Origin of the sequence: Buttiauxella izardii (assembly GCF_003601925.1) — a bacterium.
In the GTDB taxonomy this organism is placed as follows: Bacteria; Pseudomonadota; Gammaproteobacteria; order Enterobacterales; family Enterobacteriaceae; genus Buttiauxella; species Buttiauxella izardii.
On the sequence record NZ_QZWH01000001.1, the window covers coordinates 1 to 115,343 of the forward strand.

Below are 115,343 nucleotides of genomic sequence, written 5' to 3' on the forward strand. Positions count from 1 at the left end.
TTTTGCCATCGGCATCGAAGGCGTGAGCTGTTCTGATGCGCGAACCTGTGCGCTGCCGGGAATGGACGCCATGGAACTGGAGCCGCTGGATGAAGAAGCGCTTGCCGATCTCGAAGAACCCTACGTTTACCATCTGCCGGATGGCAATGCGGGGCTGGCGCGCCTGATTGTGCGTCATCTGGTGCCGGAAGCGTTACCGGGAAACACTATGGAGGATTCTGTCACCTCCAGGTTGGATTACTCAAAGCTCGACCAGCCGGAAAACACCACCCGCATTCGCCTCAACAGCATTGTGATTAATGCCAAAAACACCGACGACGGCGTGATTGTGACCTACGTTAACGATGGCAAAGCGCATCGTGTGAAAGCGCGCAATGCGATCATGGCGGGTTACAACATGATGATCCCGTATCTGGTGCCGGAAACGCCGGAACAACAAAAAACTGACCTGCGTTTGAACGTCAAAGCGCCGCTGGTTTACACCAACGTGGTGGTCAAAAACTGGCAGTCATTTACCAAACTGGGCATCCACGAATTTTACTCCCCGGCGGCACCGTACAGCCGTGTGAAGCTCGATTACCCGGTGAGTCTGGGCGATTATCACCATCCACAAAACCCGGATCAACCAATGTGCCTGCATATGGTTTACGTGCCGACCTATCCGGGCAGTAAACTCAGCGCGCGCGAGCAATTCCGCCAGGGACGCGCTTATTTGCTCGGCACGCCGTTTGAGACGCACGAACAGATGATTCGCTCCCAGCTTCAGGAAATGCTCGGCTCAACCGGCTTTGACCACGAGCGCGATATCACCGCCATCACCGTCAACCGCTGGGCGCATGGCTATGCCTATTACGCCAGTGCACTGTTCGACGAAATGGACAAAATGGAGGCAATTAAAGATAACGCGCGCAAACCGATTGGCCGCATCGCTATTGCTAACTCTGACTCAGATTGGGACGCCTATGCGCACACGGCGATTGACCAGGCCTGGCGAGCGGTCAACGAACTTAAGGCGATGGGGTGATCTGATATGAAACAGACTCTATTGGCTCTTGGATGTTTGATGATTGCTGGAAATGCGGCTGCGATGTCGCCCGGTGGACTTTCTGCCGGTGAGTATATGGCGCGAGCCTCGGATTGCGTGGCCTGCCATACCGCCGAAGGCGGGCAACCGATGGCGGGCGGCAAGAAATTCTCCACGCCGGTTGGGGATATTTACGCCACCAATATCACGCCGGATAAAACCGCCGGAATCGGTAATTACTCTTATGAAGATTTCGAAAAAGCGGTCAGGCAGGGGATTGCCAAAGACGGCCACGCGTTATATCCGGCGATGCCATATCCTTCCTACGCCAGAATGACGGATAAAGACATTCATGATTTGTACGATTACTTTATGAATGAAGTCCCGCCGTCGGCTGAGAAAAATAAAGACAACGATATTCCGTGGCTATTATCCGCCCGTTGGCCGCTGCATATCTGGAACTGGTTATATGTCGATGAGGTTCAGCCGGCGAATAAGGCGACGGTGAACAATGCATTATTAAGCCGGGGTGCCTATTTAGTGGAAGGGCCGGGGCATTGCGGTGCCTGCCATACTCCGCGCGGCGTGACGATGCAGGAAAAAGGGTATGACGCTTCCAGTGATGTCTATTTAAGCGGGGCAATGATTGACGGTTGGTATGCGCCATCGTTAAGAAACATCTCGAAGTCGCCGGAAGAATTAAAAGATCTGCTGCGTAAAGGCCAAAGCCAGCACGATGCGTTATCAGGGCCAATGAGCGAAGTGGTAACGCAAAGCACGCAATATATGACCGACGGCGATCTGGACGCTATTTCATATTATCTGCTGAACTTTAGCCATGCCCCAGCGGGCGCAGTCTCAGCGAACGGGGCAATAAGTTATTCGCCCAAAGACGGCAAAACGCTTTATTCCATGTATTGCTCGACTTGCCACGGCGATGACGGCAAAGGCAAAGATTTTACCGTGCCGTCGCTGGTGAATAATTCTATCGTCACCGCCAAAGACCCGGCGTCTTTGCTTTCAGTCATAAATGATGGCGCGCAAACCCCACAGACGCAGGGCAATATTTCTTTCAAAATGCCTGCTTATAAACAGGTGATGACCGAGGAAGAAAAAAATAACGTGGTGAATTATGTGCGCGGAGCCTGGGGAGAGCGTGCGGGAGAATAGCATCCAGGGTTGAAGGGGGGCTACAGGCGCGTTAAATTAGCCCACCCCCCGCTAAAAAATGGAAATCAAATGGCTGAAATCAAACTGAATCTGCACGAAAAGGAAGACATTCGCAGCAAGCTGGTGGATTACTGCGAAGAAAACTTCAATCTGACGTTAGAACAATTCGACGCGGACTTTTTCGTTGATTTCGTGATTAAGGAATTAGGCCCGGTTTTATATAACGCCGGGATTGAAGAGGCCATCAAAACGCACCTTGCTTACAACGAGCGGGTTCAGGAAGAGATGGATTTGAAGAAGATACTCTGAGATCCCCTCACGGCAGGGAACCGTTAACGGACTAATCATCTGTGTTGATATGATTTCCGCTTGATAACGAAATGACAATGCGTATAGTTCTCATTCTCTTTTTTGTTATTGGCGGTTCAGCCAGGGATTATCCTGATGAAAATGAAATTCTCCGCGCTTGCGCTGTTTTTGACAGTGGCATTGAGCGGTTGTGCAACGCAACAAACCTCGCAAACTCCACCTCCTCCTGTGACACAAACGACGGCTGCCACGGATATCACTCAGCGTGACTTAGCCGCCGGGCTTTATGAAATGGCACTCAGCCCGAAAGGGGACATGCTGTATGTTGCCAGCGCGGAAGGCTTTAAAGATGTGCAGGGCGGGGTCATCTACAAGCTCGATTCCACCACGCTGAAAACCGTCGGCTCAAGCCACACTGACCTGAAAAACTTCGGCATGGCGATATCGCCAGACGGGCAGATTGTGTATGTCACCAACTCCCTGGATGGCGGGCTGAGCGCGGTGAATACCGCGGATGGCAAAGTAAAATCGCGCATTTTATTCCCCGAGCGCAACAAAGAAGGCTTCCCGTTTGGCGCTCGCGAAGTGCTACTGCATAACGGCCTGCTTTATATCGGCGCGGTGGCTGACCCGGCACAAATCTGGGTGGTGGACGCTGAAACTCTGAAGCTGAAAACCCGCATCAAAAATACCGGCAAATGGATGACCGGCCTGCATTATTCCGAAGCGACTGACCGCATTTACGCAGCAAACGGCGGCGGTGAGATTCTGGTGGTTAACCCGCAAACTAACCGCGTCGAAAAGCGCTGGAAACCGCTTGGTGAAAAGCCCGCGTTGTTGCTGAACATGGCGGAAGACCGCGCGACGGGCCGACTGTTTGTGACGGATAACTCGAAAGCGAAAACCACGCTGGTGCTGAATATCCAAACCGGCGAAGTGATTAAACAGCTGCCGGTGGGGGATTCACTTGCGGTGAAATTTAACGCCAAACGCAATGAGATTTACATCACTCAGCGCGAGTCCGGCAAATTGCTGAGCCTCGATGGCACCACTTATGCGGTGAAGAAATCCTGGGATTTGAAACCGAATCCTAATAGCTTGCTGCTTTCTGCGGACGGGCAAGTGCTGTATGTCACGGTCAAACAAGCGTTTAACAAAGATCATTCCACCAATGGCCCAGACCAGATCGTGAGAATTGACCTCCAAAAATAATAATTCGGCCCGTTAACGAACGGCTGACAAAGCTCTTTTGTTTGGTGGATGACGCTGTCGCTTATCCACCCTACAAAACCCATATATTTCTTTGTCATCAATCGGTTGTCCGTTAACGGGCCTTTTGCTTTATTTGGCATATTTTCGAGAAAACTATGGAAAACAATACTCTGGGGAAATCTTCCCCGTTACGCAAAACACTGCTTGCGGTGGCAATTGGCTTGATCACCACCGCCGCTGACGCCGCCGAGAAAAATCAGGAAGAAACCATTGTCGTGCAAGACAACGCCGACAGCACGTTTAAACCCGGCGGCGATCAACTGGTTCCGGCTTATATGGACGGGCAAATCGCTCACGGCGGGCGACTGGGTATGTTAGGCGAGCAAAAAGCGATGGACGTTCCGTTCAACGTAATCGGCTACACCTCAAAACTGGTTCAGGACCAGCAGGCCAAAACTATTGGCGATGTGGTCAGCAATGATGCGGGTGTGCAGGCGGTGCAGGGTTACGGCAACTTCTCTGAAACTTATCGCATTCGCGGCTTTAAGCTCGATGGCGATGACATGACGATGGGTGGCCTGTCGGGCGTGGTGCCACGCCAGGTGATGGACACGCAAATGCTTGAACGGGTTGAAGTATTCAAAGGCGCAAATGCTCTGCTAAACGGTGCGGCGGGCAGCGGCGTGGGCGGCATGATTAACCTTGAGCCGAAACGAGCGGAAGCCTTGCCGACCACTCAAGTTGGCGTCGATTACACCTCGGATTCGCAAGTTGGCGGTTCGCTAGATTTGGGACGCCGTTTTGGTGATAACGACCAGTTCGGCGCGCGCGTTAACCTGGTGCATCGCGAAGGAGAAGCGGCGGTCGATGACGACAAACGCCGTACTACGCTGGCTTCCATCGGCCTGGATTATAAAACCGACCGCTTCCGCTCCTCGCTCGATTTCGGCTATCAGAAGAAAACGTTCCATGGCGGCACCATGGGCCTCAACATCAGCGGCGTGGATGTTATTCCTGATGTGCCGAGCACCACCAAAAACTACAGTCAGAAGTGGGGCTACAGCGATATTGAAAACGAATTTGGCATGGCAAAAGCCGAGTTTGATGTCACTGAAAACTGGACGACCTACGCCGCACTTGGCGCGCAACACGCCCACGAAACGGGAACCTACAGCGCACCTAAATTATTGAATGAAAATGGCGATGCGACGGTTGGGCGTCTGGATACCAATCGCATTATTGATGCATTCAGCGGGATGGGCGGGGTGCGCGGTGATTTCGATACAGGCGCAATTTCCCACAAAGTGAACGTCGGCTATTCCGCGCAAATCAAACGCGACGCCACGGCCTGGCGCATGTCGGCCAAAAATCCGACCACCAATATTTACGATAATCATGCGGTGCCAGAACCCGATAATGCCTATTTTGGCGGCGACTATTTTGACCCGCTGACTACGGCGCGCAACCGCACTCAGGGTTGGCTGCTCAGTGACACCTTGGGCTTCCTCGACGACAGCGTTCTGTTTACCGCTGCGGCACGTCATCAAAAAGTGGTGGTACGCAACTACAGCAACAAAACCGGTCTGGAAGACACATCATCGCGTTATACGCAAAGCCGTTGGATGCCAACGTTTGGCCTGGTGTACAAACCGTGGAATGAAATTTCCCTGTATGCGAACCATACCGAAGCGTTGCAGCCGGGAAGCAATGCGCCGAAAGGGGCGGTGAACTACGGGCAAAGCACCGGTATCGCTCATTCGAAGCAAAATGAAGCTGGGATGAAAATTGATTACCAGCGTGTCGGCGGTTCACTGGCGCTGTTTGAAATCAAAAAGCCGTCGGCCATTCTGAATGCCAATAATTATTACGCGCTGGATGGCGAGCAGCGTAACCGGGGAATCGAGCTGAATGTCTTTGGAGAGCCAATGCTCGGGCTGCGTTTGAATGGCAGCACGATGTGGCTGGACCCGGAGCAGACCAATACGGCGGGTGGCAAAACTGACGGCAAAGATGCCATCGGCGTTGCTCGTTTCTATATGGTGGTGGGCGCGGAATACGACATCAAACCGGTGGACGGGCTGACGGCGACGGCGAAAGTGAACCATACCGGTTCGCAATATGCCGATGCGGCGAACACCAAAAAACTCGACAGTTACACCACGCTGGATCTCGGTGTTCGTTATCGCATGAATCTGAATGCTGACCAGAATGAAATGGTGTTGCGCGCAGGGGTCGATAACGTCACTAACGAGAAATACTGGTCGGGGATTGAAGACTACGGCACTTATTTATTCCAGGGCGAGCCACGCACGCTGAAAGTGTCAATGACCTATGATTTTTGAGTAAGCCAGCGGAAATAGCTTCGTTGTCATTTATTCTTTAGATACAAAAATGCCTGATGATTCAGGCATTTTTAATCAATATGGCGATGGATATTCCCGATCAATATTTTTCCGGTAGTTTTTTCACTTCTTTCAAAACCCCTTTATCCAGCACGATATAGCCACCGGCTTTAAGCCCCGCAAGAATGTTTAAAACCCCACTGCGCGAAAGGCGAGTTTTGTCGCGAATATAGCGTTCCGCCGTCGTCGATTCCCTGATGACTTCCGGTTCGCTAATCAGCTCATAAAGTTGGCTTCTTAATATCGAATAAGAAGAAGGTTCGGAAAGACGCTGTGCGTATTGATAAAGAATGTTCATGATGACCTGCAAATGCCTGGCATAAAGTTCCCACAGCCCTTTTTTTGACACAAGTTCCATGAAACGATCGTAGGGAAGTACGGCAATTTCGCACTCCACCGTGGTACGAATTAGCACGTTGTAATTTTTGTAAGCCAGATAGATACCGTAAATGTTGGGCGCTTCGCTTATCGTCAGCAAATGGTCCTCAGGAAACCGGACAAGGTATTCCACGATACCTGAGCGCAAAAAGTAGCAATGCGACTGACCATTGATATCAATAAAGAGATTTTTTTTAGCTGGGTATTTTTTATACTCCAGCTCATCCGAAAACTGTTCCAGAAGTTGCCCGACAAAAGGAGATGGCCCCCTGATAAATGATTGATAGAACTCAGTTTTATTAACCATTTTAACTCCATTCCTCTTTTTCATCATAGAAGGAATATAGCAGATCCTTGATGTTATTTTTGCCGAAGTAGGGGGGCCATTTTTAATATTTTAGCGGTAAATGATGGATATCGACCAACATGCCACGCTTGATGTCTATAAAACCGCCACTCTTGAGTTCCGAAAGGATTTTCATCGTCCCGCTGCGCGATAAAAACGTTCTGTCCTGAATGTAGTTGGCCGCCGTCACCGAGGTTCTGATTTTGGTTGTCTCATTCATCAGCTCCAATAATTGCTGGCGAATAATGTCATATGAAGAAAGCTGAGACAGTTGTGTGAAATGGTCATAAATACGGCTCGCCGTATAAATGAGGACTTTCACCATGCTTTCCCATAGCTCATGTTCTGCCAGAATGGCATTGGCAGCCGATAAAGTCAGGCAGCTAATCTTGCTGGGTTCCTGGCTGCGCATAAAAAGGTAGTCCGGATTAGTCTGCTGATTACTGATGCCAAAAATAAAAGGCGCGGACTCAGAATTAAGAATCATCCCGTCATTCCTGCGATATAACGCAACACTACCCTCATGCAGTAAGAAGATATTTCTTTCTCCATTCAGCATGTAATTTATTTTTTGCCTTCCATTTGTTTCAAATTTGTTAGAATTAGTTTGCAGGTGTGTGATTAACAGATCAATTTCAATTAATGGTTTAATTAAACTTGCACCTTGGCCATTTGGGTTAATTGCATTGATTTTATTGTTCATTTTTCCTGTTTTGCTCCGGGATAGTTTGAACGGTTTAAGAGTTTTCGGGGGCATTATGGCAAGTAAGAAATAATCCATAAAAAGGTTATGAGTCCAAAAGTAGACTCACAATTTATTGCTGCGGAAGATGCGAGTGTTACAAAATATTTGCCGCAAAGATGAATGTGCAGCGGGTTAATCAATACCAGTAACTGAATATCTTTCAATCATCCCTCTTATTTAAACGACTCTACCTTTTGGTGCCCTATGTTAATTATCGCTTTTGATGACGCTAACCGTATGTATCGTCAAGGGATGGAACATTTGCTTCAACAACTCCCTTTAGAAGGAGCGGATGGACAAATTGAATATCAACCGCTGACAAAAAATAATGCGAAGGATGCAGATGTCGTGGTGAAAAGCTTCGTGCAGGGAGAAGAGTTTCTCTGCTTACCCATTTTTAAGTTCCGTAATAAAACGGGGATGATCATTGGTTTGTATGAAGGTGATAAAACGCCATATCATTCAGACCTGCCGTTGTGTATTTCTAATGTGGTTTTTGTTAGCCGTAAAGAACCATTAAGTAAAACGAGAGAACGGGTTATTCAGACCTGGAAAGAACGTAACGAAGTGGAAAGCAATCAGTCATATATGAAATGCCTGAAATGCAAATGCCGTAAACTCACCTCACAGCAATATGCCATCATTAAATATATGCTTGATGGAAAAGACATTCAGGATATTGCAGATTTATTAGACATCAGTGCTAAAACGGTCAGTGCGCATAAGCGGATGATTATGGCGAAGTTTAACTTAAATTCTGATTATGAATTGCTGCAGTTATTCAACAAGTACAAAGTGCAACTCTCATTAGCTTCTCATTTATAAGATAATGTTAAAAACAAGTGATAACTGTGCGTTATTTTTTTGAGGGCGTGCTACGATGAAACTCACTCATTGAAAGGCTACTCACCATGTCCCTCTTAGGTTCCGCAATGAAGCGATTTGGCAATGCAGGAAGTAGCAACGCAACGTGTCCAGTCTGCGGCAGTAAATCTGCTCATCCAGCCAGTAAAATTCGCCAGGGTCAAACGTTGCTTTGCCCAAAATGTAAGTCACTGTTTGTCGTAACACGTTAAAAGTTATGAGGCTCAACATAAGATAAAATGTGTTGAGTCTGACTTATTGTTTTAAACATTTAATTAACAAATCTCCTATTACATTATCAGTCCAACTTTGGACTCGTGATTAATGTACCAGGCTATTCGTGCTCATTATAATCCGCTTCGAAACTTAATTAGAACGAAGGAACGTAAACGTCCGATTGTTTAATTGAGCCCCCCAGGTAATGAACACCTGTATTTTAAGTTGCTAATGATTAGGTAGTTAAATGAAAAAGAATCTTATTTGTGTATTACTCGGCCTGGCTTGTTTTTCCGCTGTTGCCGCAGATAGTGTTGAATTAAAAGTTACCGGTACTTTAGTTAACGGTGCATGTACTCCAACATTAGATAATAACGGTGCGGTAAACTTCGGTAATATCCCAGTGGGTAACCTGAGCAAAACTGCAACTAACCAGTTGGGTAGCAAGAATATCAACCTGACTATTACTTGCGAACAACCAATGCCAATTGGTTTCACTACCCTGGATAACCGTAACGCGACGACGTTTGTACAGACTATTGCTAATGCAAACGCAGACAACAGTGCGGTTTCTGCGGCGGCTAACCAATATGGTCTGGGTAAAACTGCGGGTGGCATTAACCTGGGTTCTTATTCAATCGCCACACTGGTTAACAGCGCGACGGTTGATGGTGTCGCGGTTGACGTGCTGAGCAACGGCCTGAACGCCGACACTAATCCACGTAGCTGGAGCAAAAGTGTAAACGGTTCTACTGGCGTGGGTACTGCTGGCGCGGTGGGCGTAATGACTGCTGCAACACAGGGAACTCTGGTTCCAATGGCAGGTAAAGTCTTTGTTTACCCACTGAAAGTTTCTGCTGCTGTTCAGGGTACAGACGTACTGGCAATTACTGATAATACCGATTTTGATGGTTCTACTACTATCTCCCTGGTTTATCTGTAATAGAAAAAGCGTTAATTCTAAATTTAGACTTGCTGATTTAGATAATTCATAGACTCCTGTGAATCTATAAGACATGCCTGCAGTATTGTAGGATATTGCAGGCATTTAATGTCTGACATTTAAAAATAAGACCATTAATAAAACCGCTACTCAGGGCGCAACAAAGTTTTGCTGGCAAAAAGTCATTGTCTATTCCATTCGGTGAGTGAATTTCGCCACTGATAGTTAATAGCAATGCAAATATTTATATCACCTGTTATCTCATATATAGGCACGTTAATTATGTTTATTAATCGCAAAATCAGTTGCTCACTGATGGTTTTATTATCTGCACAATTTTTAGCATCCCACAGTTTTGCTGCAGGCATGGTGCCAGACACCTCCATGCTCTACATTAATGAAGCAAAACAAGGGGGTAGTATTAATATTAAAAATACGGATGCTAATCCGGGTTTACTTTATACCAGCATTAATGACTTGCCTGACGATCAAGGGACTCACCTTGTGGTGACTCAACCTGTTGTCCGCGTGGAAGGTGGCAAGACTCAACAATTACGCTTCGTGTTGCAAACGGATAAACCCTTAACGGTTGAACATCTTAAACGCGTGGTTTTCGAAGGTATTCCGCAAAAGACGCCTGGCAAAAATAAAATCTCTTTTAATATCCGCCAGGATCTTCCGGTGCTTATTCACCCGGCGAGTTTACCTGAAGTAAAAGATGCGTGGACATTACTCACCTGGAGCCAGAGCGGTAATAGCATCACGGTTAAAAACAGCAGCGCTTACGTGGTGCGTATGGTTGCGCAATTTGAATTATTACCCTCACACGCCGCAGGCGCTCTGAATAAAACCTATTTGCTGCCGGGGCAAAGCATGACCGTGAAAGCAGATAAAGCGACGGGCAATGATAAACAGGTGAAATTCACCCCTGTCAGCCGGTATGGCATTCCTGTACCTGCCTATACCGCTGACTTTAAATAAATTTTGCATTTGTTTGTGTTTTTCAAGGGCGCAGTAATGTTGACCAAAAAGGACAAGGTAATGATGCCTGGCCATCTTTGCCTTTTGATCGCGGCCATTCTCTTCCCGTCAGCTTCCTGGGCTGACGAAAAGGTAGAGTTCAGCACCGATATTCTCAAGGATCGTGGCCTGGATGCCTCGCTGGGTGATTATTTTGCCGATGCGGCGAAATTCACGCCGGGACGGAAGCGTGTTTCATTAAAAGTGAACGGTAAAGAGAAAGGCACCGTCACAGCTCGCTTTGGTAAGACAGGTGAATTGTGTGTCGACCGTGACTTTTTGCAAAGCGCCGGGCTGCGTGTGCCCGCTAGCCTGAAAAACCAGTCTAACGAAGACGAAGATGAGGCAAAAACGCAAGCCGCTGCTTGTGTTGAATATACCAAAGATTACCCATCGGCAGTGGTCACCGCGCTGCCGGGCGAGGAAGCTCTGGAAATCGTTGTGCCTCAAGAAGCGCTGGCAACGGACGATGAAGACTTCACTTCCTACGCTCGCGGCGGCAATGCCGGGATGATGAACTATTCAATCTTTACGTCACAAAATACCTTCGGCGGTGACAATAGCCTGTATTCCCAGGCATCGCTGGAAGAAGGTTTGAACGTGGGCGACTGGTTGCTGCGTAGCCGCCAGATAGCGAGCAAGAGTGACGGACAAACATCGACGAGCTACCTGTATACCTATGTGCAGCATACGTTTGTCGACAGTAAAAAGATGATGCAGGCCGGGCAGATTAACATCGGTAACACGTTGTTTGCAGGCTCCGCGATTAATGGTGTGCAGTTAGTCCCGGAAAGCGGATTAACGGGCAACGAAGGCTCGGGTGTTTCGGTCAGCGGGATTGCGCAGTCCCCGCAGGCGAGGGTGGAAGTGCGTCAGTCGGGAATGCTGGTTTACAGCACCCTGGTGCCTGCCGGCCCGTTTACTTTGACCAATGTGCCCGTCACCCAGGTCAATACTGCGCTGGATATTACCGTAACGGAAACCAGCGGCAGCGTTAATCATTATGTGATCCCAGCCGAAGCGGTGCGCGGCAACCAGGTCAGCGGGCCTTTGGGGCTTTCACTGGCGGCGGGGCAGGTGCGTGATTCATCTGGCCCTTACGCGGAACCGATGTTGTTTACGGCGACAGATGGCTGGCGTTTAACACCGTGGCTTAACGCCAGCGCGGGTGTGATGACCGCGCAAAAATACAATGCGATTGCTGCCAGCAGCGATGTGATGCCGATCAATAACCTGATGGTGTCAGGCGTGGCGAAGGCTTCTACGGACAGTTATGGCAATAATCGCGGGCAGAGCAGCACGCTGAGCGCGAACTATGGACTGAGTCGCAACATAAACCTTTCGGCATCAGCAACGCGCTATACCCAGGGTTATCGCGAGTTGCAGGATGCGTTGCAGCCGGATTTTGTCCAGAACTCTGGGCAGTACACCACCGGCATTGGCTGGTCGACGCCGCTGCTGGGCTCATTCTCGCTGGGTTATTCCCTCAGTAAGGGGAGTGAGGGGTATTCAGACAGCCGCTATGTTAACGCCTCCTGGGGGCAAACCTTCAAGTGGGCGAGTGTGACCGTGAACTGGCAAAGCCAGTTAAACCAGTCACAAAGCACCAATAAAAGCAGTTCGAACGGAGATATGCTGTACGTGAATGTCACCATTCCGTTGGGCCATCAACGTGTTAACACCTATATGCATAAGCAGGGTGACTCGACCAAAACCGGGATTCAGACCGGCGGCTACCTCACCGATGACACCAGTTACACGGTGGCGGCGGAGCGCGATATGCAAGAAGGTGATAACGGCTTTAACGGCAGTATTAACAGCAACTTGCACTACACGCAGTTGAGTGCAGCGGTGGGAACGTACAGTTCCGGCAACCGAAACTATAACGCCACGCTGAGCGGCGGTATTGCGGCGACGGATGGCGCGGTGGTGTTTTCGCCATACACCGTTAGCGATACGTTTGCCGTGGCAAAAATTGATGCCAACGTCAGTGGCATTCAGCTTTCAACGCCAGCGGGTACTGTCTGGACGGATCGTTGGGGCCGGGCGCTCATTCCTACACTGCCTGCATACCAAAATGCGCGTGTGGAAATTGATTCAGAAACACTGCCAAAAAATATCGATGTTAATAACGGCTTGAATATGGTCAAAGCCGGGCATGGCTCAGTCAGTAAGTTGAATTTTGGCGTGATGAAAGTCAGAAGAGCGATGCTGAAAGTCACCATGAAAGATGGCAAGCGACTGAGCAAAGGGGCAACGATTGTTGATCAGGACGGTAATTATACCGCGACGGTCGTTGACGAAGGCCTGGTGTTTATTAATGACGCCGACCAGCAGCCAAAGCTTTATGTTCTGAACGAGAACGATCAGAAGCAGTGTGAAATTATTTACCATCTTAAAGAACAGCGTGATGAGAATGCGCTCTTTGAGAATACGGCGGGAGTCTGCCAGTAATGAAATTTAAGTTAATCGCAGCGTGCTGCTTAATGGCAACCGGTGCTGCATTTGCAGATTGCCAGGTTTCCCTGTCCAGCCCCAATGTGGATTACGGTAGCCTGCGTTCTGATGTCGTGGCTAACCAGAAACAGCAATGGAACGACTTAAACGAGCGCACCATCCAGTTGAATGCGGTTTGCGACAGCACGCAGAAAATGGCGGTATTTGTCAGCGGTACATCGATTGATAAAGACTTTAAGTTTTCAGGCAACAGCTTGATCTCCATTGAAGCCTCTGCGGCAAGTGTTGACGGCAAACCTGTACGCCTGGCACTCACGGATACTCATGCGCCATTTTCCTGGTCTGAAGGGCAGAGCGACAACATCGTGCTGGTGAATAACCGGGGTTTAGTGCCGATGGATGGCGCAATGGTCGCAACCGGCCAGCAGTTTTCTGTGACATTAACGCTGCGGCCACGGGTCAATATAAAAGATACCTGGGTGCGCGATAAAACAATTTTAGAGTCGAACATGACCTTTAAGGTTGAGACTGAATAAATATTCGTGTGATGTGTTTATAGGGATTGAGTCGCTGGAAACACATTTACGAATCAAGGCTGGTGGATAATTTCTGCCAGTGGAACTCAGTATTATTACTGTGAAAAGTAATATGCTGTCGGGAATATAGGGATATAAAACCCAATATAGACCCTTGTTAACAACAAAGTTTACTGATGTGTGTATCAGCGATTAATAAAAAACTTCGCGGCATGACACTTCGTAACTATTTTATTAAATATGGTTAATATGAAAAAGAATCTTATTGCAGTTTGCCTGGGCCTGGCCTGTTTCTCTGCTGTCGCTAAAGATAATGTTGAATTGAGAGTGGACGGCACGCTGGTGACCGCTGCCTGCACACCGACACTGAATAACGGTGGTGTGGTTAACTTTGGTCATATCCCATTGGGGAACCTGAGCAAAACGGCAGTCAACCGCCTGGGCCGTAAACCTATCACGCTGACGATTACCTGTGAGCAGCCGACATCGATTGGTTTTACAACGATGGATAACCGTCAAGATAGTCTGCAGAACATGACTATTTCTGATGCCTGGCCTGACGGAAGCGTTTCTTCGGCTACGGGTAATCAGTACGGCCTGGGCTTCACGGCGGGCAATGTGCGAATTGGTGCCTACACTGTTGCTGTTCAGCCATCTAACATCACCGTTGATGGTGCTAAGGCTGATGGTTTGAGAAACATGCCAAGTAATGACATCTACAATACTGACTGGAGTAAAATGACTCCAGCAGGTGCGACCGCTTCAGGCCATCCGGGCTATCTGCGCACTATCACTGCTGCGACAACGGGTACTCTGATTCCAGTGGCTGGTAAAGTCTTCGTTTATCCGCTGGACGTAGTGGCTGGTATTCAGGCTACTGATACTCTGGCGATTACTGACGATACCGAAATGGACGGTTCTGCAACTTTCTCTCTGGTTTATCTGTAAGTTATTTTATTTTTTTATCTTGTTTCACTCTTCGGCAGTTCAAAGAGGAATTAGCTTAAATTAATTTTTTTCGGCAAGGATGATCTCCATCCTTGCCATTTTTTTATTTCAGAGGCTAAGAATTTATGCCTGATTTGTTATTACCCGCCGACGCGAATCCAGCGAAATCAGAATCACCGAAGACAAAATCATCAATGTCCCCAGCCAGTCTGAAACCGTAAACGTAATTCCCAGCAATAATAGCGAAAGAAACGTGCTGCTTAACGGCTCAGTACAACTCAAAATACTCGCCTTCGGCCCACCAATAAGTTGCGCACCTTTTAAATAAAGACTGAAGGTGAGGGAAGTTCCGATAATCACCAGATATAAAAACGCCAGCAGCACATTCCCCGTGATAACGAAATCTCCACCCTGACGCGCATAAAAAGGCAGTAACATCGCGCCGCCCAATAACATACTCCAGCCGACAATCGGCAGCGTGCCGTAGCGGGCAATCAAGCGAGAAGGGTAAGTGGTATAAAATGCGGCGGCGAAAGCCGAGGCAATTCCCCAGAACAACGCGGCAGCGGAAATCGTCAGCGAAGTGGGATCGCCGTGAGTGACCAATAAAAACGTGCCTAGCAATGAGGTGCCAATCGCGGCCAAAACCAACACGCCGGGGCGCGATTTACGCACCAGTGCAAACCACGCCACGATAATGGTTGGCGATAAAAACTGCAGCACCGTCGCCGTGGCGGCATTGGATTTTTCAATCGTCATCAGGAACGTAAGTTGCACCGCCAGCGCGCCGACTAATGAGAAGATCAGCAGGCTGATGGCATCCTGGCGGTTTTTGAAAATGCGGAAAATGGCCTCGCCATGGATAAATGACAGCGTCAGCAAAATTAACCCGGCAAACAGCAGGCGTGTCATGGTCAAAAACTGAGACGAAACCTGGCTCTGCTCCATAATGTACTGCGCGCAAACCCCTGAACTTCCCCACAAAATTGCTGCCGTTAATACGTTTAGCGCACCTTTCTTACTCGAACCCACTGTATCCATCCCATGCTATTTTTTGCCGAAATCATAGCATGCTAACCAAACGTATTTCAGTGAATGTGGTTGCCACCCGGAAAGGGTGGCAACTTGCCGCGCAGCAAGATCAGATAAGTTCCGGTAATCCTTTCAACAGCTTATCCAGCGTGACCGGGTAATCGCGCACCCGCACGCCAGTGGCGTTATAAACCGCATTGGCAATTGCCGCGCTGACGCCGCACAACCCTAATTCACCCACGCCTTTGGCTTTCATCGGCGAGGAAACCGGGTCGGTGTCATCAAGGAAAATCACCTCCTGGGCGGGAATATCCGCATGAACCGGCACTTCATAGGCGGCAAGGTCGTGATTCACGAAATACCCCAGGCGCGTATCCACGGCTAACTCTTCCATTAATGCGGCACCGACGCCCATCGTCATCGCGCCGATCACCTGGCTGCGCGCCGTTTTAGGGTTAAGGATCCGCCCGGCGGCACACACCGCCAGCATACGGCGAACGCGAGTTTCCCCCGTGGCGGCATCGACGCCCACTTCCACAAAATGCGCCGCAAAGGTGGATTGCTGGAATTTCTTCTCCAGGTCGCCAAATTCGATACTGTCTTCCGCGCTGAGTTTGCCGTCTGCGGCCGCGTCTTTCAGATTGGCTGATTTGCCATCCATTTTGACTTGCCCGTCGGCAAACACCGCGGTATTGGCATCGAACCCGAGTTTACTGGCGATGGCTTCGCGCAGTTTCACGCAGGCGGCATACACCCCGGCGGTTGAGCTGTTGGCTCCCCATTGCCCGCCCGAACCCGCAGACACCGGGAAATCAGAATCGCCGAGGCGCACCACCACATTTTCCAGCGGCACACCGAGCATTTCCGCCGCCGTCTGGGCAATAATCGTGTAGCTCCCGGTGCCGATATCCGTCATATCCGTTTCGACGGTCACGATGCCCTGCGCATCGAGATGCACGCGCGCGCCAGATTTCATCACCAGGTTATTACGGAAACCCGCCGCCACGCCGATGCCCACCAGCCAACGCCCGTCCCGCACTTGCGCCGGTTTCGGGTTGCGACTCCCCCAGCCAAATTTTTCAGCGCCTGTGCGCAAGCATTGTACTAACTGGCGACGCGAGAAGAAGCGCTCCAGGTTTGCGGGGTCAACCTGCGTGTCGTTTAGCACGCGAAATTCAATCGGATCGACACCGGCTTTTTCGGCCATTTCGTCGATGGCGATTTCCAGCGCCATCAACCCCGGCGCTTCGCCAGGCGCGCGCATGGCGTTGCCTTCGGGTAAATCCAGTGTTGCCAGCCGCAATCCGGTGTGGCGATTGGCTCCGGCATACAGCAACTCGCTTTGCTGAACGGCGGTTTCAGGCGGGCCGCCGGAGACATTTCCCGACCAGCTTTCGTGAGAGATAGCACTGATACGCCCGGTTTTGTCGGTGCCGATTTGAATATGCTGGATGGTCGCCGGGCGATGCGTGGTGTTATTGGGGATCAGCGGTCTTTGCAGGGCGATTTTCACCGGGCGTTTTGCCGCACGTGCGCCGAGCGCCGCCAGCACCGAGTCGCTGCGGACAAATAACTTGCCGCCAAAACCGCCGCCGATATACGGCGAGACAACTCGCACATTTTCCTTCGGCAGTTTTAGCGTCAGGCACAAATCGCTACGGCACCAGTCCACCATCTGATTCGACGTCCAGATCGTGAGTTTTTCGCCTTCCCACACCGACATCGACGCATGCGGTTCCATCGCCATATGGCTTTGGTCCGGCGTGGTGTAGACGGCATCATGTTTCACGGCGCTAGCGGCAAACGCACTGGCAAAATCACCGACGGATTTATCCGGCTCCTCTTTCGGTGGCGTAGTAACAGACGGTTTTTCCGCAGCCAAATCATACGCGCCAGTGGCACGGTGATAATCCACCGCAATCAGTTCCGCCGCCGCTCGCGCCTGCTCAAAACTTTCGGCCACCACCACGGCAATCGCCTGGTGGTAATGGTCTATTTCCGGGCCACCGAGCAGCTTCGCCGGGTTTTTCTCGCCTTTACCGAGCGGGCCTGCGTTTTCAGCGGTAACAATCGTAATCACGCCGGGCGCTTTTTGGGCAGCAGAAAGGTCAATGGACTGGATGCGACCTTTAGCAATCCCCGCGCCAACGATGTAGCCGTATGCGGCGTTGGGCTGCTCGTCGTGCCACTCGTAGGCATAGTGCGCGGTGCCGGTGGTTTTCAGCGGGCCGTCGATGCGGTCGTGGGGTTTGCCGACCACCTTCATCTGGTCGATAGGGTTTTCTGTGGCTGGATTTTCAAATTTCATCGGCTTATCCCCTCGCTTCCGTTAAAACCGAAGCGAGCGTGCGCTTCGCCAGTATCAACTTAAATTCGTTTTCGGGCGTCGGTTGCGCGCTGGCGAACAGCTTCTGGTAAACGTTTTGGCTGCCGTTGATCAGTTGCGCGTCGGCTTCCGCTAAACGCCAGGGTTGGTGCGCCACACCGCCCAGCGCCACGCGCCCGGAACCATCTTTCTGGACAATAGCCGCCACGGAAACCAGGGCAAAAGCATAGGAAGCGCGGTCACGAACTTTGCGATAAACATGCGTGCCGTCCAGTGGCGCGGGGAGGGTGACGGCGGTGATCAACTCACCGGCGGTTAACACCGTTTCCAGATGTGGCGTGTTGCCCGGCGCGCGCCAGAAATCCGCAATGGGGATTTTGCGCTCGCGGCCATCAGGGTTCACGGTTTCAATGGTGGCATCGAGCAGGCGCATCGCCACCGCCATATCGCTCGGATGCGTGGCGATACAGGCTTTGCTTGCACCGACAACCGCATGCTGGCGGCTAAAACCTTCCAGCGCCGCGCACCCGCTACCGGGAAGCCGCTTATTGCAGGGTTGATTGGTATCGTAAAAATACGGGCAACGCGTGCGCTGGAGCAAGTTTCCGGCGGTGGTTGCCTGGTTGCGTAACTGGCCGGATGCGCCCGCCAGCAATGCTCTGGACAGCACCGCGTAATCCTTTCGCACTCGCGAATCGGCGGCTAAATCGGTGTTGCGTACCAGTGCGCCTATGCGCAGCCCGCCGTCCGGCGTTGGCTCAATTTTGTCCAGTGTGAGGCTGTTGACGTCAATCAGATGCGGCGGGGTTTCTATCTCAAGCTTCATTAAATCCAGCAGATTGGTGCCGCCCGCAATAAATTTAGCACCGGGTTTGCTCTGCGCGCTGGCAGCCGCTTCGGCAGGGGTTTTCACTCGCTCATACGTAAATGCCTTCATGATTTTTGCCCCCCGGACACGTCTTCAATCGCCGCAAGGATGTTGGAATACGCGCCGCAACGGCAGATATTGCCGCTCATGCGCTCGCGTATTTCCTCGCTGGTGGCTTGTGGTGCAGAGACTAAATCGAGCGTCACATGGCTGGGAATGCCCATCTCGATTTCTTTGAGAACCGCCACCGAGGAACAAATTTGCCCTGGCGTGCAGTAACCGCACTGGTAGCCGTCGTGTTTGATGAAGGCGGCCTGCATTGGGTGCAGATTTTCCGGCGTGCCCAAACCTTCGATGGTGGTGACTTCGGCACCGTCTTGCATGACGGCGAGTGTCAGACAGGAGTTTATCCGACGGCCATCAACGATAACGGTGCAAGCCCCGCACTGGCCGTGGTCACAGCCTTTTTTGGTGCCGGTGAGATGAAGGTTTTCGCGCAGCGCATCTAAAAGTGTGGTGCGGGTATCGACTTCCAGGTGCCGGGATTGGCCGTTTACTTTTAAAGTCACCTGCGCCATTGCTGGCGCTGGCGTGGCGGCTGCTCCAGTTTCGCCAAAAGCATGCCGGGGCGCGATGGCTACTGCTGCCGAAGCTGCACCCGCTTTAAGCAGGCTGCGGCGGGTAAGACGAAAGCTGTAATACTCGATTGGGTTAGCGTCCTGCCGCCCGGCGTTATTATTATGTGCTCCAGTATTCGGGTTGCTCATACCGCCTCCAGTGTTTTCTAACTCAACTGTTAAGCATAGACGGCATGAGCGATGGGATTATTCTTGAATATGTATCAGGCTAATGAACGCGGCTCATCATTTGCCCGAACGTGTGGTTAAACGAATCACCAGCCCGCCCAGCGCCGCAACCGTAGCCAGCACTACCATTCCCGTCCAACCGAAGGTTTCCAGTGCTTTGCTGCCCAAGGATGCACCGAGCGCCATGCCGATAAACACCACGGTAAACATGATGGCGTTCAGGCGGCTACGAGCGGCGGGGTTAAGCGCATAAATGATGGTCTGATGCGCCACCAGTGAAGCCTGAATCCCCAGGTCAAAACCTATCGCGCTGATGACGATCACTACCAGTTGTGCCGGAACGGGCAACAGCGGCAGCACAAACATTAACGCAAACGAGATGACCACTAACGCTGAGGCAATTTTGGTGACGAAGTTCGGACCACGGCGGTCAGCGATGGAACCTGCCAGCGGGGCGGCGAGCGCACCAGCAGCGCCCGCCAGGCCAAAAGCACCGGCAACCGCACTACCAAGATGGAAGCGCTCGGCGAGCATAATTGCCAGCGTTGACCAGAATGCGCTAAACGCAATCGACAACAACCCTTGCGCCAGTGCGGCACGGCGCAGAGCGGAGTATTCCATCCACAATTTACCCAGTGAACGTAACAGTGCCGGGTAGCGTAACGTCGTTTCCGGCTTGAAAGTGGGCAGCACGTACCAGAGTGTCAGCGTGACGAGCCACACACCCGCTGAGGCAATGGCGTAAACGCTGCGCCAGCCGAATAATTCCGCCACGATGCCGCTAAAAACGCGTGAAAGGAGAATGCCCGCCAGCAGCCCGGTCATTACCATACCGACGGTTTTCCCCCGGCGGCTTTCGTGGGCCAGCGTTGCGGCGGCGGGAATAATGTCTTGCGCGACCGTCGCCACCAGCCCAATCGCCAGGCTGCTGAGTAACAACACGTGCCAGGAGGACGCAAACCCGCAGAGCAGCAAAGTGAGCGCGAGTAGGGTGCCTTTCACCAGAATGATGCGGCGGCGGTCAAAACGGTCGCCCAGTGGCGCAAGCAACAGGATCCCCAGCGCATAACCGATTTGCGTCAGCGTCGGCACAAGGCCAACGTCACCGACACGAGCGTGGAACGTGCTAGCGATAATCCCGAGCATCGGCTGGCTGTAATAAATTGAGGCCACGCTCAGGCCCGCGCCGAGTGCCAGAAGAAATACCATTTTGCCCGACAGCGTGTTGTCGGTTGTTGAAGAAGTGATGGTGGAAAGCTGGCTCATGGCGCGCTCCTTTAAGTGCTCATGAAGTGAATGTGCCGCCATTTTTATCGTTATTCGCTGCTGGTTGTAGCCTGCGCCGGGGTAAAACTGTTATACACTTTACGTATGAATAAAAACTTTAATCCCTCTGGCGATCGTATAGCCATACTGCAAACCTTCGTGCGTATCGTTGAGAGCGGCAGCCTTTCAGCGGCGGCGCTACAGATGGAAACCACCCAGCCGACCATTAGCCGACGACTGCAAAGCCTCGAGCAACTGCTTGGCGTGAAGCTCATCCAGCGCACCACGCACTCCATGAAACTCACCGACGACGGCGAGCGTTGTTATCAACATGCGCGCAGATTGATAGAAAACTGGCAGTTGCTGGAGGATGAAGTCAGCGGCGTGCGCGACGATCCGGTTGGCGTGCTGCGTGTCCGTGCGCCTCACGCGTTCGGCCAGGATCAGCTTATCAAGCCGCTGGGCGACTATTTGCAGCGGTATCCGCACATTAATATCGAGTGGGTGCTTAACGATCGTTCCCCGGACTTTATCCCCGAAGGCATTGATTGCGCGATTCATGTCGGCGCGATTACCGATCCCTCGGTGGTGGCGATTCTGCTGGCGGAAGTGCCGCGTATTGTGGTCGCCGCGCCGTCATTGCTGGCGCGTTATGAAGCGGTGAAAGAGGCCGCGGATTTGGCAACATTGCCCTGGGTCGCGTTGAGCAGTTTTTATCGGAATGAAGTGACGTTAAATCATGTGGCCCACGGCGAGCCATGCCGCTTCGATATTACGCCAAGACTGAGCACCGACAGCCTGTACGCGGTGCGCAACGCAGCCATCAGCGGGGTGGGCGTGGGGATGGTTTCTTCCTGGGTGGTGAAAGAGGATTTAGCACAAGGAACATTGCAGCAGGTATTGCCCGACTGGCAGGCCGCGCCACTGCCCGTATATTTGCTTTACCCTTACGCGAGTTATTACCCGGCGCGACTGCGCAAGTTTATTGAGCTAATGAAGGAAGTCATGCCCAGCGTGAGTGGGGCGCGGTCGGCGAAAGGAAAATAATAAAGAAGCCGTCACAATGACGGCTTTAGTTAATAAATATTAACTTATACCCTCGGGTCAATTACCTCTGGGTCTTCTGGATCACCTGGTTCGATAATATCAGGTGTCTCAGGAAGGGTATCACCAGGAAGTGGTTCATCAACCGGGGTTGGATCCACTAAATCAGGACGTTCAGACATATAGCCTCCAACGACTGAATAAAGACTGACAAAGCAAAATAATATTATTTCTGGTTTTGCTTAGGCTTTTTCTCGTCATCTTTAGGTGTTTTGTTCGGATTTTTAGGTTGTTCTTTTGATACGCTTAATGGAATAAATTTCATCATTAACTCCGATCAGGTGAACAGCATTTTTGCTGTCTATTAAGTATAGTGGTATTTAAGGGTTAAGCGAGCGGAGCGGTATTGCTATTGGACGTTATTTACTTAAATATACGTAGAATTAAAATGCTCGCGGGAAATATTATTTATTTCTCCGCGAGTCTGGCTGGAGTAATAATTTACTAATTTTTGGCATATTAAATAATAAAAATCACAGCAGCTTTTTTAGCTTTTCTCAGCATTGGGATTCACTGTCGATTCCGCGATAGTGCTGAGTTTACTGTCTGCGGATTTCTCTTCTTCCAGTGTTTCACCCAGCAACTTTTTGGCTTCGGCATAACCTAATTGATGAGCCAGGGTGCATAGCGTGCCGTAAGCTGCGATTTCATAGTGTTCAACTTTTTGAGCAGCCGCGATTAATCCCGCATCACGGACAGCCCCTTCATCAATACTTTCAATGACTTCTGCACCTTCTTCAATCAGGCCTTCCATCGCCACACATTTAATCCTCTGCAGTTTAAGACCTTCAATGCTGTCCACGACCTGGTCAATACGTTCTATCTGGCCGCGTGTTTCCTCCAGATGGCTGCGGAAGTCTTCCTCGAGTGAGGGATCGTGCGCCGCCCTGGCGAGTTTGGGTAAAGCGCGGGTCAGTTGTTTTTCGGCGCTATAAGTATCCGACAGCAAATGTTTGAATAATTCTTCAAGGGTTTTGATTTGCATAGATTATTTTCCACAGTTAGGTTGCATCAGGCTTTACGCCGCTCATTATTTTCACTACGGGTTTTCACACAGAACGTGGGTCTACGACAACGGTACGCGGTTGGTGCCGATAGCCCAGCATGCCCATTGCACCAGCAAGTACAGCTTCGACAATCAACATAAAGAAGCTAAACCAGCTGGCTTTTGCCGTAGCGGCAGCCGCTTTTTCGCCAGCCTCACGGGCTTTTTGCTCGGCCTGCTTTTTCAACTCTTCATATTTTGCCCGTGCCGCCTGGTAGTTTTTCTCTGCCTGAGCAACGATTTGCTCGGCTTCGGCATCACTTTTACCGGTTCGCGCGACAATAATATTTTTCAGCGCATCACGATCAGCGGCTTCAAAGGTTGCGCTGTTTCTGTCGGCAAGGCCTTTAATGAACTGCGTGATATCACCGCCCTGTGCCATTTGATTCTGGGCGTTATTACCTTCATTCACCGCCTGTTGTTGTAGCGCTTCCGGCTGTAATTCAGGTTTACCGCTCTGTTGCAGAGTGGTTTCCAGTTGATTCTTAAAATCGTCGAGATTGATACCGCTGTCGTTAAGCTTTTCTTTCGCCGCCTGGGTGACAGAAGGCGCAACCGCAGCAACGCCATTACCCAGCGTTTGCAGCCCTGTGCCGACGGCATTCATGGCTCCCGTCACAGCACTGTTTGCGACAATCATCAATAAACCGGTGCAAATTAAAGTGTTAACGCCAAACATCAGCACGCCATGCATGGCTCCCTCGCGAAAAGCGAGTCGACCACTGGTGTAACCCCCCGCGGCAATAGCAATCAGCATATTCAAACCGGTCCAGATTGCGGCCCCGGTAGCAATACCTTCGAGTGGATTTTGTTCTTTAAGCGGATCGATAGTGCTGGCACCAATGGCGGTTCCAAGAATGGCCAATAATAAATAAACCACCATAGAAACAACCACCCCGGCGAAAATAGCACTCCAGGAAATACGTTTTAAAGGCACCTCATTAATTGCTCTGTAAGCAGGGTCGTAATGTCTTTCTTCGGGAGCGTGATAGTTTGTCATTTTAACTTACCAACGTTTTCAAGGTAATAAAGAAAAAGCAATGTTAAAAAATGATTTGCAAAAATAAATCATGAGTATTGATAATAGTCGGCTGTGGGGATAAGTGTTTAGATATTTCCAGTTCAATTTTTAAAGTGTTTAAAAACGAATGGTTTTTTTTGTGAGTTGAAATTAGCGCTTCGTTTATCAACGGAGCGCTATTTCATTATTTGAGCTAATAAACTGTGTGATGCCAAATTAGCACCCAATACCACGCTTAAATATCGTCCGTTGTATGGTCAACAACAATTTCGAGGGTCTTGCGCACGATATCAATGGTGACAACATCATCCGTGGATTCAATGGCTTCAATTAACCGTTGAATAATGGCTTTATTAGTAAGATGTCCATCAGTAGCAAGAATGCTGCGTATCACCGCGCCGAGTAATACGGCCTCATCAGCCAGCATGTCGCCGGCGTTACGAAAATATGCAGTCAGTGCAGTGTTTGGCAGAGTGGCATAAATTTCTGATTTATGAAGCGTGATTTGGGTCATTTACTTCACCATTATTGGGTTATGTATGAATAAAAGCAGTCAGTGTTTTTTACTGCTGCCGGGCATAGGGCTATCGTCAAATAACGGATACACATTTTTATCTTGCTGAATCTGGCTCTCCTTTCCCCACGGCTTTTGCGCAGGTGCTAAAGTACGGCGCGAAATGCCTAAGCGATGGTTGCGAATATCGGCAATCACATCCGCTATAACATTTCGCCGCTGTTCCTCTGGTTCAGCCGCTTCCATGGTTTGCAGTCTTTCAATCAGGGTTCGGGTGCTAATCGCCCCGTTATCGTAAAGGATTGATAAAACTGCCTCGCCAATCAGTTTATCGATTAATTGCTCTCTTTTACTTCTATTCATAACTGCGTCTCTGCTTGCCATTATGTTTCGTTACCGAAACGTGGCATGAAATCAGCTTCGCGATCAAGAGGTCAGCTGAAGGTTGCCAGGCTTTTCTATATCGCCTGAAATATTGCTCCCGAAAAAAATTGCTAATAAGCCAATAACTTGCGCCGCTAACCGTTGAATTTTAACGGTCGAAAAGCAGGCCAATCAAAGTGTGGTAATGGCTCTCTTCTTCCGGGCCTGAGGCTTTTTCAACCCGGTGTAACAGTTTTGTACAGATTGCTTTGCGATTCAGGCTCCGACCATCACTAAGGATTTCAACCACGATTTGCCCCAGCGTCTCTTGCTGTGAAGGCAACGCTGCCTTGGAAAAATAACGTGTGATGGCGTTAGCGGCATTGGGAACATAGTTGTTTTGTTGCATGACTCACTCCTGTAAATATGCAGTCTCAGTAAATGTACAAATAAAGTTATACAAACATTAAATATCTGTACATAGAAAAGTGTATAGAATTGTCTTAAAATCCTAAGCATTAAATGCTATCCATTTAATATCATGTAGTTAGTGTGGTAATTTTTTGAAATTTCAAAATTTGGTGTACATATTTAGCATTATTTTTAAATAGTCACGCCTTGGAATCTGTTTTTACAGGTGTACATATGTTCATTTATTGTTAATAAGTTATTAATTTTAATGTATTTTTAGCATGGGATTTGGCAGTTCATCTGCTACTGTAAAGACTCAATAGCCTCCAACTGGACACAGAATGCTCACAACCATCATTTATCGCAGCCATATCATTAAGAACGCACCATTCGAGTCGTTCACAGAGATGGTGGAAGCCGCCAAAGTGAAAAACGAACAGGCCGATGTGACTGGCATATTGTTGTTCAACGGCACACATTTTTTTCAGATGATTGAAGGCCCCGAAAAGAGCGTTCTGGAGATTTATCAGCGTATTTGCCAGGACAAGCGCCACTACAACATTGTTGAGTTGCTTTGTGATTACGCGCCCGCGCGGCGGTTTGGCAAGACAGGTATGGAACTCTTTGATTTAAGAGAGTATGCCCCGGAAGAAGTGCTGCAAGCGGTGCTGGATAAAGGGACGACAAAGTACCAGCTATTTTACAATGACAGAGCGCTAAAGTTCTTACGCACTTTTGTTGAAGCCACTGAAAAAGAAAACTATTTTGAAATTCCGCCAGCGGATTCCTGGGTCTTTATTGCCGACAATAAAGGCGCACATACGCAGGCTGAGGTTCCTGATAACGCAGTAGATTGTAGCTTTGCATTCCAGCCTATGGTTGACCCGTTTGCGCAGAAGATTTTGTCCACGGAAGCGTTGCTTCGCTCGCCTGGTGGTGATTCACCCGAGAGTTATTTTGCCGGGCTAAGCGGGAACGCGCTTTATGAAGCCGACCTGAAGAGCAAAAAAGTGGCGTTCGCGATGGCGAGTGCGCTCAAGCTAGGCGACCAGTCTGTATCGGTTAACTTGTTCCCCATGACGCTGGTGATGGTTCCCGATGCCGTTAATTTTTTGTTAAGGGAAATTCAGATAAATGGACTTGTACCTGAACAAGTAACAATAGAATTTACTGAAAGCGAGGTTATCTCGCGTATTGATGAGTTCACCGGGGCCGTCAGGCAACTGAAGTCTGCCGGGATCAGCGTGGCAATCGACCACTTTGGCGCGGGTTTTGGCGGCCTTTTGTTACTGGCGCAGTTTCAGCCAGACAGAATCAAAATTAACCGCGAACTCATCAAGGACGTCCACAAAAGTGGCCCACGGCAGGCGATCATTCAAGCCATTATCAAATGCTGTGCCTCGCTTGAAATCGCTATTTCAGCGGTGGGAGTGGAAAAGGCCGAAGAGTGGATGTGGCTGGAAGCTGCCGGGATTACGCAGTTTCAGGGCAACTTATTTGCCAGCGCCTGCTTAAGTGGTATCGCGCCAGTGGCCTGGCCAGAAAGGAAAGCCGATCTCTGATTCAGGTTGTACAATGCAGAAATAAGTTGTACAACCTGTACGAAATCGTTAGTTTCGACATGGACGCTTTAAATTTACCCCGAGGGAATGAATGACCTTATACAGTATCGGCGAAGTTGCCGAACGATGCGCAATCAACCCCGTCACGCTGCGTGCGTGGCAGCGCCGCTACGGATTACTCAAACCCCAGCGTAGCGAGGGCGGCCATCGGCAGTTTGATGACGAAGATATTCAGCGTATCGAAGAAATTAAGCGGCTGATAAAAAGTGGTGTGTCTGTCGGAAAGGTTAAAGCGCTGCTCGAAGAAAAGCCGAGTCTTGCGACTCAAAGCCATAATGACTGGCAGTCACAGCAAGAAGAGGTGATGGGCGTTCTGCGTTTTGTACAACCTGCCAAACTGCGCGCAAAAATTGCTTCTTTAGGGCGTGAAATCCCGGTTGATACCTTGATCGATCATGTCTTTCTCCCGGTGCGTCAATGTCTTAGCCTCGATAGATATACCTCTCGCGCAATGATAAGCCTGCTTGATGGATTGCTGATTGACTATGTTGTCCAGCGCCTCGCAGATGCCCGGAACAACGAAGGTAAAGACACGTTAATGATTGGCTGGGAAACTGATGACCGAACTCGCCTGTGGCTTGAAGCATGGCGTCTTTCGCAACACGGTTGGCGTCCTGATGTTCTGGCAGACCCGCTGGACTCACCGCGCCCGGAGTTATTCCCCGGCCAGCATGTTTTCGTCTGGACAGGAAAGGCGTTAACCCTTCGCCAGCAGGAGCAATTAGAACACTGGCAAAAACAAGGCTTTGCTATCAAATTTCATGCGGGTTAAGGACGACCTGGCTGATTCCCTTCTTATTCATACTGCCGTTTTGATTTTGAGCCACTCGATCAAAGCGAGCAGATGCATTCCGTACTAAAATTACACAACCTATATAAAAAACATATACCAAAGCTCTGTTTCATATAATTGCTCGTCCATTTCAGGGGATATATATTCACGTTACAGTTTGGCGATGTAATAAAATTACGAGTTGTGTTTTATTGCCCAAATGTTACGAGGTTAATTTTTATGATTAAAAATGCATTTGTGGAGAAAACGGACGAAGGGAAGATCGTCGTACGTGTCGAAGAGAAAGAGGTTTCATCCTTCGACGACTATGATGCCGCACTCGAATGGGCATTTTCGATTGGTTATCGTGTCTACAAAAAAGAGCTCACAAGCAGCGATCATAAAGAGTGCTGGGTAAAATACCTCCCGAAAAGTCATTTATGAATTGAGTCATCAATCCTCTCTCTATCAGGTTGCGGAGCAATTTCCCGGCAACCTGATACGCTTTAATCAATATCTATCAGACAGGCACGCAAATGGAGTTAAGACACATCCGTTATTTTCTGGCCGTTGCCGACGCCAAAAGTTTCACTTATGCCGCTGAAAAATTGGGCATTGGCCAACCTCCACTGAGCATCCAGATACGTGATCTGGAAAATGAAATAGGCACAAAACTTTTCCACCGAATTGCACGAGGTATCGAATTAACTGCGGCGGGAATGGCTTTTTATAACGCGGTTAAAGTTCTACCGGGTTTGGTTGAAGAGGCTAAATCCTCGGCGCTTCTTGCCTCGCGCGGCGAGTTAGGAGTCCTTAAAGTCGGTTTCACCTCATCTTCAGCATTTAATTCACTGGTGACCCGAAGCATCAAAAAATTCAATAGCGATTATAAAAACGTCTGCCTGCAACTTGATGAAGCTCATACCGACAATCTGATTAAAGCCGTAGAAAGTGGCACCATTGATGTTGCCTTTGTGCGCACCGATCATCTTTTTAGCGACTCGCTGGAGCTGCATATATTATTGCAGGAATCTTTGACCATCGTGCTGCCGGAACAACATGCATATATGGCGCAAAACCATATCACTTTGAATCAATTAGCCAATGAAGAGATGATTCTGTGTCCGCGCAATTACAGCGTCCATTTGCATGACACGATTTTTTCTCTGTTTGAACGAGCCGGTTGTACGCCAACAGTGAAACAAACCGCGCCGCAATTATCCTCGATTATTAATTTGGTTTCCGCAGGCGTTGGAGTTTCGATTGTTCCTTCTTCGATGAAGGCGATGAGTCATTCCTCATCAGGTGTGGCTTTCTATGACATTAATGAAGAGGGCGCTTATATTCCGTTATCCATCGTGAGTCGTGTTCACGATCAATCACCGATTGTGAAGAAATTTATTAATAACGTGCTTGCTACGCACGCAGAAATATCTCCAGCTCAATAATTATTCACTCGGCACTTTGATTTATTGTGAAAAGTAAATGAAAAAATCTATTTTTGCGGTTCGTCGTGACAGGCCTTTAACACCACTCGAGTTATATGTTTATCAACACTATCGTAATATTCACGGTATTCGCATCGCCGTGGCATTTGTACTGACATTTCTGATTATTAGAATGGCAAATTTACCCGACCATTCCTGGCCGCTGATTACTTTAGTTGTCGTGATGGGGCCTATCAGCTTTTGGGGGAATGTGATTCCCCGCGCCTTTGAGCGCATGGCGGGCACGGTCACTGGCGCTGTTTTAGGCATTATTGCTCTACATATCGAAATGTACTCTTTGCCATTAATGCTGGCCTGGTGCGGGTGTGCGGCATTTCTTTGTGGTTATTTAACAATGAGTAAGCGGCCCTATGCCGCACTGCTGATTGGTATCACCCTGGCGGTGGTGAGTAGCGCACCTGCCGGAGATATTCAGACGGCATTGTGGCGCAGCACCAATATTATATTGGGCTGTCTACTGGCAATAGTGTTCACCAGTATTTATCCGCAACGGGCATTTATTCACTGGCGCATTCAACTGGCATCATTCCTGAGAGATTATTCAAAAATGAGCGCCAGCGGATTTTCATGGAATGTTCTGAGTCGCCCAAATTTGACAAAACTGAACTCACAAGTATTGGCAAATGTAGAGAAAATGCGCACCTTAATTATACCGGTCAGCAAAGAAACCGGTATTTCAACAAAACAGCTTGCTGAAATTCAGTCTATTGCCCGGGATATGATTGCCACCCAGGAATTACAAATTGAAGCTCATTGGGCATCCCGCAGCAGTCGTTTTATTATTCTGAATTCTCACACGCTGGCTGAAGTGCAACAAATGACCCAAAGAACGTTACAAGCGTTAGCTCAGGCATTACATGAAGGTAATCCCTCTCCTGCAGCGGCGAATAGCGAACGTTTAAATGACATCACTACAGAATTACATGAACTGTTATTGACTCATGCAGGGGATGACGTAGTGGAAAGTGCCGTCCATGGCTATGTCTGGTTAAGCATTCAATTAGCGATAAAACTGGAAAGGTTATCAACCGTGATTACCGAGGCTTTGACAGAACAACGTTTCCATCATCAGCCTCGGGATCTGGCTCAGACCTCTGTCGCGAGGAACGGATAATCGGTGTAACCCACTTCAGTACCGCCAAAAAGCGTTGCCGGATTGCTGATCCCCGCCATTGGCAGATTTTCTTTCAGACGGCGTGGGAAGTCCGGGTTTGCAACAAACGGGCGACCGAAAGCCACCAGATCCACAACACCCGCGGCCAGCAGTTTTTCGGCTTTCTCACGGGTGTAATTCCCCGCCACAATAATCGTGCCGCTGAATGTCGCTCGCAGAGTTTCACGGAACTCATACGGCACCTGCGGCGCATCGTCCCAGTCCGCTTCGGCGAGGTGAATAAAAGCAATACCTTTGGTTTCACACCACGCCGCCAGCGCGAGAATGGCTTCACAGGCCTGCGGGTCGTCCATTCCACGCTGGGTAATAAACGGCGCGAGGCGAATGCCAGTGCGCTCTGCACCGATGGCGTCGCTGATGGCTTCCAACACTTCCTGCGCAAAACGCACGCGGTTTGCCAGGCTGCCGCCGTATTCGTCCTGACGTTTATTTGAGGTGCGGCGCAGGAACTGGTCAATCAGATAACCGTTGCCGCCATGCACTTCCACACCGTCAAAACCGGCTGCCATCGCGTTGATTGCCGCCTGGCGGTAATCCGCAATAACCTGTTGAATATCGCTATGCGTCAATTCCCGTGGCACCGGGCAGGCGACCATTTCACCGACACCGTGGCTGTTCACTACCCACACTTGCGCATCCGGCGATAACGCTGAAGGCGCAACCGGTTTGCCATCCGGGTGAAAACTTTCATGAGACATGCGGCCCACATGCCACAACTGAGAAAGAATTTTGCCATTCGCCTGGTGAACGGCATCCGTTACCTGACGCCACCCGGCGATTTGCTCAGCGGAATGAATCCCCGGCGTCCATGAATATCCCTGACCCTGCGGTGAAATCTGCGTGGCTTCGGTGATGATAAGCCCGGCGCTGGCACGCTGTTGGTAATACTCAGCCATTAATGCCGTAGGAGTATTCCCCGGTTGTGCGCTGCGAGAGCGGGTCATGGGTGCCATCACGATGCGGTTTTTTAACTCGATAGCGCCAACGTGCGTCGTCTCAAAAAGGGATTGCTGTTGCATGTTTTCTTCTCCAGGGAATTCAGTGATGGCTTGACTTTACGTCCCGAAAGCCGTTTTGATAATGGCTGAAAAATAAGATTCTCTATTCAGGAAAACGGAATAATGGGCAAGCTCGAAGACATTACCTTGCTGGTGGAAGTGGTTGAAGCGGGTGGCCTGGCAGCGGCGGGGCGGCGAATGGGCCTTTCTCCTGCCACCATGACGGCCAGGCTGAAAGCGCTCGAGGAGCGTTATCAGACGCGGTTCTTCAACCGTTCCACCCGCGCAATCGCCCTGACGCGCGCCGGAGAAGAGTTTTATCATGCGGCACTGCGGGTGCTGGAGGAACTGGCGCAGGCCGAAGCGAAACTGGCGCAAAAAGAGGGCGTGCTGAGCGGCAGTTTGCGGATTTCTGCTCCGTCAGATTTTGGCCGTCAGTATTTATCGCCTGCACTGTTGGATTTTTCCCGCCTGCATCCGGAGGTCAAAAGCTCGGTTTATCTCAGCGAGAACGTGGTGGATTTGATTGCTAACCGTCTGGACATGAGCGTGCGTTTCGGCAATCTCCCGGACAGCAATCTGGTGACGAAGTTTATCCGCCCCAATCACCGGGTGCTGGTGGCTTCGCGAAATTATCTGGAAATACATGGTGCGCCTCAGCACCCGAATGATTTACACGAACATCGCTGCCTGGTGATGGAACAGCGCGGCACGCTAATGAACGAATGGCGTTTTGAAGAGCAGGGCGAACCGGCGGTAGTGCGCGTGACGCCTGCGATGGTGTGTGATGACGGGGCTTTATTGCGCCAGTGGGTGTTGGCTGGGGCGGGCATCGCCAGCAAATCCTGGTGGGATGTGAAGCGCGATGTGGAGCAGGGGCGGCTGGTGGTGTTGTTTGCCGAGAGTTTTATCGGTTTCAGCCGCCATGACAAAAAACAGGTTGGCCTCCAGTTTGTTTATCCGCAGCGGCGTTTCCAGCCTTTGCAGGTCACGGCGTTCAGCGAGTTTTTCATCAACTGGCTGGATAACGAATAACATCGCGCCGTGTTATAAATCTGTAACAAATCCTTCTTACACTGCTCACTTCTGATAACAATACCGAAAGGAAGCCAGCATGAGCAGACCTCTTAAGCCGCTGTTTAAACAAGAACATAACGACGAAATCAGCAATGGCAGCGCCAACCCCGTGTTCTCTGAAGTTGCCAGGGCTTTTGTTAGCCGCCGTCGATTTCTGCAACTCGGCATGATCGCAGGCACCGCCGTCACTTTCCCCGCCTTGCTCAAATCACAGGCGGCCTGGGCGGTGGAATCAGCTATGGTGCGGCCTTCTTCCCTCGGATTTACCAGCATTGCCGTCTCAACGGACGACACCGTTCGCGTACCGGAAGGTTACGTTGCAAGGCCGTTTTACCGCTGGGGTGACGCCGTGGGCCTGAAAGGCAATCTGCCAGAGTTTAAAACTGACGGCAGCAACACCACCGACGAGCAGGCGGCTCAGGCGGGAATGCACCATGACGGCATGGCGTGGTTTAGCTTGCCGCAGGGCAGTGATGACCCACATCACGGATTGCTGGCGATGAACCATGAATACATCGACAACGGTTTGTTGTTCAAAGACGGCGTGGCGAACTGGAATCTCGACAAAGTCCGCAAAGGGCAAAATGCGATGGGGATTTCGGTTATCGAGGTGAAAAAAGAGGGTGAAGGCTGGACGGTGGTTCGCCCTTCTGAATTTGCGCGGCGTATCACGGTGAATACGCCAATGACGCTGACCGGCCCGGCAAAACATCACGAGCTGATGAAAACCGCAGCCGACCCGCAGGGTGAAACGGTGCTTGGGACTATGCAAAACTGCGCCAACGGGCATACGCCGTGGGGCACTTATCTAACCTGCGAAGAAAACTGGTCGGATATTTTCGTCAAGAAAGCCGCGCCGAACGCGCTCGAAAAACGCTATGGCATCAGCGACAGCGACGACTCCTACCGCTGGAACGAAGTTGACCCGCGCTTTAGTGTTGATGCGACGCCCAATGAACCCAACCGATTCGGCTGGGTGGTGGAAATCGACCCGTATAACCCGCAATCAACACCGCGTAAACACACGGCGTTAGGGCGCTTTAAGCATGAAGGCGCGGCGGTGACGCTGGCGGCTGATAACCGTGTTGTCGCTTATATGGGCGATGACCAGAAATTCGAGTACATCTATAAGTTTGTTTCAGCAGGTATTTACGACGCCAGCAACCGCGAATCGGCCATGGACTTGCTTTCGGAAGGCACGCTGTACGTAGCGAAATTTAATGAAGATGGCAGCGGTAACTGGTTGCCGCTGGTTTACGGGCAATCGGGGCTGGATCAAAGCAACGGTTTTGCTAGCCAGGGCGAGCTACTGATAAAAACGCGCCTCGCCGCGGACGTGGTGGGTGCAACAAAAATGGACCGCCCGGAGTGGATTGCGGTGGACACCCATACGGCGGGCAGCGTCTATTGCACGCTCACCAACAACAGCGATCGCGGCAAAGAGGGCAAAGCCCCGATCGATGCCGCCAACCCGCGCGCCAATAATGTGTATGGCCACATCATGCACTGGAGCGAAGAGAACAGTGACCCGGCATCCACCACCTTTAAGTGGGACATTCTGGTGTTAGGCGGCAAGCCAGATGCGGCAGATGAAAAAGTCAAAGGCTCGATGAATGGCGCGGAATTTGGCAGCGCGGATGGATTGTCGTTCGACCATCGTGGCGTGTTGTGGCTCCAGACGGATGTTTCATCCAGCACCATCAACAAAAAAGCCTACGAAGGAATGGGAAATAACCAGATGCTCGCCACCGTGCCGGGCAGCAACGAATATCGACGTTTCCTCACCGGCCCGCGTGGCTGTGAGATAACCGGCATTGCGTTCACGCCAGACAACCGCACGCTGTTTATTAATATTCAGCACCCCGGCGAACCTGGTGATGACATCAGCGACCCGGCCAATCCAACGGCGGTTTCCACCTGGCCCGACGGCGACAAAAACGGTCGCCCACGTTCTTCTACGGTGGTGATAGTGAAAGCCGATGGCGGGGTGATTGGGAGTTAAATAAAAAATGGCCTCTGCAAAAGAGGCCTCATAAATAATGTGGGTTTCCCTCTGGTAATCAATTAATCAAGTTTATGAAATAGATTGAATATATCGATCAGCAGAATAAGATAAATCGTAGTATGCTTCGCGCAACTCGATAACTGTAATCTGGTAGCTAACCGTGATTAACTTTTCCAGTCCTGGGACTCTAACCCCTAAAGCATTCCGCCATGATATAAATGGACTACGAGCGTGGTCTGTATTGGCAGTTATCTTTTATCACTTCGGTGTGCCAGGGTTTGGCGGCGGCTTTGTCGGGGTTGATATATTTTTTGTCATCTCCGGATTCTTGATGACAGCCATTATCGTAAACGGGCTGGAACACGGTAATTTCTCGCTTTGGTCTTTTTATCTGGCGCGAGCCCGGCGCATTATTCCGGCTTTAATTACGTTATGTGCCGTATTGCTCATTATGGGTTGGTTATGGTTACCGACGGCAGATTATCGCGTACTGGCGACTAATACGGCAACGGCGTTAACTTTTGTCTCCAATCTGAAGTTCTGGCGTGAAGCAGGTTATTTCGATGTCGCCTCCAGGGATAATTGGTTATTGCATACCTGGTCACTTTCACTGGAATGGCAATTTTATATTTTGTTGCCGCTGGGCTGCATATTAATTTGGCACTGGTTTGGTCGACGCGGAGTGAAGTTCGCACTGATTGCAGCAGGTGTGTTGTCGTTAGCTCTCTCGTTTTACGCCAGCCCGCGGTTACCGGGGAGCGCTTTTTATTTATTACCTACCCGCGCCTGGGAAATGTTAGCGGGTAGTTGGGTTTGGTGGCTAACTCGCCAGCACTCTATGCCAAAATTACCTGCACGCGTGCTTGAGTTTACAGGCTTTATATTAATTATATTGTCGATTACTTTATTGGACGCCGCCAGACCATGGCCTGGTGTGTATGCACTGATACCGGTGATGGGCGCGATGTTTGTTTTAATGGCTAATCGCCAACAGTCCATATTTACAGCCAATATTATTGCCCGCCAAATCGGTGCCAGTTCTTACTCAATTTATCTTTGGCATTGGCCACTTGTGGTCGCGTTGACTTATGGCAGTAAACAACACAATCCTGAGTGGATTGTGGCTGGACTATTATTGAGTGTGTTGTTAGGTAAGGCATCGTTAATACTGATAGAAAATCCGGCACGTAAAAGACTCGCTTCAGAATCTATAGGTAAGCAAAACTGCGTGATAGCAGTGGCGGTAATAAGTACTGTCTTATTGGCGGTGGGGGCACGTTATCAACAGTTCGATAACCGAATTAATCCACAAATTGAACTGGCTATGACACCGAAGCTTCATGATTCTTCCCTAAAACAAACTTGTCTTCTGACGCCCGGAGAAGGGAGTGAGTCTCCGAAATGCAGTTATGGGAAAGGCGAGCTGGCTGCAGTGGTATTAGGTGATAGCCATGCGGGGATGATTGTTTCAACCGTTGCTGAAGTTGCACCCGGTTCTGTTATTGAAATGGCTTATGCGAGTTGTCCGACGGTATTGGGACTCCAGCGACGGGAGGACGTTGATAATGATTGTAAGGTTTTTAATGATAAAGCTATTCAGTTACTGAACAACGAATACAAAAACAAAGTGGTTATTATTGCAAACAGAAGTGCTCTTGCTCTGCTGGGGCAAAACGAAAAGGATATCTATTTTAATATTCCAATGGGGTTCTTTGATATCCCAAATGAACAACCTAATGACCATTTAAATAAACAGTTTACCGCGCAACTAATAAAAACCATGTGTGCGATAGAAAATAGTCAGAGGGTCTTTTTAGTCCGTCCGATCCCTGAGATGGCAATGGATGTTCCTAATACAATGGCCAGAGCACTTATGTTTGGCGAGCCCGCTCGCGAAATTTTTATTTCTATGCAGGAATATAAACAGCGTCAAAAAGTGATTTGGGCGGCGCAAGATGAGGCAGTATTGCAATGCGGGGTCAAAATTCTCGATCCACTGCCTTATCTATGCCATGGTGATCGATGCCAGGGTAATCACAGTGGCCGTCCGCTTTACTCAGATAATAATCATTTGAGTGAGTTTGGTAGCAAGCTATTGATACCGATGTTCCGACAAGCATTTGAAAAACGCGAAACAACTAAGCTGGCTGAATCACCTGAGATTTGAATTCGGAAATCGCCAGCTTAGCCACGTTTACTGTGACGGATATCGTCGTGTTTCTTCTTCTATGCACCGGGAAGAATAGTCAGAACGGTTTCTGACGGGCGGCACAATTTGGTTCCAAGCGGTGTTACCACCACCGGGCGATTCATCAGAATCGGATGGGCTAATATGGCATCGATAAGTTCGTTGTCGGTGAACGCCGCGTTATCCAGCCCTAATTGCTCGTATGGCTCGACATTTTTACGCAGCAATTCACGCACGGTGATGCCCATATCGGCAATCAATTTCACCAGCTCCTCGCGGGAGGGCGGTGTTTCGAGATACAGAATCACGTTGGGTTCGCTGCCGCTGTTGCGAATGAGCTCCAGCGCGTTGCGCGATGTCCCACATTCCGGGTTGTGATAGATAGTGATATTGCTCATTTCAGTGTCTCATTACAGTGTGAAAGTCAGACGCAGCGCAAGGGCGGCCAGCGTCACGAAAAGTACCGGGAGGGTCATAACGATGCCAACCCGGAAGTAATATCCCCAGGTAATGGTCATATTTTTTTGCGACAAAACATGCAGCCATAACAGTGTTGCCAGGCTGCCGATTGGAGTGATTTTCGGCCCCAGATCGCTGCCTATCACGTTGGCATAAATCATCGCTTCTTTAATGACGCCCGTTGCGGTGCTGCCATCAATCGACAGCGCTCCTACCAGAACGGTCGGCATGTTGTTCATCACAGACGAGAGGAAGGCGGTCAGGAAGCCGGTCCCCAGTGTTGCCGCCCATAATCCTTGTTCTGCCAGACGGTTTAGCAGGGACGAAAGAGAGTCGGTCAGCCCTGCGTTGCGCAGCCCGTAAACCACCAGATACATGCCGAGCGAGAAAATAACGATTTGCCATGGCGCACCGCGCAGCACTTTTCCGGTATTAATGGCATGGCCTTTCTTCGCTACGGCGAGCAGAATCAGTGCGCCAACCGCTGCGACCAGGCTGACTGGCACACCGAGCGATTCCAGAGCGAAGAACCCGATCAGCAGCAATATTAGTACCAGCCAGCCGGTTTTAAAGGTGTTCACATCGCGGATAGCGGCTTTCGGCGCTTTCAACAGAGAGATGTCATAAGCCGCGGGAATGTCTTTGCGGAAAAACAAATGCAGCATCACCAGCGTTGTCGCAATGGCGGCGAGGTTCACTGGCACCATCACGGCGGCATATTCAGAAAAGCCGAGCTTGAAGAAATCAGCCGAGACGATATTCACCAGGTTTGAGACGATCAGCGGCAGACTAGCCGTATCGGCGATAAATCCGGCGGCCATAACAAAAGCTAACGTCGCCCCCTGGCTGAAGCCCAGGGCGAGCAGCATCGCAATGACGATAGGCGTGAGGATCAGTGCGGCACCATCATTGGCGAATAATGCGGCCACCATCGCGCCCAGCAGAATAATCCAGGTAAACAGCAATCGGCCATGGCCTTTGCCCCAGCGGGCGACGTGAAGCGCGGCCCATTCAAAAAAACCGGACTCATCGAGCAGCAGGCTGATAATAATCACGGCGATAAAAGTCGCCGTCGCATTCCAGACTATCTGCCAGACCACGGGAATATCACCGGGGTGAACCACGCCCGTCAGTAAGGCCAGAGTCGCGCCTAGCGCGGCACTCCAGCCAATGCCTAAGCCTCGTGGCTGCCAGATAACCAGAACGAGGGTGAATAAGAAAATAGCGCCAGCCAGAAACATCAGAAACTCCAGTTATATCTGTTTTTGTGTATGTTTTAACATGATGAAGCCGACGCGCGGCTGAGCTTACTGCGGATGGTTTCTCGCTCGCAATTCCAGGCTGCATCAATAACCGCCGAGGCCCAGGCGGGCATATTTGGCGACAGGCGATAGTGCACCCATTTCCCTGCGCGCCGGTCAATGACAAGACCAGATTCGCGCAACAGCGCCATGTGTCGGGAGATTTTGGGTTGTGATTCGTCCGTGGCGGCGCAAATGTCACAGACGCAAAGTTCACCGGACTCCCTGAGCAACAACACAATGGAGGAACGTGTTTCATCGGCAAGCAGTTTAAAAAGCTGAACGGGCTGGAGCATTTTCAACCTTGATATGAAGTGATGATACATATGCTAATTCATATATGAACGATTTTAAAGTGCAGGATGCCTGCTGCCAACTCATAAAAAATATTCTCAGATTGCGATCGGCGTCGCTATCGCGTGGACTCTGGGTCGATCAACTGGGGTGGTGAAACAGTAGGTTTTGTGAATCAAACTGAAAATGAGGAATAGACTGAGTCAGATAATACTTTGAGGAGTTTTGATAATGAAAGAGATGAAACGCGAAGGAACTTCTTAAGAAATGGTGCGTCCGAGTGGACTCGAACCACCGACCCCTACCATGTCAAGGTAGTGCTCTAACCAACTGAGCTACGGACGCACTGTTTGTTACGGTACTGCGAACTGCGGCAAAACGATAAATGGTGCGTCCGAGTGGACTCGAACCACCGACCCCCACCATGTCAAGGTGGTGCTCTAACCAACTGAGCTACGGACGCATCAAGTTGTCTGTGACAACGGGGACGAATATTAGCGGCAGCCCCCGAGCCTTGCAAGCTAAAAACAGCAAATTTCTTCCAGATTTCACTCGTTTGCTGCGCATCTGCGCAACTCGGCTTAAAAATAGCCGCCGAAATGGCGGCTATCCGATTTTAACGTGCTGCGCGCTGCAAAATCGTGATGGAAGGTTGGCGCTGTAACCAACGCATCCGCAGCATCATCATGATGGCCGCAGAGGTCAGGCCGATGATAAATCCGGTCCAGAAACCGGCCGGGCCCATCGGTTCAACCACCCAATCCGTCAGCGCCAGGATATAACCGCTTGGCAAGCCGAGCACCCAGTAGGCGATAAACGTGATAAAGAAAATCGAGCGCGTATCTTTATAACCACGCAACACGCCGCTGCCGATAACCTGCACGGAATCGGAAAGCTGATAAACCGCCGCCAGCAGCATCAGGTGCGCCGCCAGCGCGACCACTTCCGGGTTGCTGTTATAAAGTAGTGCGATGTGCTCGCGCATCACGACCGTGAAAATCGCGGTGAGTGTCGCCATACACATGCCCACTGCAATACCCGTCCACGCTGCCGTTTGCGCATCAAGCGTTGAACCCTGGCCGAGGCGGAAGCCGACACGAATGGTCACTGCCGCAGAAAGAGACATCGGCAGAACAAACATCAGCGAGCTGAAGTTCAGCGCAATCTGGTGGCCTGCAACGTCAACGATCCCCAGCGGAGCGACCAGCAGGGCGACCACCGCGAACAGGGTGACTTCAAAGAACAGCGCCAGTGCAATCGGCAAACCGAGTTGGGTTAAGCGATACATCACTTTCCAGTCGGGTTTGATAAAGCCTTTTTCCAGCTTCAGGTCGCGCATTGAGCGGGCTTTCTTCACATAAGAAATCATGAAGATGAACATCACCCAATACACGGCAGCGGTTGCGACACCACAGCCCACGCCGCCCAATTCAGGCATCCCGAAGTGGCCGTAAATAAAGATGTAGTTCACCGGAATATTGACCAGTAAACCGATAAAACCCATCACCATACCGGGTTTGGTTTTTGCTAAACCCTCGCACTGGTTACGCGCCACCTGGAAGAATAGATAACCGGGGACGCCCCACAGCAGCGCGCGCAAATAGCCCACGGCTTTATCGGCAAGTTGTGGGTCGATATCTTTCATCGCGTGAATGATATAGCCCGCGTTCCACAGCACGATCATGATGAGCGCGGAGACAATGCCCGCCAGCCAAAAGCCCTGGCGAATCTGGTGAGCGATACGCTCACGACGGCCAGAGCCGTTGAGCTGCGCGACGGTTGGCGTCAGCGCCATTAACAAACCGTGGCCGAAGAGAATGGCGGGCAGCCAGATGGAGGTTCCGATTGCCACAGCGGCCATATCGGTTGCGCTGTAGCCGCCGGCCATCACGGTATCGACAAAGCCCATCGAGGTTTGTGCGACTTGTGCGAGGATCACGGGTATCGCCAACGAGAGCAGTTGGCGGGCTTCAACTATGTACTTCTGCATTTTTACACCTGATTATTATTAGTTTTTAGAAAGACAACAAGACCGCCAGAAATGGCAGAAAAATAGGAATCGCAGGGGAATTAGCCTGACTATTGTAGCGGCACAAATCGAATACGCCAGCCAAATAATGGTGGGGTAGTGCGGATGACTGGCAAGCATTTTTTCCAACTGTTAAAGTGCAGCATTACGAATTATCAGCAGTCGAATAATTACCAGGAGCTTTACGATGTTTACAGGTATTGTGCAGGGCACTGCGTCCCTGGTCTCCATTGACGAGAAACCAAACTTCCGTACCCACGTGATTGAAATGCCGGATGCCATGCTGCCTGGCCTTGAAACGGGGGCGTCGGTGGCGCACAACGGCTGTTGCCTGACGGTCACTGAAATCAATGGCAACCACGTCAGCTTTGACTTAATGAAAGAGACGCTGCGCATTACCAATCTCGGTGAGCTGGTGGTGGGCGATAAAGTTAACGTTGAACGTGCAGCCAAATTTAATGATGAAATCGGCGGCCATTTAATGTCCGGCCATATTATGACGACTGCCGAAGTGTCTAAAATTTTGACCTCGGAAAACAACCGTCAAATTTGGTTTAAGATCCAGGATAAATCGCTAATGAAATATATCCTGCATAAAGGATATATCGGCATTGACGGTATTAGCCTGACGGTCGGCGAAGTGACCGCGACTCGTTTCTGTGTGCATTTAATTCCGGAAACGCTGGAGCGCACTACGCTTGGCAGCAAGAAGTTAGGGCATAAAATTAATATTGAAATCGACCCGCAAACCCAGGCGATTGTCGATACCGTTGAGCGCGTGCTGGCACAACGTGAAGCTGCTCTGGAAGCGTTGCTGCCGAAAGAGTGAGTTTTAAAGGGTGGATAACGCCACGGGCTTATCCACCGTACCACATCAAGCTGTAGGTCGGATAAGCGCCAGCGTCATCCGACTTTATTAAGCAATCAACAAACTGCCGCGTACCAAATCCGCAGTGTGCCGTTCCCCAAGCAATAACTCTACCGCCCGCCGCGCAATGCTTTCTAGCGGATACTTAATCGCTGGAATGGCGTTAGAACCCGGCATTCTTGTCGAACCGTCCAGGCTAAACACCATCACCTGTTCCGGTACTTTGAGCTGGTACTGATTGAGCATCATCACCGCTTCTTGTGCCTGGGTGTCGTCCGTCACCAGCAGGGCTGAAAACTTCACACCGCGATTAATCAGGCGCTGCAAAGCAATCCGCACCGACGACTCATCGTCAATGACTAACTGGCGGTTAAAAGGCACCACATGGTTGTGCAGCGCCTGGTGATAACCTTCGAGCGTTTGTGCTGCCGCGTCACCGCTGGCGAAGTTAATCAGGGCGATTTGCCGCCGCTGCTGGTTACACAAATAGTGCACGGCGGTTTCAGCGGCGAAAACGTGGTCACACTGAATGCTTAACGCGTGTGAACCGTCCAGGCAATCAATCAACATAATGTCGTCGTCGAGTTCAGGCAGCGGGAAACGCGCACCGACCACAACCAGCGCGTCACATAAGCCGTTTGATAACTCTTGAGCCGCCTGCGCGACGCTATCCGGGTCATTAGCGAAGCGCAGTAACAAGTGTTTATGATGCTGATTAAGTTGTTTTTCAAGTGCCTGCAGGTAACCCGTAGACTGCTGAATATGCTCAGTTGCGCAGATAACCCCAATGCAGTTTGTCGACTGGCTACTCAGTGATTGAGCAATGGCATTGGGTTTGTAATTGAGAATTTCAGCCGCGCGTAATACTGCCTGGCGACTCTCTTCTTTAACGCCACGACTGCCGCTTAAAACACGCGAAACGGTGGCTTTGGAAACCTGCGCCAGGCGTGCAACATCATTAATATTCGACATAGTGTGTTGTCTTATCAGGGTGGACGCGCAAAGCGCCATCCACCGGTTTTACATGTTGTGGCGGGGGCGCTGCGCTTGCCCGCCGTACGGCTCAGTATTGTTAATTAAAACCGTTTTCTGCGGCGGTCGCTTTGTACCACTCACCGCTTTTCTTGATGGTGCGTTGCTGCGTTTCAAGGTTTAGCGAGACAAAACCGTAGCGGTTTTTGTAGGCATTACACCAGGACCAGTTATCAATAAACGTCCACATATGATAACCGAGGCAGTTGCTGCCTTCGCTAATCCCTTTATGCAGCCATTTCAGGTGATCGCGCACGAAATCAATGCGGTAATCATCCTGAATCTGGCCGTTTTCATCGAAACGTTGTTCGTTTTCAACGCCCATTCCGTTCTCAGAAATATAGCAATTTGGGTTGCCGTAGTTCTCACGCAGGTTGGTCAGAATGTCGTAGATGCCTTGCTCGTAAATTTCCCAGCCGCGATACGGGTTCATTTTGCGGCCCGGCATTTCGTAGGATTCAAAGAACCACTCCGGCATGAACGGGCTGTCTGGGTTAACCTGCGAATCGCGGCATTTAATGCGGCGCGGCTGGTAATAGTTGATGCCCAGTAAATCGACGACACCCGCTGCCAGCAATTCTTTGTCACCGTCCTGACACGCAGGCAGTTGGCCGTGTTCTTTCAGCAGGGCGACCAGTTCTTGCGGATATTCACCACGCAGAGCCGGGTCAAGGAAACTGCGGTTGAACATCAGGTCAGCGATGTTTGCCGCTTTCACATCCGCCGGGTTTTGCGAGCGTGGGTAAGAAGGGGTGAGGTTGAGAATAATGCCGATTTCGCCGCCGTCGTTACGCTCGTGGTAAGCCTTCACCGCCAGCGAGTGGGCAATCATGGTGTGGTAGGCAACGGTAGCCGCACGTTTGAAATCCACCACGTTCGGGTAATGGAAATCATATAAATAGCCGCCTTCGACCGGCACAACCGGTTCGTTGAAGGTGAACCAATGTTTCACGCGGTCGCCAAACAGCTCGAAGCACACGTTGGCAAATTCAGCATAAGCCGTGACAACGTCACGATTTTCCCAGCCGCCTTGCTGCTGCATAACCATCGGCATATCAAAGTGGAACAGGTTGATAAACGGCTTAATGCCTTGCGCCACCAGTTCATCAATCACCTGATTGTAGAAAGTGACCGCTTCCTGATTCACTGCCCCACGGCCTTCAGGAATTAAGCGCGCCCAGGAAATCGAGGTGCGGAAAGTATTGTGATTCAGCTCTTTAAGCAGGGCGATATCTTGCTTCCAGTTTTTATAGAACGTGGAGGTATCCGCCGGGCCTACGCCGTTGTGGAAGCGAGTCGGTTGTTCCTTAAACCATTGGTCCCAAATGGTGGCAGATTTGCCAAAAGAGAGAGTTTCGCCTTCGGTTTGTGGTGCTGAACTGGCGCTGCCCCACCAAAAATTATCAGGAAATTGGTATTTCATTACAGTTCCTCTTGTGACGGACGAGCCTGCCAGACCGGCAGGCCTCTAAAAATTAATTTGCGGTAACAGGGTTTTCACCTTCCTGGGCGCTACGCTCTTCATCCTGCTTTTGTAACAGGGTGCGCTCGTAAGCCTTCAGGAATGGGTAATACATCACAGCCGACATGACCATACAAATCAGGCACATGATTACGGGACTTACCGCCCAATTTGCGGCCCATGAAGCCCCAATCGGCGCTGGCGTTGTCCACGGAGTGAGCGACACCACTTGTGCAACCCAGCCGAGTTTAGTGGCAACATACGCCAGCGTGGCGTTGATCATCGGCACCAGCGTGAACGGCAGGAAGAACAGCGGGTTCATGATGATTGGCGTACCGAAGAGAATCGGTTCGTTGATGTTAAAGAAGCTCGGCACCACGCCCATTTTGCCGATGGTGCGCAGGTGAATCGCACGGCTACGCAGTAATAAGAAGGCCAGCGGCAACGTCGATCCCACGCCACCAATCAGCAGATAGTGATCCCAGAAACCTTGCAGATAGATATGCGGCAGAACATTGCCTGCGGCGAGTGCGGTCTGGTTAGCGGAAAGGTTCGCCATCCAGAACGGGTTCATAATCCCGGTCACGATTAACGCGCCGTGGATCCCGGCAAACCACAGAATCTGGCAGATAAACACTGAGATCAAAATCGCAGGCAGCGAGTCTGAAGCTGAAACCAGCGGGGCCAGCAGATGCATGATGGCTTCAGGAATAATCATGCCGGTGGTGGACTCGATAAACAGGTTCAGCGGGTGCAGCGTGGCAACAATCACCACCACCGGAATCAGGATTTCAAAGGAACGCGCCACGCCGGTCGGCACTTCTTTTGGCAGGCGAATGGTGATGTTGTGACGCTTCAGCAGAGCGTAAATTTCGCTGGCGTAAATCGCCGTGATTAACGCGGTAAAGATGCCCTGGCCTGAGAAATACTGTGTGGAAATTTGCCCGTCTTTATAGGGTGCGGCGACCAGTAAAAAGGCCATAAACGCCAGCAGGCCTGTCATGATCGGGTCGAGTTTGTAGTGCTTACCCAAACTTGCGCCAATACCGACGGAGATAAAGAACGTCATCACGCCCATGCTGAGGTTAAACGGCAGCATTAATTGTTCGCGGTAAGTCTGGGAGAAATTCAGCCACGAGCGGGCAAAACCCCAGCTGCTGTCCGGCGAGAAGGGCGGGAAAATAAACACTAACAAGAACGAACCGATAATCATAAACGGCAGTGCAGCAATAAAACCATCACGAATAGCGATGACATGGCGCTGAGAGCCCATCGCTCCGGCCATAGGGGTGACTTTTTGCTCAATCACATTGACCATTTTTTGGTAGATGCTCATGGCGGTATCCTTGTTATTGTTTCGGGAAGTGCCGTTATTGTGAAACAAAATGGAAACCGGTTTCCAATTGAGAAAAGGATAAGTGTTAACGAGATCAAACTCGTGGAAAAAGGAGCGATGGAAACGTGAAGAATGTCACGCTTTGTTAAGAAAATGCTACGAAGTTGCAGAGGGGAACAACCCCGGACAAACCGGGGCCTTTATTCATCAATGTGGAACGCGCAAGCCGTCTTCAATGCCGCGGCTAAAGACAATTTGCCATAGCTGAATATCACGAGCGCGGAAGGCTCCGGCGCAGGCATTCAGGTAATAGCTAAACATGCGTTTAAAGCGGTCGGAATAGTTATCGGCAATTTCTGGCCAGTGGTTCAGGAAACGCTCATTCCAGGCCATTAACGTTTTATCGTAATCGGCACCAAAATTATGCCAGTCTTCCATCACGAAATGGCTTTCGCTGGCTTGTGCAATCTGGCGAACCGACGGCAGGCAACCATTCGGGAAGATATATTTATCGATCCACGGATCAACGCAGTTATCGGTTTTATTGGAACCAATGGTGTGTAGCAGGAAAATACCTTCCGGTTTCAGGTTGCGGTCGGCAACATTAAAATAGGTGGCGTAGTTTTTCGGCCCGACATGTTCAAACATGCCGACGGAAACAATGCGGTCAAACTGCATATCCAGCTCGCGATAGTCTTGCAGCAAAATGGTGACATCCAGCCCCGCACAACGCTCTTGCGCCATTTTTTGTTGTTCAGCAGAGATAGTTACGCCATGCACCGCGACGCCGTAGTGTTTCGCGGCATAGTACGCAAGGCCGCCCCAGCCGCAGCCGATATCGAGCAGCGTCATGCCAGGCTCAAGCTGCAATTTATCGCAGATCATTTTGAGTTTGGCGTTCTGCGCATCGCTCAGCGTGGTGGCTTCTTTCCAGTAGCCACAGGAATATTGCATGTGTTCATCAAGCATGCGGCTAAATAAATCGTTGCCGAGATCGTAATGTTCTTTACCGACAATCCAGGCGCGTTTTTTAGATTGCAGGTTCATTATTCGGGCGGCGGCAATGCGCAGTGTGTCTTTTAAATGGCGGGGAAGTTGATTCTCAAGTCCGGCGCGAATGGCGTTATTAAAAAAGATATCCAGCCGTTCGCAATCCCACCAACCGTCCATATAGCTTTCACCCAGCCCGAGTGAACCCTCTTGCAGGACGCGTTTAAAAAAATCGGGATGTTTAACCTGGATATCGAAAGGGCGCGGGCCGTTGATTTCCACTCCGGCCTTAGCGAGCATTTCGTTCACAATTCGATACCACGGGTTATTTCTTATGCTGACTTCTTCTATACACGATGAACTCATAGCTTCTCCATCACCTTTGTGTGAGGAACCTTAAAACAGCGTAGACGCTATTTTGGGCATGTGAGAAATGTCACGGAAAATTCCGCGAGCCTGATATCCGACGTAGAACAGAGAAAGGGGCGATAGCCCATAAAATAAGCTTCAAAAACAACAAACGGGAGCACGAAGGCTCCCGTCGAAACATCTTTATAATAGTGCTGACAAACGAGCCGCTAATCAGTATAGGCTCGCCTGGTGAGTGATTCAATAAAATATTGTTAGCACGCTAATCTATTCGGCGTGGTTATTATTAAGCATCGGATTCAGCAGGTTGCCAGACTTCAACATTGCTACGACGCTGCATCAGATAACCCAACATCGCCAGAGCAATGGTCACCAACATCACGCTGGTGGTGGTCAGCAGTGGCGTAATGACCAGCCACGACACCATCAAACTTGCCAGGAAGCACAGGCCCAGTTGCAGCGTGTTTTGCAGCGCGGCGGCTTTACCGGTGGCCTGCGGGAACGGCAGCAGGGCAGACGCCACGACAATCGGGTAAATTGCGCCGTTCGCCACCGCCATCAGACAGAATGGAATGAGCAGCAACGTGAGTGTGGCGTGGCCGCTTACCGCAACCGCCCAGGTGCCGAAAATGCTCAGCGTATAGAGCGCCAGCAGCCATGGCAGCATTTGTTTGCCGCTCCATTTTTGCAGTGCGCTACGGCAGCCGTAACCGCCAATCAGGAAGGCGATAGTTTGTGGCACGTAGCTCAAACCAATTGCCGCCGGGCTGTAGCCCATATCGTTCAGAATGAACGGGGAACCGGTCAGCCAGGCAAAGAAGCTTGCGGAGCAGGCCGCGTAAATCAACACGTTGCCGCTATACACGCGATTACGCAGCAACGACATAAAGCTGACTTTGTTGTCTTCAGTTTGCGGATGATGCTGAGTACGCGGCTTCAGGCGCAGCGTTGGGATCATCAGCAGCAGCGTGATGGCAAACAGCGTGGCGAAAATCGCCTGCCAGTCAAAGTGCGTCAAAATCCAGCTACCGAGCAGCGGTGCCAGTGCTGGAGACAAACCTACCAGCGGCATAATGGTGGCAAAAATACGATTCGCACGGCTCGCCGGGTAGTAATCGGTCACCAGTGCCTGCCAGCTTACCGCCGCAGAACACACACCCACCGCCTGGACAAAACGCAGCACCAGCAATGCGGTGGCGCTTTCGACCCACAACATGCCGATACAACCAATGGCGAACAGACTCAGACCCGCCAGCAAAACAGGTTTGCGGCCAAAATGGTCAGACAGCGGCCCCCACATTAACTGGGCGAAGGCAAATCCCGCGAGGAACAAACTCAGGCTTGCGCTCACAGCGGAAGCATCGGTCTGTAAATCTTGCTGAATGGCAGCGAAAGCAGGCAGATACATGTCTGTGGCGAGGAAGCCCAGCACACTTAATCCGGCCAGCCAGATAAGAAATCCTTTTGATGGTTGCATGTTTTTCTCTTGATTTATCTTGCAGGTTAATTGCTGCGAGAGTGTACGGAGTGCAATTAGGCTTGTGAAACGCTAATATTTGTCTGTTGCGTTCAAAAATTTTGTGAGCAGAAAAATGTGGTCTGAATATTCGCTGGAAGTGATCGATGCGGTGGCGCGCAATGGCAGCTTCAGTGGTGCTGCGCAAGAGTTGCACCGCGTTCCGTCTGCCATTAGCTATACGGTACGGCAACTCGAGGATTGGTTAGCGGTTCCGCTGTTTGAGCGCCGCCATCGGGACGTTGAATTAACCCCCGCAGGCGTCTTCTTTTTGAAAGAAGGCCGTTCTGTTATCAAAAAAATGATGACGACACGGCAACAGTGCCAACAGATCGCTAATGGATGGCGTGGACACTTAGCGATTGCCGTCGACAACATTGTAAAACCGGAACGCACACGCCAGCTGGTGGTGGATTTTTATCGCCATTTCCCGGATATCGAGCTGCGCATTTTCCAGGAAGTTTTCAACGGCGTGTGGGATGCGCTGGCGGATGGGCGAGTTGAAGTGGCGATTGGTGCGACGCAGGCGATTCCGGTCGGGGGGCGTTATGCGTTCCGCGATATGGGCACGCTAAGCTGGCGTTGTGTGGTGGCTGCGAATCATCCATTGGCCCTCCAGGGCGGCACTTTGAGCGATGATGACTTGCGCGCCTGGCCGTCGTTAGTTCTGGAAGATACCTCGCGTTCTCTACCAAAACGAATTACCTGGCTGCTGGATAACCAGCGGCGCGTGGTGGTGCCGGATTGGGAGTCGGGTTCCGATTGCCTGAATGCGGGTTTGTGCATCGGCATGGTGCCGTTGCATATCGCGAAACCGTGGCTGGAATCGGGGCAGTGGAGTGAGTTAACGCTGGATAATCCTTTCCCGGATGCAGCGTGCTGCCTGACGTGGAAGCAAAACGATGCGTCACCCGCACTGGGCTGGTTACTGGATTATCTGGGAGATAGCGAGACGATGAATCAGGAGTGGTTGCAGGAGCCTGACAGCGCTGATTCACTGGGTTCGTAGGGTGGATAAGCCGTAGGCATCATCCACCATTTACGCGAGATCTGTCGGATGACGCTGCGCTTATCCGACCTACAATATTTTAACGGCGATAATCCCGGAACGGGCCATCGGCCACCGAGCGGCGTTCAATCAGGCGCGGATGCACTTCAATGGATTGCGACTCTTCGCGTTTGTTGACGATACGGTCCAGCAGCATGTTGAACGCCGTTTCACCCAGCGAATCTTTCGGCTGGTGAATGGTGGTCAGGGCAGGCGAGAAGAAACGCGCATTGCGTACATTGTCGTAACCGATAACGGAAACATCCTGCGGCACGCGCAGCCCCATTTCATCAGCGGCACAAATCGCGCCCATCGCCATAATATCGCCGCCACAGAATACTGCGGTTGGGCGATGAGGCTGGCTGAGGATTTGCTGCATCGAGCGGTAGCCTGATTCCGGCTCAAAGTCGCCCTGAACAATCCAGTTTTCTGGGATAGCGATACCGGCTTCTTCCAGCGCTTTCATAAAGCCTGCGTGGCGACCGCCGCCGGTGTTACGTTCCATCTGGCCTGGGATTGCACCAATTTCACGATGACCACGTTCAATCAAATAACGCCCGGCCAGATAACCGCCGTGGAACGCGTTATCGACTACCGAGTCGGTAAAGTCGGCACGTGATTCGCCCCAGTCCATCACCACCATTGGAATATGGCGATATTCTTCGAGCATGGTCAGCAGCGATTCCGGATATTCAGAACACATTACCAGCAGGCCATCGACGCGTTTTTGCGCCATCATCGACAAATAGGCGCGCTGTTTTTCAAAGTTGTTGTGCGCATTACCCAGAATCAGGGTGTAGCCTTTTTCAAAGCAGCTGTTTTCTACTGCTTCGATGATCTCGGCGAAATAGGGCGCTTCGCTGGAAGTGGCAAGCAGGCCAATCGTTTTGGTGTGATTCACTTTCAGGCTGCGCGCGACGGCGCTTGGCGAATAATGTAATTCTTTGATTGCCGCCCAGACCGCATTGCGAGTTTCTTCCGCCACAAAACGGGTTTTGTTAATCACATGTGATACGGTTGTAGTGGAAACGTTTGCGCGCTTCGCCACGTCCTTGATTGTCGCCATTAAATTTCACTCCAGGCCATATCGTAAACTCCTGATAACTAATATGTTAAACGTTTGCGTACACTGACTCCTGAGGCAACATTTGGGTTGCGGGTATGCCGGGATTGCGACATAAAACGGAAGGAGGCGTTGAATTGGTGGTACGCAATAAATTAGCGAGGGATTTTGGCCTATCCAGAAGAAAAGTGGAAGAGGGAAAAGTGATATCAGGTTAAAACCAGGAGGATTTTTCTCTCTGGTTGTGGGAAAATCACCCTGACACACCGATTGTAAGGTAATTAAAAGGAGTTTATTGATGAGCACAGATTTGAAATTTTCAATCACCACAACGGTTATTGTTCTGGCACTGATCGTCTTTGGCGCATTAACCGCCGTTCTGCATTGATCATTTGCACTGCATTAAAATGGGCCGCGATTGCGGCCCATTTCATTTATGCTGCCAGATTCTTCGCAACAAATTCCCAGTTCACCAGCGCCCAGAAATGCTCGAGGTAATTAGGACGAGCATTACGGTAGTCGATGTAATAAGCATGTTCCCAAACGTCTACCGTCAGCAGTGGTTTTGCCGCAGTGGTCAGCGGTGTGCCCGCGTTAGAGGTAGAAACGATCGCTAACTTGCCATCTTCTTGCTTAACCAGCCAGGTCCAACCCGCGCCAAAGTTTTTGACAGCCGCATCGGTAAACTGCTGTTTGAACTCAGCAAAGCTACCAAAAGATTTATTGATAGCTTCCAGCACTTCGCCCGTTGGCTCGCCGCCTGCGTTTGGCGCAAGGCAGTTCCAGTAGAAGGTGTGGTTCCATACCTGGGCTGCGTTGTTAAACACGCCGCCTTCTGAAGTACGCACGATCTCTTCCAGAGTTTTGCCTTCAAACGCGGTGCCCTTAACCAGATTGTTCAGGTTAGTGACGTAAGTTTGATGGTGTTTACCGTAATGGTATTCCAGTGTTTCGGCAGAGATGTGCGGTGCTAAAGCATCTTTAGCATAAGGTAATGCAGGTAATTCGAACGACATTGCAAACTCCTTCTTTTTATTTTTGGGGTATCTATTGTTAAATAACCACTTTTAGTACGGGTTTAGGGTAACAAATTGAAAGGATAAGCAAAAGAGAAACGCACCTGCCCATTGAAGGCAGGTGCGAGTTTTTTAAGAAGAGAGGTTAGCGAATAGTTTTTGGCGTCATGACGCGTTTGGCTCCGACATAATGGCGCTGCCAATAGTCTTCGCTCAATGAAGTGATTTGAATATCCTGACCGGTTCGCGGTGACTGAATGAATTTACCGTTACCGACATAAACACCAACGTGATCGGCGGTTCCGCGCCCTTGCGTGCGGAAGAACACCAGGTCGCCGCTTTCCAGTTCGCCGCGATCGACCGAAGAAGCATCACGCAGGTGATACATTTCGTTTGCGGTACGTGGAATGCGGAATTTAACCAAATCTTTATATGCGTAATAAACCAGACCACTGCAATCGAAACCGGTGCTTGGGGAAGTGCCACCCCAACGGTACGGTTTGCCAATCTGGCCCATCAATTTGTTCATCGCCGTTTTTTGTGCTTTCTGCACCCGGACTTTATGCGCCTGCGCAATGGTCGTCGGCTTCTCGCCTTTAACTTTCACACAACGCGTTTTGTAGCCTTTGCGAGGCTTACTGCATTTTTCGGTGTAAGTAACTGGCTGGATTTTTGCGAGCTGTGAGGATTTTTTGCGGTCGTTTTTGGCAAGACTCTTTGTTTTGGTACTGCTGGCGTTTTTAGCGGTTTTACTCTTCGCGGCAGTGACTTCTTTTTTCTTGCTTGCGGTTTTTGCGGTGGTGTTACTTTTCTTGCTGGCGGTAATGGTTTTGTTTTTACTCTTGCTGCTTTTTTCTGTGCTCTTCGTTGTGGTTTTCACAACGTGCGCTTTTTGCGCAGCAACAGAACGTGCGTGCTCAGACGCCTGCGTCAATGGTGTAAACGGCAAGGTAAATAGCAGAGCACATAGCGTGATAGATGTTTTTGTTATCCGCACCACTCGACATTCCCCTGGTTAAAATAAATGCATGATGAATACCATCATGCCCGTGTATGATTTTGCGAAACCCGCCGATTCTAATCTATAAAACCCAATAAAGTTAATAACCTTTTACTATTCATCTTGCGGTTTCGTTACCGGACGCAAAAAAAATGACCAAACTAATGGTTGTAAGGCTATTTATTGATCGTGCTTATAGTTATTTCCTGATTTGCAGGCGCGGGAAAAGTGTTATTCTTGATGCATGTTGTCCCTCCATCGCGCAGTACGGAAAAACCCTGTAAAAAATGGTGTTTTCTGGAGAGGGCGTCAATCGCTACAATGGCAGGCTAATGCCAGTACTTGGTTTGAGGAAGCAAGCAATGAGCACTATTGAAAAAATCCAACAACAGATCACTGAGAACCCAATCCTTCTGTATATGAAAGGTTCTCCGAAACTGCCTAGCTGTGGTTTCTCTGCCCAGGCCGTGCAGGCGCTGTCTGCTTGTGGCGAGCGTTTCGCCTACGTTGATATTTTACAGAATCCAGACATTCGCGCTGAGCTGCCAAAATATGCTAACTGGCCGACTTTCCCGCAGCTGTGGGTTGATGGCGAGCTGGTTGGCGGCTGCGATATCATCATTGAGATGTATCAGCGTGGTGAATTGCAATCTCTGATTAAAGAGACGGCAGAGAAGCACAAATCTGAAGAGCCTGACGCTGAGTAATTTTCAATTCAGTAGTTTGAGCTAATAAAAAAGCGACTCGTTTGAGTCGCTTTTTTTATGCTTACGCTTCGGGTTCTGCCGGGAGTGGAAGAGGCCAGCCGCCTAAACGTTTCCAGCGGTTGACGATTTCACAAAACAGGTGCGCGGTTTGCTCGGTGTCATACAAAGCAGAGTGCGCCTGACTGCTGTCAAACGGCATACCCGCCGCGATACAGGCTTTCGCCAGTACGGTTTGGCCTAACGCCAGCCCGCTCAACGCAGCGGTATCAAAAGTCACAAACGGATGGAACGGGTTGCGCTTGAGCGAGGCACGTTCTGCAGCCGCCATCATAAAACTGTGATCGAAGGTGGCGTTATGGGCGACCATAATTGCGCGGTTGCATCCGCTGTCTTTGATGCCTTTACGCACCATTTTAAAAATCGCATGCAGCGCATCGTATTCGCTGACGGCACCACGCAAAGGGTTGTGCGGGTCGATACCATTAAAGGCCAGCGCTTCAGGCTGAAGGATTGCGCCCTCAAACGGTTCGACGTGGAAGTGCAGTGTTTCATCCGGCGATAACCAGCCGTCTTGATCCATCTTTAAAGTGATGGCTGCGACTTCCAGTAAAGCATCGGTTTTCGCGTTAAAGCCGGCGGTTTCAACGTCAATCACTACCGGATAAAAACCACGAAAACGGTCGCACAGGCTATGCAGTTGCGTGTTGTCAGACATCAGGATCTCTTAATACGGGGAAAAAGCAGCGCGCATTATGGCAAATTTTATGGAGGGTTGCAGTAGCGGGCGTGAATTACACCCGCTAACCGGGTATTAGTTACCCAGGCCTTGGCCTGCATCTTTGCTTTCGATCAGCTCAATTTTGTAGCCGTCTGGGTCTTCAACGAAAGCGATAACAGTGGAACCGCCTTTTACCGGGCCAGCTTCACGCGTGACGTTTCCGCCGTTATTGCGTATACGCTCGCAAGCTTCAGCGGCGTTATCCACGCTCAGGGCAATGTGGCCATAAGCATTGCCTAAATCGTAGCTTTCGGTGCCCCAGTTGTAGGTCAGCTCGATAACCGCTTCTTCGCTTTCCGGGCCGTAGCCCACGAACGCCAGAGAGTATTTGTATTCAGGGTTTTCGCTGGTACGCAGCAGGGTCATGCCCAATACTTTGGTGTAAAACTCGATTGAACGTTGCAGGTCGCCGACGCGAAGCATGGTGTGAAGTAAACGCATGTCTATAAATTCCTCTTAGAATTAAAGGGTTAATTTCTAAATGTGAGGTAAGTATAGCGGCGAATTAACGCCGCTATCAACGGAAGAGTCTTATAAGGTTGGGTAATCGGTGTAGCCTTCAGCGCCGCCGCCATAGAAGGTTTCCGGGCGCTGGGCGTTGAGTTCTGCATTATGATGCAGGCGCTCAACCAAATCCGGGTTTGCGATGTAGTCACGGCCAAAGGCCACGGCATCAATCAAACCTTTCTCAATTAAAGCTTCGGCTTTCTCTGGGGTATAAGCGCCCGCGCCGATGATCACGCCGTTGAAACGCTCACGCACTTTCTGACGGAATTCTTCTGAGTACGGCTTGCCGCCCGCCCAGTCTGGCTCAGACATATGCAGGTAAGCGATACCGCGTTTGTTCAGTTCATCAATCAGATACAGCGCGTCATCTTCTTCATTCGGGCCGTTATCCACATTCTGGAATGAACCGACTGGGGAAACACGGATACCAATACGGTCTGCGCTCCACTCTTTGCTGACGGCATCAACCACTTCCAGCACCAGACGGGCGCGGTTTTCACGGCTGCCGCCATATTCATCGGTACGATGGTTAGAGGAAGGAGAGAGGAACTGGTGCAACAAATAACCGTGTGCGGAATGCAGTTCAACCATATCAAAACCGGCATCACGGGCGTTGCCTACCGCCTGGCGGAAGTCATTGACGATGCCAGGGATTTCATTCAGTTCAAGTGCACGCGGCATGGAAGTATCGACGCGAATCGCATGACCGTTTTCATCACGCAGCGATGTACGAGTTCCCGCAGAGAGTGCAGACGGTGCAACCGGAGCCTGTTGGCCTGGCTGAATGCTGTTGTGCGAAATACGACCGGTATGCCACAGCTGCACAGCAATGCGGCCATCGGCGGCGTGAACGCCTGCGGTGATTTTCTTCCACGCGGCAATTTGCTCATCGCTATGCAGACCTGGTGCGCCTTCATAACCTTTTGCTTGTGCAGAAATCTGCGTGGCTTCGCTGATGATAAGCCCGGAACTGGCGCGCTGACGGTAGTATTCGCCCATCAAAGGCGTTGGGATATCACCCGGCACAATGCTGCGCAGGCGCGTTAACGGCGCCATAAAAATGCGGTTTGGCGTGGTGATGGCACCGACTTTCAGTGGGGTAAATAATTTATCTGCTGACATGTTTGATCCTTAAAATAGACCGGTCGTCTAGTATTCTGGTAAATAAAAAAGCCTGTCAGGAGACAGGCTCCGCTAATAATTGGGTGACGTGGGCGAGGGCGCATTCCAGCGGCATCGCACTCCGTGAAATCTTCGCCTGCAGGCTCGCGCCGAGCCACAGCGCATAAATCACCTGAGCCTGGCTTACTGCCGAATCACTTAATTTCAGGCTTTTCTCGGCATGACCTTTTTCCAGCGCATCGGCAAGCTGGGAAACAATTTGCGCCGAGCCTTTGTTCAACGCCGAACGCATGTCTTCCGAAAGGTCACAAACCTCAGCCGACAGCTTGACGGTTAAGCAACTGATCAGGCTACCGTGCTGGGAAAACCAGTTAACGGTTTCCTGATACCAGGCCAATAACTTTTCACGATAATTCCCGCTGCCATGCGAAAAATGTTGCTCTAATCGCAGGTTGTAAGCGGTGTAATAGCGTTCAAGCATCGCCACGCCAAACGCTTCTTTAGAGCGAAAGTAGTGATAAAAAGAGCCTTTCGGCACTTCGGCGGTGGTTAACAGTTCGCTTAATCCCATGCCAGTAAAACCGCGTTGCAGGCAAAGCTGCTCGCCGGTCGCAAGGAGATGTTCACGTGTGTCATGGTCAGGATGTCTGTTCATGGGAAAGAATGTAATAGACCAGTCGGTCTAATGCAAGTCTCAGGCGGTAGATTTTTTCTACCGCCTGACAGTCAGGCTTTACGACAGGTGGCGAGAATATCCATATCTTTTTGATATTCTGAGGTTTGAATATCCATCATCCCAAGCAAGGTTGAGAAAATATTATCCTGCGATACGTTCTCTGTAGCCGCCTTTTTGCTCAGGCAATCGGCGTTGACCGCAAAGTTTTGTTGGTAATCTTTCGACAACCAGAACAGGAACGGAATGTGCGTTTGCTGGGAAGGAGCCAGCATGTAAGGCGTGCCGTGCAGATAAATCCCGTTTTCGCCTAACGATTCGCCATGGTCAGATAGATACACCAGCGCGGTGTTGAACTTGTCGCTACGGGTTTTGAGTTCATCAATGGTGCGGCTCACCACATCATCGGTATACAAAATGGTGTTGTCGTAAGTGTTGATCAGTGATTGATGGTCACAGTCCTGAATCTGGTTACTGTCACAGGTTGGCGTGAAGCGGCGGAATTTGTCCGGGTAACGGCGATAATAAGCCGGGCCGTGGCTGCCCATCAGGTGCAATACGATAACGGAATCCTGCTGCACGCCGTCGAGAATATTGCCAAAGCGGTTCAGTAACGTTTCATCAATACAGGATTGATCTTTACACAATGAATCCAGTTTCCACTGGGTCATATCCGTATGAGGGATACGGTTGCAGGCACCTTTGCACCCGCCGTCGTTTTCGCGCCACAGCAGGTTAACACCTGCATGGGCCATCACATCCAGCAGGCCTTCCTGATGCTGTGCCAGTGAGGCATCGTAATTTTTACGTGGCATGTTGGAGAACATGCAGGGCACCGATACCGCGGTTTCCGTTCCACACGATGAAGCATTCGGGAAGTAAATGATGTCCTGTTTTTTCAGTTCCGGGTTAGTTTCACGAGCGTAGCCATTTAACGAATAGTTTTCCGCGCGGGAAGCTTCGCCGACGATAAACACAACAACGGTTTTCTTTTTCTGCTGATTAATCACCGGCCCTTTATGAGCATCTTCACCAATTTTGATTAGCGTCTGATCGCCCGCAAACCAGCGCGCCTGGCTATAACGGCTGATGGCGCTGATATAGTTGGCCGGAGTTACCATCTTCACCATGTTTTTGTTGTTGCGCAACAGCGAGGCATAGTCTTTATAAAATACCGAAGCCACCAGAATAATGACCAACAGACCTGCCAGCACGCCGACCAGACGCGTCAACAGTGTGTACCACCAGCGCGACGGCTTGATTTTAATCGCTGAGAGAATAAGAGCGGGAACAATGCCAGCCAGACCCAACCACAGGAACAATTGCGGAGTGATTAGCGCGAGTGCTTCCTGGGAGTCGGTTTCAAAAACGTTGGTCATCATATTTTTGTCGATGACCGCGCCATAGGTAAACATAAAGTAATTACTGGCCGCGCAACCAATCACTAATATCACCAGCAGCGGTTTACGCAGCCATGGAATATTAATCAGGCTGAAAATTGACACCCACGCGCTGAACAATACAACAGGCACCGAAATGGCGAAAACCCAGCTATGGAAGGAGTGTGGGGCGATGATTTCCCAAGCGCGTTTAATAAACAGTGAATTGATTAAAGTGAAGAAAAAAGCACAACAAAGGTTAAATCTGGAGTCGTTACATTGTAACTTCTTAATGATTTCCATAACGTCCATAACTGATCGTATATAATGGACGTAGGTTAATTAAATAAGATTAGGTGAACCTTAATTTCACCGCATCGCTTGCAACAATCTGCATGTCAGGCTTCAATTGAAGCAGCGTGGTTAAAGAGGTTTGCGAGTGTCAGAACAGTTAGAGTTTTTCCCTATACAAAGCCCGTGTCGTGGCATCTGCCAGTCAGATGAGCGCGGCTTTTGTCGTGGCTGTATGCGTAGCCGTGATGAACGTTTTCAGTGGCAGCAACTGAGCGATGGGCAAAAACAGGAAGTACTGCGCTTATGCCGCCAGCGATTAATGCGTAAATTACGCGCAAACAAGTCCACATCCCCTGAAGAACCGCAACAACCCTCACTTTTTTAATTCTCCGATCCCTTTATACTCAGTCGTAGAATTCTTTTAAAAACTGAGGACAGGCTTTATGGTACAGCGCATTACGATTTCCCCGCAGGGACCAGAATTTTCACGTCTGGTGATGGGATATTGGCGTTTGATGGAGTGGAATATGTCCGCGCCTCAACTGGCCAGCTTTATTGAAGAGCATGTCGACCTGGGGATTACTACGGCTGACCACGCTGATATTTACGGCGGTTATCAATGCGAGGCCGCATTTGGCGAGGCCATGCGTCTGGCGCCACATTTGCGTCAGAAGATGGAAATCGTCACCAAGTGCGGGATTGCCACCACGGCAAAACCTGACCACGCGCTGGGGCATTACATCACCGACAAATCTCACATCATCAGCAGCGCGGAAACCTCGCTTCAGAACCTGGCAACTGACTATCTTGACCTGCTGTTAATTCACCGTCCTGATCCTTTAATGGATGCGGACGAAGTGGCCGAAGCGTTCACCTCGCTGCATCAGAGCGGCAAAGTGCGTCATTTTGGCGTTTCAAACTTTACCCCGGCTCAGTTTGCGTTATTGCAATCGCGCCTGCCGTTCACGCTGGCGACCAACCAGGTAGAAATTTCCCCGGTTCACCAGCCGACCATTCTTGATGGCACACTGGATCAATGTCAGCAACTGCGCGTGCATCCGATGGCATGGTCTTGTCTGGGCGGCGGTAGCCTGTTTAATGACGAAGCTTTCCAGCCGCTGCGCGATGAGCTGCAAGCTGTTGCAACGGAGATCGGTGCTGAGACAATCGAGCAGGTGGTTTATGCGTGGGTGATGCGTTTGCCATCGAAGCCACTGCCAATTATTGGCTCCGGTAAAATCGAACGTGTGCGCTCAGCGATTCATTCTCTGAGCCTTGATATGAGCCGCCAGCAGTGGTTCCGCATTCGTAAAGCCGCGCTGGGTTACGACGTGCCATAAATCCCAAAAACCGTTATCTCCCGGAGGAATCGACTTCTCTGGCCTATGCTTAACAGGGCAAACATGAATCCGGGAGATAAATATGAAGCGAATAAGTCTGGCTTTTCTTGCGCTTTTTAGCTGTGCGGCGGCTCAGGCTGCAAGCACCGAAGTGGAAATGAATCTCGTCACGGCGAAGGGAATTGACCATTCTCTTGGCACCGTGAAAATCACCGAAACCGATAAAGGCCTGGTTTTTGCGCCAGACCTGCGAACACTTCCCCCTGGCGAACATGGCTTCCATGTCCACGCCAAAGGCAGCTGTGATGCTGCAATGAAAGATGGCAAACCTTCAGCGGCTGAAGCGGCGGGTGGGCATCTTGATCCTGATAATACCGGCAAACATATGGGCCCGATGGGTGTTGGGCATCTGGGCGATTTACCGGTGCTGGTGGTCGATAACGACGGCAGCGCAACTCAACCCGTTACCGCACCGCGCCTGAAAAAACTCGATGATGTCAAAGGCAAAGCGCTGATGGTGCATGTTGACGGCGATAATATGTCCGATCAACCTAAACCGCTTGGCGGTGGTGGGGCACGTTACGCCTGCGGCGCTATTCAGTAATATCAGCGGCTGCCTGCCAGCGTTCCGGCAGGCGGCGCTTGTTCCAGTTGTGAAAGCGAACAATAGAGCCGCCAGATAATTCCCGCCAGTTCACGCGCTGCCGGATTGTGATGGTGCGCGAGAGTTTCCGACATCTTCTGTAATTCCTGCAACGTTACCGCCAGCGAGCGCTGCTGAACGCCACGTTCGCTCATCACATCCCGCAAGGTATGAATGCAAACATCACGTACCTGAGAAAGCGGGTCGGAACGCGTTTCCCAGCTTCGCAATTGCCAAACGACATGCGAACAGTTAAGCAGCACCACTCCCCAACGCAGCAGCCAGCGGCGCGCAACCTCTTCCTTGCTGTTACTCAACTGGCTGATGTGGTGATAAACCAAAGATTCAAACTGATTCTCTGAATGTTGCGGTTTGCGGCTTAACTGGTCGACAAAACCCCGGCGTAAAGCGCGAATATGGCGGCGGCCTTTGCGCATGTCTGAACCTGGGCGCAGAACGGAGAAGGCAACCCACGAAAGACCGACGCCAATCACCTTCGCCAGATTGTCATTAAGGAAATCCGCGAAGTCATAAACTGGTGGATTAGTGACCGCAATAAACGACCCCATGAAAACGATGAGTTGCCCCCACAGTCCAGCCAGTTTGGGCTGTTGCAGTTTGAGTAACTGCATGGTCGCCAGCAGCGGTAATAAGAAAATCAGGAACTGCCAGAGATCGGTGATCTGCACCATCAGGCCAAATTTAACCAGGAAGCTAAACAGCGACAGCCACAACAAGGTGCGCATCAACAAAGTGAGGGAATTGAGCGGCGAAGCGACCGATGAATAAAGTACGCAGCTGATTGCCGCCAGCGACAGCGCGCCGCTTCCACCATCCCATTGCGTGCTGATACACCAGGCTCCGGTGACGGTAATCACGCAGAAGGTGCGCAATGCACTCCACAGTGCTTCGGTATTATCGGTATGACGTGCCAGCGGCGGGGTCTTCGGCGGTTCGACTTCTGACACGGGCGTGGCATTTTCCAGCTCGCGCAACCACCGTTTGCTGTTCAGATATAACCAGCAGAAATAGCGCAGACGATGCCAGAAAGCCTGATGGCGGAAATCATCTTCGTTAGATGGTGCAATCTGTTGGAGCAGGCGAGCAATGTCGTATTTATGCGTATCTTCACGCGCGAGTTCCTTAATTAACTCATCCAGAACGCGCCATAAATTTTCTGGCGGATTGGGCCAGTTCATCAACATGCGGCGTAAGCCGGAAATCACGCTCGTCAGACGTAGCTGTTGGTGAATTAAATAATTGAGCAAATTGTTCTGACGGCGGAAACGATAATGGCTCCAGAACGCCTGAATCCTTAATAGATTCATGGTTAAAATTTGGCCGATGACCCCTTCGTGCGCGGTGCGAATGGCATCAGTGGTTTCTGGTTTCCACAACATCGAAGCGTGTTCCAGCAGGCGCGAATGCATGTTTCGTAATGCGCTAAGCAGCGTGGTGCCATCAGAGGTGCTGGGCAGCACCATCATCATAAAACCGCCACACAAAATCCCGACGATAACTTCACACACACGCGCCTGAGTAATATCCCAAAGCTGCGTGGTTTCAACGGTATTGACCATCGGGAAAGCGATAATCGCGGCGGTGTAGCCTGCCAGCATAAACGCGTACGCCACGTTATTCTGGAAATGGCTGGAACTCCAGGTACACAGCGCCAGCCAGCCGCCATCGCAAAAGTAAACAGCCACGGATCGTTAAGCGTGTTTCCGGCAATAATCAGCGAAGCCATCGCGCCAATCAGGCTGCCAACCACGCGCCCCAGACTTTTACTGACCACGCCGCCGACGGTAGGGAAACTCACTACCGCTGCAGACGTCATTGCCCAATAGGGTTCATCTAAGTTGAGATAATAAGCGATGGTTAATGCGAGACACATCGCAATGGCGTTGCGCAGGGCATAACGCCATTGACCGGCATTCGCTTTGCCCCAGGGGGTATTTCGCCATGACAACGCCGAGATTTTCATCAGCGCAATCAGTGCTTAATGGAGACGGTGCAGGTGGTGCCGGAAACCAGCGTGACCCCTTGTGGAATCTCATCAAGTTTAATTCGCACCGGAACACGTTGGGCCAGACGCACCCACGGCACGTTGGGTTTGATGTCCGGCACTAAATTGCTGTCGCTTTCCACGCTCTGGTCGTAAATAGCGCGGCCAATACTTTGCACTTTTCCGCTTAACGGAACATGGCCGCTATATAAAACGATTTGCGCCGCATTACCGGGCTGAATATGGCGAAGTTTGGTTTCTTCAAAATAACCGACGACATAAAAAGAGTGACTATCAACCAGCGCAAATACCGGCTGCCCGGAGGTGGCATAGTTCCCGGTGCGCGTTGAAAGATTCGTCACCCAGCCATCAACCGGGGCGGTAACCGTGGTTTGGGTAATCTGCCATCTTGCTTGTTCAAGCGTGGCTTCAGCGGCTTTCACTGCGGCCTGCGCGGCTTTGACATTAATATTGGCGGTATCCATATCTTCCGCAGAGATATAATTGCGTGGCAAATTCTTGCGGCGATTCGCTTCGTTGCTGGCTTTGCTAAGTTCAGATTGCGCCTGAGCAAGCTGCGCCTGCGCATTAAGCTCGGCGATGTGGTACGGCGTAACATCAATGGTGAATAAAGTGGTGCCCGCTTTTACGAACTGGTTATCTTCAATATTGAGCTGGGTGATGGTTCCTGATACTTGCGGCGTGATGCTGACTTGCTCTGCGCGAACCTTCCCGTCTCGCGTCCAGGGCGATTGCATGTAATAATTCCATAACAACCAGCCAACAATGATGGCTACGGCGAAAATCAGTAACGTGGAAAAGTACTTTATTGTTTTCATATTCATGCTTTACCACACCACCAGAATCACAAGGCCCGCACTGACAGACAGCGAGAATAACGACAAATCCATTAATGTCGGATGCCAGATCTCGCCGGAATACATCCAGTCACGCAACAAATGATGCAGGATGAGCCAGATAAAAAAGCCGACCATAACCGCTTTAAAAAGAGGGGGGAAATAGATAGATGCACCGACAATCAGGTCCTGAAGAGGAAGGCCTGAATTTATAAAATTGAAACTCACGTCAGATAATCCTTTAAAATTCCGGGGGGTGACTGCCGTTTCCCCTGACTTAGATGTAAACTAAAATTATAGCTGGTTGCATAACATCAGCAAAAATAAGGATTTTGTTTTTTCAATTAAAGCCTGCACAGTAGTTTAAAATCAGTATAATATGTTAGCAAGCTAATTATAAGGAGATGAAATTGGAATCGCCATTAGGATCAGATCTGGCACGGTTGGTGCGCATTTGGCGTGCTCTGATTGACCATCGCCTGAAACCTCTTGAATTGACACAGACACATTGGGTAACGCTGCACAATATTCATCAGTTGCCGCCCGAACAGTCACAAATTCAGCTGGCCAAAGCGATCGGCATCGAGCAACCGTCATTGGTCAGAACACTTGATCAACTCGAAGAGAAAGGCCTTATTTCTCGTCAGACTTGTGCGAATGACCGCCGCGCGAAGCGCATTAAGCTCACTGAGCGGGCCGATCCCATCATCACTGAGATGGAAACGGTGATTAAGAAGACTCGCGAAGAGATTTTATTGGGTATCAGCGCTGAAGAGCAAACACTGCTGCTTAACCTGATAAACCGGCTGGAAAAAAACATCGTTGATTTGCAAACGAAAGAATAATGTGTTTATCGAAAGCCTCGCCTTGCAGCGAGGCTTTCTGCTTTCTGGGGCACTAATTAGTTCGGTGAAACGGTAGTCTGGCTACCATTGCTGGCGATTCTCACGCGTTGGCCCGCAGAGAATTTAGTATCGCCTTGTTTTTGCACGACCAGAATAGTGTTGCCGTCATCTTTACGGATTTCCAGCTCAACACCTTGAGTTTTGTTCATTGCACCCTGAACACTCTGGCCTGCCACGCCACCTGCTACAGCACCCGCAGCCGTTGCCAGTGAACGACCGGTACCGCCGCCGACGGTGTTACCCAGGAAACCACCCAGTACAGCACCGCCAATCGCACCCATCACGTTGGAATCATTGCCAGCCTGAATCTGAACAGGACGTGCAGAAACCAATGTACCGTACGTGACGCTTTGCACTTGTTTGGCATCAGAGGCGCTGTAAACGTCACCGGAAAGTGAACTGGTGTTGCTGCAACCAGCCAAAGTTAACCCAACTAATGTTACTGCCAGTACACGTGAAATCATTTTTGATTCTCCTGAACACCTGAAACGCCCAACTGAGCATCCTTCATGGCTAAATTATATGGTATTTAGGTGCTGAATTTAAGATTAGTTCAGACGCATTATGGCATTGATACTAAAAAAAGGGTTATTAACCGTACTTAAACCATTTGTATATTCATGGTGTGAATTTGAATGAGTGCTGATTAAGGGCGCATTGTTGTTAAAAATTGTTAATGAATCATCGTATTGAGTGCTAGTTTATGGTGGAGTTAATCCCCCCAATTTGGCGAGTTTAAAGGAGTAACAGATGAAATCAGGGCGTTATATCGGCGTGATGTCAGGCACTAGTCTGGACGGTATAGATGTTGTTCTGGCAGCGATTGATGAGCATCTGGTTGCGCAACAGGCGAGTTACAGCCATCCCATTCCTTTAGATATCAAAAATGCCATTCTGGCTATTTGCCAGGGGCAGCAGCTCACACTTTCGCAACTCGGGCAGCTCGATAATCGGTTAGGCAAATTATTCGCCGAAGCCGTACAAATATTGATGGATAAGCAGGGGCTGACCTTTTCGGACGTCACCGCCATTGGTTGCCACGGGCAAACCGTCTGGCATGAACCGCAAGGTGAAGCGCCGCACACCCTGCAAATTGGTGATAACAACCAGATTGTTGCGCGCACCGGTGTGACGGTTGTCGGAGATTTCCGCCGTCGCGATATGGCGCTCGGTGGGCAAGGTGCGCCCCTTGTTCCTGCCTTCCATCACGCGTTGTTAGCGCATCCTTCTGAACATCGCATGGTGCTCAACATTGGCGGCATCGCCAATCTTTCATTGCTGATTCCGGGGCATCCGGTGCGCGGTTTTGATACCGGCCCAGGCAATATGCTGATTGACGCGTGGATCTGGCGTCAACGTGGCAAAGCGTATGACAAAGACGCGGAATGGGCGAGCAGTGGCAAGGTCATTATTCCTTTATTACAGCAAATGCTGAGTGACCCGTATTTCGCCATGCCAGCGCCGAAAAGCACCGGTCGGGAATATTTCAATTACGGCTGGCTTGAGCGGCAGTTGGCGGCATATCCTGGGCTTGCCGGGGAAGATGTCCAGGCAACACTGACAGAACTCACAGCCGTTACTATTTCGGAGCAAGTGTTATTAAGCGGTGGCTGTGAACGCCTGATGGTATGCGGCGGCGGCAGTCGTAATCCACTTCTTATGGCGCGTTTAGGTGGTTTGCTGCCAGGTATCGAAGTGACCACCACGGATGAGGCTGGAATCAGCGGCGACGATATGGAAGCGCTGGCCTTTGCATGGCTTGCTTATCGCACATTATCGGGCCTGCCGGGTAATTTGCCTTCTGTTACGGGCGCATCTGCAGCCAGCGTCATCGGCGCAATATTTCCCGCCAACCCGCTACATAATATTCCCTAAATAATCAGAGTTAACTGAAATTCAGCACAGCACTAAATCTCTAAACTGAAGTAAAGGGGGAGGTTAAGCTCTCCCCTTTATAAGAAATTATAAGAACTTCAGGACATGCAGATGAAAAAACTACTGATTGCCACGATTCCTTTCATGCTTGCCGGATGCAGCTACTACAACAGTTTTGTGGAACGTATGCATACCGATACCCTTCAATATCAGTGCGAAGAAAAGCCGCTTACCGTAAAGCTCAATAACGAAAAACAGATGGTTAACTTTGTCTACGACAATGAATACCTGTCTCTGACCCAGGGTCTATCTGCCTCGGGCACACGTTATACCGACGGGGTGTATGTGTTCTGGTCGAAAGGCGATACCGCAACGGTGTACCGCAAAGACACGGTCGTGCTGGATAACTGCCAGTTACAAAACCCTAAACGTTGATACTCTTCATACTTCAAGTTGCAGGGGCGTTGGCTGCGCTTACTCACCCCAGTCACTTACTCAAGTAAGCTCCTGGGGCCTCGTTCGTTTGCCGCCTGCCTGCAACCTGAATTATTTTGAGTAGAGATTTTTGAGGGTGGAGCGCACAATAGCTCCACCTGAAGATAGCCTGACGTAAAGCCATGTCTGACAACGACTCTTTGCAACAAATTGCGCATTTGCGCCGCGAATACACTAAAGGTGGTTTGCGCCGTAATGATCTTACCGAACAACCTCTGCCTTTGTTTGAGCGCTGGTTAGCTCAGGCATGCGATGCAAAACTTGCCGATCCGACCGCCATGGTCGTAGCGACCGTTGATGAAAACGGCCAGCCGTATCAGCGCATTGTTTTGCTTAAGCACTTCGATGAACGCGGTCTGGTGTTTTACACCAACCTCGGTTCTCGCAAAGCGCACCATCTGGAAAATAACCCGCGAATTAGCCTGCATTTCCCATGGCATATGCTTGATCGCCAGGTGATGGTGCAAGGAACGGCGGAGCGTTTATCCACCCTCGAAGTGATGAAATATTTCCACAGTCGTCCGCGTGACAGCCAGATTGGCGCCTGGGTTTCAAAACAATCCAGCCGTATATCCGCGCGCGGGATTCTGGAAAGCAAATTCCTCGAACTGAAACAGAAATTCCAGCAAGGCGAAATTCCGTTACCAAGTTTCTGGGGCGGTTATCGGGTAACAATTGAGCAAATGGAATTCTGGCAGGGCGGTGAACATCGTCTGCACGATCGTTTTTTATACCAGCGTGATGGCAGTGCCTGGAAAATAGACCGCCTGGCCCCATAACATCGGGAATTTGTTGTGTTAAGCGCTGGCACTCCTGCTGTTGGCGCTTTATTCTATGTCCCCTAAGAAATTAACTCTTTTCGCCACCAGGCGGAAAACCGTGTACCGGTAAAGGTGCAGTCGTATATAGATGGAGAATTTGATGGCGAGCATCAATCTAATTAAACAATTGCAAGAGCGGGGCTTAGTCGCCCAGGTAACGGATGAAGAAGCGTTAGCACAGCGACTGGCGCAAGGGCCAATTGCTCTGTATTGCGGCTTTGATCCTACCGCTGACAGCTTGCATTTGGGCCATCTGGTTCCACTGCTGTGCCTGAAACGCTTCCAGGAAGCGGGTCACAAACCGGTTGCGCTGGTGGGTGGTGCAACAGGCCTGATTGGCGATCCAAGCTTTAAAGCTTCTGAGCGCAAACTGAATACCGAAGACACCGTGCAAGAGTGGGTGGAAAAAATCCGCCGCCAGGTCGCACCGTTCCTCGATTTCGACTGTGGTGAAAACTCCGCCATTGCCGCCAATAACTACGACTGGTTTGGCGGAATGAACGTTCTGACTTTCCTGCGTGATATCGGCAAGCACTTCTCTGTTAACCAGATGATTAACAAAGAAGCCGTGAAGCAGCGTCTGAATCGCGATGATGTCGGTATCTCCTTTACTGAATTTTCCTACAACCTGCTGCAAGGTTATGACTTCGCCTGCCTGAATAAACTGCATGGCGTGGTGCTGCAAATTGGCGGTTCCGATCAGTGGGGTAACATCACCTCTGGTATCGACTTGACCCGTCGTCTGCACCAGCAGCAAGCATTTGGTTTGACTGTTCCGTTGATCACTAAATCTGACGGCACCAAATTCGGTAAAACCGAAGGCGGCGCAGTCTGGCTTGATCCGAAGAAAACCAGCCCGTACAAGTTCTACCAGTTCTGGATTAACACCGCCGACTCCGACGTTTACCGCTTCCTGAAGTTCTTCACCTTCATGAGCCTTGAAGAAATCGACGCGCTGGAAGAAGAAGACAAAAACAGCGGTGCGGCTCCGCGTGCGCAATATGTGCTGGCAGAGCAGGTGACTCGTCTGGTTCACGGCGAAGAAGGCCTTGAAGCCGCTAAACGTATTACCAGCAGCCTGTTTAACGGCAACCTGAGCGATTTGACTGAAGCTGACCTTGAGCAACTGGCTCAGGACGGTGTGCCGATGGTTGAAATGGAACGTGGCGCGGATTTACAACAAGCGCTGGTTGATTCCGAACTGCAGCCGTCTCGTGGTCAGGCGCGTAAAACCATCGCGCAGAATGCGATTACCATTAACGGTGAGAAGCAGTCCGACCCGGAATACACCTTTGCTGATAGCGATATTCTGTTCAATCGCTACACCTTGCTGCGCCGGGGTAAGAAAAATTACTGCCTCGTTTGCTGGAAGTAATTAAGAAAGACCAGAAGGGCGTGGGAAACCACGCCCTTTATTTTTGCGATATGTTCCCAGAGTAGCCCGAGTAGAGAGATGAAAAACATTCTTGCCATCCAGTCCCATGTGGTTTTTGGTCATGCCGGTAATAGTGCTGCTGAATTCCCGATGCGCCGCCTGGGCGCCAACGTGTGGCCGTTGAACACAGTGCAGTTCTCCAACCATACCCAATACGGAAAATGGACAGGCAGTGTAATGCCTGCCAGCCATCTCAGTGAGATTGTGCAGGGAATCGCTGACATCGGTCAGTTGCAGCGTTGTGATGCGGTACTCAGCGGATATCTTGGCTCTGCAGAGCAGGGTGAACATATTCTTTCTATCGTGCGCAAAGTGAAAGAAGCCAATCCGCAGGCGAAGTATTTCTGTGATCCGGTAATGGGCCATCCTGAAAAGGGTTGCATCGTGGCTCCGGGCGTTGCTGAATTTCATACGCGCTATGCGATGCCCGCCAGCGATATCATCGCGCCAAATCTGATTGAGCTGGAAATTCTCAGCGGCCATGCGGTGAATACCGTAGAAGAAGCGGTTGCTACCGCGCGTGAACTCATCGCGAAAGGCCCGCAAATCGTGCTGGTGAAACACCTTGCGCGCGCGGCATATCAGCAGGATCGCTTTGAAATGCTGTTAGTCACAGCAGACGAAGCCTGGCATATCCATCGCCCGCTGGTAGACTTTGGCGATCGCCAACCGGTTGGCGTGGGCGATGTGACCAGCGGTTTACTGTTGGTGAAATTGTTGCAGGGCGCAACGCTTCGCGAAGCATTGGAGCATGTCACCGCTGCGGTTTACGACGTGATGGTCGTGACGAAGAAAATGGAAGAGTACGAACTGCAACTGGTTGCAGCCCAGGAAGGGATTGCCAAACCAGAGCACTACTTCACTGCGGTGAAACTGTAATAAAAAAAGGCGGATAGCGCTTAAGCTCATCCGCCATTATTAAAACAATAACGCGTTAAATCCCTTCAGCTGTTAAAGCCGCCGCGACTGCCGGACGCGCTTTCATACGTTCCATAAACGCATCAATATTGCTTAGCCCTTCCAGATTGAGTTTCAGCGCCTGCGCCCAACGCAGCACGGTGAACAGATACGCATCCGCCACGCTAAAACGCAAACCCATCAGCCACTGTTTGTCATTCAGCTCTTCATTGACGTACTTGAATTTCTTCTCAAGTGCTGCGCGAGTGAGGGTTTTGAAATCTTCTGGCGTTGCCGGGTTAAACAGTGGGGAGAAACCTTTATGCAGTTCTGTCGCGATGTAGTTCAGCCACTCAAGCGTGTGGTAGCGCGTCATGCTGCCTGATGGCGCGAGCAACTGACGGTCAGGCACTTTATCTGCCAGATACTGCACAATCGCCACACCTTCGGTGAGCAGTGAGCCGTCATCCATCAGTAGTGCAGGAACCTGGCCTTTGGCGTTGACCTCAAGATAATCGCCGCCGTCTTCGGTTTTCTTCGCCGCTAAATCGACTTTAACCAAAGAGAAATCAATACCGGTTTCACGCAGGATAATATGTGGGGAGAGGGAACAGGCACCAGCTTTATAATACAGTTTCATTACTGAACTCCTATGGGGCGCTAAGATACCCTATGTTAGTGCGCATACGGGCAAAAAAAAAAGCCGTTAGCTGCGAAGCTAACGGCTGAAAATATCTAGTTTCCCGCTACATTACGCGGTAGCTGTTTCCTTAACGGACTCAGCTTTATCTTCACTCTGTGCCATACGGCTCAGTTTTGGTGCCGTGATCATCATCAGAACTGCAATGACAGCGGTAGCAATACCGATCTGCATGAATACGTGACCGTATACAGCCAGTGACTGCAATGGATCTGTCACGTTTTCTGGAACAGCCATCAGGTTAGCAACTTTACCCGCGATGATTGCAGCACCCGCGGTAGTCAGGAACCAGCTACCCATGATGAAGCCCATCAGACGCTGTGGAACCAGTTGTGCAACCATCGCCAGACCCAGACCGGAAATCATCAGCTCACCGATACTCTGCAGCGCGTAGCTCAGAATCAACCAGCTAACAGAAACGATACCGGCATCAGACGCGAACTTAGCACCGACTGGCAGCACCAGGAACGCCAGTGAGCACAGAACCATACCGAAGGCGAATTTGTGTGGCATTGGGATGCGGTCGCCCATCTTGTTATAGATGGCCGCCAGAATCGGGCTACCAATCATAATCCAGAATGGGTTCAGTGCCTGGAACTGCTCTGGTTCAAACGCGATACCCAGAATCGAGTGCTCAACGTTACGAATAGCAAAGAAGTTCAGAGAGGTTGGCATTTGGCTATACAGCACAAAGAACACAATCGCTTCAACCATCAGAATGAAGGCCACAATCATCTTACGACGTGCGCTGCCTTGCATTGCGAAGGTTTCTTTAGCAAAGATAACCACGATGCCCAGAGCAACGACGCCCAGAACCATACGTGCGATACCCTGGTTGTGCAGCAACCAGGTCGCCGCAGTCACCAACACCAGCACACCAACAATTGTGGTCGCCAGTTTGCCGAAATGCACCGGCTGGAAGTCAGGTTTAGAACCGTGGTTTTTGACCCACTTCTTGCAGAACATAAAGTTCACGAGAGTGATCAGCATACCCACGAAGCTCAGGGAGAACGCAACGCTCCAGCCATACTTTGCTGCCAACCACGGCGTGGCAAGCATAGAGAAGAACGAACCGATGTTGATGGACATGTAGTACATAGTGAATGCACCGTCCAAACGTGGGTCGTCTTTATCATAGCAAGTAGAAAGCAGGGAAGATGGGTTAGCCTTAAACAGACCGTTACCCACGGCGATAGTCGCCATACCCATATACACGATACCCACATCGTGACCCGAGTAAGCTACCAGCGCGTAACCGATAGCCAGCACTATTGTACCGAGCACAATGACACGTTTGGTGCCGAGAACTTTATCGCCCAACCAACCACCAATCGCAACCATTCCGTAGACCAGTGCGCTGAAGGAAGAGAACAGGGTGATGGAGTCAGCTTCGGACATACCCAGCATTTTGACCAGGTAAACGGCCATGATGCCTTGCAGGCCGTAGTAGCCAAAACGCTCCCATAATTCGATAGAGAAAATCAGGTAGAACGATTTAGGTTGTTTGAAAGCGTTCAGACTAACGCTTTCTGCTGGTTTTTTGTTTGCAGTCGACACATATACCTCTTTTTTTACATCCCACTATTAACAGGAATTTTGCAGGCGTCATGCCGTTGGCATTCACCTTTTAATTATTAGAAAGGGGGAAACGGCGGGTAATGTTCACTATCCTGGGCCATCAGGCAAGAGGTTTGCAATAATCTGTTACATTTATCCTACGTGGAATAATGCTCCTGAAAGCAATTTGTTATTCAGCGTTAAATTTTATCAAAATGCGCTTTGGCGATTTTTTGTCTTTCATAAGAACAAAAATAATAAAATTTAGTTATATATTCTGCTTTAAAGGCGAATGTCTAGTGATATGGGCGGGGTGTAAAGATTTGTGCAGGCTATTGTACTGCCTAAGTCGTGTATTCATTGATGAATACGCGGTTATTTGTTTCATTTTGATGACGTAATTTTAACATCAGGTTATCAGTGTGATCTGCGTCACATAGTTATGGAAAATTCTTATCGTAAAAAAACGATTAACCTGTTCGGGTAATTATTCACCGCAGGATGTAAACGAAGCGGCGAGGTTTTGCAGAACAAAGCCATTGAATGAGGGCGAATTAAAGAGAGGAGGGAATACGCGTGGAATCCGCCTGCTACTCATACAGCAGGCGAATGTATTTAGAGTTCGACTTTCTCTTTGTACTCACAGAGATCTTCGATGATGCATGAGCCACAGCGCGGCTTGCGGGCGATGCAAGTGTAGCGGCCATGCAGAATCAGCCAGTGGTGGCAATCAACCTTAAATTCTGCCGGAACCACTTTCAGCAGTTTTTCTTCGACCTGCTCAACATTCTTACCAGGCGCGAAGTTAGTGCGATTACATACACGGAAGATATGAGTGTCGACCGCAATAGTCGGCCAGCCAAAAGCCGTGTTAAGCACCACGTTTGCTGTTTTGCGACCGACGCCGGGTAACGCTTCCAAAGCTGCGCGGTCTTCCGGCACTTCGCCGTTATGCAATTCAATCAGCATCCGGCAGGTCTTAATCACGTTCTCGGCCTTGCTGTTAAACAGGCCGATGGTTTTGATGTAAGACTTGATGCCATCCACACCAAGCTCCAGCATCGCTTGCGGTGTGTTCGCCACCGGATACAACTTTGCCGTCGCTTTATTCACGCTGACGTCCGTGGCCTGCGCTGAAAGCAACACGGCTATCAGTAATTCAAACGGCGAGCTAAATTGCAGCTCAGTCGTGGGGTGCGGATTGTTATCACGCAGACGCGTGAGGATCTCTAGCCGTTTGCTCTTATTCATTACGCTTTCTCTGGAGTACCTTCCGTTGCAACAGCTTTCGCTGCGCGGCGCGTTTTCATTTTTTCATCAATAAGATATTTAACTGCCAGCATTAAGCCCAGGCCGATAAACGCCCCCGGTGGCAACATCGCCAGCAGGAAAGGTGTGTCGGTATGGAACACTTCAATGCGTAAAACTTTTGCCCAACCGCCGAGCAAGGCATCGGCACCGTCAAACAGCGTTCCGTTACCGATGATTTCACGCAACGAGCCTAATACAAACATCGCGCTGGTGGCCCCCATCCCGATGGCAAATCCATCGAGAGCGGCGAGCGGCACGCTGCTTTTGGCGGCAAACGCCTCGGCGCGGCCAATCACGATACAGTTGGTGACAATCAGCGGAATGAAAATCCCTAATGACTGATACAAACCGTAGGCATACGCGTTGATCAGCATCTGAACGGTGCTGACCACCGAGGCGATGATCATCACATAAATCGGGATACGAATTTCGGCAGGAACCCAGCGGCGTAGCGCAGACACGGCGCTGTTGGTGAGCACCAGAACCAGCGTTGTTGCAAGGCCAAGGCCTAGCGCGTTTGTCGCCGTGGAAGTGACCGCCAGCAGCGGGCACAGGCCCAGCAACTGCACCAGGGCGGAGTTATTCTTCCAAAGCCCCTGAACGACAATATCTTTTACTTCGCTCATGGCTGTGCTCCACAAACAGGTAAGTTATCCACTTGCGCGGGTAATGTTTTTGCGAACAATCCCGCACGTTTTACCGCATTGACAACCGCGCGTGGGGTAATGGTCGCACCGGTAAACTGGTCAAACTGACCGCCGTCTTTCTTCACTGCCCAACTAGGGTCATCATTGCCCTGAATGGTTTTACCAGCAAAATGGGTAATCCAGTCGCTCAGGCGAGTTTCGATTTTGTCACCCAGGCCCGGTGTTTCATGGTGTGCCGTCACACGCGAACCTAAAACTTTGCCGTTAAAATCAGCCGCGACGAGCAGCTGAATCGCCCCGGAATAGCCGTCGGGTGCGGTGGTTTCCATCACTACGGCAATGGGCTGTTGGCCTTTACGTGCCACATAAATATGGCGCTCGCCTTTGCCTAATGGTGAATCGTTGACGACAACACAACTGGTCTGAATATTATTGTCGTAACTATCAGGACTAATAACCTGATCGAACAACAGCTTCTGCTGTGCGACGGCTTGCTGCTCGATGGTGTCTTTAGTTAACGCGTTAACCACTGCCGTTAGCCCGGTTGCCAGGGCGGCAAACAGCGCCAGAGTCACGCCATGTTTTTGCATTGTTTTCAGCATGACGATTCCTTAGCGATGCCCGTAAGCGCGAGGGCGGGTGTAGTAGTCAATCAGCGGCACGGTAATATTCGCCAGTAATACGGCGAACGCCACGCCATCCGGATAACCGCCGTAGGTGCGAATCAGCCAAACCAATAAGCCTGCCAGTGCGCCAAAAATCAGGCGTCCACGATTGGTGGTTGAAGCGGTGACCGGATCGGTAAGAATAAAGAACGCCCCGAGCATCGTTGCACCCGAGAACAGATGAATCAGCGGTGAGGCACACTTTTCCGGGGAGAACATCCAGCCCAGCGTGGAACACACGGCTAATGCCAGCAGGAAGCTGACCGGAATATGCCAGCGAATCGTGCCTTTGATCAGCAGGAACAGGCCGCCTGCGAGAAACGCAAGGTTAACCCATTGCCAGCCGATTCCCGCCAGCACGCCAGTGTAAATCGGTTCTTGCAGCAAATCCGTCGCCGAATGCCCGGCACGTAAGCCCGTTTTAAAGGTGTCCAGCGGTGTGGCCTGACTAATGCCGTCGATGCCCATGCGCAACTGCGACATGGTGTCGCCCGCCACCGTCGTACCGGAGAAAATAGCGTGCAGCGAATCGGCAAAACCTGGCACCGTGGCGGCAAGCGTGTGTGGCGGCAGCCATGAAGTCATTTGTACCGGGAAAGCAATCAGCAACACCACATAACCGACCATCGCCGGGTTAAACGGGTTATGACCCAAACCGCCATACAATTGTTTTGCGATGATCACCGCAAACACCGTACCGAGAACAACCATCCACCACGGGGCAAACGGCGGGATACTGATGCCCAGCAGCAGGCCGGTCAATGCGGCAGAATTATCGCCCAAAATTCGCAGCGGTTGTTTGCGCAGTTTCAGTACCAGCAGCTCTGCGGCGACTGCCGTCAGAATACCTAATGCGATTTGCACCAGACTGCCCCAACCAAACCAGTACCACAGCATCGCCATTCCCGGCAAAGTGGCATAAGTCACCAGCAGCATAATTCGCGATGTGCTGCGTTGGTTATGGGTATAGGGGGAACTTGCTATCTTAAAAACCATTTATTCCTCTGATGCCATCTGTTGCGCCGCTTTTCGTGCCTGAACTCGGGCAATCGCCGCAGCTACGGCGGCTTTACGCGGATCTTGTTCTTCAGCAGGTGTTTCTTCAGATTGTTGCTCGGCCTGCGCCGCTTTACGCGCTTTTGCACGAGCAATGGCGGCTTCGACCGCCGCTTTGCGCGGGTCAACCGTTTCAGTTTTAGCCACTTCGACAGGCGCTGCGGTTTCGCTGGATTGCGCCGCTTTACGCGCTTTTGCACGCGCAATAGCCGCTTCAACCGCTGCTTTACGCGGGTCAGCAACGCTGGCTTCAGATTGCGGTTCTGGTGTTTCTTTCTCAGCCTGACGTGCGCGCGCCTGTGCTTTACGGGCTTCACGCGCAGCAATCACTTGCTGGTTGTCTGGCAAAGTACCCGCTTTAATCACAATCGGTTCACTGCCCTGGGCATTCTTACTTTTCACCCGGGCAAGAGCGGCCTGAATCGCGTCATTGTCTTTGGTTGTTGGCTGAACCGCCGCCTGTTTGTGACGTTCAAGACGTGCGGCTTTCTCGCGATCGAGTCGTGCCTGGCGCGCCTCGAAGCGAACTTTCGCTTCAGCCGTGCGTTTGGCTTCCAACTCGATTTCGCGGATCTCGGCCTTTTCCTGGCGGAAATACTGCACCAGCGGAATATTACTCGGGCAAACGTAGGCACAAGCGCCGCATTCGATGCAGTCTTTCAGGTTATGAGCCTGCGCCTTATCGTGCTGTTGCCCACGGCTGAACCAGTAAAGCTGCTGGGGTAATAAATCAGCAGGGCAGGAATCAGCACATGCGCTACAACGGATACAGCTCTGTTCTTCTTGTTGCTGGCCCATTTCACTGGCGGAAGGGGCCAGCAAGCAGTTAGTAATTTTGACGACCGGAACATCGAGCCACGGCAGGCTGAAGCCCATTAACGGCCCGCCCATAATCACCTGTTGGTCATGTCCTGGGCGGAACCCGGCAAAATCCAACAAATGGCGAACTGGCGTACCTAAACGTGCCCAGACATTACCTGGTTGCTGAACCGCTCCGCCGGTTAACGTCACCACACGTTCGGTTAAAGGTTCACCGTCGATGATGGCGCGCTTGACGGCAAAAGCCGTGCCGACGTTTTGCATCAGCACGCCAATATCGGACGAACGACCACCTTGCGGAACTTGTTTCCCGGTCAAAATTTGCGTGAGCTGCTTGGCGCCACCGGAAGGATACTTCGTTGGGATCACGCGCAACTCAATGCCATGAGTATTGCACAGCACCGCACGCATCATCGAAATGGCCTGCGGTTTGTTATCTTCAATGCCGATTAACACGCGCTTGGGCTGCAAAACATGGGCAAGAATACGCACGCCATCGATGATTTGCGCGGCGCAATCCTGCATCAGGCGGTCATCGGCGGTAATATACGGCTCGCATTCGGCGGCGTTGATGAGCAGCGTGTCGATTTTATCGCCACCACCGAGCAATTTATTGCCGGTCGGGAAACCCGCGCCGCCTAAACCGGCCACACCAAACTGATGAATACGCTCAATTAACTCTTCGCGGCTATGCAACGCATAATCATGCCAGCCATCGCGTTCGAACCATTTATCTTCGCCATCGGCTTCAATAATCACGCTCAGTTCCGCCAGCGCCGAAGGATGGGCGGTGGATTGGGGTGCAATAGCCGTGATGGTGCCGGAAGTGGGAGCATGAACCGGCAACATACGACCGCGCCCGCGAGTCAAAGGTTGGCCGCGCAGCACGTAATCGCCAGCTTTCACGCACAGCTCGCCTTCAGCACCAATGTGCTGCTTCAACGGAATAACCAGTTTTTGTGGCAGAGGAACCTGGCGCAGCGGCGTGCCGTTTGACTGAGTTTTCATTTCGGGTGGATGAATGCCACCATCGAAATCCCAGATTTTATCTTTTTTGAAACGGGTAAATAACTTAAGCATTTTGCTCCACCGGAATGAGTCTAACCGGGATGGTTTGCAGATCCCACTTCCAGCTTTCTGTGGTGGTTTCGACCGGGCGCAGCTCAATGCAGCGCGTAGGGCACGGGTCGACACATAAATTGCATCCGGTGCAAAGGTCACTGATTACGGTATGCATGGCGCGGGTGGCACCGACAATGGCATCCACCGGGCAGGCCTGGATGCACTTGGTGCAGCCAATGCAATTGGGTTCGTCGATAACCGCCAGCATGCGCACGGGTTCTTGCGCTTGGGCGTCGCCTTCAATAGGTTGCGGGTCGACATTTAATAAGGTGGCTATTTTGTGCATCACGGCTTCGCCGCCAGGAGCGCACAAGTTGATTTTTGCGCCCTGATTTCCGACAGCTTCCGCATACGGGCGGCAGCCTGGATAACCACATTGCCCGCATTGGCTCTGCGGCAGCAGTTCGTCCAGTTTATCGACAATCGGGTCTTCTTCGACGCGAAAACGACGCGAGGCATACCCGAGGATCAACCCGAAGACCAGACCCAACAGGCCCAGCGCAATAACAGCAATCCAAATGGTACTCATCAGAACTTCACCAACCCGCTAAAGCCCATAGAGGCCAGAGACATCAAGCCAGCGGTGATCAGTGCAATGGCATTCCCACGGAAGGGGGCGGGCACATCGGCAACCGCTAAACGCTCGCGAATCGCTGCAAACAACACCATCACCAGCGAGAAACCCACGGCGGCAGAAAAACCATACAGCGCTGATTGCAGGAAGTTATGGCCGAGATTGATATTGAGCAATGCCACGCCGAGCACCGCGCAGTTGGTGGTAATCAGCGGTAAAAAGATGCCCAACAGGCGATAAAGGGCCGGGCTGGTTTTGCGCACCACCATTTCGGTAAATTGCACAACCACGGCAATCACCAGGATAAACGCCAGCGTGCGCAAATAGACCAGGTCAAGAGGAATAAGGATCAACTCGTTGACCAGCCATGCGCAAATAGACGCCAGCGTCAGTACGAAAGTGGTCGCCAGCCCCATGCCGATGGCCGTTTCCAGTTTTTTGGAAACACCCATAAACGGACACAGGCCAAGAAACTTCACTAATACGAAGTTATTGACCAGCACCGTACCCACAAAGAGCAGCAAATAATCTGTCATGAATAAGACCTGAAACAAAAAAAGCCGCCTATTATCGTCTAACGGACCGATGACGACAACTGGGCGTTTATAAGGTTATTACGGCGAAACTACGGGTTGATAAATGTCTGCTTCACGCGCTGCGAACGCTTAAGGTACGGAACCAGCAAAGCGGCAGCCAACAGTGGGAACATTAACTGGCGCAATGCCAGATCATCACTCACCGGGGAAAACGCGAAGGCTTTAATCGCCAACAACACCGACAACAATAACCAAAGAATATAATGACGTACCACATTCTTACGACGTTTGAAGAAAGCGATAGTCAACCACACGGTATAACCCCACATCGCGATAGCACAGGCAATCGAGGTGTACCAAAAGATCACCATTTTGGGGCCTTGCGCGCTCATAAGTCGATGGCTTTCTGGCGAGATGAGCATCATAAGATAAATGGCGACCGCAATACTGCTGCTGAGTAAGGTCATCAGAAGCCAGGCGAGAGGGGCAAGAAGCCAGCCTGCAATGCGGGGTGCTGGAGCAGAAACTTGCGTTGTCGTCATGTTACCTCCCGAAAAAGAATGAGACTTTCCTTATGAGATTCATAAGGCGGGAGGATTATAAGGTTTTTTTAACGCTTTGCTACCGCAAGCTGCGCTAGACGACATAACGCCAGACGGATTTTGGCACGCGCCCCAAATCAAAAAGACGGCCACCAGAAACTAATTCCGCCCGACGGTGATCGGCGGCACGATACATATTCATTAATTCATTATCATCAGTCAGGGTGTAATTAAGATGGTCGAACAGTTTTTCCAGACTTTCGGAGGAACTAATTTTGCGAAATTTCATTAAATAATCGAGAGCGGTCATGAGAGGCAGTCATCCATGCAAAGAGAGATAAATGGGGGTACGCTGTGCATCTAATTTGCATGAATAATAAACGGAAATGAACGCAGACAGTGCAAGAAATAGCGTGATATTGACTTTTTAGGAGTTTTCATTAACACATTGAGGCGGCTTGAGTATCCCGGGAATGCCGAATTTACTGGTGATGGGGAAGTGTGCAACTCAATCGCAACAATATAATTACCTGTTGTTACAATTGCCGGGATGGTGTCAAAATAGGCCGTCCAAAATTATGAGGAAAACAAATGAGTGATAACATTCGTGTCGGACTAATCGGCTATGGTTACGCCAGTAAGACTTTTCATGCACCCTTAATTGTGGGCACGCCTGGCATGGTTCTGGCCGGTGTTTCCAGCAGTGATGCCACGAAAGTTCATGCTGACTGGCCAAACATGCCGGTAGTCTCTGATCCTCATCATCTGTTCAACGATCCTAATATCGACTTAATTGTCATTCCAACGCCAAACGACACCCACTTCCCGCTGGCAAAAGCGGCGCTGGAAGCCGGTAAACATGTCGTTGTCGACAAGCCGTTTACCGTGACGTTGTCACAAGCGCGTGAGCTGGACGCGTTGGCGAAAAGCTGCGGCCTGTTGCTTTCGGTGTTCCACAACCGCCGCTGGGACAGTGACTTCTTAACTCTGAAAGCGCTGCTGGCAGACGGTACGCTGGGCGAAGTGGCTTATTTTGAATCGCATTTTGACCGTTATCGCCCGCAGGTACGTAACCGCTGGCGCGAGCAGGCGGGCGTCGGGAGTGGGATCTGGTACGACTTAGGCCCGCATCTTATTGACCAGGCGTTGAATCTCTTCGGTCTGCCCGTCAGCCTGACGGTGGATTTAGGCCAGTTGCGTCCAGGCGCGCAGGCCACGGATTACTTCCATGCGGTGCTGGCGTATCCACAACGTCGTGTTGTGTTACATGGCACGTTGCTGGCTGCGGCTGAAACGGCACGTTACATCGTGCACGGTGCGCGTGGTAGCTACATCAAATATGGCCTCGATCCGCAGGAAGACCGCCTGAAATCAGGCGAGCGTTTGCCGCAGGAAGACTGGGGTTACGATATGCGCGATGGCGTGTTAACGCTGGCGCAGGGCGACGTGATGGCGGAACAAACCTTGCTGACGGTGCCGGGGAATTATCCGGCGTATTACGCGGCGATTCGTGATGCACTGACAGGCCACGGGGAAAACCCGGTTCCGGCGGCGCAGGCGATTCAGGTGATGGAAATGATTGAGCTGGGCATGGAATCCGCAAAACACCGCGCCACGCTAAACCTGGCGTAACGTCCACCAGACCCTATCACTACGGCAGTTTAAGAGTGATAGGGTTTCGGTTACTGCGCCGTCGGTTTTAAAATATTCCCCGCAGTTTTGTGTTCTGCCAGATATTGATGCTGGAAAATACACATCCGAATCGTGTTGCGATATTCACCATTAATAAAGAACTCGTGGATTAACTCACCTTCCACCATAAAGCCCAGCTTCTTATAGATGTGCACGGCTTTTTCATTCTCTTTATCAACAATCAAATACAGCTTATACAGATTGAGCACCATAAAGCCGTAATCCATCGCAAGCTTAGCAGCGCGCGAGGCCAGACCTTTGCCCTGATAATCTGGCGAAATGATTATCTGGAATTCAGCACGGCGGTGAACATGGTTAATTTCTACCAGTTCAACCAGACCTGCCTTTTCACCATTGCATTCAATAACAAAGCGGCGCTCGCTTTGGTCATGAATATGCTTGTCATAAAGATCGGACAGCTCGACAAAGGCCTCGTAAGGCTCTTCGAACCAATAGCGCATCACGCTGGCGTTATTATCGAGTTGGTGAACAAAACGCAGATCTTCACGCTCAAGAGGGCGAAGCTTAATGGGAAGTTCCTGGCTCATTTGAATTCCTTTCAAAATGCATAAGGCTTCTCTTAAGAAGCCTTATTGATTAACGACGCGCAGTTATGGAGCAACAGTACGGCCTGTACGGCGGTCAAGGCAACGCAGGGTATTCGGTTCCCAATAGGCGTTGACGTTGGCGCTTTTCTGGCAATTGTCCTGAGCATCAAAAGCGGTGTCAGTTTTGTCCCACTCTTTTTCAGCACGTTTGTTCACTTTCTGGCGCAGAGAGCGAGTGTCATTCCATTGCTCTTTGTCCATCGCCGCATCCTGGCGAGTTTGCGCATTGTCGCCCGACTCAATAATCAGCTTATTAGTCTGAGCCTGAGCGGGTTGAACAAACGCAAATGCACTCAGCAACAATGCCAGTGGCATTGCCACAGACAGACGTTTGCGAAGGATTGTGTTCATTGAATTTTCCTTTATGGGTGTAGCTCACTTTTAAATATACCACGGTGCGCGATGCGTACCTGATGGTGCACTTTTGACCCCATTATCCCAGACAACGTTCAATATGATCAAAACAACCTTGTTATTTTTTGCAACGGCGCTGAACGTGGGCAAAACGAGTTGTTTATACGGATATTTCTTCATTGTTCCTGCACAAAACACTTCGCATTTCTGATGTAACCCACAGCAAGAATCACAAAATATTTGTGACTCAACTCGTCAAATTAGCTTAAACATACTTGTATGGTAGTTGTGATGCGGTTAATTTCTCGCTCATTAAGAACATCGGTCTACTGAGCTGTAAGGAAATCCGCATGAAGATTGTAAAAGCAGAAGTGTTTGTCACTTGTCCTGGGCGTAACTTTGTCACGCTGAAAATTACTACCGACGACGGCATTACCGGGCTGGGCGATGCCACGTTAAATGGTCGCGAACTGTCGGTGGCATCGTATCTGAAAGATCACGTTTGCCCGCAGTTGATTGGCCGTGATGCTCACCGCATCGAAGATATCTGGCAGTTCTTCTACAAAGGCGCTTACTGGCGACGCGGGCCGGTGACGATGTCGGCGATTTCTGCCGTCGACGTGGCGCTGTGGGACATTAAAGCCAAAGCGGCCAACATGCCTTTATACCAATTACTCGGCGGCGCATCGCGTGAAGGCGTGATGGTTTATTGTCACACCACCGGGCATTCCATTGACGATGTGCTCGAAGATTATGCTCGTCATAAAGAGCAGGGCTTTAAAGCGATTCGCGTGCAGTGCGGCGTGCCGGGCATGAAAACCACGTATGGCATGGCGAAAGGGAAAGGTCTGGCGTACGAACCAGCCACCAAAGGTGACTGGCCAGAAGAGCAATTATGGTCGACGGAAAAATATCTCGATTTCACCCCTAAGTTATTCGAGGCGGTGCGCAATAAGTTTGGCTTCAACGAACATTTGTTGCACGACATGCACCACCGCCTGACGCCCATCGAAGCCGCGCGCTTTGGCAAAAGCATCGAAGATTACCGCCTGTTCTGGATGGAAGATCCGACGCCTGCTGAAAACCAGGAATGCTTCCGCCTGATTCGCCAGCACACCGTCACGCCAATCGCCGTTGGCGAAGTATTTAACAGCATCTGGGATTGCAAACAGCTCATCGAAGAGCAGCTTATCGATTACATCCGCACCACGATTACTCACGCGGGCGGTATCACGGGCATGCGCCGCATCGCTGATTTCGCCTCGCTTTACCAGGTGCGTACCGGATCTCACGGCCCGTCAGATCTTTCCCCTGTTTGTATGGCAGCCGCGCTGCACTTTGACCTGTGGGTGCCGAATTTTGGCGTGCAGGAATACATGGGCTATTCCGAACAAATGCTCGAAGTGTTCCCGCATAACTGGACGTTTGATAACGGCTTTATGCATCCCGGCGATAAGCCAGGTATCGGTATCGAGTTTGATGAAAAGCTCGCCGCGAAGTATCCGTACGAACCAGCATATTTGCCGGTCGCGCGCCTCGAAGATGGCACCTTGTGGAACTGGTAACGGGAGAAAAAATCATGAAAAGCATCACCATACAGCAGCCAGGAAACCTGGTGATTGAAGAGCGAGTCATACCGCAACCGTTGGCTGGCGAAGTCAGGATTCGTGTCACGAATGCCGGGATTTGTGGCTCCGACGTGCACATTTACCGTGGACACAATCCCTTTGTGAAATATCCCCGTGTGATTGGTCATGAATTTTTTGGGCATATCGATGCGGTGGGTGAAGGTGTTGAAAGTTCGCGCCTTGGCGAACGCGTCGTTGGGGATCCGGTGGTCAGTTGCGGCCATTGTTATCCTTGCGCGGTGGGGCGGCCAAACGTATGTGCGGAACTCCAGGTTATCGGTGTGCATCGTGATGGCGGGTTTAGTGAATACATCACGCTGCCTGCGAAAAACGCCCACGTCGTGCCGGACGCCATTCCCGATAACGAAGCGACGATGGTTGAGCCGTTTACCATTGCGGCCAATATTTGCTCCCAAATGAATCCAGGCCCGCTCGACACGGTACTGCTTTATGGCGCCGGGCCGATGGGGCTAACTTCAATTCAGGCGCTGCGCGGTGTCTACGGCGTAAAAGAAATTATTGTGGCCGACCGCATTGATGAACGCCTTGCCATGGCGAAAGCCAACGGGGCCGATCGCGTTATCAATAACGCCAGCATTGACTTAAAAACCGAACTGGAAGCGCTCGGCATTCGCCCGACGCTGATTATTGATGCCGCCTGTCATCCGTCGATTTTACCGGAGGCCATCAGCCTCGCGTCACCGGCCGCACGTATCGGGATTATGGGCTTTTCCTCAGACCCTTGTGTGTTAAGCCAGCAGGCCATCACCAGTAAAGAACTCACTATTTACAGCTCCCGGTTAAACAGCAACCGTTTCCCGCTAGTGATCAGCTGGATGAGCGAGCGGAAAATTCAACCGGAAAAATTAATCACGCATCAATTCCCTTATTTGCAGGTGCTGGAAGCGATGGAGTTATTTGAGAAAGATCAGAAGCAGTGCTGCAAAGTATTGCTGAAGTTTTAATTGGTCGTCACACACGCTTATTTGACTGTTCTGCGTACCCTACATTTATACCTATTATAAAGAACGGAGTTTTTATGGTTAAGAATTTACGTTGGGTGATCGTGTTCCTGTTATTTATGGTCTACATGATCAATTACCTCGATAGAGTGGCATTATCTATTACGCTTCCCATGATAGAAAAAGACCTGACAATTAACCCCGAAGAGTTCGGGATGATTTTCGGCAGTTTCTTTTTTGGTTACGCGTTGTTTAACTTTATTGGCGGACTGGCGGTTGATAAATTCGGCCCGATGATTGTTCTGGGGTGCGCCGTTGGCATGTGGTCAATCTTCTGCGGCATGACCGCGCTTGCCACCGGATTCTGGTCAATGCTGGTACTGCGCGTGCTGTTTGGTATGGCAGAAGGGCCAATTTGTTCCTCGGCCAACAAGATGATAAATGGCTGGTTCCCGCGAAAACAGGCCGCAACAGCCGTGGGCTTTTTAAGTGCCGGTTCGCCTTTGGGTGGTGCCGTTGCTGGCCCGATTGTTGGATATCTGGCTTTGTCATTTGGCTGGCGTCCGGCGTTTATGATTATCTGCGGCATCGGTATTGTCTGGATGCTGATCTGGTTCTTTATCGTTGCGGATAACCCGGAAAAAAGCAGCCGCGTGAGCGCCCAGGAGCGTGAGCTTATTGCACTTATGAAAGCGCAAAACGGCGGCGATACTCAGGAACTGGATGGTGATGTTTCCGGGCATACGCTGGGATTTTATCTTAAAAAGCCTATTATTCTGGTCACGGCTTTCGCCTTCTTCTGTTACAACTATATTTTATTCTTCTTCCTCAGCTGGTTCCCTTCATATTTAGTTCAGGCACACGGTCTGAATATTAAAGAAATGAGCATTACCACCGTTATTCCGTGGATTGTTGGTTTTGTTGGGCTGGCATTAAGCGGTGTTATTTCGGATACGATATTACGCATGACCGGGAAATTATTATTATCGCGTAAAATAGTATTAGTGGTTTGCTTATTAGCCGCCGCCATTTGTGTCGCCCTGGCAGGGACGGTCAGCCAGGTGGTTCCGGCGGTGATATTAATGTCGGTTTCTATCTTCTTCCTTTATGTCACTGGCGCAATTTACTGGGCGATTATTCAGGACGTGGTCACCAAAACCCGCATCGGCAGCGTCAGTGGTTTCATTCACTTAATCGGCAGCGTTTCAGGCATCATCGGGCCTGTCGTCACCGGTTACATCGTGCAGCACACCGGCAAATTCGACAGCGCCTTTATGCTGGCGGGTGGCGTGGCGGCACTCGGCGCGATACTGGTGTTCTTCGTCATCAAACAGCCGAAAACACAAACTCCGCTGGTAGCAAGTTCTCACTAAGCATTGAAAGACGAAAATGTGAGTTGTTATACACCTTCGTTTTCGTGTCATACCAAATGCACAAAAGTTTAATGCAAATCAATATGCAGACTACCATAGCAGGTAGTCTGTGCTTGTCCGCAAGTTACTACATAGCGATTAACTACACAGCTACTAAACAGCGAGTTTCAAAATGGAAAACAAGCTCTTATCTGCAAAAGCTATTGTCCCTCAATACGACCGTAGCAAACTGGTTTCACGCATCGTTCATCTCGGTTTTGGCGCTTTCCATCGCGCTCATCAGGCAGTTTACGCTGACATCCTGGCAAACGAACACGGCAGCGACTGGGGTTACTGTGAAGTCAACCTGATTGGCGGCGAGCAGCAAATTGCTGATTTAAAACAGCAAGACAACCTTTATAGCGTGGCAGAAATGTCTGCTGACGCATGGCATTGCCGCGTTGTGGGTGTGGTGAAAAACGCCATCCACGCGCAGGTTGATGGCCTGGAAGCGGTGTTCACCGCCATGACGCAGCCGGAAGTGGCGATTGTTTCCTTAACCGTGACGGAAAAAGGCTACTGCCATACTCCGGCAACCGGCACCATTCTGCTGGATCACCCATTAATTGCGCACGACCTCGCCAACCCGCAGCAGCCAAAATCTGCACCCGGCGTGATTGTTGAAGCACTGGCGCGTCGTAAAGCGGCTGGTCTGCCAGCATTCAGCGTGATGTCTTGCGACAACATGCCGGAAAACGGCCACGTCACCCGTAACGTGATTACTGCTTACGCGCAGGCGATTAACCCGGAACTGGCACAGTGGATTAAAGCGAATGTGACTTTCCCATCCACCATGGTTGACCGTATTGTTCCGGCTGCTACCGCAGAAACCCTCGAGCAAGTGGCACAGGCAACCGGCGTTGTTGACCCTGTCGCCATTGCGTGTGAGCCATTCCGTCAGTGGGTTATCGAAGATAACTTCGTTGCGGGTCGCCCGGAGTGGGAAAAAGCCGGTGCGGAGCTGGTGAAAGACGTACTGCCATACGAAGAAATGAAACTGCGTATGCTGAACGGCAGCCACTCATTCCTGGCGTATTTGGGGTATCTGGCGGGTTATCAGCACATTTCCGAATGTATGCAGGACGAAAACTACCGTCGCACTGCCCATGCATTGATGTTGCAGGAACAAGCGCCAACCCTGAAAGTGCAGGGCGTTGACCTGGCAAAATATGCTGATTCACTGATTGCGCGTTACACCAACCCGGCACTGCGTCACCGTACCTGGCAAATCGCGATGGATGGCAGCCAGAAATTGCCACAGCGTTGGTTAGACTCCATCCGTTGCCACCTGGCAAACGGCACGAAGTTTGATCTTCTGGCACTGGGCGTGGCAGGTTGGATGCGTTATGTCGGTGGCGTGGACGAACAAGGTACGGCTATCGAAGTTTGTGATCCGTTGCTGCCTGCAATCCAACAAGCGGTTGCGGCGAGCAAAGAAGGGGAATCCCGTGTTAAAGCTCTGCTGGGGCTGAAAACTATCTTCGGTGAAGACCTGCCTGCTAACGCGAAATTCGTCAATCAGGTGATTGAATCTTACCTGGCTTTACGTGAAAACGGCGCGAAAGCGACGGTAGCGAAGTTCTAAATTTTTGCTGCTAAGGGGGATTAGCGAAAGCGACGTCCCCCTTTTTGCCGGATGGCGCTGCGCTTATCCGACCTACGCCAAACCTTGCCTTTCAAGATTTACTCTTCAGTAAACCAGTCGCGCTTCTCTTTACGAATCAACAATATTGACTGACTGATCTCATGCAGATGGCGATGCATCGCTTGATCGACACCATTTTCATCATGCTGTTTAAGCGCTTCAAAGATATCGTAATGTTGTGCGAGCAACATTTCTGGCGGCGAAATATGGTCAAGGCTCATATAACGCACGCGGTCCATGGTGGCTTTAATATTCTCGACCGTTTCCCACGCCAGGCGGCAATCCGCAACCAGCGCTAACTGCTCATGAAATTCGTCATCAAGCTGGAAAAAATCATCCATTTGATTGCGGTCAATCGCCGTGCGTTGCTGATTAAGCAACTGTTCGAGCATATACAAATGTTCATCCGTCGCCATACTCGCCGCACGCTTGACGACCGCGCGTTCAATGGCTTCACGCACAAAACACCCGTTCTTCACCTGGCTGACAGAAATCTTATTCACGTAAGTGCCGCGCTGCGGGCGAATCTGCACCAGCCCCGTTTCTGCCAGTTTAATAAAGGCTTCACGCACCGGTTGGCGAGAGACTTCAAAGCGAATCGACACTTCTTTTTCGGAAAGCGGCGTACCTGGCGGAATCAGGCAACGAACAATATCCCGGCGTAAAATACGGTAGATTTGTTGGTTCACAGGTTGAGTGGGGTTGAGCAAAATTGACGGTAACATGATTTTTTTTCTTATCGTTGAAGAACCAAGCAAATTTAACATTTATTTGCGTGGTCGCCCATACCTGAAAACCTCCAGATATGGGCAAGGCGATTAACCTTCGCGGTGAACGCTAAGCCCCGCAAATGACTGGCTAACAGGCATCATTTCAAGGGTGTTGATGTTGACATGTTTCGGTAATGTCGCCACCCACCACACGGCTTCCGTCACATCTTCAGGCGTCAGCGCATTGGCATTTTCGTAGGTTTTCTCTACTTTGCCGTCGTCGCCTTTGAAACGCACATTTGAGAACTCGGTTCCACCAACCAGACCCGGTTCAATATCCGTCACACGAATAGCCGTTTTGTGCAGGTCGGCACGTAGGTTCAGGCTGAACTGGCGCACAAACGCTTTGGTTGCGCCATAAACGTTACCGCCCGCATACGGCCAGCTTCCCGCAGTAGAACCGATATTGATAATGTGGCCACGGTTACGCTCAACCATGCCTGGCAACACGGCGCGAGTCATATAAACCAGGCCTTTGTTGTTGGTATCAATCATCGTTTCCCAGTCATCAGCGTCAGCTTTATGAGCCGGTTCCATGCCCAACGCCAGACCGGCGTTGTTCACAAGGATGTCAATGTTGCGCCACTCGGCAGGCAATTGTTCCATCGCTTGTTCAATCGCCGCGCGGTTACGCACATCAAGTTGCAGCGTAATAATGCTGTCGCCCAGTTCGTCTTTCAGCTCTTGCAGGCGCTCCAGGCGGCGGCCAGTGGCAATCACTTTGTGGCCTTGCTGGACGAAACGACGAGTAATGCTCTCACCAAATCCGGCAGTAGCGCCGGTCACTAAAATAATCATCTCACTGTTCCTCAACGCTTTTTGTGTCGTAATACCTTAGCACGCGAACGCTATTTTCGATAATTGAAGTTAAGCCCTGCAGCCCTTGCGCAGTGCTGGTGCAGCAAGGGTTTCACACTGCACCAGCATCGCGCAGATTTTCTCGCCATTCTCGCGATCCCTCGTTTTAAATGAGAAAGGCAACCGATTGCAATGATAAGCAACCGTTTGCATGCCTGAAAGTTGCGCAAATGTTGCGCAACAACCAAAAATGTAATCTAAGCTACTGTTATCAAACTGATTAAAGCCAAACGGCAATCTGGCATCAACATTGCAATAGTTAACTCATTCTTCACAAACCAATTACAGGTACGGCGATGACAGTTAATTACACGCAGGCATTGCGCGGTCAGTTTTTCGACATCACCCAAACCGGAACCCGCCCGGATGAATTACTGGCGAACGCCCGCCATCACGAAGACGCATTGTTATTTCTGAGCGATGGAATCATCGTCGCATTATTGCCGTGGGAAGAAGGGCGCATTTATCTGCGTGAGGAAAATGATTACGTCGATTATCGCGGCAAACTGATCATTCCAGGCTTCGTCGATACCCATCTGCATTATCCGCAAACTGAAATGATCGGCGCGTATGGCGAGCAGCTTCTCGAGTGGCTCCAGACCTACACGTTCCCGGTGGAAAGCCAGTATCAGGACAGCTCGCACGCGGCAAAAATGTCGGCATTTTTCCTTAGCCAATTATTAAGCAACGGCACCACCACGGCGCTGGTGTTTGGCACCGTGCATCCACAGTCGGTGGATGCGCTATTTAGCGCGGCGGAACATTTGTCGATGCGCCTGATTGCCGGGAAAGTAATGATGGATCGCAATGCGCCGGATTATCTCACCGAAACGCCGGAGCAAAGTTACCAGCAAACGCGCGAGCTGATTCAACGCTGGCACAAAAAAGGCCGACTGAACTACGCGCTAACGCCACGTTTTGCACCGACATCGTCACCTGAACTGCTCGCCGCTGTGCAGACGCTGCGCGAGGAATTTCCCGATACCTGGCTGCACACGCATCTGAGTGAAAACAGCGCGGAAGTGGAATGGGTGAAAGACTTGTGGCCGGAGTCCGAAAGCTATCTGGGCGTTTATCACCAGTACAAACTCACCGGGAAACGCAGCGTATTTGCCCACGCCATTCATCTGCAAGAGTGCGAATGGGATTGCCTGCACCGCACCGATTCCACCATCGCTTTTTGCCCGACCTCCAACCTGTTTCTCGGCAGCGGTTTGTTCAACTTAAAACAGTGCCACGAACGGGGCATTCGCATGGGCATCGGCACCGACGTGGGCGCGGGCACCACGTTTAATATGCTGCAAACGCTGGCGGAGGCGTACAAAGTCGCGCAACTGCAAGGCTACCGCCTGTGCGCTAGTGAAGCGTTTTATCACGCCACGCTCGGCGGCGCTCACGCGTTAGATCTCGACGATAAAATTGGCAATTTCTTACCGGGCAAAGAGGCGGATTTTGTGGTGCTGGACTTAGCCGTTTCGCCACTTCAGAAAATGCGCCACGCCAACAGCCGCGACATCTATGAAAAACTGTTCATGCTGATGACGCTCGGCGACGACCGCAATATCTGGCACACCTGGGTCAACGGCAAATGCGTGTGGATGCGAGACACGCTGGAGGTCGCGGCATGATTCAATTCTTACTCAACCATACTTTGAAAACGCTAGACGATGTTGACCCGAATACCACGGTGCTGAACTGGTTGCGCGGGAGCGAACATCATTGTGGCAGCAAAGAAGGGTGCGCGTCTGGCGACTGCGGCGCGTGTACCGTGGTGCTCGGGCGAGTTGACGGCGAGAAAATGCAATATGACACCGCCAACGGCTGCATCACGCTCATCAGCCAGCTTGATGGCAAACAGTTGCTGACGGTGGAGGATTTAGCCCAGGGCGACAAACTGCATCCGGTGCAACAGGCAATGGCCGATTGCCACGCTTCGCAATGCGGTTTCTGCACGCCAGGTTTTGTGATGTCCGGTTTTGCGCTGCAAAAAGCGAATAGCGCCGCGCAGCGCCACGATATTGAAAAGCATCTTGCCGGGAATCTATGCCGTTGCACGGGTTATCGCCCGATTATCGACGCCATGCAGCAAAGCTGTGTTTCAACGCCGGATCAATTCACCCAAACCGAGCCACAAACCGTGGAGCGTTTAAAATCGTTAAAGCATCCAGACGTGGCAGAACTGCTGAAATCCAACCGCTGCCTGCTGCCGAAAAGCGTGGCGCAACTGGCTGAGCTTTATCTGCAAAACCCGCAGGCGCGTTTGCTGGCGGGCGGCACCGATCTGGCGCTGACGATAACTCAGCAATACCAGACTCTGCCGCTGATGATTGCGCTGAATCAGGTGGATGAACTGAAGAAAATTACCGTCACTGAAAACCAGATCCGCATCGGTGCGATGGCGACGTTACAAACCTGCCAGAACGTTTTGCAGCCGTTAATCCCAGCATTTGCGCAGGTTCTGGATCGCTTCGCTTCACCACAAATTCGCAACCACGGAACGCTGGCCGGAAACCTGGCAAATGCATCGCCCATCGGTGATGGCGCACCGATGCTGCTGGCGCTGGGCGCGACGCTTGAACTGCGCTGCGGCGACGAGATTCGCATTCTTTCGCTGGATGAATTCTTTCTCAGCTACCGCAAAACGGCACTCAAAGCGGGCGAATTTATCAGCGCAGTATTAATTGAACGCGAAGATATTTCGCCAACGTTCAGCGCGTGGAAAATCTCGAAACGGATGGACGACGATATCTCAACGGTGTCTGGCGCGTTCAATCTCCAGTTAAAAGACGGTGTTGTGGCAACGGCGCGACTGGCTTTTGGTGGAATGGCAGCGATTCCGGCGCGAGCGAAACGTGCAGAACAGGCGTTTATCGGCCAGCCGTTAAATGAGCAAACACTCGCCCTTGCCAGCGAAGCGCTCGAGCAGGATTTCCAGCCGCTAAGTGATTTCCGTGGTTCCGGGCGCTACCGCCTGAAAGTCGCGCAAAATCTCCTGAAACGCCTGGTGCTACAACACTCCGACAAAAACACAGCGCTGGAGGTGCAGGCTTATGTCAACTAACCCGGCGCGCCTGTCCGAACAGGCATTAATCGAACAGTTTTCTCGCGAAATGAACGGCGGCGCGGGCAAAAGCCGTAAACATGAAAGCGCCGATAAACACGTCAGCGGCAAAGCGGAATACATCGACGACAAACTCACATTGCCGGGTATGTTGTACCTTTGCCCGGTTCTTAGCCAACACGCCCATGCGAAAATTTTAAATATCGACACCCGCGCCTGTTACGCCGTTCCCGGCGTGGTGCGGGTATTTAGCTGGCAGGATGTGCCGGGCGAGCTGGACATTGGCCCGCTGGCACCCGGCGATCCGTTATTTGCCCGCGATTTGGTTGAATACCACGGCCAGGTGATTTTGACCGTTGCCGCCGATTCCCCTGAAGCCGCTCGTGCCGCGTCTCTCAAAGCGGTTATTGAGTATGAAGTGTTAGCGCCAGTTTTGGATGTTGAAGAAGCGTTATGCCGCGAACTGTATGTTCAGGAACCGCATGTTCATCAGCGTGGCGATGCCGATTCTGCACTGGATAAAGCCGCGCACCGCATTCAGGGGCAATTCCACATCGGCGGCCAGGAGCACTTTTATCTCGAAGGGCAAATTGCGGTAGTGCAGCCAGGGGAAGACGGCAGCGTGACGGTCTGGTCGTCCACGCAGCACCCGACAGAAGTGCAAAAGCTGGTGGCCTCGGTGCTTGGCGTCACCATGAATAAAGTGACTGTTGATATGCGCCGTATGGGCGGGGGTTTTGGCGGCAAAGAAACTCAGGCGGCGGGGATTGCCTGCCACGCCGCACTGGTCGCCGCGTTAACCGGACGGCCTGCTAAAATGCGCCTCTCGCGCCGGGACGATATACGTATTACCGGCAAACGCCACCCGTTTTTTGTGCGTTATGACGTGGGTTTTACCGACGACGGTATGCTTAACGGCGTGGTTATCGATCTGGCGGCCAACTGCGGTTATTCACTGGATCTCTCGGGATCTATCTGCGATCGCGCGATGTTTCATGCCGATAACGCTTATTACCTCGGTGACGCACGAATAACAGGTTACCGCTGCCGCACCAATCTGGCGTCGAACACCGCTTATCGCGGATTTGGCGGGCCGCAGGGCATGGTCGCCATCGAACAGATCATGGATCATATTGCCCGCGAACTTGGCCTTGATCCGCTGGAGGTGCGTAAGCGCAATTACTATGGCGACACCGAACGCAATGTCACGCACTACCACCAAACCGTTGAACATAACATCATGCCGGAAATCACCCGTCAGCTTGAGGCGAGCGCGGATTACGATAAACGGCGTGCAGAAATCCGCAAATTTAACCGCCATAGCCCGGTGCTCAAACGCGGGCTAGCGCTGACACCAGTGAAATTTGGCATCTCGTTTACCTCCAGTTTCCTCAACCAGGCCGGGGCGTTGCTGCTGATTTACACCGATGGCACGGTGCAGCTCAACCACGGCGGCACGGAAATGGGCCAGGGGCTGAATACCAAAGTCGCGCAGGTGGTGGCCGAAGTGCTGCAAATCCCGCTGGAGCAGATTCAGGTCACGGCCACCAATACCGGAAAAGTGCCGAACACCTCGCCGACGGCGGCGTCATCCGGTGCCGATCTTAACGGCAAAGCGGCGGAAATCGCGGCGCAAACCATTAAGGAACGGCTGGTAGAAATGTTATGCCGTTTGCATCATTGCGCAGCCGAACAGGTGGAATTTCGCAACGGTGTGGTGAAAGTTCCTGGCAGGCATTTCACCTTTAATGAAATCGCTAATCTGGCCTGGCTTAATCAGGTGCCGCTTTCGGCTACCGGTTTCTACAAAGTGCCGGGCATTCATTACGACCGAACCGCCGGGCGCGGGCAGCCGTTCTATTACTTCTCTTACGGTGCGGCGTGTTCAGAAGTGATTATCGACACGCTCACGGGCGAATACCGTTTATTGCGCACCGACATTCTGCATGACGTGGGCAACTCGCTGAACCCGGCGCTGGATATCGGGCAAATCGAAGGCGGCTTTGTGCAGGGCGCAGGCTGGCTAACCTGCGAGGAACTGGTGTGGGATGAAAAAGGGCGGCTGCTTACCGACAGCCCGATGAGTTACAAAATCCCGGCGATCAGCGATATGCCCTGCGATCTGCGGGTGAACCTTCTGGAAAATCACGCCAATCCGCAGCACACCGTTTACCGTTCCAAAGCCGTGGGCGAACCGCCATTTATGTTGGGGATCTCCGTGTGGTGCGCGTTGCAGGATGCAGTCGCCAGCGTTGCGGATTACCGCAAACATCCATTGCTCGATGCGCCCGCCACGCCGGAACGCGTGTTCTGGGGTTGTCAGGAGGCACCATGAACGATGAATGGATTAGCATTCTGATGCAGTTGCGTGAGCGCCGTGAACCTTGCGTGTTGCTGACGTTGCTGGCTGATAAAGGTTCGGTGCCGCGCAACTGCGGCACCAAAATGATTGTTGGCCGAGAGCAGTCTTTTCTCACCATCGGCGGCGGGCATCTTGAATATCAGTGCATCGCCCTGGCGCGTGAAATGCTGGATAAACAGACTCCGACGCCGCATACCGAGCATTTTAATCTCGGCGCACGGCTTGGGCAGTGCTGTGGCGGCATGACGACCGTTCTGTTTGAGCCGCTGATTCAGCCGCAGCCGCAAATCATGGTGTTTGGCGCAGGCCACGTCGGGCAAGCGCTGGTGGCGTTATTGGCGACGTTACCCTGTCACATAACCTGGGTGGATGAGCGCCCGGATCAATTCTCCAGCGCCCCGCAAGGCGTAAAAACCTGGCAGGCCGAAGACCCGCTGGACGCGGTGAAATCCGCTCCCGCTGAGAGCTATTTTATCGTGATGACCCATCATCACCCGCGCGATTTGGAACTGACCGAAGCGATACTGAAACGCGGCGATTACCGTTATTTGGGGCTGATTGGTTCACACACGAAACGCCAGCGTTTTGAATATCGGCTGGCGGGAAAAGGGATTACGGAACAGCAACTCAGCACCTTGCGTTGCCCGGTGGGTTTGCCGGATGTGAAGGGCAAACTCCCGGCGGAAATCGCCGTGGCAATCGCCGCTGAGATAATTGCGGTGTATCAGGCCGCCAGTTAGACTGTGAAAATCAGGCAAATATTGTCGGATGACGCTGCTGTACGACCTACGATTTGGTTATGCGACAGCGTCATCTACCCAAAGCAGTCTCAAATTATCTTTTGCCCCCAGCAGGAGTCCCGCATGCAAACGGAAAACCCGTTTTATCGCATCAGTTTATTGCCGTACCAGGCACCGCATTTTGACGATATTCACGACCGCCACTATCGCCCGGCATTTGACGAAGCTAAACGTATCAAGCGTGAAGAAATCGCCGCGATTTCTAATGACCCCTCGGCACCGACGTTTGAAAACACCTACCTGGCGCTGGAGAAAACCGGGCACATGTTGGGAAGAGTGACCCACGTTTTCTTCGCCATGACCTCCGCCAACACCAATGATTACCTGCAACAGCTCGATGAAGAATTTGCCGCCGAACTGGCGGAACTCGCCGATGAAATGCGCCTCAATTCCGTGCTGTTTACGCGTTTAAATGATGTTTACCAACGCCGCCATTCGCTGAGTCTTGATGAAGAATCGCAGCGGCTGGTGGAAGTGGTGTGGCAGAGTTTTAATCTTGCCGGCGCGACATTAAGTGACGAGAAAAAAGCGCGCTTAAAAGTACTCAATAAAGAAGCGGCGCAACTGAGCAGCCAATTTAACAATCGGCTTCATGCCGCCGATAAAGCCGCCGGGCTGGTGGTGGACGATGTTCAACACCTCGATGGATTAACTTCGGCAGAAATTGCTGCCGCCGCGCAACAGGCCAGCGCCAAAGGGTTGGACGGGAAATATCTAATCCCATTGCTGAATTTCACCCAGCAACCCGCATTGCAATCCCTGAGTCACCGCCCAACGCGTGAAAAACTGTTTAAAGCCGGTTGGGAACGCACACAGCAAAACGATGGCAACGACACACGCGCAATCGTCGCTCGCCTGGCAACATTACGTGCGGAACAAGCGCAATTGCTGAGTTTTGATAATTACGCTGCGTGGAAAATCGCCGATCAAATGGCGGAAACGCCTCAAGCCGCTTTGCAATTTATGCGCGATATCGTGCCTGCGGCAACGGCGCGAGCGCAACGTGAACTGGCAGATATTCAGCACGTTATCGATGCTCAACAAGGTGGATTCAAAGCCGAAGCCTGGGACTGGGCGTTTTATGCGGAGCAAGTGCGTCGCGCCAAATACGACCTCGATGAAGCACAGATCAAACCTTATTTTGCGCTGAACAACGTGCTGGAAAATGGTGTGTTCTGGGCTGCCAGCCAGTTATTCGGCCTGAATTTTGTGGAACGTTTTGATATCCCGGTTTATCACGACGACGTGCGTGTCTGGGAAATCTTCGATAAAGACGGGCGCGGCATGGCGCTGTTCTATGGCGATTTCTTTGCCCGCGACAGCAAAGGCGGCGGGGCGTGGATGGGCAATTTTGTTGAGCAATCAACGTTACTGGAAAGTGCGCCAGTCATTTACAACGTCTGCAACTACAACAAACCCGCCAGCGGTGAAGCCGCGTTAATTTCCTGGGATGACGTGGTGACGCTGTTCCACGAATTTGGCCACACTTTGCATGGCCTGTTTGCCACCCAGCAATATGCCACGCTTTCAGGCACCAATACGCCACGCGATTTCGTCGAGTTCCCGTCGCAAATTAACGAGCATTGGGCGCGTGAGCCACAGGTTTTCGCCAGGTATGCGCGGCATTTCCAGACTAACGAACCGATGCCAGAAGCACTCAAAGAGAAGTTATTCAAAGCCGCCCGTTTCAATAAAGGCTACGACATGACGGAACTGCTCTCTGCGGCACTGTTGGATATGAACTGGCACAGTTTGCCTGCCGGAAGCGCAGTTGACGATGTGGCGCAGTTTGAAGCGTCGGCACTGGAGAAAGAGCGCATTAATTTGGCCGCCGTTCCGCCGCGCTATCGCAGTAGCTATTTCGCCCATATTTTTGGTGGCGGCTATGCGGCGGGTTATTACGCCTACATCTGGACGCAAATGCTGGCCGATGATGGCTTCCAGTGGTTTGTGGAGCAGGGCGGGTTGAGTGCGCAAAACGGCCAGCGTTTCCGTGAGGCGATTTTATCGCGCGGCAACAGCCGTGAGCTTAAAACACTGTATAACGACTGGCGCGGGCACGCACCGTACAGCGAACCGATGCTGGAGAACCGGGGTTTAAGCGAGTAAAGCTGAGGTTATGAGTCACTAAACCGGGTGTTAAACCCGGTTTTTTTTCATCACCCGCTAGCAGGTAAGAGCCTGGTTTGATGGCTAATATTTTAGCGGTAAATGATGCACATCGATCAGTATTCCCTTCTCCATCGTAATGTAGTTACCGGCTTTCAACGCTGAAAGTATGCGCATCGCACAACTGCGGGATAAAAAAGTGCGGGAGATGATGTAATTGGCCGCAGTGGTATTACTGCGAATTTCTGGGCTCTCATTCATTAATTCAAATAATTGAGATCTAAGAATATCATAGGATGATAACTGCGAAATTTTCGCACAGTGGTCATGTACTCGCGTCACGTTATAGATCAGTAACCTCGCCAGACTCTCCCAGTATTTATTCGTTCTAATTAACTCTAACGCGATATTCAATGGCAATGTGCCAACCAGACTCGTTTCTTGTGTTCTGAGGAAAAGAGAATGAGGTGTTGTCAGTTGTTGAGATATTCCGAATATATAGCGGGATGATTCCGAATTCAGGACGATGTTGTCACTTTTTCTGTAGAGGCAAATACTGCCTCTCAACAGCAATACGATTCTACTTTCTCCATCTTCAATGTAGTTGATCGTTTGCCTGGCTTTTGTTTCAAAGATTTTAGCGTGAGGCTTGAAGGCATCGATAAGTATATCAATATGCGCAGAAGGTTTATCATCGCTTGAAATATATCTGTCTGAAACAATTGCCTTTTCCAATAAATCCATATGGGCGATCTCCTATTTTAATTAATGCGATGAATATTTGTGCTTACTGTTTCTCTATTCATTATTGCAGGGTTATTTTACTTTTTAATTTGTTTCTTTCTAAGTCCAAAGTTGGACTCTTGGTATCTTGATCTCGATGGGTGATTTAATTGAAAATTGATTCCAACAGAGATAAGCGCTTCTTTGCTTTATTGAATCTTAATTATAGCGTGTGCTTTCAAATTATATTTGCAGGTCATGTTTTATCTAGATTAACGAAAGCAGAGGTGGGTAATCAACTGTTATAAAGCTAATTCTACGATGATGATAAAGCATGGAAAGTTCGGCAGATAAAACAATGAACGGCCAATGATGGCTGGGATGTGTTTTGTCAGAAAGACCGACGCCAAATAATTTTATAAAGGAAAGTGTAATGAAAAAGAATTTAATCGCTCTGGCAATCGCCGCTACTGCTGTTCTGTCTGCTGCTAATGCCTCTGCTGCTGCTGGCCAGGTTAACTTCACTGGTAAAATTCTTGAAACAGGTTGTGATGTTGTTAACACCGTAGCAAGTCCTCTGACTGTTGCAATGGGCCAGATCGCTAAGTCTGAATTCACCGCTGGCAACACCCTGTCTGCTGCACAGACTTTCAAAATCCAGCTGACTAACTGCCCGGCGGCTATTCCTTCTGCACGTATTTCTTTCGACGGTACTCCGCTGAACGGTGACACTTCTGTTCTGCAACTGAATGCCGACAATGGTGTTGCAACTGGCGTGGGTATTCAGATTTCTGATACTGCTGGTGTTCTGCCACTGCGTCAGCCATCCGCGACTTACACCCTGGTATCTGGTTCAGATATGAACGACCTGGCATTCACCGCACGTTACAAAGCTGTAGGTACTGCTGTTACCGCTGGCCCTGCTAACGCAACTGCAAACTTCAGCGTTATTTATAACTAATCACCATCCTGTATGGGCTGAATACCTATCACTGGCCGGCGGCATTGCTGTCGGCCATTTTTTTGACCTCCTTAACAGGAAAACGCTATGAAAATTCTCAGTGGTTCACTACTGGCAGCATTACTTTTCTCGTCAACCGTTGCCCAGGCTGGCGTTATCGTTGGCGGCACGCGTCTTATTTATAACGGGGGCAATAAGGAGTCTTCACTGAGCGTCAAAAACCCGGACAAAGTGCCCTATCTGATTCAGACCTGGGTAGACACCACCGCGGGTGGCGCTGAGAAAGCCCCCTTTATCGTTACTCCGCCACTGTTCCGCCTCGACGGTGAGCAACAGAACGTACTGCGTGTCGTGCGTGCCGGTGGCAATTTGTCGAATGACAAAGAATCTCTCTACTGGATCAACGTTAAGGCCATCCCGGCCGGTGAAGCCAAAGAAGGCCAGAACACCTTACAAATCGCCATCAAAAACCGCATGAAACTGATTTACCGCCCGCAGGGCCTGAAAGGCGTGCCTGAAGATGTGACCAGCCAACTTAAATGGCAGCGCAGCGGTAACAGTGTGCAGGTCACTAACCCGACGCCGTTCTATATGAACTTTATGGAAGTCAAAGTGGCGGGAAAAGTCGTCAAGGATGCCATGTATGTCGCGCCAGGCAGCAGCGAGCGTTTCGCGCTTCCGGCGGGCGTCAGCGGTGGCAACCTGAGCTGGAAGATTATCAATGATTACGGCTCCATCGGGCCGGAACATAACAGCTCCATTTAGTCAGTAACGACTGCAATAAATAAAGCCGAAGAGCTTCTAGATAAATATCCACATTGCCGGGTTACTTCATGGGACTAGCGGGCAGGGAGTTAATGGATGAATAGCAAAAATAATCAGGGCAGGAACATGCCCGAACCACGTGTCAGTAAGCTGGCGTATCTGATTGCCGGTCATTTGATGTTACTGGGGGGCATGTCTTTTGGTGCCCAGGCACGTGATGTGTTTAACCCGTTATTGCTCGAGGTGGGTGCACCGCAGCAGGGCGTAACCGATTTGTCTGTTTTCGAAGAGGGCGCAGGCCAGCCACCAGGTATTTACCGTGTGGATATATTCCTCAACAACGACCAGTTCGATACCCGTAACGTGGAATTTAGCCTGCAAAAAGATGCGCAGGGCAAAGAGACGCTGCAACCGTGTCTGAGTGTGGCGATGCTTCATGAGATGGGCGTGAAAACCGATCTGTATCCGGAGCTGGGTGCGAAGGAGGCGAAGTGCGCAAAACTGAGTGCCATTCCGCAGGCCAGTACTGATTTTCGTTTCAACGATCAGCGACTGCTGGTGAGTGTCCCGCAACTGGCGGTGTCCCAGAGTGCGCGCGGTGCCGTGCCGGAAAACCAGTGGGATAACGGCATCGTTGCCATGCTGCTCAACTACAGCCTGAGCGGGTCAAATAGCTACGCCAAAAACGGCCAGAGTTCTGACAGCAACAGCCAGTACGCCAACCTGCGCCCGGGTCTTAACATCGGCCCGTGGCGTCTGCGTAACTACACCACCTGGAGCCGAGACAGCAACGGCCAGGACAAGTGGGACACGGTTTATACCTATGCCGCCCGCAGCATTAATGCGCTGAAAAGCCAGCTGGTGCTGGGTGACAGCAGCTCACCTTCTGACGTGTTCGACAGCGTGCCGTTCCGTGGTGCGCAACTGGCTTCCGACGATGACATGATGCCGGACAGCCTGAAAGGTTATGCCCCGGTGGTGCGTGGGATTGCGCGTACCAATGCGCAGGTTGTCATCCGCCAGAACGGTTACGTCATTTACCAGAGCTACGTGGCACCCGGTGCCTTTGAAATCACTGACATGTACCCAACCGGCGGCTCCGGTGATCTGTATGTGACCATTAAAGAAGCCGACGGCAGCGAACAAAAACTCGTTATTCCATACGCCTCTTTGCCGGTTCTGCAGCGCGAAGGGCGCCTCAAATACAGTATTACCGGCGGCCAGTATCGTTCCTATGATGGCAGCGTTGATGAAACGCCATTCAGCCAGGGCACGGCCATTTATGGCTTGCCGGCAGGCTTCACGGCGTACGGTGGCGGGCAGTTCTCCAGCCATTACCAGTCGCTGGCATTAGGTGCGGGTAAAAACCTCGGTGACTTTGGTGCGGTTTCGGCTGATGTGACACAAGCCTGGTCGACCTTACAGGATCAGCCAAAAGACAGCGGCCAGTCGTGGCGTGCGCGTTACAGCAAAAACATTGTGCAGACTGGGACTAACTTTGCGATTGCAGGTTATCGCTACTCCACCAGTGGTTATTACAGCCTGCAGGAAGTGATGGATACCTACCGTGACGGCCCTGCCAGCTATCTGCAGCAACTGGAGCGCCCTCGCAACCGCAGTGAATTGTCCATCAGCCAGAATCTGACTGAGGCTCTGGGCACGCTGTCTCTGAGCTGGGTCAGTGAAGATTACTGGAACAGTGATCGGACCATGCGCTCCATCGGCGCGGGTTACAGCAACTCGTTCAACGGCATGAGCTACGGCCTGAACTACAGCTATAACGAAAACTCCACCGCCAATAAAAATGGGGTGCAGGGGCGTGGCAAGGTTTATGACCGCGATCAGGTGTTCAGCTTCAACCTGAGCGTGCCAATGAGCCTCTTTATGCCGAACACCTACGCCAGCTACAACCTGAACACCAGTAAGAATGGTAATACCACCAATAGTGTGGGCTTGAACGGGATGGCGCTTGAAGGCAACAGCCTGAGCTGGGGTGTGCAGCAGGGTTATGGCAGCCAGGGTGTAGGCTATACCGGCAACCTGAATGCAGATTACCGGGGCACTTACGGTGAAGTGAACGGCGGTTACAGCTATGACCGTAACAGCCAGCGTCTGAACTACGGCGTGCAGGGGGGCCTTGTTGCCCATGAAAATGGCGTGACATTGGGCCAGCCGTTAGGGGAAACCATTGCCCTGATTGCCGCGCCAGGAGCGCACGGTGTGGATGTGGATAACCAGACGGGGGTGAAAACTGACTGGCGTGGGTATGCGATTGTGCCTTACACCACACCGTATCGCAGAAACTCCGTTCAGCTCAGTACGGCGACACTGCCGGACGACGTGGATCTGACCATCAACAACCAGAACGTGGTGCCAACCCGTGGCGCGGTGGTGCGTGCCAACTTTAAAGCCAGCGTCGGGCAGCGTGCACTCATGACCATCCTACGAACCACCGGTGCGCCTGTTCCGTTTGGTGCGATGGTGACTAACCAGGCCCAGAAAACGGCGCAGGGCGCAATAGTCGGTGATGCAGGGCAGGTGTATCTGACCGGTCTGGCAGACAGCGGCGCACTGATGGTGAAGTGGGGAAGCAGCTCGCAGGAGCAGTGCCAGGTGAATTACACACTGGCGAAACAGACAACGAATGCTGGCGTTCAGGTGATGAACGGGCTGTGTAAATAAGGTCATATAAGATGATAAATAAAAAACACCACATGCTGTTATTACTGGCGGGGTTATTTGTCAGTACGCTGGCAGTGACCCAAAATGCGTATGCTGTATGCCCGGCAGTTTCTCTCGCTCCACCGCCAGCGGCTATTAATGTTGATGCCAAAGTCGCCATCGGTGCGGTTGTGGGGACGACGACAGTCACATTCCCGGATGCAACATACGGATGTAGTCCACAAGTCGGACAAGCGATGTATATCTGGAAAGGGTATGGCACGCCTAACGGCAATATCTATCCCACTCATGCGCCGGGGTTAGGATATCGTCTCAAATTTGGTCCTGGGATATGGCCTGACTATATGGGGACAGATTATTTTCCGCTCGCTAAGTACAGACCAGACCAGGGGGCTCAAACGGGTATGCATGGCGGGACACTGATCATCGAGTTTATTAAGTTGGGCCCGGTTGGCAACGACCCTATTCCGGCACAAACATTAGCGGTGTATGGAGTAGGTTTGGACCTGAATGACTTTGATAAATACGTACACATAGATTTGGCTGGAGATATTCCGGTCATTGAACAGCATTTCTGTACGGCTGATTCAGTTGTAAACGTGCCTCTTGATGACGTATACACAAATGAACTAAGCCTCTCGAACCCTGGAGCTAAACCCAAGGACTTCCAAATAAAAATTAATTGCCCAACACAAAATAATATTTCTTTATTGTTTACCGGGGATATGCAAGACGCTGCGAATGCGGTATTTAAAAATACTGACCCTGCCACGGCAAGTAGCGTCGGGGTACAGATTTTAAGAAACGGCAGCCCTGTTCCAAATGGTAATGGCAATAATATTAACTTAGGTAATGTAACTGGCAATTTAACCACGCTGTTTACAGCCCGATATTATGCTTTAGCCACACCGGTTGCGGAAGGTGCTGTTACATCGGTAGCGTATGCCACAATTATGTATAACTAATTTACCTAAATATATGAAGCTTGCTCCATGTAAACGGAAATATTTAAATGAACATTAAACTTAAATTAGGTATATTGGCGGCAATGAGTTTCTCAATATTGATGGGGTCTGCACAAGCCATCGATACGACAATCAATATTACTGGTAAGGTCGTGGCTTCTCCTTGTGAATTTGATGGCGACAGTACGCTTTACATCAGTTTAGGTCAAAATATTGAAACCCTGAATTTAGCAGCTGCTAACACTGCCGGCGATTGGGTACCTTTTTCATTCGCTATGAAAAACTGTCCGTTAAGTACCACCAACGTGGTGGCTACGTTTAGCGGGACGCCTGATAGCCCTGGTTCATTAAGTCTCTACAAAAATACAGCTGATGCCACAAACATCGCCGTGGAAGTGCAATCTAATGATACAGCGCATAGGCCATTAGGCGATGGACAGGTTTGGTCAATACCCCGTACACCCAGCAATACCGCATTATTCCCGATGCGAGGGCGGATCTTGTCAAAAGGGGGAGCCACGGCAGGCTTAGTTGCCGCGGTTGTTAATATTACCTTCACCTATAACTAATCTTCCAGAAAAAATACCGGGGCTGAAATGGCTCCGGCATTCTCTATTGATATACGCATATTAGAATTGCTCCTTAATATGGATGTATGAGGTTTGTATGTTAAATGCTGCAATTGATGATTCAGATGCGCTCTACAGAAATGGCATGGAAAAATTCCTTGAGGAATTATTTTTGGATGAGCAGAACGAATCAGTGCAGTTTAAAACACTCACACAAGTAAACGCTACTCAGGCAGATGTTATCGTTAAAAGCTTTGTTCCGGGGGCTGAATATATCTGCCACCCAATGCTGAAGTTCCGCAGTAAACCCGGTTTAATTATAGGTATTTTTGATGGCGATAAAAATCCTTACCATGAAAATTTACCGCTGTGTGTGAAAGATGCTATTTTTATTCACCGCTCTGAATCGTTAGAGACGATTCGCAATAATATTATTCAGGCATGGAAAAGTATGATGCACAACCCCAGGGCTTTGCAGAGTAAAAAGTGTCTGAACTGTAAATATGTCACATTGACAGTCCAGCAAATTATTATTGCCAAGCATTTGCTGCGCGGTAATGATATTGCTGAGATCGCTGTGCATTTAAATATTAGCGTAAAAACTGTCAGCGCTCATAAGCGTTTAATGATGGCGAAGTTTAATTTAAGTACAGATTGTGAATTATTGCAGTGCCTTAAGAATCTTAAAATGCATAATCCACCGGTTCATTTATTTTCCGATTAATCAGTCCGAATTGACATAGGCGTTTTAAACCAAGCCGGGGAAGCCCGGTTTTTTAATCTTCATCTTCAAAGTCTCAATACTTCGTAGGTAAATGGCGAACCTCCTTCAGCACTCCTTCCTCGATCACAATGTATTCTCCCAATTTTAATGCGGACAGAATACGCATAATCCCACTTCGTGATAGATGCGTTTTTGAACGAATATACTTTTCAGCGGTAATGGACTCCCTGAGCGACTCAGGTTCGTTGATAAGCTTTAGTAACTGCATACGTATTATCTCATAGGCACTAGGGGCATGAAGAATCGTGGCGTAATTTAGTAACATGTTCGAGACAAACCTCATATGGACTGAGAGATTTTGCCAAAGATTGTCCTTCTCGATGATGTCAAAAATAGCATCACGAGAGGATTCAGCAATCTCGCAAGGCTCGTTGGTTGAGAAATACAAAGATGAAGCTGTGTCAAATTCACCCAAACCAAAAATAAAAGGGGCAGGTCGGCCACCTATCAGGATGCCGCCAGAGTAGTAGACAGAAATGCTCCCGGTACGTATTAGATAGCAGTTTAGTCGCCCATTAGTCACAAAAGGGTAGACTTGCCCCGCAGGGGACAACTTGAACTCCACATAAGGAGTCAGCTTTCTAATGAATTCTTCAGTATAAAGTGAGAACTTTTCACTATTGTCCACATTCTTTCCTCGGGCTTAATACTAAAGCGTCATACAGGGTCAAACAGTCTTATAAAAATATAGCATATAACACACAGGAATCTCTCACATCGCGCGCGCTAATAATTAAGCAAATGTTTCCAGTAAATTCATTGGGTTAGTACTTCAAAGGGAGGTGGTTGATGTTGTGCAGGATCCCTTTTTCTATGTTTACATAGTTGCCCGCTTTTAGTTCAGCCAGGATACGCATCGTGCCACTGCGGGATAAAAATGTTCTGCTAATAATGTAGTTTGTGGCAGTGGTTTTGCTCCGGATTTCCGGGCTTTCATTCATCAACTCAAGTAGTTGATAACGAATAATTTCATAAGCAGAAAGTTGTGAAATTTTAGCGCAATGCGCATAGACACGTGAAACGGTATAAATCAGCAATTTTGCGAGACTTTCCCAAAGGTTATTTTCACCAATTAAACGATGCGCTTGATTCAGTGAAAGCGTGCCGACAAGACAAGGCTCCTGAGTCCGCAAGAAGAGGTATTCTGGCGAGGATATTTGCTGACTCATTCCAAAAATAAAAGGTGCTGACTCTGAATTTAGAATCATGTTGTCATGCTTGCGATAAAGAGAAATGCTGCCTTCAAGCAGAATGAAAATGGTATTCTCGTCCTGATCACTATAGTTAAAAATTTGTTTATTATTTGTTTCAAAAACTTTTGCGTAAGGCGTTAAGCAATTAATCAAATTCTGTATATGAGAATTGGGTTTATCACTTCTGTTTGTGCATTCTTCTGAAATTACTGGCTTTTTTATTATCCGCATGGCTTATAACTCCGTTGTAAGTGGATTGTTCTTAGAGGGGTTTTGTTATTTGAGTCAGTATTATGGCAAGGCGATTATCAATTTTAGTATTGCTTTCTCGGTCTAAATGTAGACCGAGAAATACCTTGAGTTTAATGCGGGATCTGATGAGAATTGATTCAGGCAGGGAAATGGAGTGTAAGCATTAGAGTTAAAATAGAATCTAGGTACGTTTTAAATGATGACGTTAAATTTCACTTTAAAAAAGCTTCTTAATTTTATTTCTCTAATTTTAATTACCATCCCTGCATATTGTCGATAGATCAAACATGGGGTGACCGGCTAGGCAATTTAATTATTTAACCATAATTGGTTGGGTATTTTTTTGCCAAAAAGAACGGAGCCTAATAAACAAATAAAGGATATTGTGATGAAAAAGAATTTAATTGCTATGGCTTTCGCTGCTACTGCTGTTTTGTCTGCTGGTAATGCAATGGCTGCAGCTGGTCAGGTTAACTTCACTGGCGAAATCATCGATGCAGGTTGTGATGTTGTGAATACCCCATCTAACCCACTGCAAGTTGATCTGGGTAGTGTTGCTAAATCTGAATTCCACCAATCAGGTGACACTGCCGCACCAAGAAGCTTCAACGTGCAATTGACTAACTGCCCAGCAACGGTACAGACAGCACGTATTACTTTTGATGGCACGGCTCTGAACGGTGACAACCGCGTATTGAACCTGACTCAGGATACTGGTGTAGCTAAAGGTGTTGGTATCCAGCTATCTGATATTGCTGATGTTCTGCCACTGTTTACCCCGTCTACATCTTACTCCCTGCAAACTGGCAGCGCGGTTAACGACCTATCGTTCGTTGCTCGTTACATTTCTGTTTCAGATACCGTTGAACCAGGCCCTGCTAACGCAACAGCAACCTTCAGCGTTCTTTACAACTAAGAACCTTCCCTCTGGGGTCTGATTCAACGTATATGGCCGGCGGCATTATCGCCGGCTTTTTTCACAGCCTACACAGGAACATGCTATGAAAATTTTTACTGGCTCATTACTGGCAGTCTTGCTGGTCGTTTCAACTGTCGCACAGGCCGGAGTCATTGTTGGCGGTACTCGACTTATTTATGACGGTGGCAAGAAGGAGTCTTCACTGAGCATCAACAACCCGGACAAAGTGCCTTACCTGATTCAGACCTGGGTAGACACCACCGGCGGTGGCGCTGAGAAAGCCCCCTTTATGGTTACACCTCCCTTGTTCCGCCTTGATGGCGGCCAGGAAAACGTCCTGCGTGTGGTACGTGCCGGCGGAAATTTGCCGAATCACAAAGAATCCCTCTATTGGATGAACGTCAAGGCTATCCCGGCGGGCGAAGCTAAGGAGAATCAGAACACCTTGCAAATCGCGGTTAAAAGTCGACTTAAGCTGATCTTCCGCCCGCAGGGCCTGAAAGGAACACCAGAAGATGTTACCGAACAGCTTAAATGGCAGCGCAACGGTAACAACCTTCAGGTCACAAACCCAACTCCTTTCTATATGAACTTTATGGAAATCACAGTGGCTGGCAAGCAACTGAAAAACATCACTTATGTTGCTCCTGGTAATACAGCGAGTTTTGAATTACCTGCAGGAGCAAGCAGTGGCAGTCTGAGCTGGAAAATTATCAGTGACTACGGTGCCATTGGACCGGAGCACAAGAGTTCTTTGTAAGTCGCAGCGACACCAATAAAAAAACACACAGATGTTTTAACAGATTGCAGGGTTGCTAACAGTGACCCACGGCGGGGAGTTAATGGATGAATAGCAAAATAAAACAGGGCAGGAACATGCCTGTACCGCGTGTCAGCAAGTTGGCATATCTGATTGCCGGGCAATTAATGCTGTTGGGCGGTATGTCCTTCGGCGTCCAGGCCCGTGATGTGTTTAACCCAGCGCTGCTGGAAGTCGATGCGTCTCATCAGGGAACCACTGACCTGTCCATTTTTGAAGATGGCGCAGGTCAGCCGCCAGGTGTTTATCGGGTTGATATTTATGTCAACAACGATCAGAAAGACACCCGCGACGTTGAATTCAGTATGCAGAAAAATGCTGATGGCAAAGAGACGTTACAACCCTGTCTGAGCGTGGCGCAACTCCAGGATATGGGCGTAAAAACGGACCTTTTCCCGGGGCTGGGGGATAAAAATGCGAAGTGTGCCAGGTTGAGTGCAATCCCACAGGCGAGTGCTGAGTTCCGCTTCAGCGGTCAGCAATTACTGCTGAGTATCCCGCAGATGGCGGTATCTCAGAGCGCACGCGGCTATGTGCCGGAAAGCCAGTGGGATAACGGCATTAATGCGTTGTTGCTTAACTACAACCTGAGCGGCGCGAATAATTATGTGCGCAATGGCGAAAGCAAGGACAGCAATACGCAATATGCCAACCTGCGCCCCGGAATAAACATCGGCCCATGGCGTTTGCGTAACTACACCACCTGGAGCCGCAACAGTAACGGCCAGGATAAATGGGACACCGTATATACCTATGCTGCGCGTAGCATTATCGCGCTGAAAAGCCAGTTAATTCTGGGTGACAGCAGTTCGCCATCTGACGTGTTCGATAGCGTGCCGTTCCGTGGTGTGCAACTAGCTTCCGATGAAGACATGATACCGGACAGTCAGAAAGGTTATGCGCCGGTGGTACGCGGTATTGCACGCACCAATGCGCAGGTGATTATCCGCCAGAACGGCTACATCATTTACCAGAGCTATGTCGCTCCGGGTGCGTTTGAAATTAATGACATGTACCCGACCGGTGGTTCTGGTGACCTCTATGTGACCATCAAAGAAGCAGATGGTAGCCAGCAAAATCTGGTTGTGCCATTTGCCTCACTGCCGGTATTGCAGCGTGAAGGTCACTTCAAGTACAGCATCACCAGCGGGCAATATCGTTCGTATGACGGCAGTGTGGATGAAACACCTTTCAGCCAGGGAACTGCCATTTACGGTTTACCCGCCGGTTTTACGGCTTACGGAGGCGGGCAATTTGCCAGTAAGTACCAGTCACTTGCGCTGGGTGTGGGTAAAAACCTCGGCGACTTTGGTGCCATCTCAACGGATGTCTCGCAGGCCTGGTCCACATTACAAAATCAACCGAAGGATAGCGGCCAGTCGTGGCGTGTGCGCTACAGCAAAAATGTTATCCAGACCGGCACTAACTTTGCGATTGCGGGCTATCGCTACTCAACCAATGGTTACTACAGCCTTCAGGAAGTGATGGACACTTACCGTGACGGCAACTACAGCAACCAGCCGATGTTGGAACGTCGCCGTAACCGCAGTGAACTGACTATCAGCCAGAACCTTGGGCAAAGCGCAGGTTCATTATCCCTGAGTTGGGTCAGTGAAGATTACTGGAACAGTGACCGCACGATGCGCTCGATTGGTGGGGGATATAACAACTCTTACAACGGTATCAGCTATGGTCTGAACTACAGCTATAACCAAAACTCCACGGCCAGCGGCAGTAATGGCTCGGGTTATGGAAAGGTGTATACCCATGATCAGGTATTTGGCCTAAGTGTAAACGTGCCGTTGAACTTCTTTATGCCGAATACGTATGTCAACTACAACCTGAACACCAGCAAGAACGGCAATACCACCAACAGTGTGGGGCTCAGCGGCACGGCTCTTGAAGGGAATAACTTAAGCTGGGGCGCCCAGGAAGGATACGGCAGCAAGGGTGTTGGCAACAGCGGAAATCTTAATGCCGATTACCGTGGTACCTATGGCGAAGTGAATGCTGGTTATGCCTACGACAGTAACAGCCAGCGTCTGAACTACGGCGTGCAGGGTGGGATCGTCGCTCATGAACATGGGGTGACGTTTGGTCAGCAGATGGGTGAAACCATTACTTTAGTAGAAGCACGGGGAGCTAGCGGGGTTGGTGTCAGCAATCAGACAGGAGTGAAAACCGACTGGCGCGGTTATGCCATCGTGCCTTACACCACACCGTACCGTAAAAACAGCTTGCAGTTGGATAACCAAACGCTACCGGACGATGTGGAACTGGCGCTCACCAACCAGAATGTGGTGCCAACCCGCGGTGCGGTGGTGCGGGCAAGCTTTAATGCCAGTGTTGGACAACGTGCAATGATGACAATCTTACGTGCCGGTGGTGCACCCGTGCCGTTCGGTGCCATGGTTACCGACCCGGCACAGAAAACAGCGCAGGGCTTTATTGTCGGTGACGCAGGGCAGGTTTATCTGACCGGCCTGGCAGATAACGGCTCATTACTGGTGAAGTGGGGCAACAGTGCGCAGGAACAATGCCAGGTAAGCTACACGCTAGCGAAACCAACGACTGCCAATGCTGGCGTGCAGACTCTCAGTGAGCAATGCAGATGAATGAGATAATCATGAACAGTTTAATAAAACATTTATTCCCTCAATCAGCCATAACAAAAAATATGGCAATTATGCTGGTTGTTTTTTCCGCTGCGTTATTAACTCCGCACACGACTTTGGCTGCTTGTACCGGTACTGCATCAAATTCCTACTTTGATTTTGGTTCTACCATTGTTCAACGCGATCTTCCTGTTGGGTCGGTTATTGCTACGGCTAAAGCATTAAATACCGTCAGTAATATAATAAGCTGCACCACTGTAACACCTACAATGGTAAACAAAGGGGCTTTGTTTTCAATACAATCACCAATAGCGGGGGCTTACAATACTAATATACCAGGTGTGGGAATCAACTTTGTTGCATCTGCACCTGGTTGGCTGCCTTCAGCAGGGCCAACAATAATGTCCGGTGGAAGGATGGATGGTTATTTGATGGCTGCCAGCCTGTATCAACTTATCAAGACAGGCCCAATTCCCTCTGGTGTTTATAACCTTGACTCTGGACTATTCCTTACCCATTCAGTAAATACTTTTGGGGATGCTTTTCGGGCAAATATTAGTTCAGGAACTGTGACATCTGTTGCCTGCTCTTTAAATAACAATGCGATTAATGTACCTCTCGATGATGTCATGGCGGCATCTCTAACTGCTGTGGGTTCAGTAGCAAAGCCCAAAACATTTGATATGGGTTTAACCTGTGATGCTGGTGCAAAAGTTAACGTACAAATGAACGGCACGCAAAACACTAACAGTTCGGTGGCGGGTGTATTACAACTGACGAATGCCGGGAGTCCTGGTGTGGCGAAAGGGGTGGGTGTGCAGATTCTTTATAATGGCTCACCGCTGGCACTCAATAATAGATTGTTATTAAAAACCTCTGCGGGCGGACAAGAAACTTTCACCTTTACTGCTCGTTATTATCAAACACAAAGTGTAGTAACCACCGGTGCAGCAAATACCACGATGACACTGGATGTCACATACCAGTAAACATTATTAAATAACTTTTAAGATAAAAAGGAACAGTTATGAAAATAAAATCGAAATTGACTTTTCTTGCTCTTATTTTAGCGACGACTGCGCATTATGCAGCGGCTGACCCAGTCAGCGTGAATATCACCGGGAATGTTGTGGCATCACCCTGCACGCTGGATACGGCTAATAGTGATTTAGCCGTTAGCCTCGGGGATATTCAGGCGACAGACCTTGCTTCAGCGGGGGTAACGTCTACAGCAAAAGATTTTAAATTAAAGCTCAACGCCTGTCCGGCTGCAACCACAACGGCTGTACTTACTTTTGGTGGTAACGAAGATACTGGTGCGCCAGGGCGTTATATTAATACCGGCACGGCAACGAATGTTGCAGTAGAAGTTTTACAGGGCAGCATACTACAAGGGCCAACGACAACCATGAGCTTGCCAGTACAGGCTGACCGAACTGTAACATTCAATCTGAAAAGTCGAGCGTATGCTAAAGGCCAGACCACTCCCGGTTCTATTATCTCAACCATGCAGGCGACATTTACTTACCAGTAACCATTGTTCATAAAATTTATCCCATGAGGTTTAAGATGTTGAATATTGCTTTCGAAGATACGAATGCACTTTATCGCAAAGGGATGGAGTTATTTCTTAAGGATGTATTTTCTGGTGAGCAAAATAAAAATGTGAAATTTAATTCATTAACCAGCGTAAATTCACCTCACGTAGATATTATCGTTAAAAATTTCGTTGCAGGTGCCGAGTACGTCTGCCAACCGATATTAAAATTTCGAAGGAAGCCGGGTTTAATTATCGGTATCACTGACGGTGAAAAAAACTGTCACCATAATGACTTACCATTATGCATCAAAAATATTGTTTTTGTCCATCGGTCAGAATCTTTGAATTCTATTCGTGAAAATGTCACGCGAGCATGGAAAGATAACTTACAGAACCAAAATTTTTTGCAAGTTAAAAAATGTTTGCAGTGTAAATACCGCACATTAACACCGCAGCAAGTGACGATTGCGAAACATCTGCTGCGCGGTTGCGACATTATGGATATCGCCGAATTGATGAATGTAAATGTTAAAACGGTCAGTGCTCATAAACGTTTAATGATGAGAAAATTTAACCTTAGCTCTGACTGCGAACTATTACAGTTTCTGAATAATTTAAAAATGCACAATCCACCGGTAAATTTATTTTGAGAGATAATCTATAGACATAAAATGCGCCAATGGGCGCATTTTTTGTTACCAGGCTTAACGCGGAATAGGGCGCGGCTTTCCTTCGGAATCAACAGCGACATAAATAAAGATGGCTTCTGTGGCTTTATAACGCTGGCCAATTGGCTCGGAAGAAACCTTTTTCACCCAGACTTCGATGTTTATCGTGATGGAGCTGTTACCGCGTTTTACGCAACTGGCATAGCAGCACACCACATCTCCGACGGCGACAGGTTTAAGGAACGTCATCCCGTCAACTCGAACGGTGACGACACGCCCTTGGGCAATCTCTTTCGCCATGATGGCGCCGCCCATATCCATTTGCGCCATCAACCAGCCGCCAAAAATATCCCCGTTGGCGTTAGTGTCTGCGGGCATGGCCAGCGTGCGTAAAACCAGTTCTCCGACAGGAGTGTCTTGCTGGGTCATCTGTCTTCCTGAATATTAATTGAAATTTGCTGTGTTAAGTTTAATACGTAGCAGGCGTTTCAGTCACTATACTCGTCATACTTCAAGTCGCAGGGGTGTTGGCTGCACTCGCTCACCCCAGTCACTTACTTTAGTAAGCTCCTGGGGATTCACTCCTTTGCCGCCTACCTGCACCTCGAATTATTTAGAGTATTAAGTAGCATTAATGACTTAAGAGGATTCTAGTGCGGCTGGCAAAATCAGCGCCACTTTAAAACAACACAGTAACTCCAATGAAAAAACACCTGCTTATCGCATTCAGTCTCTTCGCGCTTTCCAGCCAGGCCAGTTTTGCTGGAAGTAAAACGCTTATCGAATATGGCGTGGTACAACAAAGCCAGGTTACGACCAGCCAGACACGCTCCCATCCATTGCGTACCGTTGCCGCCGGGGCAGCAGGCGCGGCGATTGGTAATCAGTTTGGCGGCGGTTCGGGTAAAAGCATCATGACGGCAACGGGGGCGGTGGCTGGCGCACAAATGTCACGCAACCGTCAGAGCCAACGGCAAAGTGCGCAGACCGTGGATTTGACGATTAAAACCGATGCGGGGCAAATCATCGACGTGGTACAGGATTATGACGGTAGAACCGCTTTCAATAAGGGCGACAAAGTTCGCATCCTGACTTCCGGTTCCAGCACCACGGTCGATAAATCATCCTGATAGCATGCTGACAAAGGTTAGTTAGGGGGGGGCGGATGACGCAGCCGCTTATCCGACCTACGTAGAGGTTTATCATGAGTATCAAACCCGCCGGAGCGGGTTTTTGCTTTTCTGAAGGAGGGTTTACTTCTCTTCTTGCGGCATGTGCTTATAGATGTAAACACCGCTCAGCAGGGTGAACACCAGCGTCGCAGCGGTCAGGCCGAACACTTTAAAGTTCACCCATACGCTCTGCGGCAACCAGAACGCGACGTAAATATTCAGCGCACCGCAGGCAATAAAGAACAGCGCCCAGGCCACATTCAAACGTGACCAAACCGTTTGCGGCAGTGAAATCTCTTTGCCCAACATCCGTTGAATCAACGGCTTATTCATCACCCACTGGCTGATCAGCAGGGCTGCGGCAAACAGGCCGTAGATCACGGTGACTTTCCACTTGATAAATTCATCGTTATGGAAGAACAACGTCAGGCCGCCAAATACCGCAACCATCAGGAAGGTAATCAGCGCCATTTTTTCCAGCTTGCGGAATTTGTACCAGCTATAAACCAGTGCAAAACCGGTGGCGACGATCAGCGCGCCGGAGGCCACATAGATGTCGTACATTTTATAAAATGCGAAGAAGACAATCAGGGGCAGGAAGTCGAGAAACTGCTTCATAATCTGTTCCGTAAAATGACTCCTGAGCGTTAAATTTGGCCGCTCAGGAGCAGGTGAATGTTATTGGCGAACCAGCATATACAAGCGGAATAAATAGATGAGCAACACGGCTGAAATAAGGTTGCTTATCGTGTTTGCTATCACCCCGCCAACTGCAGGTGAAAGCGCTGCAAATGAAGATGCCAGCATCAGAAGCGCGGTTTTTGCCAGCAACCAGCTGATCACTGCTGGAGCCACAAGGCGCATATTCGCCCAGGCCAGACGCATACTGCTGCGCAGTGACTGGAAAATCCCCAGTCTATCTTGCACCACCATGACGGGGGCGAAGGACAGCAAAATGGCAAATATCACACCCGGCACGACCACCAACATAATGCCGATCTGCACCACAAATGTGGTCAGGAACATCAGAATAAAGATTTTAGGCAACACAGGTGCCGATGTGCCAATGGCACGAAGGGCGCTCACGCGCTGACCTGCGCTGACCATCTGGATGAGAACCAACACGCTTGCCGCCAGAATCGCGTTACCAATCAGGCCGGCAAACGTTGAAGCCGCAGAAGCTTTGAGAAGCATCTGTTGCTGTTCAGGTGTCATGTTTTGCACAAGGTCAAATAGCCCAACGCTATTCGATAAATTATCCCCTTCACTAAGGATAGACATTTGCTCATCGCTCGGTGAAAAAGCGTGACCGATCACCACCGAAATAAAGGCACAAAGCAAAGCAATCAGTAAAACAGTAACGAACTGATTGCGTAGAAAATTCCCCGTGTCACGGTACACAGAACCCGCCGTGATAGACATGCACACTCCTTGATGTTGCTCGGTTAAAAATCAGCGGGGATTGTACCCTGGATGAATGACGCTGGCACCGACAAGATGCGCGGCGAAAGTAAGTTACTGTCAATGTGAAAAATTGATCTGGAGTGGGTGGGTGGTTCTGCCTGGAAATTGATCATCCGAACTTTTATCTAAAGAAATTGCGGCCAGTCGATTCTACGCTGGCCGCAATGATTGATTTATGTCGTCATCTCCGGGGAATTAACTCCGACATCCCCGGAACATATCCATATCGGGTTTGTAGACGCTGGTGCTGATGTCCCAAAGCCCAAGCACTGACG

112 protein-coding genes, 2 tRNA genes and 2 pseudogenes (1 of these 116 running past the window's edge) are annotated in these 115,343 nt (G+C 50.5%); 57 read left to right on the forward strand and 59 right to left on the reverse strand.

The genetic code is table 11. The features are described from left to right. From D6029_RS00005 to D6029_RS00025, 5 genes are all read left to right on the forward strand, one after another. Positions 1-1,024, forward strand: a 1,024-nt coding sequence (locus D6029_RS00005) for an FAD-dependent oxidoreductase (protein ID WP_147365206.1), incomplete at its 5' end; no start/stop codon positions are given. A 6-nt stretch (positions 1,025-1,030) separates the two neighbouring features. Then, positions 1,031-2,194: a cytochrome c gene (locus D6029_RS00010; RefSeq protein WP_418230214.1), complete on the forward strand. Its 1,164-nt coding sequence runs from the start codon at positions 1,031-1,033 to the stop codon at positions 2,192-2,194. 69 nt (positions 2,195-2,263) lie between these two features. Continuing rightward, positions 2,264-2,503, forward strand: a complete 240-nt coding sequence (locus D6029_RS00015) for a DUF2164 domain-containing protein (RefSeq protein ID WP_120062731.1) — start codon at positions 2,264-2,266, stop codon at positions 2,501-2,503. 135 nt (positions 2,504-2,638) lie between these two features. Then, positions 2,639-3,715: a YncE family protein gene (locus D6029_RS00020; RefSeq protein WP_120062733.1), complete on the forward strand. Its 1,077-nt coding sequence runs from the start codon at positions 2,639-2,641 to the stop codon at positions 3,713-3,715. Between the two features lie 155 nt (positions 3,716-3,870). Then, positions 3,871-6,057, forward strand: coding sequence for a TonB-dependent receptor (locus D6029_RS00025; protein ID WP_120062735.1), 2,187 nt, complete (start codon positions 3,871-3,873; stop codon positions 6,055-6,057). 100 nt (positions 6,058-6,157) lie between these two features. Here D6029_RS00025 and D6029_RS00030 read toward each other — a convergent pair whose 3' ends face one another. Both D6029_RS00030 and D6029_RS00035 read right to left on the reverse strand, forming a co-directional pair. Beyond that, positions 6,158-6,802, reverse strand: a complete 645-nt coding sequence (locus D6029_RS00030) for a helix-turn-helix domain-containing protein (protein ID WP_167455946.1) — start codon at positions 6,800-6,802, stop codon at positions 6,158-6,160. Between the two features lie 82 nt (positions 6,803-6,884). Further along, positions 6,885-7,544: a winged helix-turn-helix transcriptional regulator gene (locus D6029_RS00035; RefSeq protein ID WP_120062739.1), complete on the reverse strand. Its 660-nt coding sequence runs from the start codon at positions 7,542-7,544 to the stop codon at positions 6,885-6,887. A gap of 246 nt (positions 7,545-7,790) precedes the next feature. Between D6029_RS00035 and D6029_RS00040 the strand changes: the two genes are divergently transcribed. From D6029_RS00040 to D6029_RS00065, 7 genes are all read left to right on the forward strand, one after another. After that, the gene (locus D6029_RS00040) at positions 7,791-8,411 is read left to right on the forward strand and encodes a helix-turn-helix transcriptional regulator (protein WP_120062741.1); all 621 of its coding nucleotides are present in this window, start codon (positions 7,791-7,793) and stop codon (positions 8,409-8,411) included. Between the two features lie 86 nt (positions 8,412-8,497). Beyond that, positions 8,498-8,662, forward strand: coding sequence for a YnfU family zinc-binding protein (locus tag D6029_RS22625; protein ID WP_272482829.1), 165 nt, complete (start codon positions 8,498-8,500; stop codon positions 8,660-8,662). A gap of 251 nt (positions 8,663-8,913) precedes the next feature. Next, on the forward strand, positions 8,914-9,609 hold the full coding sequence (locus D6029_RS00045) for a DUF1120 domain-containing protein (RefSeq protein WP_120062743.1): 696 nt from the start codon (positions 8,914-8,916) through the stop codon (positions 9,607-9,609). Between the two features lie 282 nt (positions 9,610-9,891). After that, positions 9,892-10,590, forward strand: a complete 699-nt coding sequence (locus D6029_RS00050) for a fimbria/pilus chaperone family protein (RefSeq protein WP_120062745.1) — start codon at positions 9,892-9,894, stop codon at positions 10,588-10,590. 36 nt (positions 10,591-10,626) lie between these two features. Then, complete coding sequence (locus D6029_RS00055; protein ID WP_244212350.1) at positions 10,627-13,083, forward strand: fimbrial biogenesis usher protein; 2,457 nt, start codon at positions 10,627-10,629, stop codon at positions 13,081-13,083. Next, complete coding sequence (locus tag D6029_RS00060; protein ID WP_120062747.1) at positions 13,083-13,622, forward strand: DUF1120 domain-containing protein; 540 nt, start codon at positions 13,083-13,085, stop codon at positions 13,620-13,622. Before D6029_RS00055 ends, D6029_RS00060 begins: the two co-directional genes overlap by 1 nt. Positions 13,623-13,871: 249 nt before the next feature. Next, positions 13,872-14,570, forward strand: a complete 699-nt coding sequence (locus D6029_RS00065) for a DUF1120 domain-containing protein (RefSeq protein WP_244212351.1) — start codon at positions 13,872-13,874, stop codon at positions 14,568-14,570. 123 nt (positions 14,571-14,693) lie between these two features. Here the strand turns inward: D6029_RS00065 and D6029_RS00070 are convergent, their stop codons facing one another. From D6029_RS00070 to D6029_RS00090, 5 genes are all read right to left on the reverse strand, one after another. After that, complete coding sequence (locus D6029_RS00070) at positions 14,694-15,602, reverse strand: carboxylate/amino acid/amine transporter (protein WP_120062751.1); 909 nt, start codon at positions 15,600-15,602, stop codon at positions 14,694-14,696. Positions 15,603-15,711: 109 nt separating this feature from the next. After that, complete coding sequence (paoC, locus tag D6029_RS00075) at positions 15,712-17,910, reverse strand: aldehyde oxidoreductase molybdenum-binding subunit PaoC (protein ID WP_120062753.1); 2,199 nt, start codon at positions 17,908-17,910, stop codon at positions 15,712-15,714. 4 nt (positions 17,911-17,914) lie between these two features. Next, positions 17,915-18,865: an FAD binding domain-containing protein gene (locus D6029_RS00080; protein WP_120062755.1), complete on the reverse strand. Its 951-nt coding sequence runs from the start codon at positions 18,863-18,865 to the stop codon at positions 17,915-17,917. Continuing rightward, the gene (gene paoA / locus D6029_RS00085; protein WP_120062757.1) at positions 18,862-19,563 is read right to left on the reverse strand and encodes an aldehyde dehydrogenase iron-sulfur subunit PaoA; all 702 of its coding nucleotides are present in this window, start codon (positions 19,561-19,563) and stop codon (positions 18,862-18,864) included. The genes D6029_RS00080 and paoA overlap by 4 nt, the downstream gene beginning before the upstream one ends. Before the next feature lie 96 nt (positions 19,564-19,659). After that, entirely contained in the window at positions 19,660-20,868 is a 1,209-nt protein-coding gene (locus D6029_RS00090) for an MFS transporter (protein ID WP_120062759.1), read from the reverse strand. Positions 20,869-20,973: 105 nt separating this feature from the next. Here D6029_RS00090 and D6029_RS00095 point away from each other — a divergent pair, with 105 nt between their 5' ends. Beyond that, a complete protein-coding gene (locus D6029_RS00095; protein ID WP_120062966.1) occupies positions 20,974-21,915 on the forward strand; it encodes a LysR family transcriptional regulator in 942 nt (313 codons plus the stop codon). A gap of 44 nt (positions 21,916-21,959) precedes the next feature. Here the strand turns inward: D6029_RS00095 and D6029_RS22630 are convergent, their stop codons facing one another. The 6 genes from D6029_RS22630 to ycgZ all read right to left on the reverse strand — a co-directional run bounded on the left by D6029_RS22630 (position 21,960) and on the right by ycgZ (position 25,324). Beyond that, positions 21,960-22,094 (reverse strand): hypothetical protein, encoded by a 135-nt coding sequence (locus D6029_RS22630; protein WP_244212352.1) that lies wholly within the window; start codon positions 22,092-22,094, stop codon positions 21,960-21,962. A 365-nt stretch (positions 22,095-22,459) separates the two neighbouring features. Next, on the reverse strand, positions 22,460-22,957 hold the full coding sequence (locus D6029_RS00100; protein WP_120062761.1) for a YciE/YciF ferroxidase family protein: 498 nt from the start codon (positions 22,955-22,957) through the stop codon (positions 22,460-22,462). 64 nt (positions 22,958-23,021) lie between these two features. Next, on the reverse strand, positions 23,022-23,900 hold the full coding sequence (locus D6029_RS00105) for a DivIVA domain-containing protein (RefSeq protein WP_244212359.1): 879 nt from the start codon (positions 23,898-23,900) through the stop codon (positions 23,022-23,024). A gap of 373 nt (positions 23,901-24,273) precedes the next feature. Continuing rightward, entirely contained in the window at positions 24,274-24,552 is a 279-nt protein-coding gene (locus tag D6029_RS00110; RefSeq protein ID WP_034495815.1) for a biofilm development regulator YmgB/AriR family protein, read from the reverse strand. A gap of 39 nt (positions 24,553-24,591) precedes the next feature. Continuing rightward, positions 24,592-24,915 (reverse strand): hypothetical protein, encoded by a 324-nt coding sequence (locus D6029_RS00115; RefSeq protein WP_120062763.1) that lies wholly within the window; start codon positions 24,913-24,915, stop codon positions 24,592-24,594. 169 nt (positions 24,916-25,084) lie between these two features. Next, on the reverse strand, positions 25,085-25,324 hold the full coding sequence (ycgZ, locus tag D6029_RS00120) for a regulatory protein YcgZ (protein WP_120062765.1): 240 nt from the start codon (positions 25,322-25,324) through the stop codon (positions 25,085-25,087). A 343-nt stretch (positions 25,325-25,667) separates the two neighbouring features. On the opposite strand from ycgZ, the gene D6029_RS00125 reads away from it, so the two are divergent. The 5 genes from D6029_RS00125 to D6029_RS00145 all read left to right on the forward strand — a co-directional run bounded on the left by D6029_RS00125 (position 25,668) and on the right by D6029_RS00145 (position 30,342). Beyond that, positions 25,668-26,888, forward strand: a complete 1,221-nt coding sequence (locus tag D6029_RS00125) for a diguanylate phosphodiesterase (RefSeq protein ID WP_120062767.1) — start codon at positions 25,668-25,670, stop codon at positions 26,886-26,888. Positions 26,889-26,979: 91 nt separating this feature from the next. Then, complete coding sequence (locus D6029_RS00130; RefSeq protein WP_120062769.1) at positions 26,980-27,720, forward strand: MerR family transcriptional regulator; 741 nt, start codon at positions 26,980-26,982, stop codon at positions 27,718-27,720. A 240-nt stretch (positions 27,721-27,960) separates the two neighbouring features. Beyond that, complete coding sequence (locus tag D6029_RS00135; RefSeq protein ID WP_120062771.1) at positions 27,961-28,164, forward strand: hypothetical protein; 204 nt, start codon at positions 27,961-27,963, stop codon at positions 28,162-28,164. Between the two features lie 92 nt (positions 28,165-28,256). After that, on the forward strand, positions 28,257-29,168 hold the full coding sequence (locus D6029_RS00140; RefSeq protein ID WP_120062773.1) for a LysR family transcriptional regulator: 912 nt from the start codon (positions 28,257-28,259) through the stop codon (positions 29,166-29,168). A 37-nt stretch (positions 29,169-29,205) separates the two neighbouring features. Continuing rightward, on the forward strand, positions 29,206-30,342 hold the full coding sequence (locus D6029_RS00145; RefSeq protein ID WP_120062775.1) for an FUSC family protein: 1,137 nt from the start codon (positions 29,206-29,208) through the stop codon (positions 30,340-30,342). On the opposite strand, the gene D6029_RS00150 is transcribed toward D6029_RS00145, so the two are convergent. After that, positions 30,315-31,421 carry an alkene reductase gene (locus D6029_RS00150; RefSeq protein ID WP_120062777.1) on the reverse strand — a complete coding sequence of 369 codons (1,107 nt, stop codon included), beginning with the start codon at positions 31,419-31,421 and terminating at the stop codon, positions 30,315-30,317. The two genes, D6029_RS00145 and D6029_RS00150, sit on opposite strands and share 28 nt — an antisense overlap. Before the next feature lie 102 nt (positions 31,422-31,523). Here D6029_RS00150 and D6029_RS00155 point away from each other — a divergent pair, with 102 nt between their 5' ends. The 3 genes from D6029_RS00155 (at position 31,524) to D6029_RS00165 (ending at position 36,649) form a co-directional block, all read left to right on the forward strand. Further along, complete coding sequence (locus tag D6029_RS00155) at positions 31,524-32,435, forward strand: LysR family transcriptional regulator (protein ID WP_120062779.1); 912 nt, start codon at positions 31,524-31,526, stop codon at positions 32,433-32,435. Positions 32,436-32,514: 79 nt separating this feature from the next. Beyond that, on the forward strand, positions 32,515-34,479 hold the full coding sequence (locus tag D6029_RS00160; RefSeq protein WP_120062781.1) for a PhoX family protein: 1,965 nt from the start codon (positions 32,515-32,517) through the stop codon (positions 34,477-34,479). Positions 34,480-34,642: 163 nt separating this feature from the next. Further along, positions 34,643-36,649 (forward strand): acyltransferase family protein, encoded by a 2,007-nt coding sequence (locus tag D6029_RS00165; protein WP_120062783.1) that lies wholly within the window; start codon positions 34,643-34,645, stop codon positions 36,647-36,649. A 62-nt stretch (positions 36,650-36,711) separates the two neighbouring features. On the opposite strand, the pseudogene arsC reads toward D6029_RS00165, so the two are convergent. The 6 genes and pseudogenes from arsC to mdtK all read right to left on the reverse strand — a co-directional run. Beyond that, positions 36,712-37,068: pseudogene (gene arsC / locus D6029_RS00170) on the reverse strand (arsenate reductase (glutaredoxin)); the annotation flags it as partial. A gap of 12 nt (positions 37,069-37,080) precedes the next feature. Further along, a complete protein-coding gene (locus tag D6029_RS00175; protein ID WP_120062787.1) occupies positions 37,081-38,370 on the reverse strand; it encodes an arsenic transporter in 1,290 nt (429 codons plus the stop codon). A gap of 35 nt (positions 38,371-38,405) precedes the next feature. Further along, positions 38,406-38,726, reverse strand: a complete 321-nt coding sequence (locus D6029_RS00180) for a metalloregulator ArsR/SmtB family transcription factor (protein WP_120062789.1) — start codon at positions 38,724-38,726, stop codon at positions 38,406-38,408. A 266-nt stretch (positions 38,727-38,992) separates the two neighbouring features. Then, positions 38,993-39,069: transfer RNA gene (locus D6029_RS00185), tRNA-Val, on the reverse strand. 41 nt (positions 39,070-39,110) lie between these two features. Further along, positions 39,111-39,187 (reverse strand) — tRNA-Val (locus D6029_RS00190). A 153-nt stretch (positions 39,188-39,340) separates the two neighbouring features. Beyond that, a complete protein-coding gene (gene mdtK, locus D6029_RS00195) occupies positions 39,341-40,714 on the reverse strand; it encodes an MdtK family multidrug efflux MATE transporter (RefSeq protein WP_120062791.1) in 1,374 nt (457 codons plus the stop codon). A 226-nt stretch (positions 40,715-40,940) separates the two neighbouring features. Between mdtK and D6029_RS00200 the strand changes: the two genes are divergently transcribed. Continuing rightward, on the forward strand, positions 40,941-41,582 hold the full coding sequence (locus tag D6029_RS00200; protein WP_120062793.1) for a riboflavin synthase subunit alpha: 642 nt from the start codon (positions 40,941-40,943) through the stop codon (positions 41,580-41,582). Between the two features lie 87 nt (positions 41,583-41,669). Here D6029_RS00200 and D6029_RS00205 read toward each other — a convergent pair whose 3' ends face one another. The 5 genes from D6029_RS00205 to punC all read right to left on the reverse strand — a co-directional run bounded on the left by D6029_RS00205 (position 41,670) and on the right by punC (position 48,287). Then, positions 41,670-42,593: a LacI family DNA-binding transcriptional regulator gene (locus D6029_RS00205; protein ID WP_120062795.1), complete on the reverse strand. Its 924-nt coding sequence runs from the start codon at positions 42,591-42,593 to the stop codon at positions 41,670-41,672. Between the two features lie 100 nt (positions 42,594-42,693). After that, positions 42,694-44,076 (reverse strand): glycoside hydrolase family 1 protein, encoded by a 1,383-nt coding sequence (locus D6029_RS00210; protein WP_120062797.1) that lies wholly within the window; start codon positions 44,074-44,076, stop codon positions 42,694-42,696. Between the two features lie 52 nt (positions 44,077-44,128). Continuing rightward, on the reverse strand, positions 44,129-45,451 hold the full coding sequence (locus tag D6029_RS00215) for a PTS sugar transporter subunit IIC (RefSeq protein WP_120062799.1): 1,323 nt from the start codon (positions 45,449-45,451) through the stop codon (positions 44,129-44,131). 207 nt (positions 45,452-45,658) lie between these two features. Further along, positions 45,659-46,807 carry a cyclopropane fatty acyl phospholipid synthase gene (gene cfa / locus D6029_RS00220; RefSeq protein ID WP_120062801.1) on the reverse strand — a complete coding sequence of 383 codons (1,149 nt, stop codon included), beginning with the start codon at positions 46,805-46,807 and terminating at the stop codon, positions 45,659-45,661. A gap of 289 nt (positions 46,808-47,096) precedes the next feature. After that, the gene (gene punC / locus D6029_RS00225; RefSeq protein ID WP_120062803.1) at positions 47,097-48,287 is read right to left on the reverse strand and encodes a purine nucleoside transporter PunC; all 1,191 of its coding nucleotides are present in this window, start codon (positions 48,285-48,287) and stop codon (positions 47,097-47,099) included. Between the two features lie 115 nt (positions 48,288-48,402). On the opposite strand from punC, the gene punR reads away from it, so the two are divergent. Next, positions 48,403-49,335, forward strand: coding sequence for a DNA-binding transcriptional activator PunR (gene punR, locus D6029_RS00230; RefSeq protein ID WP_120062805.1), 933 nt, complete (start codon positions 48,403-48,405; stop codon positions 49,333-49,335). A gap of 79 nt (positions 49,336-49,414) precedes the next feature. On the opposite strand, the gene purR is transcribed toward punR, so the two are convergent. Continuing rightward, positions 49,415-50,440 (reverse strand): HTH-type transcriptional repressor PurR, encoded by a 1,026-nt coding sequence (gene purR, locus D6029_RS00235; RefSeq protein ID WP_120062807.1) that lies wholly within the window; start codon positions 50,438-50,440, stop codon positions 49,415-49,417. A gap of 295 nt (positions 50,441-50,735) precedes the next feature. On the opposite strand from purR, the gene cydH reads away from it, so the two are divergent. Next, positions 50,736-50,825 carry a cytochrome bd-I oxidase subunit CydH gene (gene cydH / locus D6029_RS00240; RefSeq protein WP_115628380.1) on the forward strand — a complete coding sequence of 30 codons (90 nt, stop codon included), beginning with the start codon at positions 50,736-50,738 and terminating at the stop codon, positions 50,823-50,825. Between the two features lie 46 nt (positions 50,826-50,871). On the opposite strand, the gene sodB is transcribed toward cydH, so the two are convergent. Continuing rightward, complete coding sequence (gene sodB / locus D6029_RS00245; protein WP_120062809.1) at positions 50,872-51,453, reverse strand: superoxide dismutase [Fe]; 582 nt, start codon at positions 51,451-51,453, stop codon at positions 50,872-50,874. Positions 51,454-51,598: 145 nt separating this feature from the next. Continuing rightward, a complete protein-coding gene (locus D6029_RS00250) occupies positions 51,599-52,453 on the reverse strand; it encodes a C40 family peptidase (protein ID WP_120062811.1) in 855 nt (284 codons plus the stop codon). Between the two features lie 362 nt (positions 52,454-52,815). Between D6029_RS00250 and D6029_RS00255 the strand changes: the two genes are divergently transcribed. Beyond that, the gene (locus D6029_RS00255; RefSeq protein WP_120062813.1) at positions 52,816-53,160 is read left to right on the forward strand and encodes a Grx4 family monothiol glutaredoxin; all 345 of its coding nucleotides are present in this window, start codon (positions 52,816-52,818) and stop codon (positions 53,158-53,160) included. 61 nt (positions 53,161-53,221) lie between these two features. On the opposite strand, the gene rnt is transcribed toward D6029_RS00255, so the two are convergent. The 5 genes from rnt to eptA all read right to left on the reverse strand — a co-directional run bounded on the left by rnt (position 53,222) and on the right by eptA (position 57,922). Next, positions 53,222-53,875, reverse strand: a complete 654-nt coding sequence (gene rnt / locus D6029_RS00260) for a ribonuclease T (protein WP_120062815.1) — start codon at positions 53,873-53,875, stop codon at positions 53,222-53,224. Between the two features lie 96 nt (positions 53,876-53,971). Continuing rightward, positions 53,972-54,379 carry a lactoylglutathione lyase gene (gene gloA, locus D6029_RS00265; RefSeq protein ID WP_120062817.1) on the reverse strand — a complete coding sequence of 136 codons (408 nt, stop codon included), beginning with the start codon at positions 54,377-54,379 and terminating at the stop codon, positions 53,972-53,974. A gap of 90 nt (positions 54,380-54,469) precedes the next feature. Further along, complete coding sequence (nemA, locus tag D6029_RS00270) at positions 54,470-55,567, reverse strand: alkene reductase (protein WP_120062819.1); 1,098 nt, start codon at positions 55,565-55,567, stop codon at positions 54,470-54,472. 55 nt (positions 55,568-55,622) lie between these two features. After that, the gene (locus D6029_RS00275; protein ID WP_120062821.1) at positions 55,623-56,222 is read right to left on the reverse strand and encodes a TetR/AcrR family transcriptional regulator; all 600 of its coding nucleotides are present in this window, start codon (positions 56,220-56,222) and stop codon (positions 55,623-55,625) included. Positions 56,223-56,293: 71 nt separating this feature from the next. Then, the gene (eptA, locus tag D6029_RS00280; RefSeq protein WP_120062823.1) at positions 56,294-57,922 is read right to left on the reverse strand and encodes a phosphoethanolamine transferase EptA; all 1,629 of its coding nucleotides are present in this window, start codon (positions 57,920-57,922) and stop codon (positions 56,294-56,296) included. Positions 57,923-58,058: 136 nt separating this feature from the next. Between eptA and D6029_RS00285 the strand changes: the two genes are divergently transcribed. The 3 genes from D6029_RS00285 (at position 58,059) to sodC (ending at position 59,857) form a co-directional block, all read left to right on the forward strand. Then, positions 58,059-58,298 (forward strand): DUF1289 domain-containing protein, encoded by a 240-nt coding sequence (locus D6029_RS00285; RefSeq protein WP_120062825.1) that lies wholly within the window; start codon positions 58,059-58,061, stop codon positions 58,296-58,298. 58 nt (positions 58,299-58,356) lie between these two features. Continuing rightward, the gene (locus D6029_RS00290) at positions 58,357-59,253 is read left to right on the forward strand and encodes an aldo/keto reductase (protein WP_120062827.1); all 897 of its coding nucleotides are present in this window, start codon (positions 58,357-58,359) and stop codon (positions 59,251-59,253) included. An 82-nt stretch (positions 59,254-59,335) separates the two neighbouring features. After that, entirely contained in the window at positions 59,336-59,857 is a 522-nt protein-coding gene (gene sodC, locus D6029_RS00295) for a superoxide dismutase [Cu-Zn] SodC (protein ID WP_120062829.1), read from the forward strand. A gap of 2 nt (positions 59,858-59,859) precedes the next feature. On the opposite strand, the pseudogene D6029_RS00300 reads toward sodC, so the two are convergent. From D6029_RS00300 to D6029_RS00310, 3 genes and pseudogenes are all read right to left on the reverse strand, one after another. Next, positions 59,860-61,880 (reverse strand): annotated as a pseudogene (locus tag D6029_RS00300) (FUSC family protein). Between the two features lie 8 nt (positions 61,881-61,888). Then, on the reverse strand, positions 61,889-62,746 hold the full coding sequence (locus D6029_RS00305) for an efflux RND transporter periplasmic adaptor subunit (protein WP_120062831.1): 858 nt from the start codon (positions 62,744-62,746) through the stop codon (positions 61,889-61,891). Positions 62,747-62,749: 3 nt separating this feature from the next. Beyond that, on the reverse strand, positions 62,750-62,986 hold the full coding sequence (locus D6029_RS00310) for a DUF1656 domain-containing protein (RefSeq protein ID WP_120062833.1): 237 nt from the start codon (positions 62,984-62,986) through the stop codon (positions 62,750-62,752). A gap of 176 nt (positions 62,987-63,162) precedes the next feature. Between D6029_RS00310 and slyA the strand changes: the two genes are divergently transcribed. Next, a complete protein-coding gene (slyA, locus tag D6029_RS00315) occupies positions 63,163-63,603 on the forward strand; it encodes a transcriptional regulator SlyA (protein WP_167455947.1) in 441 nt (146 codons plus the stop codon). 56 nt (positions 63,604-63,659) lie between these two features. On the opposite strand, the gene slyB is transcribed toward slyA, so the two are convergent. Further along, on the reverse strand, positions 63,660-64,127 hold the full coding sequence (gene slyB, locus D6029_RS00320) for an outer membrane lipoprotein SlyB (protein ID WP_034495775.1): 468 nt from the start codon (positions 64,125-64,127) through the stop codon (positions 63,660-63,662). Between the two features lie 286 nt (positions 64,128-64,413). On the opposite strand from slyB, the gene anmK reads away from it, so the two are divergent. The 5 genes from anmK to pdxY all read left to right on the forward strand — a co-directional run bounded on the left by anmK (position 64,414) and on the right by pdxY (position 69,168). Next, positions 64,414-65,538, forward strand: coding sequence for an anhydro-N-acetylmuramic acid kinase (gene anmK, locus D6029_RS00325; RefSeq protein WP_120062835.1), 1,125 nt, complete (start codon positions 64,414-64,416; stop codon positions 65,536-65,538). A 111-nt stretch (positions 65,539-65,649) separates the two neighbouring features. After that, positions 65,650-65,973, forward strand: a complete 324-nt coding sequence (mliC, locus tag D6029_RS00330) for a C-type lysozyme inhibitor (protein ID WP_120062837.1) — start codon at positions 65,650-65,652, stop codon at positions 65,971-65,973. Between the two features lie 182 nt (positions 65,974-66,155). Then, a complete protein-coding gene (pdxH, locus tag D6029_RS00340) occupies positions 66,156-66,812 on the forward strand; it encodes a pyridoxamine 5'-phosphate oxidase (RefSeq protein WP_120062841.1) in 657 nt (218 codons plus the stop codon). 142 nt (positions 66,813-66,954) lie between these two features. Beyond that, positions 66,955-68,229, forward strand: a complete 1,275-nt coding sequence (gene tyrS, locus D6029_RS00345) for a tyrosine--tRNA ligase (protein ID WP_120062842.1) — start codon at positions 66,955-66,957, stop codon at positions 68,227-68,229. 78 nt (positions 68,230-68,307) lie between these two features. Further along, positions 68,308-69,168, forward strand: a complete 861-nt coding sequence (gene pdxY / locus D6029_RS00350; RefSeq protein WP_120062843.1) for a pyridoxal kinase PdxY — start codon at positions 68,308-68,310, stop codon at positions 69,166-69,168. A gap of 55 nt (positions 69,169-69,223) precedes the next feature. Here the strand turns inward: pdxY and gstA are convergent, their stop codons facing one another. The 11 genes from gstA to ydgT form a co-directional block, all read right to left on the reverse strand. Beyond that, on the reverse strand, positions 69,224-69,826 hold the full coding sequence (gene gstA / locus D6029_RS00355; protein WP_120062844.1) for a glutathione transferase GstA: 603 nt from the start codon (positions 69,824-69,826) through the stop codon (positions 69,224-69,226). 111 nt (positions 69,827-69,937) lie between these two features. Continuing rightward, positions 69,938-71,443, reverse strand: a complete 1,506-nt coding sequence (gene dtpA, locus D6029_RS00360; protein WP_120062845.1) for a dipeptide/tripeptide permease DtpA — start codon at positions 71,441-71,443, stop codon at positions 69,938-69,940. Between the two features lie 615 nt (positions 71,444-72,058). Beyond that, positions 72,059-72,694 carry an endonuclease III gene (gene nth, locus D6029_RS00365; protein ID WP_120062846.1) on the reverse strand — a complete coding sequence of 212 codons (636 nt, stop codon included), beginning with the start codon at positions 72,692-72,694 and terminating at the stop codon, positions 72,059-72,061. Further along, positions 72,694-73,380: an electron transport complex subunit E gene (locus tag D6029_RS00370; protein WP_120062847.1), complete on the reverse strand. Its 687-nt coding sequence runs from the start codon at positions 73,378-73,380 to the stop codon at positions 72,694-72,696. The genes nth and D6029_RS00370 overlap by 1 nt, the downstream gene beginning before the upstream one ends. Then, positions 73,377-74,003, reverse strand: coding sequence for an electron transport complex subunit RsxG (gene rsxG / locus D6029_RS00375; protein WP_120062848.1), 627 nt, complete (start codon positions 74,001-74,003; stop codon positions 73,377-73,379). Before rsxG ends, D6029_RS00370 begins: the two co-directional genes overlap by 4 nt. Positions 74,004-74,012: 9 nt before the next feature. Then, positions 74,013-75,062 (reverse strand): electron transport complex subunit RsxD, encoded by a 1,050-nt coding sequence (gene rsxD, locus D6029_RS00380; protein ID WP_120062849.1) that lies wholly within the window; start codon positions 75,060-75,062, stop codon positions 74,013-74,015. After that, complete coding sequence (gene rsxC, locus D6029_RS00385) at positions 75,063-77,021, reverse strand: electron transport complex subunit RsxC (protein ID WP_120062850.1); 1,959 nt, start codon at positions 77,019-77,021, stop codon at positions 75,063-75,065. After that, positions 77,014-77,592 (reverse strand): electron transport complex subunit RsxB, encoded by a 579-nt coding sequence (gene rsxB, locus D6029_RS00390; RefSeq protein WP_120062851.1) that lies wholly within the window; start codon positions 77,590-77,592, stop codon positions 77,014-77,016. Before rsxB ends, rsxC begins: the two co-directional genes overlap by 8 nt. Continuing rightward, complete coding sequence (gene rsxA / locus D6029_RS00395; RefSeq protein WP_120062852.1) at positions 77,592-78,173, reverse strand: electron transport complex subunit RsxA; 582 nt, start codon at positions 78,171-78,173, stop codon at positions 77,592-77,594. The genes rsxB and rsxA overlap by 1 nt, the downstream gene beginning before the upstream one ends. A gap of 89 nt (positions 78,174-78,262) precedes the next feature. Next, positions 78,263-78,715: a DUF2569 domain-containing protein gene (locus D6029_RS00400; RefSeq protein WP_120062853.1), complete on the reverse strand. Its 453-nt coding sequence runs from the start codon at positions 78,713-78,715 to the stop codon at positions 78,263-78,265. Between the two features lie 94 nt (positions 78,716-78,809). Continuing rightward, positions 78,810-79,025, reverse strand: a complete 216-nt coding sequence (ydgT, locus tag D6029_RS00405) for a transcription modulator YdgT (protein WP_120062854.1) — start codon at positions 79,023-79,025, stop codon at positions 78,810-78,812. A 281-nt stretch (positions 79,026-79,306) separates the two neighbouring features. On the opposite strand from ydgT, the gene D6029_RS00410 reads away from it, so the two are divergent. After that, positions 79,307-80,347, forward strand: coding sequence for an oxidoreductase (locus D6029_RS00410; RefSeq protein ID WP_120062855.1), 1,041 nt, complete (start codon positions 79,307-79,309; stop codon positions 80,345-80,347). Between the two features lie 50 nt (positions 80,348-80,397). On the opposite strand, the gene speG is transcribed toward D6029_RS00410, so the two are convergent. Together speG and D6029_RS00420 are read right to left on the reverse strand one after the other, a co-directional pair. After that, a complete protein-coding gene (speG, locus tag D6029_RS00415; RefSeq protein WP_120062856.1) occupies positions 80,398-80,955 on the reverse strand; it encodes a spermidine N1-acetyltransferase in 558 nt (185 codons plus the stop codon). 63 nt (positions 80,956-81,018) lie between these two features. Continuing rightward, positions 81,019-81,366 (reverse strand): DUF1283 family protein, encoded by a 348-nt coding sequence (locus D6029_RS00420; protein ID WP_120062857.1) that lies wholly within the window; start codon positions 81,364-81,366, stop codon positions 81,019-81,021. A gap of 353 nt (positions 81,367-81,719) precedes the next feature. Here D6029_RS00420 and rspA point away from each other — a divergent pair, with 353 nt between their 5' ends. The 4 genes from rspA (at position 81,720) to D6029_RS00440 (ending at position 86,956) form a co-directional block, all read left to right on the forward strand. Further along, positions 81,720-82,934, forward strand: a complete 1,215-nt coding sequence (gene rspA / locus D6029_RS00425) for a starvation-sensing protein RspA (protein ID WP_120062858.1) — start codon at positions 81,720-81,722, stop codon at positions 82,932-82,934. A gap of 14 nt (positions 82,935-82,948) precedes the next feature. Next, positions 82,949-83,962, forward strand: a complete 1,014-nt coding sequence (locus tag D6029_RS00430) for a Zn-dependent oxidoreductase (RefSeq protein ID WP_120062969.1) — start codon at positions 82,949-82,951, stop codon at positions 83,960-83,962. A gap of 74 nt (positions 83,963-84,036) precedes the next feature. Next, positions 84,037-85,332 (forward strand): MFS transporter, encoded by a 1,296-nt coding sequence (locus D6029_RS00435; RefSeq protein WP_120062859.1) that lies wholly within the window; start codon positions 84,037-84,039, stop codon positions 85,330-85,332. 172 nt (positions 85,333-85,504) lie between these two features. After that, complete coding sequence (locus tag D6029_RS00440; protein WP_120062860.1) at positions 85,505-86,956, forward strand: mannitol dehydrogenase family protein; 1,452 nt, start codon at positions 85,505-85,507, stop codon at positions 86,954-86,956. 98 nt (positions 86,957-87,054) lie between these two features. Here D6029_RS00440 and D6029_RS00445 read toward each other — a convergent pair whose 3' ends face one another. Next, positions 87,055-87,741 carry a GntR family transcriptional regulator gene (locus tag D6029_RS00445; protein WP_120062861.1) on the reverse strand — a complete coding sequence of 229 codons (687 nt, stop codon included), beginning with the start codon at positions 87,739-87,741 and terminating at the stop codon, positions 87,055-87,057. Between the two features lie 93 nt (positions 87,742-87,834). After that, on the reverse strand, positions 87,835-88,584 hold the full coding sequence (gene ydfG, locus D6029_RS00450; RefSeq protein ID WP_120062862.1) for a bifunctional NADP-dependent 3-hydroxy acid dehydrogenase/3-hydroxypropionate dehydrogenase YdfG: 750 nt from the start codon (positions 88,582-88,584) through the stop codon (positions 87,835-87,837). 356 nt (positions 88,585-88,940) lie between these two features. On the opposite strand from ydfG, the gene guaD reads away from it, so the two are divergent. The 5 genes from guaD to dcp all read left to right on the forward strand — a co-directional run bounded on the left by guaD (position 88,941) and on the right by dcp (position 96,976). After that, positions 88,941-90,272 carry a guanine deaminase gene (gene guaD, locus D6029_RS00455; RefSeq protein WP_120062863.1) on the forward strand — a complete coding sequence of 444 codons (1,332 nt, stop codon included), beginning with the start codon at positions 88,941-88,943 and terminating at the stop codon, positions 90,270-90,272. Further along, positions 90,269-91,705: a xanthine dehydrogenase small subunit gene (gene xdhA, locus D6029_RS00460; protein ID WP_120062864.1), complete on the forward strand. Its 1,437-nt coding sequence runs from the start codon at positions 90,269-90,271 to the stop codon at positions 91,703-91,705. The genes guaD and xdhA overlap by 4 nt, the downstream gene beginning before the upstream one ends. Further along, positions 91,695-94,040, forward strand: a complete 2,346-nt coding sequence (xdhB, locus tag D6029_RS00465; RefSeq protein ID WP_120062865.1) for a xanthine dehydrogenase molybdopterin binding subunit — start codon at positions 91,695-91,697, stop codon at positions 94,038-94,040. The genes xdhA and xdhB overlap by 11 nt, the downstream gene beginning before the upstream one ends. After that, positions 94,037-94,807, forward strand: a complete 771-nt coding sequence (gene xdhC, locus D6029_RS00470; RefSeq protein ID WP_120062866.1) for a xanthine dehydrogenase accessory protein XdhC — start codon at positions 94,037-94,039, stop codon at positions 94,805-94,807. Before xdhB ends, xdhC begins: the two co-directional genes overlap by 4 nt. A gap of 123 nt (positions 94,808-94,930) precedes the next feature. Continuing rightward, positions 94,931-96,976, forward strand: a complete 2,046-nt coding sequence (gene dcp, locus D6029_RS00475) for a peptidyl-dipeptidase Dcp (protein ID WP_120062867.1) — start codon at positions 94,931-94,933, stop codon at positions 96,974-96,976. 84 nt (positions 96,977-97,060) lie between these two features. Here dcp and D6029_RS00480 read toward each other — a convergent pair whose 3' ends face one another. After that, complete coding sequence (locus D6029_RS00480) at positions 97,061-97,720, reverse strand: helix-turn-helix domain-containing protein (RefSeq protein ID WP_120062868.1); 660 nt, start codon at positions 97,718-97,720, stop codon at positions 97,061-97,063. Between the two features lie 412 nt (positions 97,721-98,132). Between D6029_RS00480 and D6029_RS00485 the strand changes: the two genes are divergently transcribed. The 6 genes from D6029_RS00485 (at position 98,133) to D6029_RS00510 (ending at position 104,365) form a co-directional block, all read left to right on the forward strand. Then, on the forward strand, positions 98,133-98,660 hold the full coding sequence (locus D6029_RS00485; protein WP_120062869.1) for a fimbrial protein: 528 nt from the start codon (positions 98,133-98,135) through the stop codon (positions 98,658-98,660). A gap of 87 nt (positions 98,661-98,747) precedes the next feature. Beyond that, on the forward strand, positions 98,748-99,425 hold the full coding sequence (locus tag D6029_RS00490) for a fimbrial biogenesis chaperone (protein WP_120062870.1): 678 nt from the start codon (positions 98,748-98,750) through the stop codon (positions 99,423-99,425). Between the two features lie 126 nt (positions 99,426-99,551). After that, entirely contained in the window at positions 99,552-102,107 is a 2,556-nt protein-coding gene (locus D6029_RS00495; protein ID WP_244212353.1) for a fimbria/pilus outer membrane usher protein, read from the forward strand. An 11-nt stretch (positions 102,108-102,118) separates the two neighbouring features. Then, entirely contained in the window at positions 102,119-103,072 is a 954-nt protein-coding gene (locus tag D6029_RS00500; RefSeq protein ID WP_120062871.1) for a fimbrial protein, read from the forward strand. Between the two features lie 47 nt (positions 103,073-103,119). Next, positions 103,120-103,641, forward strand: a complete 522-nt coding sequence (locus D6029_RS00505; RefSeq protein WP_120062872.1) for a fimbrial protein — start codon at positions 103,120-103,122, stop codon at positions 103,639-103,641. Between the two features lie 97 nt (positions 103,642-103,738). Beyond that, positions 103,739-104,365, forward strand: coding sequence for a helix-turn-helix transcriptional regulator (locus D6029_RS00510; RefSeq protein WP_167455948.1), 627 nt, complete (start codon positions 103,739-103,741; stop codon positions 104,363-104,365). Between the two features lie 73 nt (positions 104,366-104,438). Here D6029_RS00510 and D6029_RS00515 read toward each other — a convergent pair whose 3' ends face one another. Both D6029_RS00515 and D6029_RS00520 read right to left on the reverse strand, forming a co-directional pair. Next, the gene (locus tag D6029_RS00515; RefSeq protein WP_120062874.1) at positions 104,439-105,053 is read right to left on the reverse strand and encodes a winged helix-turn-helix transcriptional regulator; all 615 of its coding nucleotides are present in this window, start codon (positions 105,051-105,053) and stop codon (positions 104,439-104,441) included. A gap of 136 nt (positions 105,054-105,189) precedes the next feature. Beyond that, on the reverse strand, positions 105,190-105,849 hold the full coding sequence (locus D6029_RS00520) for a helix-turn-helix domain-containing protein (protein ID WP_120062875.1): 660 nt from the start codon (positions 105,847-105,849) through the stop codon (positions 105,190-105,192). Between the two features lie 409 nt (positions 105,850-106,258). On the opposite strand from D6029_RS00520, the gene D6029_RS00525 reads away from it, so the two are divergent. The 6 genes from D6029_RS00525 (at position 106,259) to D6029_RS00550 (ending at position 112,414) form a co-directional block, all read left to right on the forward strand. After that, positions 106,259-106,786 carry a fimbrial protein gene (locus D6029_RS00525; protein ID WP_208642654.1) on the forward strand — a complete coding sequence of 176 codons (528 nt, stop codon included), beginning with the start codon at positions 106,259-106,261 and terminating at the stop codon, positions 106,784-106,786. 85 nt (positions 106,787-106,871) lie between these two features. After that, the gene (locus D6029_RS00530; RefSeq protein WP_120062877.1) at positions 106,872-107,549 is read left to right on the forward strand and encodes a fimbrial biogenesis chaperone; all 678 of its coding nucleotides are present in this window, start codon (positions 106,872-106,874) and stop codon (positions 107,547-107,549) included. 116 nt (positions 107,550-107,665) lie between these two features. Then, positions 107,666-110,224 carry a fimbria/pilus outer membrane usher protein gene (locus D6029_RS00535; protein ID WP_244212354.1) on the forward strand — a complete coding sequence of 853 codons (2,559 nt, stop codon included), beginning with the start codon at positions 107,666-107,668 and terminating at the stop codon, positions 110,222-110,224. Positions 110,225-110,235: 11 nt separating this feature from the next. Then, positions 110,236-111,213 (forward strand): fimbrial protein, encoded by a 978-nt coding sequence (locus D6029_RS22370; RefSeq protein WP_147365208.1) that lies wholly within the window; start codon positions 110,236-110,238, stop codon positions 111,211-111,213. A gap of 38 nt (positions 111,214-111,251) precedes the next feature. Beyond that, on the forward strand, positions 111,252-111,758 hold the full coding sequence (locus tag D6029_RS00545) for a fimbrial protein (protein ID WP_120062880.1): 507 nt from the start codon (positions 111,252-111,254) through the stop codon (positions 111,756-111,758). A 35-nt stretch (positions 111,759-111,793) separates the two neighbouring features. Beyond that, entirely contained in the window at positions 111,794-112,414 is a 621-nt protein-coding gene (locus D6029_RS00550) for a helix-turn-helix transcriptional regulator (protein ID WP_167455949.1), read from the forward strand. Between the two features lie 54 nt (positions 112,415-112,468). Here the strand turns inward: D6029_RS00550 and yciA are convergent, their stop codons facing one another. Further along, positions 112,469-112,861, reverse strand: a complete 393-nt coding sequence (gene yciA, locus D6029_RS00555; protein WP_120062882.1) for an acyl-CoA thioester hydrolase YciA — start codon at positions 112,859-112,861, stop codon at positions 112,469-112,471. A gap of 272 nt (positions 112,862-113,133) precedes the next feature. Between yciA and D6029_RS00560 the strand changes: the two genes are divergently transcribed. Then, positions 113,134-113,562, forward strand: a complete 429-nt coding sequence (locus D6029_RS00560) for an outer membrane lipoprotein (RefSeq protein ID WP_120062883.1) — start codon at positions 113,134-113,136, stop codon at positions 113,560-113,562. Positions 113,563-113,685: 123 nt separating this feature from the next. Here the strand turns inward: D6029_RS00560 and D6029_RS00565 are convergent, their stop codons facing one another. From D6029_RS00565 to D6029_RS00575, 3 genes are all read right to left on the reverse strand, one after another. Next, positions 113,686-114,222, reverse strand: a complete 537-nt coding sequence (locus tag D6029_RS00565) for a septation protein A (RefSeq protein WP_120062884.1) — start codon at positions 114,220-114,222, stop codon at positions 113,686-113,688. A 60-nt stretch (positions 114,223-114,282) separates the two neighbouring features. Then, the gene (locus tag D6029_RS00570) at positions 114,283-115,026 is read right to left on the reverse strand and encodes a YciC family protein (protein ID WP_120062885.1); all 744 of its coding nucleotides are present in this window, start codon (positions 115,024-115,026) and stop codon (positions 114,283-114,285) included. Positions 115,027-115,263: 237 nt separating this feature from the next. Then, positions 115,264-115,343, reverse strand: partial view of a phosphoethanolamine transferase gene (locus D6029_RS00575; protein WP_120062886.1) — the final stretch only. The gene runs 1,540 nt beyond the window's last position; 80 of the gene's 1,620 nt are visible here — the last part of the coding sequence; the start codon falls outside the window, past its right edge; its stop codon occupies positions 115,264-115,266.

Coding starts and splice junctions, on each gene's coding strand:
- D6029_RS00010 (WP_418230214.1), top strand. CDS start 1,031: ATGAAACAGACTCTATTGGCTCTTGGATGTTTGATGATTGCTGGAAAT.
- D6029_RS00015 (WP_120062731.1), top strand. CDS start 2,264: ATGGCTGAAATCAAACTGAATCTGCACGAAAAGGAAGACATTCGCAGC.
- D6029_RS00020 (WP_120062733.1), top strand. CDS start 2,639: ATGAAAATGAAATTCTCCGCGCTTGCGCTGTTTTTGACAGTGGCATTG.
- D6029_RS00025 (WP_120062735.1), top strand. CDS start 3,871: ATGGAAAACAATACTCTGGGGAAATCTTCCCCGTTACGCAAAACACTG.
- D6029_RS00030 (WP_167455946.1), bottom strand. CDS start 6,802: ATGGTTAATAAAACTGAGTTCTATCAATCATTTATCAGGGGGCCATCT.
- D6029_RS00035 (WP_120062739.1), bottom strand. CDS start 7,544: ATGAACAATAAAATCAATGCAATTAACCCAAATGGCCAAGGTGCAAGT.
- D6029_RS00040 (WP_120062741.1), top strand. CDS start 7,791: ATGTTAATTATCGCTTTTGATGACGCTAACCGTATGTATCGTCAAGGG.
- D6029_RS22625 (WP_272482829.1), top strand. CDS start 8,498: ATGTCCCTCTTAGGTTCCGCAATGAAGCGATTTGGCAATGCAGGAAGT.
- D6029_RS00045 (WP_120062743.1), top strand. CDS start 8,914: ATGAAAAAGAATCTTATTTGTGTATTACTCGGCCTGGCTTGTTTTTCC.
- D6029_RS00050 (WP_120062745.1), top strand. CDS start 9,892: ATGTTTATTAATCGCAAAATCAGTTGCTCACTGATGGTTTTATTATCT.
- D6029_RS00055 (WP_244212350.1), top strand. CDS start 10,627: ATGTTGACCAAAAAGGACAAGGTAATGATGCCTGGCCATCTTTGCCTT.
- D6029_RS00060 (WP_120062747.1), top strand. CDS start 13,083: ATGAAATTTAAGTTAATCGCAGCGTGCTGCTTAATGGCAACCGGTGCT.
- D6029_RS00065 (WP_244212351.1), top strand. CDS start 13,872: ATGAAAAAGAATCTTATTGCAGTTTGCCTGGGCCTGGCCTGTTTCTCT.
- paoC (WP_120062753.1), bottom strand. CDS start 17,910: ATGAAATTTGAAAATCCAGCCACAGAAAACCCTATCGACCAGATGAAG.
- D6029_RS00080 (WP_120062755.1), bottom strand. CDS start 18,865: ATGAAGGCATTTACGTATGAGCGAGTGAAAACCCCTGCCGAAGCGGCT.
- paoA (WP_120062757.1), bottom strand. CDS start 19,563: ATGAGCAACCCGAATACTGGAGCACATAATAATAACGCCGGGCGGCAG.
- D6029_RS00090 (WP_120062759.1), bottom strand. CDS start 20,868: ATGAGCCAGCTTTCCACCATCACTTCTTCAACAACCGACAACACGCTG.
- D6029_RS00095 (WP_120062966.1), top strand. CDS start 20,974: ATGAATAAAAACTTTAATCCCTCTGGCGATCGTATAGCCATACTGCAA.
- D6029_RS22630 (WP_244212352.1), bottom strand. CDS start 22,094: ATGTCTGAACGTCCTGATTTAGTGGATCCAACCCCGGTTGATGAACCA.
- D6029_RS00100 (WP_120062761.1), bottom strand. CDS start 22,957: ATGCAAATCAAAACCCTTGAAGAATTATTCAAACATTTGCTGTCGGAT.
- D6029_RS00105 (WP_244212359.1), bottom strand. CDS start 23,900: ATGGTGGTTTATTTATTATTGGCCATTCTTGGAACCGCCATTGGTGCC.
- D6029_RS00110 (WP_034495815.1), bottom strand. CDS start 24,552: ATGACCCAAATCACGCTTCATAAATCAGAAATTTATGCCACTCTGCCA.
- D6029_RS00115 (WP_120062763.1), bottom strand. CDS start 24,915: ATGAATAGAAGTAAAAGAGAGCAATTAATCGATAAACTGATTGGCGAG.
- ycgZ (WP_120062765.1), bottom strand. CDS start 25,324: ATGCAACAAAACAACTATGTTCCCAATGCCGCTAACGCCATCACACGT.
- D6029_RS00125 (WP_120062767.1), top strand. CDS start 25,668: ATGCTCACAACCATCATTTATCGCAGCCATATCATTAAGAACGCACCA.
- D6029_RS00130 (WP_120062769.1), top strand. CDS start 26,980: ATGACCTTATACAGTATCGGCGAAGTTGCCGAACGATGCGCAATCAAC.
- D6029_RS00135 (WP_120062771.1), top strand. CDS start 27,961: ATGATTAAAAATGCATTTGTGGAGAAAACGGACGAAGGGAAGATCGTC.
- D6029_RS00140 (WP_120062773.1), top strand. CDS start 28,257: ATGGAGTTAAGACACATCCGTTATTTTCTGGCCGTTGCCGACGCCAAA.
- D6029_RS00145 (WP_120062775.1), top strand. CDS start 29,206: ATGAAAAAATCTATTTTTGCGGTTCGTCGTGACAGGCCTTTAACACCA.
- D6029_RS00150 (WP_120062777.1), bottom strand. CDS start 31,421: ATGCAACAGCAATCCCTTTTTGAGACGACGCACGTTGGCGCTATCGAG.
- D6029_RS00155 (WP_120062779.1), top strand. CDS start 31,524: ATGGGCAAGCTCGAAGACATTACCTTGCTGGTGGAAGTGGTTGAAGCG.
- D6029_RS00160 (WP_120062781.1), top strand. CDS start 32,515: ATGAGCAGACCTCTTAAGCCGCTGTTTAAACAAGAACATAACGACGAA.
- D6029_RS00175 (WP_120062787.1), bottom strand. CDS start 38,370: ATGTTTCTGGCTGGCGCTATTTTCTTATTCACCCTCGTTCTGGTTATC.
- D6029_RS00180 (WP_120062789.1), bottom strand. CDS start 38,726: ATGCTCCAGCCCGTTCAGCTTTTTAAACTGCTTGCCGATGAAACACGT.
- mdtK (WP_120062791.1), bottom strand. CDS start 40,714: ATGCAGAAGTACATAGTTGAAGCCCGCCAACTGCTCTCGTTGGCGATA.
- D6029_RS00200 (WP_120062793.1), top strand. CDS start 40,941: ATGTTTACAGGTATTGTGCAGGGCACTGCGTCCCTGGTCTCCATTGAC.
- D6029_RS00205 (WP_120062795.1), bottom strand. CDS start 42,593: ATGTCGAATATTAATGATGTTGCACGCCTGGCGCAGGTTTCCAAAGCC.
- D6029_RS00210 (WP_120062797.1), bottom strand. CDS start 44,076: ATGAAATACCAATTTCCTGATAATTTTTGGTGGGGCAGCGCCAGTTCA.
- D6029_RS00215 (WP_120062799.1), bottom strand. CDS start 45,451: ATGAGCATCTACCAAAAAATGGTCAATGTGATTGAGCAAAAAGTCACC.
- cfa (WP_120062801.1), bottom strand. CDS start 46,807: ATGAGTTCATCGTGTATAGAAGAAGTCAGCATAAGAAATAACCCGTGG.
- punC (WP_120062803.1), bottom strand. CDS start 48,287: ATGCAACCATCAAAAGGATTTCTTATCTGGCTGGCCGGATTAAGTGTG.
- punR (WP_120062805.1), top strand. CDS start 48,403: ATGTGGTCTGAATATTCGCTGGAAGTGATCGATGCGGTGGCGCGCAAT.
- purR (WP_120062807.1), bottom strand. CDS start 50,440: ATGGCGACAATCAAGGACGTGGCGAAGCGCGCAAACGTTTCCACTACA.
- cydH (WP_115628380.1), top strand. CDS start 50,736: ATGAGCACAGATTTGAAATTTTCAATCACCACAACGGTTATTGTTCTG.
- sodB (WP_120062809.1), bottom strand. CDS start 51,453: ATGTCGTTCGAATTACCTGCATTACCTTATGCTAAAGATGCTTTAGCA.
- D6029_RS00255 (WP_120062813.1), top strand. CDS start 52,816: ATGAGCACTATTGAAAAAATCCAACAACAGATCACTGAGAACCCAATC.
- rnt (WP_120062815.1), bottom strand. CDS start 53,875: ATGTCTGACAACACGCAACTGCATAGCCTGTGCGACCGTTTTCGTGGT.
- gloA (WP_120062817.1), bottom strand. CDS start 54,379: ATGCGTTTACTTCACACCATGCTTCGCGTCGGCGACCTGCAACGTTCA.
- nemA (WP_120062819.1), bottom strand. CDS start 55,567: ATGTCAGCAGATAAATTATTTACCCCACTGAAAGTCGGTGCCATCACC.
- D6029_RS00275 (WP_120062821.1), bottom strand. CDS start 56,222: ATGAACAGACATCCTGACCATGACACACGTGAACATCTCCTTGCGACC.
- eptA (WP_120062823.1), bottom strand. CDS start 57,922: ATGGAAATCATTAAGAAGTTACAATGTAACGACTCCAGATTTAACCTT.
- D6029_RS00290 (WP_120062827.1), top strand. CDS start 58,357: ATGGTACAGCGCATTACGATTTCCCCGCAGGGACCAGAATTTTCACGT.
- sodC (WP_120062829.1), top strand. CDS start 59,336: ATGAAGCGAATAAGTCTGGCTTTTCTTGCGCTTTTTAGCTGTGCGGCG.
- D6029_RS00305 (WP_120062831.1), bottom strand. CDS start 62,746: ATGAATATGAAAACAATAAAGTACTTTTCCACGTTACTGATTTTCGCC.
- slyA (WP_167455947.1), top strand. CDS start 63,163: ATGAAATTGGAATCGCCATTAGGATCAGATCTGGCACGGTTGGTGCGC.
- slyB (WP_034495775.1), bottom strand. CDS start 64,127: ATGATTTCACGTGTACTGGCAGTAACATTAGTTGGGTTAACTTTGGCT.
- anmK (WP_120062835.1), top strand. CDS start 64,414: ATGAAATCAGGGCGTTATATCGGCGTGATGTCAGGCACTAGTCTGGAC.
- mliC (WP_120062837.1), top strand. CDS start 65,650: ATGAAAAAACTACTGATTGCCACGATTCCTTTCATGCTTGCCGGATGC.
- pdxH (WP_120062841.1), top strand. CDS start 66,156: ATGTCTGACAACGACTCTTTGCAACAAATTGCGCATTTGCGCCGCGAA.
- tyrS (WP_120062842.1), top strand. CDS start 66,955: ATGGCGAGCATCAATCTAATTAAACAATTGCAAGAGCGGGGCTTAGTC.
- pdxY (WP_120062843.1), top strand. CDS start 68,308: ATGAAAAACATTCTTGCCATCCAGTCCCATGTGGTTTTTGGTCATGCC.
- gstA (WP_120062844.1), bottom strand. CDS start 69,826: ATGAAACTGTATTATAAAGCTGGTGCCTGTTCCCTCTCCCCACATATT.
- nth (WP_120062846.1), bottom strand. CDS start 72,694: ATGAATAAGAGCAAACGGCTAGAGATCCTCACGCGTCTGCGTGATAAC.
- D6029_RS00370 (WP_120062847.1), bottom strand. CDS start 73,380: ATGAGCGAAGTAAAAGATATTGTCGTTCAGGGGCTTTGGAAGAATAAC.
- rsxG (WP_120062848.1), bottom strand. CDS start 74,003: ATGCTGAAAACAATGCAAAAACATGGCGTGACTCTGGCGCTGTTTGCC.
- rsxD (WP_120062849.1), bottom strand. CDS start 75,062: ATGGTTTTTAAGATAGCAAGTTCCCCCTATACCCATAACCAACGCAGC.
- rsxC (WP_120062850.1), bottom strand. CDS start 77,021: ATGCTTAAGTTATTTACCCGTTTCAAAAAAGATAAAATCTGGGATTTC.
- rsxB (WP_120062851.1), bottom strand. CDS start 77,592: ATGAGTACCATTTGGATTGCTGTTATTGCGCTGGGCCTGTTGGGTCTG.
- rsxA (WP_120062852.1), bottom strand. CDS start 78,173: ATGACAGATTATTTGCTGCTCTTTGTGGGTACGGTGCTGGTCAATAAC.
- D6029_RS00400 (WP_120062853.1), bottom strand. CDS start 78,715: ATGACGACAACGCAAGTTTCTGCTCCAGCACCCCGCATTGCAGGCTGG.
- ydgT (WP_120062854.1), bottom strand. CDS start 79,025: ATGACCGCTCTCGATTATTTAATGAAATTTCGCAAAATTAGTTCCTCC.
- D6029_RS00410 (WP_120062855.1), top strand. CDS start 79,307: ATGAGTGATAACATTCGTGTCGGACTAATCGGCTATGGTTACGCCAGT.
- speG (WP_120062856.1), bottom strand. CDS start 80,955: ATGAGCCAGGAACTTCCCATTAAGCTTCGCCCTCTTGAGCGTGAAGAT.
- D6029_RS00420 (WP_120062857.1), bottom strand. CDS start 81,366: ATGAACACAATCCTTCGCAAACGTCTGTCTGTGGCAATGCCACTGGCA.
- rspA (WP_120062858.1), top strand. CDS start 81,720: ATGAAGATTGTAAAAGCAGAAGTGTTTGTCACTTGTCCTGGGCGTAAC.
- D6029_RS00430 (WP_120062969.1), top strand. CDS start 82,949: ATGAAAAGCATCACCATACAGCAGCCAGGAAACCTGGTGATTGAAGAG.
- D6029_RS00435 (WP_120062859.1), top strand. CDS start 84,037: ATGGTTAAGAATTTACGTTGGGTGATCGTGTTCCTGTTATTTATGGTC.
- D6029_RS00440 (WP_120062860.1), top strand. CDS start 85,505: ATGGAAAACAAGCTCTTATCTGCAAAAGCTATTGTCCCTCAATACGAC.
- D6029_RS00445 (WP_120062861.1), bottom strand. CDS start 87,741: ATGTTACCGTCAATTTTGCTCAACCCCACTCAACCTGTGAACCAACAA.
- ydfG (WP_120062862.1), bottom strand. CDS start 88,584: ATGATTATTTTAGTGACCGGCGCTACTGCCGGATTTGGTGAGAGCATT.
- guaD (WP_120062863.1), top strand. CDS start 88,941: ATGACAGTTAATTACACGCAGGCATTGCGCGGTCAGTTTTTCGACATC.
- xdhA (WP_120062864.1), top strand. CDS start 90,269: ATGATTCAATTCTTACTCAACCATACTTTGAAAACGCTAGACGATGTT.
- xdhB (WP_120062865.1), top strand. CDS start 91,695: ATGTCAACTAACCCGGCGCGCCTGTCCGAACAGGCATTAATCGAACAG.
- xdhC (WP_120062866.1), top strand. CDS start 94,037: ATGAACGATGAATGGATTAGCATTCTGATGCAGTTGCGTGAGCGCCGT.
- dcp (WP_120062867.1), top strand. CDS start 94,931: ATGCAAACGGAAAACCCGTTTTATCGCATCAGTTTATTGCCGTACCAG.
- D6029_RS00480 (WP_120062868.1), bottom strand. CDS start 97,720: ATGGATTTATTGGAAAAGGCAATTGTTTCAGACAGATATATTTCAAGC.
- D6029_RS00485 (WP_120062869.1), top strand. CDS start 98,133: ATGAAAAAGAATTTAATCGCTCTGGCAATCGCCGCTACTGCTGTTCTG.
- D6029_RS00490 (WP_120062870.1), top strand. CDS start 98,748: ATGAAAATTCTCAGTGGTTCACTACTGGCAGCATTACTTTTCTCGTCA.
- D6029_RS00495 (WP_244212353.1), top strand. CDS start 99,552: ATGCCCGAACCACGTGTCAGTAAGCTGGCGTATCTGATTGCCGGTCAT.
- D6029_RS00500 (WP_120062871.1), top strand. CDS start 102,119: ATGATAAATAAAAAACACCACATGCTGTTATTACTGGCGGGGTTATTT.
- D6029_RS00505 (WP_120062872.1), top strand. CDS start 103,120: ATGAACATTAAACTTAAATTAGGTATATTGGCGGCAATGAGTTTCTCA.
- D6029_RS00510 (WP_167455948.1), top strand. CDS start 103,739: ATGTTAAATGCTGCAATTGATGATTCAGATGCGCTCTACAGAAATGGC.
- D6029_RS00520 (WP_120062875.1), bottom strand. CDS start 105,849: ATGCGGATAATAAAAAAGCCAGTAATTTCAGAAGAATGCACAAACAGA.
- D6029_RS00525 (WP_208642654.1), top strand. CDS start 106,259: ATGAAAAAGAATTTAATTGCTATGGCTTTCGCTGCTACTGCTGTTTTG.
- D6029_RS00530 (WP_120062877.1), top strand. CDS start 106,872: ATGAAAATTTTTACTGGCTCATTACTGGCAGTCTTGCTGGTCGTTTCA.
- D6029_RS00535 (WP_244212354.1), top strand. CDS start 107,666: ATGCCTGTACCGCGTGTCAGCAAGTTGGCATATCTGATTGCCGGGCAA.
- D6029_RS22370 (WP_147365208.1), top strand. CDS start 110,236: ATGAACAGTTTAATAAAACATTTATTCCCTCAATCAGCCATAACAAAA.
- D6029_RS00545 (WP_120062880.1), top strand. CDS start 111,252: ATGAAAATAAAATCGAAATTGACTTTTCTTGCTCTTATTTTAGCGACG.
- D6029_RS00550 (WP_167455949.1), top strand. CDS start 111,794: ATGTTGAATATTGCTTTCGAAGATACGAATGCACTTTATCGCAAAGGG.
- yciA (WP_120062882.1), bottom strand. CDS start 112,861: ATGACCCAGCAAGACACTCCTGTCGGAGAACTGGTTTTACGCACGCTG.
- D6029_RS00560 (WP_120062883.1), top strand. CDS start 113,134: ATGAAAAAACACCTGCTTATCGCATTCAGTCTCTTCGCGCTTTCCAGC.
- D6029_RS00565 (WP_120062884.1), bottom strand. CDS start 114,222: ATGAAGCAGTTTCTCGACTTCCTGCCCCTGATTGTCTTCTTCGCATTT.
- D6029_RS00570 (WP_120062885.1), bottom strand. CDS start 115,026: ATGTCTATCACGGCGGGTTCTGTGTACCGTGACACGGGGAATTTTCTA.